The 96,102-nt window shown below is 44.2% G+C and carries 83 protein-coding genes, 3 tRNA genes, 1 other RNA gene and 1 riboswitch; of the genes, 60 read left to right on the top strand and 27 right to left on the bottom strand.

Annotation, left to right across the window (positions count from 1 at the left end):
* Window positions 1-356: 356 nt before the first annotated feature.
* From V6C21_RS01935 to V6C21_RS01925, 3 genes are all read left to right on the top strand, one after another.
* Complete coding sequence (locus tag V6C21_RS01935; protein ID WP_479268206.1) at window positions 357-1,265, top strand: ABC transporter ATP-binding protein; 909 nt, start codon at window positions 357-359, stop codon at window positions 1,263-1,265.
* Between the two features lie 9 nt (window positions 1,266-1,274).
* Window positions 1,275-2,363 (top strand): ABC transporter permease, encoded by a 1,089-nt coding sequence (locus V6C21_RS01930; protein WP_045085820.1) that lies wholly within the window; start codon window positions 1,275-1,277, stop codon window positions 2,361-2,363.
* 314 nt (window positions 2,364-2,677) lie between these two features.
* A complete protein-coding gene (locus V6C21_RS01925; protein WP_479268205.1) occupies window positions 2,678-3,451 on the top strand; it encodes a hypothetical protein in 774 nt (257 codons plus the stop codon).
* On the opposite strand, the gene V6C21_RS01920 is transcribed toward V6C21_RS01925, so the two are convergent.
* Complete coding sequence (locus V6C21_RS01920; protein ID WP_479268204.1) at window positions 3,420-3,725, bottom strand: hypothetical protein; 306 nt, start codon at window positions 3,723-3,725, stop codon at window positions 3,420-3,422. The genes V6C21_RS01925 and V6C21_RS01920 overlap by 32 nt on opposite strands.
* A gap of 201 nt (window positions 3,726-3,926) precedes the next feature.
* Here V6C21_RS01920 and V6C21_RS01915 point away from each other — a divergent pair, with 201 nt between their 5' ends.
* Window positions 3,927-4,256 (top strand): hypothetical protein, encoded by a 330-nt coding sequence (locus V6C21_RS01915; RefSeq protein WP_479268203.1) that lies wholly within the window; start codon window positions 3,927-3,929, stop codon window positions 4,254-4,256.
* Here the strand turns inward: V6C21_RS01915 and V6C21_RS01910 are convergent, their stop codons facing one another.
* Window positions 4,257-5,012 (bottom strand): exodeoxyribonuclease III, encoded by a 756-nt coding sequence (locus tag V6C21_RS01910; RefSeq protein WP_479268202.1) that lies wholly within the window; start codon window positions 5,010-5,012, stop codon window positions 4,257-4,259.
* Between the two features lie 310 nt (window positions 5,013-5,322).
* Here V6C21_RS01910 and xylB point away from each other — a divergent pair, with 310 nt between their 5' ends.
* Window positions 5,323-6,855 (top strand): xylulokinase, encoded by a 1,533-nt coding sequence (gene xylB, locus V6C21_RS01905; RefSeq protein WP_479268201.1) that lies wholly within the window; start codon window positions 5,323-5,325, stop codon window positions 6,853-6,855.
* 231 nt (window positions 6,856-7,086) lie between these two features.
* Here the strand turns inward: xylB and nadC are convergent, their stop codons facing one another.
* Window positions 7,087-7,923 carry a carboxylating nicotinate-nucleotide diphosphorylase gene (nadC, locus tag V6C21_RS01900; RefSeq protein WP_479268200.1) on the bottom strand — a complete coding sequence of 279 codons (837 nt, stop codon included), beginning with the start codon at window positions 7,921-7,923 and terminating at the stop codon, window positions 7,087-7,089.
* Window positions 7,904-9,391, bottom strand: coding sequence for an L-aspartate oxidase (locus tag V6C21_RS01895; protein WP_479268199.1), 1,488 nt, complete (start codon window positions 9,389-9,391; stop codon window positions 7,904-7,906). The genes nadC and V6C21_RS01895 overlap by 20 nt, the downstream gene beginning before the upstream one ends.
* A gap of 138 nt (window positions 9,392-9,529) precedes the next feature.
* On the opposite strand from V6C21_RS01895, the gene V6C21_RS01890 reads away from it, so the two are divergent.
* The gene (locus tag V6C21_RS01890) at window positions 9,530-9,784 is read left to right on the top strand and encodes a hypothetical protein (protein ID WP_479268198.1); all 255 of its coding nucleotides are present in this window, start codon (window positions 9,530-9,532) and stop codon (window positions 9,782-9,784) included.
* Between the two features lie 82 nt (window positions 9,785-9,866).
* Complete coding sequence (gene rpe, locus V6C21_RS01885) at window positions 9,867-10,535, top strand: ribulose-phosphate 3-epimerase (RefSeq protein ID WP_479268197.1); 669 nt, start codon at window positions 9,867-9,869, stop codon at window positions 10,533-10,535.
* A gap of 34 nt (window positions 10,536-10,569) precedes the next feature.
* On the opposite strand, the gene V6C21_RS01880 is transcribed toward rpe, so the two are convergent.
* Window positions 10,570-11,166 carry an adaptor protein MecA gene (locus tag V6C21_RS01880; RefSeq protein WP_034841730.1) on the bottom strand — a complete coding sequence of 199 codons (597 nt, stop codon included), beginning with the start codon at window positions 11,164-11,166 and terminating at the stop codon, window positions 10,570-10,572.
* A gap of 373 nt (window positions 11,167-11,539) precedes the next feature.
* Here V6C21_RS01880 and V6C21_RS01875 point away from each other — a divergent pair, with 373 nt between their 5' ends.
* The 8 genes from V6C21_RS01875 to V6C21_RS01840 all read left to right on the top strand — a co-directional run bounded on the left by V6C21_RS01875 (window position 11,540) and on the right by V6C21_RS01840 (window position 19,702).
* Window positions 11,540-12,835, top strand: a complete 1,296-nt coding sequence (locus V6C21_RS01875; protein ID WP_479268196.1) for an RnfABCDGE type electron transport complex subunit C — start codon at window positions 11,540-11,542, stop codon at window positions 12,833-12,835.
* Window positions 12,836-12,877: 42 nt separating this feature from the next.
* A complete protein-coding gene (locus V6C21_RS01870) occupies window positions 12,878-13,858 on the top strand; it encodes an RnfABCDGE type electron transport complex subunit D (RefSeq protein ID WP_045085810.1) in 981 nt (326 codons plus the stop codon).
* Window positions 13,845-14,948: an Rnf-Nqr domain containing protein gene (locus V6C21_RS01865; protein ID WP_479268195.1), complete on the top strand. Its 1,104-nt coding sequence runs from the start codon at window positions 13,845-13,847 to the stop codon at window positions 14,946-14,948. The genes V6C21_RS01870 and V6C21_RS01865 overlap by 14 nt, the downstream gene beginning before the upstream one ends.
* Window positions 14,945-15,535 carry an electron transport complex protein RnfA gene (locus V6C21_RS01860; protein WP_479268194.1) on the top strand — a complete coding sequence of 197 codons (591 nt, stop codon included), beginning with the start codon at window positions 14,945-14,947 and terminating at the stop codon, window positions 15,533-15,535. Before V6C21_RS01865 ends, V6C21_RS01860 begins: the two co-directional genes overlap by 4 nt.
* Window positions 15,536-15,611: 76 nt before the next feature.
* On the top strand, window positions 15,612-16,868 hold the full coding sequence (locus V6C21_RS01855; RefSeq protein ID WP_479268193.1) for a putative glycoside hydrolase: 1,257 nt from the start codon (window positions 15,612-15,614) through the stop codon (window positions 16,866-16,868).
* Window positions 16,869-17,261: 393 nt separating this feature from the next.
* Window positions 17,262-17,335: transfer RNA gene (locus V6C21_RS01850), tRNA-Gly, on the top strand.
* A gap of 252 nt (window positions 17,336-17,587) precedes the next feature.
* Window positions 17,588-17,965 carry a hypothetical protein gene (locus tag V6C21_RS01845; protein WP_045085807.1) on the top strand — a complete coding sequence of 126 codons (378 nt, stop codon included), beginning with the start codon at window positions 17,588-17,590 and terminating at the stop codon, window positions 17,963-17,965.
* Between the two features lie 246 nt (window positions 17,966-18,211).
* The gene (locus V6C21_RS01840) at window positions 18,212-19,702 is read left to right on the top strand and encodes an NCS2 family permease (RefSeq protein WP_045085806.1); all 1,491 of its coding nucleotides are present in this window, start codon (window positions 18,212-18,214) and stop codon (window positions 19,700-19,702) included.
* Between the two features lie 753 nt (window positions 19,703-20,455).
* Here V6C21_RS01840 and pyk read toward each other — a convergent pair.
* On the bottom strand, window positions 20,456-22,219 hold the full coding sequence (gene pyk / locus V6C21_RS01835) for a pyruvate kinase (protein WP_479268192.1): 1,764 nt from the start codon (window positions 22,217-22,219) through the stop codon (window positions 20,456-20,458).
* A gap of 590 nt (window positions 22,220-22,809) precedes the next feature.
* Entirely contained in the window at window positions 22,810-23,211 is a 402-nt protein-coding gene (locus V6C21_RS01830) for a hypothetical protein (protein ID WP_479268191.1), read from the bottom strand.
* On the opposite strand from V6C21_RS01830, the gene V6C21_RS01825 reads away from it, so the two are divergent.
* The 6 genes from V6C21_RS01825 to V6C21_RS01800 all read left to right on the top strand — a co-directional run bounded on the left by V6C21_RS01825 (window position 23,201) and on the right by V6C21_RS01800 (window position 29,813).
* On the top strand, window positions 23,201-23,779 hold the full coding sequence (locus V6C21_RS01825) for a M15 family metallopeptidase (RefSeq protein WP_479268190.1): 579 nt from the start codon (window positions 23,201-23,203) through the stop codon (window positions 23,777-23,779). The two genes, V6C21_RS01830 and V6C21_RS01825, sit on opposite strands and share 11 nt — an antisense overlap.
* Before the next feature lie 446 nt (window positions 23,780-24,225).
* Window positions 24,226-24,849 carry a DUF47 domain-containing protein gene (locus V6C21_RS01820; RefSeq protein WP_034841706.1) on the top strand — a complete coding sequence of 208 codons (624 nt, stop codon included), beginning with the start codon at window positions 24,226-24,228 and terminating at the stop codon, window positions 24,847-24,849.
* Window positions 24,842-25,834, top strand: coding sequence for an inorganic phosphate transporter (locus tag V6C21_RS01815; protein ID WP_479268189.1), 993 nt, complete (start codon window positions 24,842-24,844; stop codon window positions 25,832-25,834). The genes V6C21_RS01820 and V6C21_RS01815 overlap by 8 nt, the downstream gene beginning before the upstream one ends.
* Before the next feature lie 244 nt (window positions 25,835-26,078).
* Window positions 26,079-27,725 (top strand): hypothetical protein, encoded by a 1,647-nt coding sequence (locus tag V6C21_RS01810; RefSeq protein ID WP_045085803.1) that lies wholly within the window; start codon window positions 26,079-26,081, stop codon window positions 27,723-27,725.
* Between the two features lie 124 nt (window positions 27,726-27,849).
* Window positions 27,850-27,923, top strand: a tRNA-Gln gene (locus V6C21_RS01805).
* Window positions 27,924-28,247: 324 nt separating this feature from the next.
* Window positions 28,248-29,813: a ClC family H(+)/Cl(-) exchange transporter gene (locus tag V6C21_RS01800; RefSeq protein WP_479268188.1), complete on the top strand. Its 1,566-nt coding sequence runs from the start codon at window positions 28,248-28,250 to the stop codon at window positions 29,811-29,813.
* Window positions 29,814-29,926: 113 nt separating this feature from the next.
* Here the strand turns inward: V6C21_RS01800 and V6C21_RS01795 are convergent, their stop codons facing one another.
* The gene (locus tag V6C21_RS01795) at window positions 29,927-31,036 is read right to left on the bottom strand and encodes an ROK family transcriptional regulator (RefSeq protein WP_051492529.1); all 1,110 of its coding nucleotides are present in this window, start codon (window positions 31,034-31,036) and stop codon (window positions 29,927-29,929) included.
* A gap of 270 nt (window positions 31,037-31,306) precedes the next feature.
* Between V6C21_RS01795 and V6C21_RS01790 the strand changes: the two genes are divergently transcribed.
* The 3 genes from V6C21_RS01790 to V6C21_RS01780 all read left to right on the top strand — a co-directional run bounded on the left by V6C21_RS01790 (window position 31,307) and on the right by V6C21_RS01780 (window position 34,722).
* A complete protein-coding gene (locus V6C21_RS01790) occupies window positions 31,307-31,936 on the top strand; it encodes a DUF4867 family protein (RefSeq protein WP_034841831.1) in 630 nt (209 codons plus the stop codon).
* A gap of 95 nt (window positions 31,937-32,031) precedes the next feature.
* Window positions 32,032-33,525, top strand: a complete 1,494-nt coding sequence (locus V6C21_RS01785; protein WP_034841696.1) for an L-fucose/L-arabinose isomerase family protein — start codon at window positions 32,032-32,034, stop codon at window positions 33,523-33,525.
* A 252-nt stretch (window positions 33,526-33,777) separates the two neighbouring features.
* Window positions 33,778-34,722 carry a glycosyltransferase family 2 protein gene (locus tag V6C21_RS01780; RefSeq protein ID WP_034841693.1) on the top strand — a complete coding sequence of 315 codons (945 nt, stop codon included), beginning with the start codon at window positions 33,778-33,780 and terminating at the stop codon, window positions 34,720-34,722.
* A 38-nt stretch (window positions 34,723-34,760) separates the two neighbouring features.
* On the opposite strand, the gene V6C21_RS01775 is transcribed toward V6C21_RS01780, so the two are convergent.
* From V6C21_RS01775 to V6C21_RS01765, 3 genes are all read right to left on the bottom strand, one after another.
* Window positions 34,761-35,420: a glycerol-3-phosphate acyltransferase gene (locus V6C21_RS01775; RefSeq protein WP_034841691.1), complete on the bottom strand. Its 660-nt coding sequence runs from the start codon at window positions 35,418-35,420 to the stop codon at window positions 34,761-34,763.
* 2 nt (window positions 35,421-35,422) lie between these two features.
* On the bottom strand, window positions 35,423-36,544 hold the full coding sequence (locus tag V6C21_RS01770; RefSeq protein WP_479268187.1) for an MGDG synthase family glycosyltransferase: 1,122 nt from the start codon (window positions 36,542-36,544) through the stop codon (window positions 35,423-35,425).
* A 248-nt stretch (window positions 36,545-36,792) separates the two neighbouring features.
* The gene (locus V6C21_RS01765; protein WP_479268186.1) at window positions 36,793-37,347 is read right to left on the bottom strand and encodes a biotin transporter BioY; all 555 of its coding nucleotides are present in this window, start codon (window positions 37,345-37,347) and stop codon (window positions 36,793-36,795) included.
* A gap of 140 nt (window positions 37,348-37,487) precedes the next feature.
* Here V6C21_RS01765 and V6C21_RS01760 point away from each other — a divergent pair, with 140 nt between their 5' ends.
* The gene (locus tag V6C21_RS01760; protein WP_479268185.1) at window positions 37,488-38,288 is read left to right on the top strand and encodes a biotin--[acetyl-CoA-carboxylase] ligase; all 801 of its coding nucleotides are present in this window, start codon (window positions 37,488-37,490) and stop codon (window positions 38,286-38,288) included.
* A gap of 131 nt (window positions 38,289-38,419) precedes the next feature.
* Window positions 38,420-38,511 (top strand) — tRNA-Ser (locus V6C21_RS01755).
* A 1,336-nt stretch (window positions 38,512-39,847) separates the two neighbouring features.
* Here the strand turns inward: V6C21_RS01755 and V6C21_RS01750 are convergent.
* Window positions 39,848-40,666, bottom strand: a complete 819-nt coding sequence (locus V6C21_RS01750; RefSeq protein WP_479268184.1) for a sugar phosphate isomerase/epimerase family protein — start codon at window positions 40,664-40,666, stop codon at window positions 39,848-39,850.
* Window positions 40,667-41,093: 427 nt separating this feature from the next.
* Here V6C21_RS01750 and V6C21_RS01745 point away from each other — a divergent pair, with 427 nt between their 5' ends.
* From V6C21_RS01745 to V6C21_RS01660, 18 genes are all read left to right on the top strand, one after another.
* Complete coding sequence (locus tag V6C21_RS01745) at window positions 41,094-41,843, top strand: FadR/GntR family transcriptional regulator (RefSeq protein WP_051492526.1); 750 nt, start codon at window positions 41,094-41,096, stop codon at window positions 41,841-41,843.
* On the top strand, window positions 41,843-43,129 hold the full coding sequence (locus V6C21_RS01740; protein ID WP_479268183.1) for an ABC transporter substrate-binding protein: 1,287 nt from the start codon (window positions 41,843-41,845) through the stop codon (window positions 43,127-43,129). The genes V6C21_RS01745 and V6C21_RS01740 overlap by 1 nt, the downstream gene beginning before the upstream one ends.
* A 92-nt stretch (window positions 43,130-43,221) precedes the next feature.
* Window positions 43,222-44,097, top strand: coding sequence for a carbohydrate ABC transporter permease (locus tag V6C21_RS01735; RefSeq protein WP_034841685.1), 876 nt, complete (start codon window positions 43,222-43,224; stop codon window positions 44,095-44,097).
* 269 nt (window positions 44,098-44,366) lie between these two features.
* Window positions 44,367-44,948 carry a carbohydrate ABC transporter permease gene (locus V6C21_RS01730; RefSeq protein WP_479268182.1) on the top strand — a complete coding sequence of 194 codons (582 nt, stop codon included), beginning with the start codon at window positions 44,367-44,369 and terminating at the stop codon, window positions 44,946-44,948.
* Window positions 44,949-45,002: 54 nt separating this feature from the next.
* A complete protein-coding gene (locus tag V6C21_RS01725; RefSeq protein WP_479268181.1) occupies window positions 45,003-45,821 on the top strand; it encodes a transketolase in 819 nt (272 codons plus the stop codon).
* A complete protein-coding gene (locus V6C21_RS01720; protein ID WP_479268180.1) occupies window positions 45,814-46,743 on the top strand; it encodes a transketolase family protein in 930 nt (309 codons plus the stop codon). The genes V6C21_RS01725 and V6C21_RS01720 overlap by 8 nt, the downstream gene beginning before the upstream one ends.
* A gap of 36 nt (window positions 46,744-46,779) precedes the next feature.
* Window positions 46,780-47,187, top strand: coding sequence for a cupin domain-containing protein (locus tag V6C21_RS01715; protein ID WP_034841675.1), 408 nt, complete (start codon window positions 46,780-46,782; stop codon window positions 47,185-47,187).
* A gap of 339 nt (window positions 47,188-47,526) precedes the next feature.
* Window positions 47,527-47,724 (top strand): hypothetical protein, encoded by a 198-nt coding sequence (locus V6C21_RS01710; RefSeq protein ID WP_034841672.1) that lies wholly within the window; start codon window positions 47,527-47,529, stop codon window positions 47,722-47,724.
* Entirely contained in the window at window positions 47,721-47,864 is a 144-nt protein-coding gene (locus V6C21_RS01705; RefSeq protein WP_479268179.1) for a hypothetical protein, read from the top strand. The genes V6C21_RS01710 and V6C21_RS01705 overlap by 4 nt, the downstream gene beginning before the upstream one ends.
* Before the next feature lie 244 nt (window positions 47,865-48,108).
* Window positions 48,109-48,570: a hypothetical protein gene (locus tag V6C21_RS01700; RefSeq protein ID WP_479268178.1), complete on the top strand. Its 462-nt coding sequence runs from the start codon at window positions 48,109-48,111 to the stop codon at window positions 48,568-48,570.
* A gap of 179 nt (window positions 48,571-48,749) precedes the next feature.
* Window positions 48,750-49,475, top strand: a complete 726-nt coding sequence (locus V6C21_RS01695; protein WP_051492525.1) for a GH25 family lysozyme — start codon at window positions 48,750-48,752, stop codon at window positions 49,473-49,475.
* A gap of 261 nt (window positions 49,476-49,736) precedes the next feature.
* Entirely contained in the window at window positions 49,737-50,603 is an 867-nt protein-coding gene (locus V6C21_RS01690; RefSeq protein WP_479268177.1) for a polysaccharide deacetylase family protein, read from the top strand.
* 432 nt (window positions 50,604-51,035) lie between these two features.
* Complete coding sequence (locus V6C21_RS01685; protein WP_084228832.1) at window positions 51,036-52,037, top strand: ABC transporter permease; 1,002 nt, start codon at window positions 51,036-51,038, stop codon at window positions 52,035-52,037.
* Between the two features lie 15 nt (window positions 52,038-52,052).
* Window positions 52,053-52,973 carry a carbohydrate ABC transporter permease gene (locus tag V6C21_RS01680; RefSeq protein WP_034841667.1) on the top strand — a complete coding sequence of 307 codons (921 nt, stop codon included), beginning with the start codon at window positions 52,053-52,055 and terminating at the stop codon, window positions 52,971-52,973.
* Between the two features lie 82 nt (window positions 52,974-53,055).
* A complete protein-coding gene (locus V6C21_RS01675; RefSeq protein WP_479268176.1) occupies window positions 53,056-54,567 on the top strand; it encodes an ABC transporter substrate-binding protein in 1,512 nt (503 codons plus the stop codon).
* A gap of 147 nt (window positions 54,568-54,714) precedes the next feature.
* Window positions 54,715-55,944: an endo-1,4-beta-xylanase gene (locus V6C21_RS01670; protein WP_479268175.1), complete on the top strand. Its 1,230-nt coding sequence runs from the start codon at window positions 54,715-54,717 to the stop codon at window positions 55,942-55,944.
* Window positions 55,945-56,113: 169 nt separating this feature from the next.
* Window positions 56,114-56,959, top strand: a complete 846-nt coding sequence (locus V6C21_RS01665) for an AraC family transcriptional regulator (RefSeq protein ID WP_034841662.1) — start codon at window positions 56,114-56,116, stop codon at window positions 56,957-56,959.
* 122 nt (window positions 56,960-57,081) lie between these two features.
* Complete coding sequence (locus V6C21_RS01660) at window positions 57,082-57,933, top strand: AraC family transcriptional regulator (RefSeq protein ID WP_479268174.1); 852 nt, start codon at window positions 57,082-57,084, stop codon at window positions 57,931-57,933.
* Window positions 57,934-58,049: 116 nt separating this feature from the next.
* On the opposite strand, the gene V6C21_RS01655 is transcribed toward V6C21_RS01660, so the two are convergent.
* The gene (locus V6C21_RS01655; protein ID WP_034841660.1) at window positions 58,050-59,459 is read right to left on the bottom strand and encodes an amino acid permease; all 1,410 of its coding nucleotides are present in this window, start codon (window positions 59,457-59,459) and stop codon (window positions 58,050-58,052) included.
* A gap of 541 nt (window positions 59,460-60,000) precedes the next feature.
* A riboswitch (TPP riboswitch) is annotated at window positions 60,001-60,099 on the top strand.
* Between the two features lie 58 nt (window positions 60,100-60,157).
* Here V6C21_RS01655 and thiD point away from each other — a divergent pair.
* From thiD to V6C21_RS01625, 6 genes are all read left to right on the top strand, one after another.
* Window positions 60,158-60,979, top strand: coding sequence for a bifunctional hydroxymethylpyrimidine kinase/phosphomethylpyrimidine kinase (thiD, locus tag V6C21_RS01650; RefSeq protein ID WP_034844373.1), 822 nt, complete (start codon window positions 60,158-60,160; stop codon window positions 60,977-60,979).
* Window positions 60,969-62,312: a phosphomethylpyrimidine synthase ThiC gene (gene thiC / locus V6C21_RS01645; protein ID WP_034844371.1), complete on the top strand. Its 1,344-nt coding sequence runs from the start codon at window positions 60,969-60,971 to the stop codon at window positions 62,310-62,312. The genes thiD and thiC overlap by 11 nt, the downstream gene beginning before the upstream one ends.
* Complete coding sequence (gene thiM / locus V6C21_RS01640) at window positions 62,312-63,148, top strand: hydroxyethylthiazole kinase (RefSeq protein WP_034844369.1); 837 nt, start codon at window positions 62,312-62,314, stop codon at window positions 63,146-63,148. Before thiC ends, thiM begins: the two co-directional genes overlap by 1 nt.
* Window positions 63,132-63,767, top strand: a complete 636-nt coding sequence (gene thiE, locus V6C21_RS01635; protein ID WP_034844367.1) for a thiamine phosphate synthase — start codon at window positions 63,132-63,134, stop codon at window positions 63,765-63,767. Before thiM ends, thiE begins: the two co-directional genes overlap by 17 nt.
* Window positions 63,768-64,007: 240 nt before the next feature.
* Window positions 64,008-66,527: a glucosaminidase domain-containing protein gene (locus tag V6C21_RS01630; protein ID WP_479268173.1), complete on the top strand. Its 2,520-nt coding sequence runs from the start codon at window positions 64,008-64,010 to the stop codon at window positions 66,525-66,527.
* Between the two features lie 125 nt (window positions 66,528-66,652).
* Window positions 66,653-66,832 carry an H-type small acid-soluble spore protein gene (locus V6C21_RS01625; RefSeq protein ID WP_479268172.1) on the top strand — a complete coding sequence of 60 codons (180 nt, stop codon included), beginning with the start codon at window positions 66,653-66,655 and terminating at the stop codon, window positions 66,830-66,832.
* A gap of 42 nt (window positions 66,833-66,874) precedes the next feature.
* Here the strand turns inward: V6C21_RS01625 and V6C21_RS01620 are convergent, their stop codons facing one another.
* The 9 genes from V6C21_RS01620 to V6C21_RS01580 form a co-directional block, all read right to left on the bottom strand.
* Window positions 66,875-68,296, bottom strand: a complete 1,422-nt coding sequence (locus V6C21_RS01620; protein WP_479268171.1) for an MATE family efflux transporter — start codon at window positions 68,294-68,296, stop codon at window positions 66,875-66,877.
* Window positions 68,289-69,638 carry an O-antigen polymerase gene (locus V6C21_RS01615; protein WP_479268170.1) on the bottom strand — a complete coding sequence of 450 codons (1,350 nt, stop codon included), beginning with the start codon at window positions 69,636-69,638 and terminating at the stop codon, window positions 68,289-68,291. The genes V6C21_RS01620 and V6C21_RS01615 overlap by 8 nt, the downstream gene beginning before the upstream one ends.
* A 234-nt stretch (window positions 69,639-69,872) precedes the next feature.
* Window positions 69,873-70,931, bottom strand: coding sequence for a glycosyltransferase family 2 protein (locus tag V6C21_RS01610; RefSeq protein WP_479268169.1), 1,059 nt, complete (start codon window positions 70,929-70,931; stop codon window positions 69,873-69,875).
* A 23-nt stretch (window positions 70,932-70,954) separates the two neighbouring features.
* The gene (locus V6C21_RS01605; RefSeq protein WP_479268168.1) at window positions 70,955-72,019 is read right to left on the bottom strand and encodes an NAD-dependent epimerase/dehydratase family protein; all 1,065 of its coding nucleotides are present in this window, start codon (window positions 72,017-72,019) and stop codon (window positions 70,955-70,957) included.
* Between the two features lie 17 nt (window positions 72,020-72,036).
* Window positions 72,037-72,756, bottom strand: a complete 720-nt coding sequence (ispD, locus tag V6C21_RS01600; protein WP_034842553.1) for a 2-C-methyl-D-erythritol 4-phosphate cytidylyltransferase — start codon at window positions 72,754-72,756, stop codon at window positions 72,037-72,039.
* A gap of 3 nt (window positions 72,757-72,759) precedes the next feature.
* Window positions 72,760-73,614, bottom strand: coding sequence for a LicD family protein (locus V6C21_RS01595; RefSeq protein WP_479268167.1), 855 nt, complete (start codon window positions 73,612-73,614; stop codon window positions 72,760-72,762).
* An 89-nt stretch (window positions 73,615-73,703) separates the two neighbouring features.
* Entirely contained in the window at window positions 73,704-74,495 is a 792-nt protein-coding gene (locus tag V6C21_RS01590; protein WP_479268166.1) for a DUF4422 domain-containing protein, read from the bottom strand.
* A gap of 20 nt (window positions 74,496-74,515) precedes the next feature.
* Complete coding sequence (locus tag V6C21_RS01585; protein WP_051492565.1) at window positions 74,516-75,550, bottom strand: LCP family glycopolymer transferase; 1,035 nt, start codon at window positions 75,548-75,550, stop codon at window positions 74,516-74,518.
* 196 nt (window positions 75,551-75,746) lie between these two features.
* Window positions 75,747-77,060 carry an alanine/glycine:cation symporter family protein gene (locus tag V6C21_RS01580; protein WP_479268165.1) on the bottom strand — a complete coding sequence of 438 codons (1,314 nt, stop codon included), beginning with the start codon at window positions 77,058-77,060 and terminating at the stop codon, window positions 75,747-75,749.
* A 536-nt stretch (window positions 77,061-77,596) separates the two neighbouring features.
* Between V6C21_RS01580 and aroF the strand changes: the two genes are divergently transcribed.
* The 6 genes from aroF to V6C21_RS01550 are packed head-to-tail and all read left to right on the top strand — an operon-like array spanning window position 77,597 to window position 84,067.
* On the top strand, window positions 77,597-78,610 hold the full coding sequence (aroF, locus tag V6C21_RS01575; RefSeq protein ID WP_034842562.1) for a 3-deoxy-7-phosphoheptulonate synthase: 1,014 nt from the start codon (window positions 77,597-77,599) through the stop codon (window positions 78,608-78,610).
* A gap of 21 nt (window positions 78,611-78,631) precedes the next feature.
* Window positions 78,632-79,495: a prephenate dehydrogenase gene (locus V6C21_RS01570; protein WP_479268164.1), complete on the top strand. Its 864-nt coding sequence runs from the start codon at window positions 78,632-78,634 to the stop codon at window positions 79,493-79,495.
* A 56-nt stretch (window positions 79,496-79,551) separates the two neighbouring features.
* Window positions 79,552-80,607, top strand: coding sequence for a 3-dehydroquinate synthase (aroB, locus tag V6C21_RS01565; protein ID WP_034842564.1), 1,056 nt, complete (start codon window positions 79,552-79,554; stop codon window positions 80,605-80,607).
* Entirely contained in the window at window positions 80,607-81,866 is a 1,260-nt protein-coding gene (aroA, locus tag V6C21_RS01560; RefSeq protein WP_479268163.1) for a 3-phosphoshikimate 1-carboxyvinyltransferase, read from the top strand. The genes aroB and aroA overlap by 1 nt, the downstream gene beginning before the upstream one ends.
* Window positions 81,847-82,941, top strand: coding sequence for a chorismate synthase (gene aroC / locus V6C21_RS01555; protein ID WP_034842570.1), 1,095 nt, complete (start codon window positions 81,847-81,849; stop codon window positions 82,939-82,941). Before aroA ends, aroC begins: the two co-directional genes overlap by 20 nt.
* On the top strand, window positions 82,931-84,067 hold the full coding sequence (locus tag V6C21_RS01550; RefSeq protein ID WP_034842573.1) for a bifunctional chorismate mutase/prephenate dehydratase: 1,137 nt from the start codon (window positions 82,931-82,933) through the stop codon (window positions 84,065-84,067). The genes aroC and V6C21_RS01550 overlap by 11 nt, the downstream gene beginning before the upstream one ends.
* Before the next feature lie 114 nt (window positions 84,068-84,181).
* On the opposite strand, the gene nifJ is transcribed toward V6C21_RS01550, so the two are convergent.
* From nifJ to V6C21_RS01525, 5 genes are all read right to left on the bottom strand, one after another.
* Window positions 84,182-87,724: a pyruvate:ferredoxin (flavodoxin) oxidoreductase gene (gene nifJ / locus V6C21_RS01545; protein WP_034842576.1), complete on the bottom strand. Its 3,543-nt coding sequence runs from the start codon at window positions 87,722-87,724 to the stop codon at window positions 84,182-84,184.
* A 399-nt stretch (window positions 87,725-88,123) separates the two neighbouring features.
* Entirely contained in the window at window positions 88,124-90,076 is a 1,953-nt protein-coding gene (locus V6C21_RS01540) for an APC family permease (RefSeq protein ID WP_479268162.1), read from the bottom strand.
* A 249-nt stretch (window positions 90,077-90,325) separates the two neighbouring features.
* The gene (locus V6C21_RS01535; RefSeq protein ID WP_034842578.1) at window positions 90,326-90,520 is read right to left on the bottom strand and encodes a ferredoxin; all 195 of its coding nucleotides are present in this window, start codon (window positions 90,518-90,520) and stop codon (window positions 90,326-90,328) included.
* A 68-nt stretch (window positions 90,521-90,588) separates the two neighbouring features.
* On the bottom strand, window positions 90,589-91,848 hold the full coding sequence (locus V6C21_RS01530; RefSeq protein ID WP_034842579.1) for an ABC transporter permease: 1,260 nt from the start codon (window positions 91,846-91,848) through the stop codon (window positions 90,589-90,591).
* Window positions 91,845-92,741 carry an ABC transporter ATP-binding protein gene (locus V6C21_RS01525; RefSeq protein ID WP_479268161.1) on the bottom strand — a complete coding sequence of 299 codons (897 nt, stop codon included), beginning with the start codon at window positions 92,739-92,741 and terminating at the stop codon, window positions 91,845-91,847. The genes V6C21_RS01530 and V6C21_RS01525 overlap by 4 nt, the downstream gene beginning before the upstream one ends.
* A gap of 410 nt (window positions 92,742-93,151) precedes the next feature.
* Here V6C21_RS01525 and ffs point away from each other — a divergent pair.
* From ffs to recR, 4 genes are all read left to right on the top strand, one after another.
* Window positions 93,152-93,250: signal recognition particle sRNA small type (gene ffs, locus V6C21_RS01520), an RNA gene on the top strand.
* Window positions 93,240-94,964: a DNA polymerase III subunit gamma/tau gene (gene dnaX / locus V6C21_RS01515; RefSeq protein ID WP_479268160.1), complete on the top strand. Its 1,725-nt coding sequence runs from the start codon at window positions 93,240-93,242 to the stop codon at window positions 94,962-94,964. Before ffs ends, dnaX begins: the two co-directional genes overlap by 11 nt.
* Before the next feature lie 39 nt (window positions 94,965-95,003).
* Window positions 95,004-95,351 carry a YbaB/EbfC family nucleoid-associated protein gene (locus tag V6C21_RS01510; protein WP_034842583.1) on the top strand — a complete coding sequence of 116 codons (348 nt, stop codon included), beginning with the start codon at window positions 95,004-95,006 and terminating at the stop codon, window positions 95,349-95,351.
* Between the two features lie 9 nt (window positions 95,352-95,360).
* Window positions 95,361-95,960, top strand: a complete 600-nt coding sequence (gene recR, locus V6C21_RS01505) for a recombination mediator RecR (protein ID WP_034842584.1) — start codon at window positions 95,361-95,363, stop codon at window positions 95,958-95,960.
* Window positions 95,961-96,102: the final 142 nt, after the last annotated feature.

Genomic DNA, 96,102 nt, shown 5'->3' with positions numbered 1-96,102 from the left:
CAACTGGCTGTTCATAACCGTAAATATAATGCTTTTCCTATGCGTCCGCTTAAATGGCAGTCACCTAAAAAGGTACTGCATGATTTTTTGTCCCTCGGTGTAACATATCTTTGACAAACCTACATTTAGCCGCTTTTAATAAAATTCGCACGTGTTGCGATATCACCAAATACCCCACTGCCCGGTACTGAATTATATGAGAATGCGAACAAATACAATATAATTATTCATTCTGATAATTGGGAAGATTATTCTTTAATGAAAGTTATCTTATCAACCCACTATCTCAAAAGAGAAGATATCAGAAATATTTATGTTGAATTTAGCGAAAAAATTAATTCTTTGGAGGCTGGGACATGATAGAAGTTCGTAATATCAGCAAAAAATATGGAACGTCCTATGCCCTAAACAATGTATCTTTCTCCATAAATGATAATAACATTACAGGAATTATTGGCCATAATGGAGCGGGGAAAACTACATTAATTATGATAGCAAATGGGCTTTCCAAACCTACAAGCGGTGATATCTTCATTGATAATTTTAGTTTATCGAAAAACAGGGATTACATACGGCTTTGTACGGGATTATTTACTGATAGGTTGCATCTTTATCAACTGCTTACTGTAAAGGAATGTATTGACTTCTTCAAAGGCATGTATAAAGTGTCAAAAACAAGAATTGATTATTTGATGGAAAGTCTCAGCCTAAAAGAATTCGCTAATAAAAAAATCTCAGAATTGTCTACAGGCATGTTGAAAAGGGTGCTTCTTGCGATTAGCATAATCAATAATCCAAAAGTTCTTTTTTTAGATGAGCCTTTTTCTGGTCTGGATCCGGAGTCAAGAAATGATTTTATACATTTAATTAAGGAAATAAGTAATGACAATATTCAATTGCTTATATCATCACATGAATTACTTGAATTGGAAACAATCATCAAAAGGCTCGTTGTTTTAAAAAAAGGCAAAATAGTAATCGATGATTATCTTGATAAACTTATGTATCAGTATTTTCCTAATAGAATATTGGAAATCGATATCTATTGTTCCCAATTTCAGATACTAAAAAATCATCTTCAAAAGTTAAATGCGTCACAGTCTATAAAATTTCTTGAAAAAGGCGATAACATATGTTCTCTTAATATTGATGTAAAGGACAGCCATTTAATTTTCAGCAGTTTGCCCGATTATGCCAGAATTATCTCTGTGAGAGATTACAAGCCGTCTCTTGATGATCTGTACTTCAAAATCAATGAAAATTAAGGTGATTATATGTGGCACCTGATAAAGAAGGAAAACTTAGTAATATTTAAAAACTGGCAATCTTATTTTTTAACTCTTATCATTCCAGTCCTTGCGGTACTTGTAAATTTGATTATGTCTCAAACATCTGTTACCAAATTATCTGTTACTGTTATAGACGATTCAGGTAATATGCAAACATTACTGCCTGCGAACATAAATAATGAAAAAGGGGTTAGTTTTAGTTTTAATTCAAGTAGAGACCTTGAAAAAGCAATTAAAGACGTACAGGTTGGAAAATGCAGTGCAATTGTTGAAGTACAAAATCAGAAATATGTAAAATTGTATTATGATGAAGCGAGACAAGATTCGCAAATTGCGGTGAAATATATCACATATTCATTGCAGAGACTAATTTCCGATGATTTAATAAAAAAATATCCTTCGTTAGTAAATGAACTAAATTCAAAACAAGTATACTCCATATCTCAAGCGCAAAATGTTGGACGAGCCTCTGCGGAGTCAAATAATCTCAACACAATGTTGCTGATAGGGGTAATATGGATATTTGTTTTTACCCCTTTAAATCAAGCTATGTCTCAAATTCAACAAGAGAAGACGTCAAGCACTTTATTTTATCTGTATAAGATTCCACGAACTAAATTAGAAATTCTTTTTGCTAAGCAAATTGCTGTTGTAATACAATGCTTATTAGCATCAGTCATTTTATTTGGAATCACTCGAATAGTAGGAATCACAAATTATACGCTCCATCTATATTATTTGCCAATTTCGATTTTATTGATTTTATGTATCAGTTCAATTGGTTATTTCTTCGGCTTCTTGCTTACGGATACCGGCTCATCTATTATTGTAGTGCTGTTGCTGACTCTGCCAACGATGCTTATTTCGTCACTAAATACATCTACAGCGTTGGATCCTGTCATGAAGATTATACCGTCTTACTACGTAAGTCAGATATTGAAACAAATGTTAACAGGCTCTGCTATAAATCAAATCTATATAGTTATAACAATTTGTATTACAATAATCTTTTATACTCTTAGTTGTATATTATTCGAAAGAAGGGATCCGATGCGGTTATGCAAAAATTTATAAAATTGGGTTATGTAGCTTCTGTACTCGGTATTCTATTAATTGTTTACGGCTATTATGTTTCAGTGTCTAAGTACATACGTATTGCGCAAACAACAAAATCTTTTAGTTTTATTTTATATCTCGTAATTATTACACTATTTTTCTACATTTTTATTATTCTGCAGTCTATGATCCATGAAGCTGGGCATCTTTTATTTGGGCTTGTTTGCGGATATGAACTTATATCGGTAAGGATCGGGAATCTGAGAATAATAAACGACGGTAATACTAAAGTTATATCGGGCGGAAAATTTGAGCAAAATGGTCAGTGCATAATGAAGACAAAAGATGAGGGTAACCGTGCTCATTGTTTACTATATAACTTGGGAGGATGTATATTAAATTTGGCCGTATCCTCCTTTTTACTTGTATTAGTACATAAAAAAGTCATTACTGCGCATCTGGTTCCTTTGTATATATTTATTATTGCAGGATATTATGTTTTTTTAGTTAATGCAATTCCATGTATTAGAAACTCAACTATTAGTGATACTTTGAATTGTTGTTTGTTACTATCAAATAAAGATTTATTGGAAACAATGAATATTCAACTTGATATTTATTGTCAACTTTTAAACGGGCGACGACCTGGTGAGATTGATTTTAAGAAGTTTGATTTATCAGTTTTAAATATTTATAGTTTTAGCCCCGCTATTACATATTATTATTGCTGTTTGGATAAAAACGATATAAGTAAGGCTAAAGCTGTCCTTAATGCTCTTAGAAAAAGTGATGCAGTATTTGGAAAATCTCAGAAAAATCGGTTATACTATGAGGACCTTTATCTTAAACTGATTGCTAATGATGCTCTTGATACATATGATATTAAAAAAATAGAACAATTGAAAAAAAGTCATACAATAGAGGATATAAGAGTCTTACATGCTTACTATTACTTTTATGAAAAGAATTTTGACTTAGCAAAGCTCTATGAGCATAGTATTCAGAAAGTTAATCCTCAATTTATGGCTGGCTTATTTGAATTTCATCGCGATCTAATTTTGAATCCGTTACGTTTTAAAATGACAGATTATCAGCATTGCCACTGATAAGCAGTTCCTCGATATCTTTTTGCACCTTTTTAAGTTTCTCGCCCTCGACTTTTCCGGATACGTCATTTAAAATCTCAAGTGCTGTTTTATAGAGTTCGTGAGCGGTGCTGTTCTTTCCCTCTGTCTTATAGATATGTGCGTCAGCCGACAGGAGTTTGGCGAGGAGAATACAGCGGTCTTCATTTTCACCGCCAGGGCGTGTTACAAAGCGCATAAGCTCGCCGGGCGGCAGTGTCCGCACGAGCAGGGGTGAAATACCGAGTTTCTTCATCGCCTTGTCTATCTCCTCATGAGCTCCTCAAATTTATTTTCCAATTCAAGTTTTAAAACCTCTCTTAAGAATTCACCCATCTGCTCAATCATACGGATAATATAATCTTCCGTAAACATAAAAAATCCTCCTGACAAAGATAATTTGGAACTGCGGCCTGCCGATATAAAATTAAAGAAGGAAAATGTGGGAGGTGCTGATGTGAATAGTATCATACCGATTTCCGATTATCCGGCGCCGTCTGACGCAAATTCTCAGATTCAGGTACTCAATGAAAAGAAAGGCGAAATAAACGGTGCGATTGATATAATAAATAACAGCAAGCTCGGCAGAAAAACAAAAGAAATTGCAACAGACAGGCTGCGTGCCCGCCGGGACAGCATTGAGACTGAGATACGCCACAAGCGCACTGAAAAACAAGTCAAAGACAAAATAGAAAAGAGGCAGCGGGAAGAGAAAGAAGTCATAAAAGCGCAGCTTGAGAAACAGGACAAAGACACGTCAAAAGCGAGGCTTGATATAAGGGCGTAATTATAGGTCCGTCTCAAGGCCTATGGGGCAATGGTCGCTTCCCATTACATCTTTGTAAATAACGCTGTCTTTTATGTGTTTCATAAGGCGTTCCGACGCCAGAAAATAGTCAATGCGCCAGCCCGCGTCGCGTTCCCGCGCGCGGAATCTATATGACCACCAGGTATAAGCGCCCTTCTTGTCCGGATAAAAATACCGGAAGGTATCGACAAATCCGGAATCAAGAAGAACGCTTAATTTTTCGCGCTCTTCTTTAGTAAAACCCGCATTTCTCTCGTTGGCCTTAGGATTTTTTAGGTCTATCTCAGTGTGGGCTACGTTCATGTCGCCGCAGATTATGACCGGCTTTTCCTTATCAAGATCCATTACATAATCGCGGAACGCATCTTCCCATTTCATGCGATAGTCGAGCCTTTTTAGCTCGTTTTGTGAATTCGGGGCATAGACGTTTACAAGATAAAATGTATCGAAATCGAGGGTTATGGCGCGCCCCTCGCCGGTGTGCTCATCATTGCCTATGTCGTAGGATACGGAAACAGGTTCTATTTTGGTGAAAACGGCTGTTCCGGAATAACCTTTTTTCTCTGCGCTGTTCCAATAGCATATAAAATCTTTGAAACAAAAATCTGCCTGTTCAGGTTTCATTTTTGTTTCCTGAACGCAAAAAACATCAGCGCCAGAGTCAGCTAAAAAATCCGCGAATCCTTTATTCATACAGGCGCGGAGGCCATTTACATTCCAAGATATTATTTTCATTTATGTATCTCCCTTCTAAACAGAAGTTTATCATAAACACAACCAAAAACCAACACAATGTTTCATTGCAATGAATTAAATGCTTTCTGAAACAAATAATAGGAACAACTAAAATTTTGACCGATACATCATATTTTTACCTACTTTGGCACTTTTGTTGACATCAATTTTTAATTATGGTATTATGAAACTAATTAAAAATAGTTTTATTAAAGTGTTATTCATAAGTAACTTTGTGGACAGCGCAATTCTGTATTGTCATACATTTAAAATTATCAATATATAAATTACGAAAAAGGGGTAAGCAGCTATGAAATACGTCCTGGGCATTGACATAGGCACTTCTGGAACAAAAACCGTATTATTTGACCTTGCCGGCAATGTAATGGCTTCAGCAACCGGCGAGTATCCGATGTATCAGCCCCATAACGGCTGGGCGGAGCAGGATCCAGAGGATTGGTGGAAGGCCGTATGTTCCACTATCAAGGAAGTTTTGAAAAAGAGTGGCGCTGATCCAAAAGAAATTGGCGGCGTAGGCCTTTCAGGCCAAATGCACGGGCTTGTAATGCTTGACAAAGACAACAAGGTCATCCGCAATGCTATCCTTTGGTGCGACCAGAGGACTGCTGCACAGTGCGAAGAAATTTCGGAGATTATAGGACGTAAAAAGCTTATAGATATAACAGCGAACCCGGCGCTTACCGGTTTTACCGCTTCAAAAATACTTTGGGTGCGTGAAAACGAACCTGAAAACTATGAAAAATGCCGCAAGATTCTTCTGCCGAAAGACTATATCCGCTTTATGCTGACCGGCGAATATGCGACAGAGGTTTCCGATGCTTCTGGCATGCAGCTTCTCGATATTCCGAACCGCTGCTGGTCTGATGAAGTGCTCACAAAACTTCAGATAGATAAATCAATGCTCGGTAAGATGTATGAGTCTCCGGAGGTTACCGGTAAGGTTCATCGGCAAGCGGCCGAGGCAACAGGCCTCGCGGAGGGCACAATTGTTGTCGGCGGCGCCGGCGATAATGCGGCTGCGGCTGTCGGTACTGGTGTTGTAAAAGACAAACTCGCCTTTGCCACAATCGGTACATCAGGCGTTGTTTATGCCCATTCATCAAAGGTTCGCATTGACCCGAAGGGCAGAGTCCACTCGTTCTGCAGCGCTGTTCCCGGCGAATGGCTGACGATGGGCGTTACTCTCGGCGCAGGACTTTCGCTTAAATGGTTCAGAGATAACTTCTGCCACGCCGAAATTGAGCAGGCAAAGCGGGAAGGCAAGAATGTATACTATCTGACCGATATGGAGGCCGCTAAGATTAAACCCGGCTGCGACCGCCTTTTGTATCTCCCGTATATCATGGGCGAGCGCACACCTCACCTTGATCCGGATTGCCGCGGTGTATTCTTCGGCCTGTCCGCTATGCACACAAGGGCACATCTTATCCGTGCGGTTCTCGAAGGCGTCAGCCACTCACTGCTCGACTGCGTAATGATTCTGCGCGAAATGGGCATTGAAATCAATCAGATGATGGCCTGCGGCGGCGGCGGAAGCAGTCCGCTGTGGCGTGAAATGCTCAGCGATATGTTCGGCTGCGAGGTTATGACAGTTGCCCAGAAAGAAGGCCCGGCACTCGGTGTCGCCCTGCTGGCAGGTGTCGGCGCAGGTGCATATTCTTCAGTACAGGAGGCATGCGAGGCAGTTATCAAGACTGACAAAGTCCAGAAGCCTGACGCAAAACGCACAGAACTGTACCTCAAGTACCATGTGCTTTATAACCAGCTTTACAAGTCCCTCCAGAACGACTTCAAGACGCTGGCGAATATAGAAGAAGCGTAATTATTTAGTTATAGTTAATAACGCAGGCGGGTATTAGAAATTCCTCCTCAATACCCGCCTGTTGTTTTTTATTGCAATAATCTGACTTTTACAAAGGGCGCAAGCACCTTTGCGGCTCGCGCGGAAAACTGGTTAACGCAGGGAATAAAATAATAAAAAGAAAAACAGGCAAGTCTAAATGTGCAGCGCCACTTAAGACTTGCCTGTTTTTAATATGTGCGAAAAAGCAACTTAGATTATCTTCATAGATATGTCGAACGCCTTGACGGAGTGGGTCAGCGCCCCGACGGAGATAATGTCAACTCCGGTTTCGGCGACGCTCTTAAGATTGCCAGCCGTAATTCCACCGGAGGCTTCGACAAGGGCCTTGCCGCCTATTATTTCGACGGCTTTTTTCATTGTGTCGTTGTCCATGTTGTCAAGCATAATGATGTCCGCGCCGGAAGCTAAGGCTTCCTTTACTTCATCGAGATTGCGCGTCTCTACCTCGATTTTTATGGTGTGGCCAATCTTCGAACGCAGGGTCTCCACAGCCTTTGTGATTGAGCCGGTCGCGTCGATGTGGTTGTCCTTAATCATCGCGGCGTCTGACAGGTTAAAGCGGTGATTGCGTCCTCCGCCGACTGCGACGGCATACTTTTCGAGCATGCGCAGCCCCGGCAGGGTCTTGCGGGTGTCGGCGATAGAGGCTTTTGTGCCTGCAATCTCTCTGACGGCGGCGTTTGTCGCCGTCGCAATGCCGGACATATGCTGCAAAATGTTGAGGGCGGTGCGCTCGCCTTTTAAGAGGGCGCGGGTCTTGCCATGGATGCGGGCTATTACATCGGATTTTTCCAGAATATCGCCGTCGTGTTTGAGTATCTCGAATGACATATCACCATCGAGCAGCTTAAATGTGCGCAAAGCGACATCAATTCCGCAGAGTATACCGTTTGCCTTGGAAATAAAAGCGGCGGTCGATTCCTGCTCCTCGGGGATAAGGTAGTCGGTTGTGACGTCGACGTAGTTTATATCCTCTTTAAGTGCCCTTATGATTATTTCGTCGATACTAAAGTTGGAAAGACTCATCTGTTACCTCCGTTAATATAAGCTTTGCAATCTTTACAAGGCTTTTTGCTTCCAATAAGTCAAGACTATATTCAAATTCGGTGTGCTCAAGCATATCGTCAAGCTCGCAGACGCGGGCAAGCCCTTTTTTAGCTGCGTCGAAATTAGGGTTGACAAAAAAGCTCGATTGAACGATGGAGCGAACCTCACTGCGTATGCCTCTCGGAAGGGGTTTGCCCTTTTTCATTTCAAACAGCGCCCGGGGCCTTAAGGTATTCTCCTCGTTGCGGGCCCTTTCTGAAATGTCCAGTGCTGCGCGGCGAGAGAAAACAAGCGCCTCAAGCAGTGAATTGCTGGCTAAGCGGTTGTTGCCGTGAACGCCGGTGCGTGAACATTCCCCAACAGCATAAAGCCTGCCGACAGAGGTGCGGGAATAGGTATCGACGTCAATGCCGCCCATCAGGTAGTGCTGGCAGGGGAATACAGGTATCCTGTCCTTTGTTATGTCAATGCCCTCGGCAAGACATTTTGAATAGATACTGGGGAAGCGCTTCTTCACGAATTCCGGGTCCTGCGCGGTAATATCGAGGTAAAAGTCCTCGCTGCCTGTTCTCTTTGATTCTTCCATAATGCAGCGGGAGACAACGTCCCTCGGGGCAAGCTCCCCTCGCTCATCGTATGACGGCATAAACCGCTCCCCGCGGCAATTGAGCAGATAAGCTCCTTCTCCGCGGACTGACTCCGAGATAAGGAACCGTTCGCGTTCTTCCCGCGCCGCAAAGGCGGTGGGGTGGAACTGGATAAGGCTGAGGCCGCTTACCTTAGCGCCAAGCCTATGAGCCAAAACAATACCATCGCCTGTCGCAATTTTTGAATTCGTAGTGTATTTGTAAACACGCCCGATGCCGCCGGTTGCAAGAATAGCATACCGGGAACAGACATTTAATAAGCCGCCGCCTTTCAGAATACCAAAACAGAAGCCGCCGTCTATCTTGTCCATTTTCATTATGGCCGCGTTTTCCATGACGGTGATGTTATTTTTATTCTTTACATGGGCGGCGAGCTTTTGAACCACTTCAAGTCCGGTTGTGTCCTTGTGGTGGACGATGCGGTTTATCGAATGCCCACCCTCCAGCGTCATGTGAAGGCGGCCGAGGGAATCGCGGTCGAAATCAACGCCCAGTTCAATTAACCTGCGGACATCCCGCGGCCCTTCATCGACAAGGACCTCAACAGCCTCAAGTTTGTTTTTATAGCCTCCGGCAATCAATGTGTCGCGGATATGCTTTTCGCGGCTGTCCTTATCCCGGTCGAGAACGGCAGCTATCCCGCCTTGGGCGAGGGCGCTGTTGCTCAGTTCGAGTTCACGTTTTGAAACAATAAGAATGGAAAGCGACGGGTCAACATTCAAAGCGGCGTAAAGACCCGACACTCCTGTGCCTGCTATAACGACATCATAAGTCGGCACTGTTGTATTGTTATTTAGCATTGTTATTGCACCTTCAAATTAGTAATGCCATTCGAGAATATTTATCATTATTATTCTATCACAAAATATTGCATACTTTATAGTTTATAGGCAAAGATATTGTCAAAACGCTGTAATAACGGTAAAATATATATTATAATGTCGCAGAGTCTAAAAATTTTTGAGCATTTTTATGGCTTATTAGAGAAAAAGAGCTGTCCTGCAGCGGCTTGCGCCATTGTAAGACAGCTCATCTATTATAAGCGGGTGGGCTTCCACGGCGAGAAATGCGCCGGTAATTCTGAGGGCAGGCCGCTGGACCTACCGCCGGCGCGCCACACCTGCGGATTTTTCCACCCTGATATATTTTATGCTGTTGACAGGCTTGTGGCACAGAATTTGGCAGGCCGCTAAAATCATAATAAAATTTATTGACCTTTTTTACCTATTGGTTTAAAATTGAAGAGGCAGAATCTAATAAAAAAGTAGGATTTTTATGAAAATTAAAATTTCTCCGTCTATTCTATCTGCTAATTTTGCCTGCCTTGGAGACGAGTGCAGGCGTGTTTGCAGCGGCGGAGCCGACCTTGTCCATGTTGATGTTATGGACGGATGCTTTGTCCCGAACATAACCATCGGCGCGCCGGTTGTCCGTTCTATAAAGCCTTATTCAAACATCCCGCTCGACGTTCATCTTATGATTGACAGGCCAGAACGATATATTGATGATTTTATCGACAGTGGTGCTGATATAATAACAGTTCATTTTGAAGCAACTGACAAGCTTGACTGGATTATAGATAGGATTCATGCTAAGGGCGTTAAGGCTTCGGTCTCAGTAAAGCCGAACACGAATGTTGACGTCCTTTACCCATACCTTGAAAAGCTCGATATGGTGCTCATAATGACAGTCGAACCTGGTTTTGGCGGTCAAAAGTTGATTGAGCACACAATTCCTAAGATATCGGAACTGAGGAATAAATGCGTGTCCCTTGGCCTTGAAACCGACATAGAGGTGGACGGCGGTATAACCCCGCATAATATCTCGCGCATTTCTAAAGCCGGAGCAAATGTTTTTGTCGCGGGCAGCGCCGTTTTTAAGGTTGAGAGCATAGCCGATGCAATCTCGCAGCTCAGGGCGGGCGCCGAGAGCGGCAGGATATAAAAAAATGCCCCTCTTCTGGGGGCATAAAAAGTAATTAATAATGAAAATAGCGAATAAAGTTTTCTATTGCGCGGGTTTTGATGATTACTGTACCATGTTCTTCTAACATAGCCTCATAAACAGATGAGCAGTTTTCAGCGCTTCCGTATTCCGAAAGGGCGGCCAGAAGTGCGGCAAGCCTGTCGCGGTCAAGCCCTAATATAACCGGCGAGAAAATAAGGTAGTACTTATTATTGAAGCAATAAAGGGCGCTGCTCTGTATCGGCAAATCAGGAAAATCTGCGAAATGGCCGATTGCACTGATTGCGTCCTCAAGGCTTTCGCAGCTAAAGACGTAACTGCCTTTTCTCCGGAAGCTGTTTGAATTTATGTGCTGCTCCATCGCTTCACAATGTGACTTTGTGATATAGATAACACACCCGCTGTTTTTGCCTGGAAGTACTTCCAGCAGGAGCTTGCAGCGCTGTGTGCTGAAGCCGTTTTTTTGCGCTTCGGAAAGGATCTCTTTCAAAAGGCGCCTTGTTCCAGGGCTTTCTTTGCTTATCGAGTAATAGTCAAGGTCATATTTGTCAAGGTCCTTGGGGTCTAGCTGGATGCGCAGCCTGTCTGGGCCTACTTTTTGAATGTTCATTCCGTGCCTCCTTATGAAAGCTTTGTGGAGTAAAATCTGTTTGTCCGTCCATACTTTTGATTCAGCTGTCTAAGACTGTGCCGCTTATGCTGACAGTACGGCCATTAAACATAACTTTAAAAACCGTGCTGTAATATATCCATTAGGTTTATCATAAGACCGGCAAAAATATATCCGCTATTACATTATAATGAATCCAGCGGCAAAAGTCACTGTGCTACTTTTGGAAGTAAAGTCGATAAATCCATATTATTGTCGTCTGGAAGGCTGTCCTTTGCAGCCAAAATTTAAGGTATCTGGGATGTACGAAGTGACCGGGCGGGAACTTTCGTTGGTCTGTCCGGTCACTGCGAAATAAATGGGGGTTTTTATAATGCTGAAAAGGCCGAGAGGCGGTCTGTGGTTCGAACTAAATAAAACTACGGCAGCAGAGCGCCCGATTGCGGAGCTTAAAGCTCCTGCAAGGGTATATCTTCCTCTTAAACAGTGCAAAGGTGAGACACCTTCGCTACTGGTTGGGAGGGGCAGCCGTGTTTTAAAGGGCCAGCCGATAGCAGATGGGTCGTACGGCCTTTCATGCAGTTTACATTCGCCGGTCTCAGGCACTGTCGAATCAATTGTAGAATATAATCATCCTGTCGGCGGGAAATCCATGATGGCGGTTATTAGCAACGACGGGCGTGATATGCCCTATAAGGCGGTGCAAAGCCGTACAGACAGCGCCGAGGGGATAATAGCAAGGGTAAAATCTGCCGGCATTGTATCGTCGAATGATTTCAGCAAGCCATATTGGGAAAAGCTCCGCCGTTTTAGGGAGCGTAAGGTCAATACGGTCATTATAAACGCGGTCGAAGTCGAGCCTTATATCTGCAGTTCGCAGAAAATTATGGACGAGCTGCCGGACGTAACAGTGGCTGGGCTTGAGCTGATTATGAAGTGCGTTGGCGCAAAAAAAGCTGTGCTCGCAGTAAGCGATGATATCCCTGAAGAGGTCTCGCGGGGCATGGCGGAAGCCGCACATCTTATCGACATTGAACTGACAATCGCGCACATTCCCCCAAAATATCCTAACGGCGATGAGCAGTTCCTGATGAGGGCGCTTTTTGCCCATGAGATTGAAGCCCAGATGAAAAAAGGCGGCAAACGGCCGGAGGTGTGCTTTGTTTATCCGCAGGACTGCGTAAATGTTCAAAGGGCAGTAAATGACGGCGTGCCGCAGATTACACGCATTATTACGGTTGCTGGGGACGCGGTAACCAATCCCCAGAACATTGAGGTGCCAATCGGCACGAAAATTTCCGATATTTTGAACTACTGCGGGCTGAGTTTTGACCCTGACAGGGTGGTGCTGGGAAGCCCAATGCGCGGGGTAGCGATACAAAGCCTTGATGTGCCGATTACAAAATCGGTGGGGGCGGTCCTTGCGCTTAAAGCCGCGCAGAGAAGAAATACAAAATCCATATGTATCAACTGCGGCAAATGCGTCAGCGTCTGTCCGCAGGGACTTCTGCCCAATTATATTGCGATGCGGGCCGTAAAAGCTGATTTCGAGGCATTAAGGGGGCTTAATATAAACGAGTGCATTGAATGCGGCTCATGCGCATACATCTGCCCCGGCAGGATGCCGATTGTCGAACTTATAAAAAATATTAAAAAAGCCGCGATTTGAGGCTTCGGCCGCATCCGGCGTAAGATACGGAGGAACTGGCTTTTGAGACTGTTTGCAGCATCGTCGCCGCACATCCGGCATGGTGACGATATCAAAGTTACAATGGGTGACACGATACTGCCGCTTCTGTTTTTGCTTATTGTTGCGATATATTATACCGGGCTGCGTGCGCTGACTCTCACCGCCGTTTCGGTATTGAGCTGTATTATTTTTGAGTATCTTTACAGGCGCATACTTGGCAAGAAGCGCAGTATAGGTGATATGTCGGCAGTTGTTACAGGCATGATAATCGCTTTCTGCATGCCTGTGACCGCTCCCATCTGGTTTCCCATAATCGGCGCGTTTTTTGCCATAGTTGTTGTGAAACAGCTTTTCGGCGGACTTGGCAACAACATTTTTAATCCTGCAGCGGCGGCAATCTGCCTTCTCACCGTAACATGGCCAGGAACCATGTCCACATTCCCGCAGGCGACTGCAAAGTTTTCGCCTTTTGCCACCCCTGTCGAGTTTGAAACGGGTGTTCCGGTGCTTACAGCGCTTAAAAACGGCACACTGCCTGATAACAGGCCCTTTGAAATGCTCGTCGGATACACCCCCGGCAACTTCGGTACGTCCGCCATACTTGTAATAATTATCGCCGGGCTGGTTTTGCTCTACAGGCGCATTATCAGTTGGAAAATACCGCTTGCGTATCTTGGGACAGTGGCAGTTTTGGCGCTCCTGTTTCCGAGATGCCCGTCCGGCAGGCTGGATTCCGTTGTTTTTGAACTGACATCCGGCTCCCTTGCGTTTGTGGCGGTTTTCATGGCAACCGACCCGGTTACAAGCCCTGTAACGACACTGGGGCGTTTGCTCTACGGATTTTTCTTAGGGCTGATTACCGTATTCATACGCTATTTCGGCATATATCCAGAGGGCGCGTTTTTCGCGCTGCTGATTATGAATCCGTTTGTGCTGGCCCTTGACCGGCTTGGCTGGAAGCTGAAATCAAAAGGAGGCAGGATTGCATATGAGCAAGAATAAAAAGAAGGCAGCCTCAAATAAAAAGGCTGCGCCTGCCGCACGTAAAAAAGAAAAAAATGCCAAAATGACTGCCGCTCCGGCGATGAAAGAGACAAATAAGGCCGCGGCCGTTCCTGCCAAAGGAAAGGCGGCTCAAGTGGCTGCCGCTCCAACGAACGGCCAAAAGGCAGCTAAAACGGCGGTTGGGCCGGCGGAAGAAAAAGCAGTCAAAGCGGTTGCTCCAACTGAGGATGTCAAGGCTCAGGAAGCGTCTGCGCCGGCAAATCCAAATTCAGCCCAAACGGAAAAAGAGAATACTGAACGTGCTGGATTTGGGAATAAATTTTTCGCGTTAATAAAAAACTTAAATTTCAAGAGGCATAAAGCACCGAAACCTGAAAAGGCGGAGAAGGCTGAAAAGCAGGAGACGGGTGCACCTGCCGAGCTTAATAAAGCAGAAAAGGCTGAAAATGCGCCAGCCGAAGAACTGGAAAAAGAAAACCAGCTTTTGAATCTGAAAAAGCGGCTGCTTGATTTAAACCCGGTATTTATAAAGATTGTTGCGGCCGTGCCGCTGCTTGGCGCGGCGGTATCGTTAAAAAACGGTATTTTACTGTCATGCGTTATGATATTGACTGTGGTATTATTGAATCTTTTGCTGATCCCTATTTACAGGTTCATACCAAACCGGTACCGTCCGGCCGTTTCATTTTTGGCGGCGGGCGTCGTGATAACCCCGCTGTATGCAATCGCACACTACTTTTCACCGTCGATTGCCTCAAACTGCAGCATATACCTGCCGCTTATTGCCGTTTCCGCCCTTGCATTATGTGAAAAACAGCATTTCGGCAAAAAGTATGTCGTTCCCAAAACGGCGCTTGACGCTTTCTTCAACGGACTTGGTTTTGCCTTTGCCGCGATAATCTTCTCGGTACTGCGTGAGATTATCGCAAATGGAACCCTTTATGACAGGCCCCTGCCTTATATTTCGGAGGCAAAATTCAAATTAGCGGCGTATCCTGCCGGTGCTTTCATACTTCTTGCAGTGTTTGCCGCGCTTTTTAGAAAGATATTTAATTACAATGAGGGCAAGGGGGACGATATGTTATGAATCCGACACAGTTCGCTGCTATAGCCGTTTCAGCAATTTTTGTCCAGAACCTGGTCATTGTATATATGTTGTGCGAAGGCAGCTTCTTCAAAGCGCTCAAAACTCCCGCTTCAATGACCCTTTTCGGAAGCTGCATTACCGTCGCGACGACATTATCGTCGGTATTCGCCTGGCTCATCAACAGTTTTCTGTTAAGGCCGAATTCGCTTGCATGGCTGTCGCCGATTGTGTTTATAATTATTATAGCGGCGCTTGAAGCCTTGGCGGAACTTATCGTCTCAAAGTTTTTGCCTGAAAAATCGAATTCATTGCACAAGCTTTTTACCGCTTCAGCGTTCAACTGCGCGGTTTTAGGCCTTGTTTTTCTGAATATTGAAGTCAATATGAGGGGATTTTTTGGTGCAGCATTCTATGGATTTTGTGCGGGATTAGGATACCTGCTCGCGATGTTTATTATCAAAAATGCCCTCGAACGCATAAGCTTCAGCTCGCCCCCGACTGTCTTTAAGGGGCTGCCGATTGCTCTGGTTACAACCGGCATAATATCCCTCGGGTTTATGGGATTTGCAGGTATTTCAATATCATAGCAGCTGCAAATGCAGCATAGTATTAAATAAAAGACTGGCATATAGTTAGATGACAAAATTTCGGAGGAAAGTTTAAATGCGAAGAACGAGGAGAAGAAGTCATTATAGTAGAATTTTCAGGTCGCGCAGGCGGCGTGGGCCGGGAGCATTAAAAGTAATTGTAACCATAATACTTCTTGCAGCCTTAATTTTTGTAGGTTATAGTATTTCAGACCCGCTCATACAACTTTTCTCCGGTAATTTTAAGCCCGCGCCTGCATCGTCGTCTGAACCCACAAGCTCAGCGGCAAAGCCAACAACAACATCATCATCTTCATCAGAGACAAGCTCTTCTGCAGGAGTAAATACGACGGCAATCCGCGGAGCGTATTTGCCTAAGAGTTATCTTTCAAACACAGCCGAGCTTAATGAATTTATCGCGCAGGCAAAAAGTGCGGGTATTAATCTTGCCGTTGTTGACCTTAAGGCTGAGGACGGCATAGTAAATTACGCTTCAAAGGTAAGCGAAGCTAAAAATACTGTTGCAAGCGGGGCGCCGGACGCTTCTGCCGCGGCAAAGGCCCTGTCTGATGCCGGAATTACCCCTGCGGCGCGTATTTGTGCATTTGAAGACCCGGTCGCGCCTAAAGTTTTGCGCGGAACTGGTGTTATGTACTATAAAAACCACAGCATGAACTGGATCGATCCTTCAGGCAACCGCTGGTTGAACCCGAATTCACCTCAGGCACAGCAATATATTACATCCCTCGCGACTGAAGCTGTGTCTTTGGGCTACAAGCAGATATTTATTGATGCGGTTACATTCCCAACAAAGGGCAATCCGGACAAGACTGGTTATTTCGGTGAAATGACTTCAAAGGAGCAGGTCATTTCAAACTATCTTGCAACGCTCAAACAGCAGGTCAATGCCGCCGGCGGCAAGCTGACAGTAATAACAACAGGCGCTGCGGCTGTCGGTCAGGCAAAGCAGAACATAGGATGGTCACAGAACATATTCGCACTTTCTGGCGATTATATAAGCCCGAATTTCTGCCCGTCACTGCTGGATCCCGGTATTCAGGTAGGCACGGCGGCAATTAAGAATCCTGATTTGACGCCGGGCGATACTGTTAATACGCTGGCACAGTACATTAAAGAAAATAACAATTCAAGGCTTTCCACAACAGTGCCTATAATCCAGGCCTATACTAACACAAAAACTAAAAACGGGACTTATAAACAATATACCGCCGACGATATCAGGGCGGAAATAACCGCTTTGAACAATGCGGGCATACAAAGCTATATCCTGTATAATCCGAAGGGCGTTTATGACTTTAGTTCATTGAAATGATAACCGAAAATTATGTATAGTGGCCGGCTTTAGCCGGCCACTATTTGCTGTTTTTAAGGTATCTCTGTTGGAAAATATACAAAATAGGCTGCTTAATTACACGTGAATATATGAAAACATATAAAAAGGGAAAAAATTGAAATAGCTTAGTGACATTGTACTTTTAATTATGTTATAATAAAAATAGTTAATTTAAGTGGATTATATGTTGACATCTAAAGCGGTTAACTTTATCCACACCTTGTTGCTATGCCGCGGCACGGCCGTACACACTCTTGACCCCTAACAGGGGTGTGTATGCCGCGGCGTAGAGACATGGTATACCATATTATTTACTGCTTGATTTTTTATATATCGTATGGTATAATACCGGAGTGTTCCGAGATATAATTTGCGGGTGTAATTCAGTGGTAGAATACCAGCTTCCCAAGCTGGCTATGTGGGTTCGATTCCCATCACCCGCTCCAGGGGATACGTCTATGGCTTTTTATGCTGTAGACGTTTTATTTTTTCAGTTTGCAAATTTGAAACTTGATTCTTGATTAATTAACCATTATAACTTATACTAAAAACGGGGTATTAAATTTTAACAGCTTTGATTACCTCTAATAGGATAAAAATATATTCAGAAGCCGTATAAGCTCCTAATAGCCATAAGCAAAAATTTTGCCTTTTTATTTACATGTGAAAAGCGCAGCATATTTTTGGAGGTAGTAGAATTGTCCGCTGAAAAAGAAACTTTGATTGAATGCTGGGCTATAATAATAATGCTTGGCATTGCCGCATATATGTTTATTCGCAGCCATAAGAAGGTTTGGGCGGGCAGTGTACTGCCGCTTTTGATTGTTCCGGCTGTAAATATAATCTATTCGCCGATAAGCAGAAAGGTAATGGAAGTAAGCAAAGAAGCGGCGATTTCCGCAAGAATCATCATTTACCTTATTTCGTTTGCTGTCGTATGTGTATGGGTTGTGCTTTGGGGCGGAAAGTTACCAACCGGAAAAACCAAATATATCTATATCTGCGTAAGTATCTTATTTACATTCATACTCCTGCTGATTTTCCTACGGAATCTTGTACTAAGGCCGTTGTTTTAGAATATATAAAACCGGATTGATATCCGGTTTTATTTTTTGTTCATAAATCCAAAAATGCAATATTTCGACGTCATTATTGCAAAAAGTATTATTATCAGCTTGATTTTTAAAATCTGTTCACATATAATAAAAATACGTTTTTCAATTTTTTAGCCAATTACTTGTAATTAGTTTTGGCTAAAAGACCCACGCATACGTCGGGAACGGAAATGTATTCAGGAGAAAGAAAAAAATGGAGGAGAACAAATGGAAAAGCTGTTTAAGCTAAAACAGTACGGCACAAATGTCCGCACAGAAGTATTAGCGGGAATTACGACATTCTTTACTATGGCATACATCATTTTTGTCAACCCGAGTATACTGCAAAATGCGGGAACTCAAGACAACCCGTTTAATCCGCAGGGTATTTTCGTTGCGACAATCATAGCATCAGTTGTGGGTACGCTTGTTATGGCGTTTTTTGCAAACGTACCATATGCTCTGGCCCCAGGTATGGGACTTAATGCGTTCTTTACCTATACTGTATGTGGTGTTATGGGATTCACCTGGCAGGAAGGCCTTGCAATGGTGCTCATCTGCGGTATCGTAAATATTATAATTACAGTAACTGGTCTTCGCAAACTCATAATCCGAGCCATGCCGCCTATCTTACAAAGTGCTGTCGGTGGTGGTATCGGATTATTTGTTGCCTATATAGGTATTAAAGACGCCGGACTTCTGAAATTTACTTCCGATCCCGGCAAATATGCACTGCTTCCTTCAAAAACGGTTATTGCTGACGCTTCAGCAGTACCGGCTCTTGTAAACTTCTCAAATCCCTCCGTTCAGCTTGCACTTATTGGAGTTGCAATTATTCTCATACTGATGGCTCTCAAAGTTAAAGGTTCAATACTCATCGGTATCATTTCGACTACGATTCTCTGCATGATCGAGATTGCCTGCGGCGTTGATCCGCATATATTCTTCCCGTCGCTTGGAGAGAATATTAAAACAGCGTCTGACTTCTTTGGAACTATCTCGATTTCTCCTGCAGCAATCGGCAAATCAATTGCCTCTGTTCAAGACACAGCATTCAAGATGGATTTTGTTGGGCTTTTTGAAAACCACAACAAAGTCTTGCTTGCTCTTACAGCTATTATAGGATTTGTTCTTACGGATATATTTGACGCTCTGGGAACATTCATCGGAACTGGCCGCCGTACGGGCATTTTCGATGCAGAAGATGAAAAACTTCTTATGACAAGCAAAGGCGTAAAATCCCGCCTTGACCGTGCCCTTTTTGCTGACCTGAGCGCAACAATTACAGGTGCTTTTGTTGGTACTTCCAACACAACAACATTCGTTGAAAGCTCAGCCGGTATCGCTGAAGGCGGACGTACAGGACTTACATCAGTCGTTACCGCGATTCTCTTCGCTATCTGCCTCGTATTTTCACCGGTAATCAGCATCGTTCCGAGTGCGGCTACTGCTCCGGCACTGATTGTTGTTGGTATCCTCATGATTTCTGCTATATCTGATATCGACTGGAACAACTTCGAGGATGCTGCCGTTGCATTTATCACAGTTGCTTTCATGCCGTTCGCTTACAGCATTACAACCGGTATTTCCCTCGGCTTTATTACTTATATCCTGATTAAAATTGTTAAGGGTAAGGCTAAAGAGGTTCACCCGATTATGTATGGCGCCGGGGTCCTGTTCATAATCAACTTTATTTCACTTGCTATCAACAAACTGTAACATCAGGTTTCAAAGCTGTTCCCCAAACGGGGAACAGCTTTTTTTGTTGCATAAACCACACCTAAGGCATATGAGCAGGCAAACACTATGAGAGGATCCATTAATAGATGGCGGCAGAACCAATCGTTAAAATTGTAATTTCATATATGAGAATAAATATTTCATTGATATATGAACGACAGAAGATAAAAAGTAATAGAATCTAAGGAAGCTTTGAACCGATAGGTAAGAGAGGGGTAAGCCCGACTGCTGCATAACACAAGGGCCGAAATTAAAGTGTATATATACGTCGGATGGATATTAACAGAGTGAAGCCATCTTTTGCGGACAGCGGGTATCGAACTATTCGCCGCAGTTGCGCAATATTATAATACAAAACAGCCGCCGGTTTTCTGGCGGCTGTTTTGATATTGGGTGAGGTAGTTCTTTGTATAGTGAATAGCTTAATTGTTGTATAGAAGTGAAATATAAAGGCCTGATTTTCGGACAACGTAATACATATTTTTCAGCCGTTAAATTATATTATTTTTGTAGTTTTTACTCTACAAAATTACATTTATTTGGAGTCCAAATTTGACTAATGATAGGAAATATGTAGAAATAAGGGCATAAAGGAGATTTTAATGGTTATGGCGGTGTATTATGTCTAACTATTTAAAACTGTTTAATATAATTGATTTTATGCGGTATAAAAAAATCGGCCCGCGGAATTTCCGCGGGCCGACACTATAATTTTTAATATTAAGTTTAAAATTATGTGACAGGTTTCTTTTTCTTTTCGCAGTTAAATACGATTCCTCTTGTGCCATCGAGGATAACGGTGGTGCCGCTCTTAAGAATCTTGGTTGCGTTCTTGGCGCCGACAATGACTGGGAGGTCAAGTGTCAAACCAACAACGGCAGCGTGTGATGCTGAGCCGTCAGCTTCCGCTATGATGCCCGAGCACTTTTTGATGATAGGCATAATATTGTTTGAAGTCTGCGGAATAACGAGGATGTCGCCATCGTTAAAATTTTTCAGGGCTTCCTCTTCAGTTTTGCAGACGCAGAGGTTGCCGCAGACTGTTGAATGAACAATACCATGGCCGGAGACAAGAGCATCGCCGACAATCTGGACCTTAAGAAGGTTGGTTGTGCCGGAGACGCCGAGCGGAATACCGGCTGTTATAACAATCAAATCCCCATCATGGAGAAGGCCCTTGGCGACGGCACTGTTGACAGCATGCTCAAACAGAGCGTCAGTATTTTGCATCTCTTTTGTCATTACAGGAACAACGCCCCATGACATATTGAGCTGACGATAAACCTGTTCGTCAGGGGTACAGCCGATAATCGGGCAGGCGGGGCGAAACTTTGAGATAAAGCGGGCGGTCTGTCCAGACTTTGTTACAGTCAGGATTGCAGCTGCGCCGAGGTCATGGGCAGTTGTGCAGGTTGCGTGTGAAATAGCGTTGGTGACGCTCGGATTTTCCTCGGGCTGGCGCTGTGCCAATCTCTTTACATAATCTATGTTGGCTTCAGTACGCTCCGCGATACGGGACATCGTCTTTACTGCCTCGACAGGATGTTTGCCGGCAGCGGTTTCGCCTGAAAGCATGATTGCACTTGTACCGTCGTAAATAGCGTTGGCCACGTCTGTAACCTCGGCTCTGGTTGGGCGCGGATTTACAGTCATTGAGTCAAGCATCTGAGTAGCTGTGATAGCAAGCTTGCCGGCATTGTATGCCTTTTTTATAAGCATTTTCTGCAGACGCGGGATCTCTTCAAAGGGAATCTCAACGCCCATATCGCCGCGGGCGACCATAATGCCGTCGGCAACTTTTAGTATTGAGTCTATGTTATCTACGCCTTCGGAATTTTCTATTTTAGCAATAATGCGGATACTGCTTCCGCCGTTTTCTTCGAGAATCTTTCTGATTTCAATGATATCGGAAGCCGTCCTTGTAAATGACGCCGCGATAAAATCAAAGCCATTCTCTATTCCGAACAAAAGGTCGTTTTTGTCCTTCTCACTGAGGAACGGGAGCGAAAGGTGGGCGCCGGGAATGTTTACGCCTTTGTTGTTGGAAACTTTTCCGCCGTTGAGCACTTTGCAGATGATATCTGTATTTTTAACATTCTCGACTACCATATCAATGAGCCCGTCGTCAATCAGAATGTGATTGCCGGGTTTGACATCCCCAGGAAGGCCTTTGAAGGATACGCTGACTATGCTGTCTGTACCTTCGATTTCCTTAGTGGTAAGAGTGAAAGTCTGACCTTCCTTCAAGACGACGCTCTTGTTCTGGAAAGTTCCAAGCCTGATTTCAGGGCCTTTCGTGTCAAGCAGGAAGGCAATCGGCAAATCCAGTTCCTTTCTCAGCTTTTTTAGCATATCCACGCGTCTTTTATGGTCTGCATATGTCTGATGTGAAAAATTAAAGCGAGCAATGTTCATGCCGCTGAGCATCATTTCGCGAACTACATTTTCATCATCCGTAGAAGGACCGAGAGTACAAACAATTTTGGTTTTTCGCATATTAACAACTCCCTAAACTATGTGTGAAGACGCCAAGTCAAATCATGCATAGGGCCGGAAGGCGTTTTCAGCTATTTAAATATGGATTTTATAGGACGACCTATTAGTTTCAAAATTAACAATCTACATAATTCGAAATTCCGACCAATACCATATTACTATCATTTTGGCAAATAATCAACTAATTTAATCATTTTGATATGATTATACAAAATTATTTGAAATTACTAAAATAATACGTTTAATACACTCAAAATGTCGATTTGTCAATGTTATATATTGTATAATTTATTATAGATAAATATAAAAATAGTTTGTGCGTTGCCGAAAATCTGATAAATGGTTATTATTAAGTATAAACGGGCATTAGAAATTGGTTTTCAGCGGATTCTGGAATTTGCATAAAGCGGTTGCAGCAACATAATTATTATGTTACAATTTTTTAGGTGTCATTTGTAGGATACAGTTTAGTGAGAGTGCAGATTACTGACTTTCAAAAAGGCGCAAGGACGTTGTGTATCATACTGGCACTATAAGGATATATAAACAATTTATTATATTTTCTTCCATAATAAATGGGTAAGAAAGAATTAAAGTAATTTGAAAGGTAAAATTGCGATGCGTAGGCACAGAAGAATCAGAAAAAATGTTTTCATAATAGGTGCGGCTGTTATTGTTGTAGCTGGAGTTGCCGCTTTTGCCATACAGAACCATGCGGGCAAAGCGTCTTCTTCACAGCGGGATGTTCTTGCACAAGCGGTCTCATCAGGCTCATCGTCCTCCCAAATATCATCGCAGGTACCCTCATCAGACTCGTCTTCTTCGATATCATCGCAGGCACCCTCATCAGACTCGTCTTCTCCGGTATCATCGCAGCAACCCTCATCAGGCTCATCTTCATCGCAGGGAAATTCGCAGAAGCCCTCTGACGAAGGAAAAGATGAAACTAACTTTGGAAAGGCAACTATCGGCAGCCTTCTTATGCTTGTCAACAAGGACAATAAACTGCCGGCAAATTATGTCCCGAATTTGACAACCATCCCGGCGAAATATTATTCCTCTGCCGACAAGGACAGGCGGTTCGATTCCCGCGCAGCGTCTTATCTTGAGAATTTCATCAACGACGCGAGAAAAGCAGGTTATGATGTAAATATTATTTCCGGATACAGGACATACCAATATCAGAAAGCTAATTTTGACAGGCATGTCAAGGCCTTTTTGGCTAAAGGCGAAACGCAGGCGGAGGCGGAAGCCCATACTGCGCTATCTGTTGCGCCTCCGGGAACGAGTGAACATCAGACCGGCCTTGCCGCGGATATCATAACCAGCGACTGGTACAGCAAACACAGCGAGCTTACCGAAGATTTTGATAAAACCGCGGCCTTTAAATGGCTGTATAAAAATTGCGCAAATTACGGTTTCATCCTCAGATATCCGAAGGATAAGGAGAATATCACAAAATATGAGTATGAACCGTGGCACTATCGTTTTGTCGGCGTGAGCGACGCGAAGAAGATTATGAGCAGCGGTAAATGTCTTGAAGAATATGTTAATAAATGAAATGTTAGGTGCACTGTCAGTGAATAATAAGTCTGTATTATTCACTTTATGGTGCACTTATTTTTTTTAGGTATCAAAAAGATTTTTTCTGAATAAAACAATAAATCTTAATAAAATAATTTACATTGTTGTTTATGGAATAAAATACCGTATATTATTGCTTATTTCAATAAAAAATTTTGTTGGAGGTTATCGCGTATTATCAGAATAACAAAATGAAAAATAGATAGCAGATAAACCATTGACACTACGCGACAAAAAACATATACTTAATTATTGGATTGGCAGTTATAAAAAAACGTGTAAAAATCAGCATTAAGTTTAGATTTTTAAGGATTTTGAGGACGTTTTTACTGCCTGCTTGTTAAACTGCGAGTCCTCGCAGCTGATGGATTAATTTTATCCGGAAGGGCAGCTCATGCGTCTGAATCGCAATGGAGGTAGCAATGTTTAAGACGACCAAAAAGGACCTAATTTTCTTTGACCTATTTTCAGTTGTAATGGACGATACCTGCAAGGCTGCTGAAATATTGCAGAATCTTTTTACAAACTACAATGATATCGATGAAAAGATAGGTGCAATTGAAAAGCTGGAACACAGCTGCGACAGGACAATTCACGATATTATTGAGCATCTAAACCGTTCGTTTATAACACCGATTGACCGTGAGGACATTTTCCTGATAGCTAAGACTCTGGATGACATAATTGACAATATTGAAGCCACGGCACAGGCATTGAAACTATTTATGATAACCCGTATCAGGCCGCAGACTGTCGAAATGGCAAGGCTTGTTACGCAGTGCACAAGGGTTCTTGCAGAAGTTGTTGGCGAGCTCAAGGTAATGAAGACAAGCAAAACCCTGCAGCCCAAAATCATAGAGGTAAATAACATCGAGAATCAGGGCGACGAGACTTACAACAGAATAATTCAGGAATTATTCGCGAAGGAACAGAACCCTGTTGAGATCATCAAATGGAAAGAAATCATTGAAAGCATGGAATCTACTTTGGATACCTGTGAATCGATAGCCAACATGATTGAAGGGATTGTTTCAAAGAATGTCTAGTTTCATGCTTGTGCTGGTTATAGTCCTTGCTCTTGCATTTGATTTTATAAATGGTTTTCACGATACCGCTAATTCAATAGCAACGTCGGTGTCAACCAGGGTGTTGACACCGAGAGCAGCGATACTTATGTCGGCAACACTTAATTTTGTTGGCGCGCTTGTCAGTGTTAAGGTTGCCGAAACGATTTCGTCAGGCATAGTGAACGAATCTCTTGACCAGCATGTAATAGCGGCTGCCTTGTTCGGAGCTATTGTATGGAACCTTATAACATGGTATCTCGCCTTGCCAAGCAGTTCTTCACATGCGCTTATCGGAAGCCTTATTGGTGCTGCCATAGTTTCTTCCGGAAGTATCAAAGTGGTTTGCTGGGTGAATATCTGGGATAAGGTTATTGTCCCGCTGTTTACTTCACCGCTTATCGGCCTTGTCATAGGTTTTATATTCATGCGCTTTCTCTACATTATCCTGAGACCATTCTCACAGCGCACCGTAAATAAATATTTTTCTAAACTGCAGATTCTCTCGGCTGCTTTGATGGCATATTCCCACGGCAGCAATGACGCACAGAAGACGATGGGCGTGATTACCATGGCGCTTGTCAGCAATGGTATAATCAGCGTTTCCGACGGCGTTCCGTTTGAAGTCAAGCTTATCTGCGCTTTATCTATGGCGCTCGGTACGTCGCTTGGCGGTTGGAGAATAATAAAGACCGTCGGCATGAATATGATAAGGCTCCATCCAATAGGCGGTTTTGCAGCAGAAACATCAGCCGCCGCTGTTATACAGGTTATGACGGCATTAGGTGCTCCTGTCAGCACCACGCATGTAATTTCAACAGCTATAATGGGCGTAGGCGCTTCAAAACGCATTACAGCCGTTAACTGGTCGGTTGCATTCAACATAATCGCTACATGGTTTATAACCATTCCTGCAACGATTTTGCTTGGGGCCGGTGTTACATGGCTCTTTAATTTGTTCATATAAAATATAGTCCGTTTTTATTTACAGCCGCTCTTAGTGTAACCAATCTAAGCGGTTTTTTTTTATGCAATTTACGAACCTGACCTTTTGCAATATACTGCCGCAGGCAAATTGAACTAATTATTTACTGCTAAGTTCAGCGATGTTATAATATACACGTTTAAAGCCAACAGGCATTTCGTAATGCAAAATTCGGATATCTTCTTTACAGCTTTATCTCAAATGCTGTTTTAAACGGGAGGTTAGTATGAAGAAATCGAAAATTATAACCATTGTTGCATTTGTGCTTTTTTATGCTGCCATTATTTTTTTCGCAGCGCCTAACCTAAACCCGCTTTACAGCGATGGCCTTGTTTTCTGGGGCATTGTCATTGCATCAATAGTGATTGCAATTTTTGCCTACGGAGGGGCTTCTAAACTTTCAGGCTCATATATAAAAGGGACGTTTTTTTCATTTAAAAAATCCAATCTGATATTGATTATAGTGGCGGTGGCGCCTTGGATAATATTAGTGGCCGTCAATATCTTCTCGATACCTTTTTTCCATCCTTCCCGTTATCGCGACCAGATGCCGCAGCCGGAATCAAGAAAATTCACGTCAGATTTACAGCCGCTGGACGTATCCCAGCTTCCGATAGTTGATGCTGATTTGGCATATAAACTCGCGGACAAAAAGCTGGGTGAGAAACCTGCACTCGGCAGTCAGGTGACGCTGGGTACGCCTACAATCCAGAGAGTAAACGGCAAACTTGTCTGGGTGGTTCCGCTTGAACACTCCGGCTTCTTTAAATGGTTATCCAGTATGTCAGGCACACCGGGGTATATAGTGGTTTCCGCAACGGACCCCCGGGACGTTTCATATAAGGAAAACTATAAAATCAAATATCAGCCGCGGGCCTATCTGTTTGACAAATTAGAACGGCACGCAAGGCTCGACGGCGGGCTTTTTACCGGCCTTACCGATTATTCCTTTGAACTTGACGACACCGGCAGGCCTTACTGGGTAGTGACAACATATAAAAACCTTCTCGGATTTTCCATGCCGGAGGCAACTGGCGCACTTATAATTGACGCCCAAACGGGCAAGACCAGGAGATACTCAATATCAAATATGCCTGACTGGGTTGACCGTGTGCAGCCGCAGAGCTTTATTATGAGACAGCTCAATAACCGCGGTGAGTATATCCACGGCGTTTGGAACTTTTCAAACAAGGATAAGTTTGAGACTTCCGACGGCAGTATTATCGTATATAACAACGGGCGATGCTATCTGTTTACCGGTATTACAAGCGTTGGGGAGGACGAAAGCGCGGTCGGCTTTGTTATGGTGGATATGGTGACCAAAAAGCCCTACCTTTATGAGATTGGCGGCGCTACCGAATATGCGGCACAGAAGTCTGCCGAGGGAAAGGTGCAGCATTTGAAATATACTGCATCCTATCCGATTATCACCAATGTAAACGGCGAGCCGACGTATTGTATGACGCTTAAAGACAATGCGGGGCTCATTAAACAATATGCTTTTGTATCTGTTAAAGATTATACGACAGTCGGGACAGGCGAAACAATAACCGCAGCGCTTGATGATTTCAACCACAAAATAAGGGAGAATTCAAGCGGAAATTTGGAGGAAACCAAATCGTTAAAGCAGACTGTCAAGGGTACAATTTCACGTTTTGCTGCCGAATCCCAGAATGGCTCGACCGTATATAAATTCACACTCACCGAAAAATCCGGGCTGCTGTTTACCGCGGCATATGACGTAAGCAATCAGCTTGCACTGACAAAAGAGGGTGACAAGGTAAGTTTCACCTGCGAAAAAGAAAGCGAAAACATTTATAAAGTATCGAGTTTTACAAATGAAACACTGAGCAGTGGAACGCCATCGAAATAGCAAGAATGCCAGCCCGGAAATGCGTTCCGGGCTGGCATTTTATGGTGTGAATTTTTCTGCGAAAAATATCAGTCTGAGTATTGACATTAGATTATTATGTGGTATAATAAGTACTGCTGTCTGATGCGGGATTGTGTAAGGGTAGCACGACAGACTCTGACTCTGTTTGTGAGGGTTCGAATCCTTCTCCCGCAACCATAAATGTAGTGCCGCATTCCGTCAAGGATTGCGGCACTTTTTGATTGAAAATAAATTCCTTTCTATAACACTTTATCAACAATTCTTGTCGTAGTGTTTACTGTCTCTTAGATAACATGAATATTAGCGGTTGTAGAAAATTTAGCTAAATCCGGGAACTCCTGATATAGTAAAGATAGGATCGTCATCCTTTATTGTATATATTGCAGTGGCGCAGCTAAGAGCAGAAGAGCATAAGTTTTGCTGTGAAGATATTTTGCGCATTTTTGGACTTACTGCTTTAAGAGGTATAGTTGCACATAACGTCAGGTTGGGGGTTCTGCTTTGGAAACGGCCAAAACTAAGATATATAAATTGCTTTCCGGATTTAATCAGCTAAAATGGAGCCTTGCATTAAAGGGGATTCTCTGCGGTTTGGTAGCAGGCTTGCTGGCTGTATTTTATCGTATGGGCATTGAGTATGGCACCGTAACCGCCACCAACATCTACAAGTTCTTAAGATTTCATCCCGTTTGGATTTTTGTCTGGGTTATATGTATCGCCGCGGCAGGCGTTTTTCTGAGCTGGTTAGTAAAACTGGAGCCGATGGCGTCCGGCAGCGGAATTCCGCAGACTGAGGGCGTCGTGCTTTTCGGACTGAAAATGAAGTGGTACACAATTCTTGCTGTCCGGTTTGTCGGCGGAATACTTTGCGGGTTTTTTGGACTTTCACTTGGACGCGAGGGCCCGTCAATACAGATTGGAGCTTCCGGCGGGCAAATTGTCTCAAAAGTGACGAGCAAGAAGAACCGGCTTGAAGAAAACTACCTGATTACCGGCGGCGCCGCGGCGGGCTTGGCTGCTGCATTTAATGCGCCGCTATCAGGCATGGTTTTTGCGCTGGAAGAGGTTCACCGCAGTTTTTCACCGCTTATACTTGTTTCTGCCACCGCGGCATCTTTATCGGCTGACATCGTGTCAAAGCATTTTTTTGGCTTAAAACCAGTTTTGAGTTTTACTACGCTTCCACAACTGCCAATTACGCTTTACTTTTGGCTGATTCCGCTTGGCATTGTCTCCGGACTTGTAGGTTCATTGATAACAAAGTCTTTGCTGGGCTTTCAAACCCTGTATAATAAACTGCCTGCTTTTGTGAGACCTTGTATCGCGCTGCTGATTGCACTGCCGTGCGGTATGTTTTTGCCGCTGACCATCGGGGGCGGGCAGGGGCTTATTAAATTTGCCGAGAGCGCGAAAAGCGGTATCGCACTGATTGCTATTTTACTTGTCGTCAAACTGCTGTTTACCAGCACCAGCTTCGGGAGCGGCGTTCCGGGCGGCATTTTTATGCCGATTTTGTCTGTCGGGGCGCTTTCGGGGAGCCTGCTTGGTTTGATTGCGGTGCGTTTTGGCCTGCCTGTGCAATACGTTCCTGATTTTGCGGTCTGCGCCATGGCCGGGGCGCTTTCGTCATCTGTAAAAGCGCCGATCACGAGTATCCTCCTTACCGCGGAAATGGCCGGTTCGCTTGTACATATGCTTCCGGTTGCGGCTTGCTCGTTTATTGCCTTGCTGCTGTCCGACTTGCTGAAAATCGATCCTATTTATGAATCATTGTTGGAGCGGTATGTCGAAAAGAACAGGGATTCCTTGCCCATTCAGCAAAAAGGCGGGCTTATGGAAATTCCGGTTGAGTACGGATGTGATATAGCGGGGAAGATGGTTTGTGATATTAATTGGCCCCAGGGTACCCTGATTGTTGGATTGAGGCGCGGCACAAGAGAGCTGGTGCCCCAGGGAAGCACGAAAATTTTACCCGGCGATTATCTGGTTGTCCTTTTCACAAAAGAAAGTGAAAGCGGAATACAAGAAAGAATCACGCGGCTCTGTCATCCCCGTACTGGCCCATGAAAAACTAAAGAGCAATAATAAAGGGGCTGTACCTGACGCCGATTATCTCAGCGTTTTGGTACAGCCCCTATTTTTGCGCCCTTTTAAAAGTGGGGCGGCTCAACAATATTTTCTTATTCGCTCAGGAATTCATCCACCAGAAGAAGCGCCGCGCCCACAGAACTGGCATGGTCGCCGAACTGGCTGAAATGGAGGTAATCGGCGTTGGTTTCAAATGTGCTGCGCGAAATAATCATCTGCTGCAGCGTCTCGCAGTATTTTTTCAGATATGTACTGACTTCTCCGCCGATGATAATATTTGAATTGAATTGTGTGTAAATATTATTGATGCCAGTTGCAAGGTAATCAAGGTATGTATGCCATTTTTTCTGGCAATTTTCATTATTCGCCTCTAAATCAGCAAAAAACTCGTCGATGTCATCATAATCAGGCTCAATCAGAACCTTTGATGAACAATATGCCTCCAGACAGCCCCTTTTGCCGCATGAACAAACCTGCCCGTCTTTGACAATGGTCATATGCCCAAATTCGCCCGAGCGGCCGTCTTTGCCGTAGTAAAGCTTATTGCCGATAAAGATCGCGCCGCCGACACCTTTGTTTATTGAAAGAAAAACGGCGTCCTCAATATTGTCCATCTTCCATACTTCAGAAAAGCCTGCTAAGTTCGCCTCGTTCCCCGACATCACTGTGTAGGGGATGAATTTTGCCAAGGTTTCAAGCGGGAGATTTGTCACATTTAATGTTGGGCTATATTCCAGAATATTATTTCTTATGTTGACAATTCCGGGGACGGCAATGCCAACCCCAAGAAGCTTGTTGGTGTCAATGCCGCTTTCATCAATGAATTTTTCAATTTCTGCGGCGAACATGCGGTAATAGTCATTGTCATTATGAAAAGGAAACCGGATTTTTTTGCTGTATAAGATATTTTCGCCCAAGTCTATCGCAGAAAAGAGAAGGTGTCTGCTTTTGATTTCAACTCCAACTGACAGCTTTGCGTCATAAACCAATGAAATTGCGGCAGGCTTTCTACCGCCGGAGGACTGAAGCGTCCCGACCTTTTTAACAAGGCCGCGGTCAGAAAGCTCTTTTAGGATATGGGAGACTGTGGGCATACTTAACCCTAAGGTGCTGATTATATCCTGCTTTGCTGCCGCATTGTTTTTATACAAATAATTAATAACCCGCTTTTTGTTTGTGTCTCTCACCTGAAGATTGTTCAAAAGTATACACCCTTCGTCATTTTTCGCTATGGTAAATGAAGTTATTAATTTTAGTATAGCACGTCATACTTTTTTAATAAATACTTTTCTATTGGTATTTATTATTATTGACAGGAAAAGCACATGATGATATCATTAAATTGCAACAACTTTTATAAATGTCCCTTATTAAAGTTCTCACTAATATACAAATGATGGTAGAATTGCCTATTGTGCTCAATATTTACCGGGGGCTTAGCCCCATTTTATACAGAAAGGAACGTGCTTATGATGAAAATCCAAAGCATTAATGACAAGCCTTTCAGAAAGTATGGAAGGGTAATTGACGGATTTGACTGCACGGAGCTGTTTGAGGCGCTTAAGAAAACGCCTATGCCGAGCGACAGCACAGTTTATGTGGCCTCTGACCCTGAACTGGAGAAGCTCCCCATTTTTGAACAGCTTCAAAAGACTGTGTTTGGCGGCATGCCGATTGAACTGGGCTATTGCAACGGCGTAAACCACAAGCTAAACGCGCTTGAATATCACCGTTCTTCAGAAATCAATATTGCTGCTGACGACTTGGTTCTTTTGCTGGGTTCTCTTCAGGATGTGGACCCCGAAACATTCTCTTATGATACTTCGCTGGTTGAAGCTTTCCATGTTCCGGCCGGCACAATGTTTGAAATGTATGCAACTACTTTGCACTTTGCGCCATGCAGCTATAAGGGCAAAGGTTTCAGAAATGCCGTTGTCTTGCCGCGCGGCACTAATTTAGATCTTGAAGACGCGCCGAAAAAGGAAGGCGAGGCGAAACTCTTATTTGCGAAAAATAAGTGGCTTATCGCCCATAAGGATTCCGGACTGCAGAATGACGGTGCTTTTGTCGGCCTTACGGGTGAGAATATCACATTAGAATAATGACATACGTTGTTTTAATCTTAAGAAGGCATTGCTTTTAAAATATTATTATTATATTATTATAGAAAATTAACTTTACCGAAGGGAGAATTACCATGTTTCAGAATATTCCAGAAGTAAAACTCGGAATTGTGGCCGTTAGCCGCGACTGCTTTGTCATTTCCCTGTCTGAGAAACGCAGAAAAGCCATTGTGGAAAGCTGCAAATCAAAGGGAATCGACATTTACGAGGCAAAGACCACTGTAGAAAATGAAAAAGACGCAATGAAGGCGCTGGAAGAGGTTAAGGCGGCAGGCTGCAACGCTCTGGTCGTATTCCTCGGCAACTTCGGTCCGGAAACGCCGGAAACACTTATTGCAAAATACTTTGACGGCCCTGTAATGTATGCGGCTGCTGCCGAAGAGTCAGGCAATGACCTCTTTAATGGCAGAGGCGACGCATACTGCGGCATGCTCAACTGCTCATATAACCTGCATCTCCGCCATATCCCGGCAATCATTCCGGAATATCCGGTTGGCACTTCCGATGATATCGTCGAGATGATTAAAGATTTCATTCCTGTCGCCCGTGCTGTTATCGGCATTAAGAATCTCAAGATCATTACTTTTGGCCCGCGCCCGCAGGATTTCTTCGCCTGCAACGCACCTATCCAGCCGCTGTATGATCTCGGCATAGAGGTACAGGAGAACTCTGAGCTTGACCTGATGGTCGCCTATAGGGCACACAAGGATGACCCGCGTATCCCGGGCGTCGTTGAAGACATGGCCAAAGAGCTTGGCACAAAGGGCAATAAATATCCCGATTTGCTCCCGCGCATGGCTCAGTTTGAACTCACACTGCTTGACTGGGCTGAGCAGAACAAAGGCTCCCGCAAATATGTTGTCTTTGCTAACAAGTGCTGGCCGGCGTTCCCGAAAGAGTTCGGATTTGAACCCTGCTATGTAAACTCAAGACTTGCCAGCCGCGGTATGCCGGTTGCGTGCGAAGTTGATATTTACGGTGCATTAAGTGAATACATAGGCGCGTGCCTGACTTGTGACGCGGTAACACTGCTCGATATCAACAATTCAGTTCCGCAGGATCTCTATAATGAGAATATCAAGGGCAAGTACGACTACAAGCTCAACGATACATTCATGGGCTTCCATTGCGGCAACACACCGTTCTGCAAGCTGAAAAACGGCGAAATCAAGTATCAGCTTATTCAGAACAGGCTGCTTGAAAACGGCCAGACCCCAGACTTTACACGCGGAACACTCGAAGGCGATATTATTCCCGGCGGTATTACATTCTTCCGCCTGCAGAGCACCTCTGACGGAGAGCTGAAAGCCTATGTTGCTGAGGGTGAGGTTCTGCCTGTAGCAACACGTTCGTTCGGCGGCATTGGTATTTTCGCTATCCCAGAAATGGGCAGATTCTATCGCCATGTTCTGGTCGAGAAGAACTATCCGCACCACGGCGCTGTTGCCTTCAGCCACGTTGGAAAGGCACTGTTCACCCTGTTCCGTTATCTCGGAATTAAGGATATTGCATTCAATCAGCCGAAAGGCATGCTCTATCCTTCTGAGAATCCGTTCAGCTCAAAATAAGATAACCAATATATTAAAAAGGGCTCGGTTTTTGCCGGGCCCTTTTTTGTTGGCCTAATCTCAACTGCCAGTGCAGGAAAAGCCCCATGTATTGTTTATTTAGGCTTTCGCTGCAATAATACTGGTTTAGATTAGCACATCAATTAGCGCAAATTGTTTACGAACTGTATAAACATGGCATAATATTATCAGGGAAATAATAGCCGCAATATATATGCTTGAATAATGGAGGTTAGCAGCAGGAGATAACTGATGGACAAATTGATTTCTATTGTGGTGCCTTGCTATAACGAAGAGCAGGCTATTCCTATCTTTTATGCCGAGGTTGTAAAAAGTTTGCGTTCAATCCCGAACACAGATTATGAGATAATATTTGTAAGTGACGGAAGCCGGGACAATTCAGCAAAGGAAATAAAAAAGATAGCGTCCGAAGACAAGCATGTAAAATATGTCATCTTCTCAAGAAATTTCGGCAAGGAGGCGGCCATTTTCGCCGGACTTAAAGAGAGTAGGGGAGATTATACTGCCGTAATGGATGTTGATTTGCAGGACCCGCCCTACTTGCTCAAGCAAATGTATGACATATTGGAAGAAGGCTATTATGACTGTGTTGCGGCACGGCGCGTTACGAGAAAAGGAGAGCCGCCGATTCGCAGCTTTTTTGCCCGCTGTTATTATAAGCTTATCAGCAAGATATCGGAAACGGAAATTGTGGACGGCTGCAGGGATTTCAGATTAATGAAACGGCAGATGGTGGATTCTATACTGTCCGTCACGGAGTTTAACAGGTTTGCCAAAGGTATTTTCAGTTGGGTTGGGTTCGAAACAAAGTGGCTGGAATACGAGAATGTCGAACGCGTTGCAGGCACGAGTAAATGGTCATTCTGGAAACTGTTTCTTTACTCAATCAACAGCATTATAGCCTTTTCAACGGCGCCTCTGGCTATTGCATCGGTTGTAGGCGTTGTGCTATTTGCTTTGTCGATTATAATGATAATTTTTATCTTTGTCAGGACACTTGTTTTCGGCGACCCTACAAGCGGGTGGCCTTCGCTGGTTTGTATTATACTGCTGCTGAGCGGAATACAGCTTTTGTGTATGGGTATAATGGGCGGCTACTTGGCGCGAGCGTATATGGAGACAAAAAAAAGGCCTCTTTATATAGTTAAAGAGACCAACATAGAGCTTAAAAAATGAAAAGGGGGGCAACATATAACTAAACCGAATCCAAAATTTTATGTTTCATATTTTACAAAGACAAGGCGTTTGTCTTCTATTTTTACGATATGGTGTAAGGTTCCGATTGAAAAGGTTCCTTTATCCGGATGTTTCAGCAGTTTATAAATCATAACGGCGGAAATGGTAATTACTATGGCCTTAAGCCAGAGTTCTGGAACAAAAATCAGGGCGAAAGCCGACACACCCGCCATACTGACTGCAACACCGTAAGAATCCGGCCTTATTACAACCACAAATCTGAAAAATGCCATAAATAATGCAGGGACGATAACAAAAATTGTGAGCGGCAGCAGACCAAGCAAAACTCCGTAAGCAGTTGAAACTGCTTTGCCGCCCTTGAACTTGAGCATTGGTGAAAAGGCGTGGCCGAGAACTGGCGCCGCAGCGACAGGAACCAGATAGAATCCGCTCAGTCCTATAAATTTAACGGCGATAAAAACAGGTAAGAAGGCCTTAAGTACATCGAGTACCATGCAGACAATACCTGTCACAAGGCCGACAGACCGGATTACATTTGAACATCCCGGGTTTTTGTCGGCAGATATTTTTACGATATTAACACGAAACAGAACCAGAGGAATCAAATACGAGTACATAACGGCACCGCTTATAAAAGCCGCCAGTGTCATTATGATACACTGTGTTAACCGGCACAAAGTTATTCCTCCCCAAATGTCCCTGCCTGACCTGCCGTTTCAACAACAAGTTCGGCTATTTGTTTGCTCGTATCTGTTGAAATATATTTTTGCTGAGCAGAAATCAGCATATTTGACAGATTTTCGTCCTCTGTGATTTTTTTGGCCGCCGCGGCAGCATCCTTGATATTTTTTGCTGATATTGCCATGCCGCATTTTTCAAAAAACGCTGCGTTCATTGTTTCGGCTCCGGGAATAGGCGCAGTAAGAATAAGTGGAATACGCTTCGACGCTGCTTCGGAAATGGTTAATCCTCCCGGCTTGGTTAGCACCACGTCGGCAGCGTCCATAAGGATATCGACATCATCAGAAAAGTTATAGGCTTTGACCGACGGGTATTCACATAATTTTCTGTAAAGTTTTTCGTTATGCCCGCAAACCGCCGTAATGATACAATCTGGTTTTACCTTCTTAAGTTCAACGCACAGTTTTTTAATGTTCCCAAAGCCAGTGCTGCCGCCCATACAAAAAAATACTGTTTTGTCAAGCGGCAGATTCAGTTTTTTTCTGGCCACAGCTTTTTCTGTCTTATGTATATACTTTGTTCTGACCGGAATACCTATAGGTACGATTTTTTCTTTTGGTATACCTTTTTCTGCGAACTCGTCTATCAATAGGGGCGATGGTATTACAAATTTATCTGCCTTTGTTTCCTCCCAAAACGGGGAACAGGTGTAATCAGTCATTATTGCGACAGACGGAATTCGGATTCTATTCTTATTATAAAGATATGTAAAAGCCTGCGCGCCGAATATATGCGTACAGACAATCACATCTGGCATTGATTCGTTAAGTTTTCTTTCAAGACTGCTGCTGTAAAGTGAATTTAAATAGTAAATAGGCGAATGCCTTTTGCTGGAGCTGACAACGGCTCCCATATTGTAAAGGACGCTGAAAAGCAGCGGAGTATGATTGACGATATTGCTGTAAAGTGAAGAAATATGAGGTGAGATATTTCTTTTGCCAACGCTTAGAACATCTAAAATTTCTGTTTCACAGCCAAGTGCGTTGAGACCTTCACTGATAGCACTTGCAGCCGCATTATGACCTTGCCCTGTCGACGTCGTAAGTATTAATACTTTCATTGCAGGCTCCTTTGTTTTATTAACGCATTTTCAATAATGCAACTTAAAAATAAGACTTAGCTGTATCTTAATTTTAACTCTATAGCTGAAATAGTCAAGAACGACATCAATAATTCTATAAATTTACCTATTTATATTTTATGGACATATGTCTGCAAGTGATACCTTAATATAATAATATTCGACTCAAACTTAATAGTTAAGCCCAGAAATCTGCAATGTTCGAAAAGCCGATTAGGGATATGATATCAGTTGTCGTGCTGAACCTTTTTGAGCAAGGGAATTATCTTGTTGCCGATTACCGCTGCGATGAGAGATTTTGCTGTATCCCCCGGAATAAACAGAAGGCATCCCGTTTCAATCGCATTCGGAATAGTTATATCCATACCCATTGAGTATTTCAAAACCAAATACATATACGGGACGCCAATACAGTATACTGACAATGAACTCAACAGGCAGACGACAAAGAGTTTGATAAATGAATTGCGTTTGCCCTTGTCCGAAAGCTTGCCCGAAATAAAGGCCGACAGAATAAATCCCAGCAAAAATCCGAAACTGGGGTTAAATATGTATGACGGCCCGCCACCGGACGTAAAAACAGGGATACCCGCAAGGCCGAGTCCTATATAAATAATCTGCGAAAGAGCGCCCACATAGGGGCCCAGCACAATGCCCGACAGCATGCTGAACAGCGTCTGAAGCGATATGGGAACAGGCCCGACAGGAATTTTAATAAAAGCACCGGCGGCCATAAGTGCCGTAAACAATGCGGCTAAAACCATATTTCTCGTTCTGTTCATATTATTTGTCCCCTTAATTGTAAACTAAAAAATTAAAATAGGTTTACAATTAATTTATAATATTTGCCTCGCGATGTCAAGGCTGGCAGTAATAATTTGTGATATAATTTTGTTGAATATAAGTACGGAGGGTACCGTTTTTGAAAGAGAAAATTCTTGAGATTCTCAAAGAAAATAGGGATAGCTTCGTTTCGGGGCAGGAAATCAGTAATAAACTGGGCATTACCAGGGCCGCAGTCTGGAAACATATAAAGCGGCTCGAAAATGACGGCTATAAGATTGAATCTATGTCAAAAAACGGTTACAAGCTGGTTTATTGCCCTGATGTTTTAACATATGAGGAGATAAAAGATACATTGAAGTCAAAAATTATAGGGCAGCGTATTGTTCATTTTGATACGCTCGGCTCAACAAGTGAAAAGGCGCGGGAACTTGCCGAGTGCGGGGAAAAGGAGGGCACGATAATTATAGCAGAAGAGCAGTCGGACGGAAGAGGGCGGATAGGACGGAAATGGTTCTCGCAAAACAGGCTTGGGATCTGGATGTCGGTTATTTTAAGACCTGGTATTCGGATGAACGAAGTGCCTTTAGTGACCGGGCTTGCCTGTGAGGCAGTTGCTGCGTCTATTAGGAAGTTTGCAGAGAATGTTGAAATTAAATGGCCTAACGACATTTTTCTTAATGGGAAAAAACTGTGCGGAATACTGACGCAGGCAAGCGGTGAAACGGATATGGTCGATTATGTAATTGTTGGTATAGGCATTAACGTGAATGAAACTATAGATGATTTCCCGGATGAGATTAAAGATAAGGCAACCTCCATTATGCTTGAGACGGGCAAGGTTGTATCGCGGAAACAGCTTTTATGTAGCGTTATATCCGAGTTTGATGGCTTATACTGCAAATTTAAAAACACCCTGCCATTGAATAGGGAACAGTAACTGGCGAATATAATTTAGGTACATAACAGCGTCAGGATATATTTATTTTAACGGCAATATCGAATTTTCTATTGCAATTCAAAGACTTTTTTGATATAATACTTTTTGTGTTCCGACGCAAAGTTAATTTTGGAGAGATGTCCGAGCTGGTCGAAGGGGCACGACTGGAAATCGTGTAGGGGCCTAAAACCCCTCGAGGGTTCGAATCCCTCTCTCTCCGCCAAATCAAATCCCTTGATGATGGCTATTGAGCCATTTATCAGGGGTTTTATTTTATCTGTTTTTAGCGCCAGTTTCTACAATAAAAAATAATATTCTGCTAAATAATCCTCTTGGTTTCTATTTCTTGTATTGAATCAGATACTGTCAAGGAGTATAATGGTAATAAATATAAGAATCAAGAAGGAGGGTATCGTGTTTCGGCCTCAATTATTCTTCTTGCAATAAAATAAGTGAAGGTGACAAATATGATATGCAGCAAATGCGGCAAAAATGAAAGTAAGTACGAAACAAGATTGGGTTTTTTATGTCTTGAATGTTATAATAATTCTCTTAAGAAGGTAGACGAACCATCAATTAAATGTTCTGTTTGCGGAAGAACCATATTTTCAGGAGATTTTTACGCTTCAGGAGAAGATAATGAAACTTTTTGCTTACATTGTCTTAATGACCGATCAGATAAGGCAACAAATACAAATGAGGACAAAATTAATAGGCCAGTACACTTGAAAAAAGGTAATAGGCCAGCGCACATTTTGCCAAAAATTATGTATGTATTTTCCGTGGTGCCAGTTATATTATATACAATTCTCGGTATAGTTAACTTCAACACCAGTTATGGGCATAGCGTTTTAACTATTTTTTACTATAGTATCAGTGTGCTTAATATCGGGTGTTAAGATATTTGCATTAGGTAAGTTAGTTGAAGCAGCAGGACTTTACATATTTAAAATAAAAGAAAATTTGTTAAAGGATAGGCTATAGTTTATGCTGTAGGCGTTTATTATTTGAAATTAAAGTCTTGCATATTCAGCCGCAGGTTCAGGTGACGTCTGGCCCTGCGGATGTTGTTTTATGTGTTAAATGGGGACGTAAGACGATTTAACAAATAAAAAATAGCAGCAGATTTAAAATTTTGAGTGCTGCCGTAAAGTTTCAATGTGTGAGCGGATTTTCCAAAATATTACTCCCGTTTACCCCCTTTTTTGTCCCGTTTAGTCGATTTTTGTGCCATTTTTAAAAAATTATTGTAAAATATTAATCAACAGGAAACCCAAATATGTGAATAGCAAAGATAGAGCGAAAAATGGATTGTATGGGTAGCAGCTCACAGTCTCGGATTAGGAAAATAATAAAAATGTCGCAGTATATAATTGGGGCATATTTCAAAATTAAGCGCAATGATGCACCAAAGGTTTGAGGCAAAAATGACATTCAAGAATGGAAAACTTACATTTTAGACCAAATCGGAGATACAAAACCCGGCAAGCTAATAAAACGGCAAGCCGGGTTTATTTTGCGTATTAACAATCAGGAGAACGGCAGGGACGGATTTCATCTCAGCCTTTATATTTTAGGACATACTCCGCGTCGCGCTTTACTGCGTCATCCGGATTTTGCTGTGCTCTCGGTGATTCATTCTCGACGACAATCCATCCGCGGTAATCTGTAGCTTTCAAATAGCTGACAATTTGGTCAAAGTCTATATTGCCTTCACCCATGACGGCCCATTTGCATTGTGCGGTGCGGTCTTTAAAGTGGACGTGCCGTATCTTCTGGCGGCTCTTTTTCAAAATGGTGAGAGGGTCCATGCCGCCGTTGACAATATGGCCGATATCCGGCGCGTAACCGATATCTGTGCCTTCCAGCATATCAAAGAGCACTTCGTAATCCTCTGCGGTTCTGAATAACGAGTTCTTAGACGAGTTGGGATGGTAACAGGTTACAATACCCTCCTCGGCGGCGATATTGCAGACGGAATTCATACAGGAAATCAGGTTTCGGCGCCTTTGCAGAAGTTCCTTGCCGGTGCCTCTTTCCACGTCGCCGGCGTGATGTGAAACGACAAGCTTGGCAAAAGGGAAGTGCTTCAGAAAATCAATCGCCAGCAGGGAAAATCTATGTTCCTCTTCGGTTTCCTGCTCATGCTCCCACGGTTGGTGCAGTACCAATGAGCACAATGTGATATTGTTCTCAAAGAGAAGCTCTTTCAATTGGGCAGGCTTATAAAAATACTCACCGAGCATGTCTATTTCAGCTTCAAGCCCCTGATAACCGGCATTGGCGATCGCCTTTATTATGTGGGGCATCTGGCCACGAAATCTGTTGGCACTCATTTTCCACGGATATGTTTGGCAGCCGAATTTAATAGCATTCATTTTCAGTATGCTCCTTTTCTTATTACGCGGAAGGCATATATATACATGGAGTATATATGCCTTAATGAGATAAGTCAATGAGAAATTTCAATGCTTAACTTTTTATTGAGTTTATCCCGTTGGTATGGAAAAACATTTATGCCAAACAGCAAAATTGCACGAAGATATTTTCAAATGGGCAGAAGAATTCTTATGTCGATAAGTTTTGCATTGATTTGATGATAAATTTGCACAAAAAATTTAAAAAAGTGTATTGACTTTATGAATCATTTGATGATATAATTATATCACCATATCAGACGTCTGACGTCTGATATGTAAAACTAACTAAAATTAATAATATATTAATTTATACATCAGACGTCGGATATGTGATTTTGCAATTAAAAAATACATATAGAAAACCGTTTGCCGGAAAGGAATTTTTATGGGGTTAGAAGACATTGAAAAGATATCTGAAACTCTAACAGGTAGTATACGGGCTAACAGATCTGATTACCCTCAAGAAATTGCAGCGAGGATAAAGACCTTAATTGCAGAACGGTATTACAATCCAGGCGATGTGCTTCCAAGTGAATCTAAACTGAGCAAGATTTTTGGATGTGGCCGTTCTTCCGTACGTGAGGCTATAAAGATATTAATCGCTGAGAATGTAATTGAAATAAAAAAGGGAATTGGCACTTTTGTAGTTGAAAAACCTGGACTACAGAAAGACCCGCTTGGCCTGAGATTAATAGACTCAAACCGCGTATTGGAAAACCTGATGGAGACACGCCTGTTGATTGAACCCAATATAGCCTTTTTAGCTGCTGAGCGCGCTACTGAGGATAATCTCATAAAACTTCAAAATAATATAAATGAAGCACATAAAGTACTTGAACTCAATCAGAATCATACAGAAGTTGATATGGCCTTCCACAACGCCATCGCAGAAGCGACAAAGAACGAGGTTATCTTCCGCATCATACCGATTATCAATGATTCGATTAAAGCAGGTTATGAGAAAACAGTTAATTCGCGGGATAGTTTTGCGAAAGCAATAAAGTTTCATGAAGAAGTATTTAATGCAATAAAAAACAGGGATGCTGAAGGCGCAAGGGAAGCTTTAAAATGTCATCTTATGCAGAGCATCGATGACATTTTAATGAATAAAAAATCTAAAAAGGAGAATGAGTAATGGTAAAGTTCGTAAGAGCATTATCTGCCGCTCTGGCAGCAGTGATTGTTGCCGGTTCTTTCGTTGGCTGTGGCAGCAAGACCTCATCGAATAATGCTGCCTCATCTAACGATAATACACCGGTTACTATCACACACTGGCTATGGGTTGACTCTGCAGATTACATGCAAACCATGAACAAAATCGCAGATGATTTCCATTCCAAGTATCCAAACATTACAGTAAAAATGCAAACCTACGCTTATTCTGATTTCAGCAACACGCTGACAACTGCGTTGGCCGGAGGAGGCGGACCTGATACAGCATCGTTCAAGCTGACATGGACTCCTGCCTACACTCAAAACAATTACCTTCTCGCGTTAGACGATGCAGTAGATAAATGGGAAGGAAAATCTGAAATCTTGCCTATGCTCTGGGACAAGATGAAAGAAGCCGGCGGCGGAAAGATTTACACAATGCCGTGGACATGGCAGGTGCTTTATGTCTACTACAGGCCTTCCTATTTCAAAGCGGTCGGAATCGATTCAGTACCGAAAACTTTTGATGAGTTCATTGAAGATATTAAGAAATGCACCACCACTATAAACGGCAAGAAAGTTTATGGTTTCGGCCTGCGCGGCGCTTCCGGCGGTCAGGAACCGTGGGGCAGCTTCATCCAAGCTTACGGCGGAAGATTTGCCGACGAAAATAACAAAGTCATACTCAATAGTCCCGAAACAGTTAAAGGTACTCAGGTATTCATTGACCTCTATAAGAACGGTTATGCGCCTAAGACTGCTGTAAACGATGGCCTTGCTGAGCTCAAGACAATGTTTAACAATGGCCAGATCGCTATGTTTATCCATCACATTGGTTCCTCTGTCGACATGGTCAAAGCAAACGGCGATGATATAGACGCGTTCCCAGTACCGAAGGGTCCCGGCGGACAGTGGACTTCAATGGGTGACACAGAGAACGTTGTAATTGCATCAACCAAGCATCAGGATGCAGCCATCAAATGGGTTGAATACCTTGCTTCAGCCGATGCGGTTAAGAAATGGGACCTTGCAACAGGCAATCTGCCGGTTGTCAGCTCTGTGGCCGAGTCTGCAGAATTTAAAGATAACAAGTTCATGAAAGTCTCAATGGAAAGCCAGTCTTATGCAGGTATCTTCCCGATCCTGCCGACAACAGCGAACTGGGTCAACAATGTCTGGGCACCAGTTATGCAGCAGGCTCTAATGGGCAAGATTTCAGCAGAAGAAGCTGTAAAACAACTTGATGCGCAGCTAAAGGGTCAGGCTTGATTGCTAACAGAATTCAATAAGAAAAAACCTAAATTCAGGGGTGCCTGCAAAGGCTTGCGGGCACCCTTGAAAAAAAGATTGCGTGGTTAGTTATGAAGAAGAAAATCCATTGGGCCCCATATTTATTAATCATGCCGGCGGTATTGTTTGTACTGCTCGTTGTAGCTTATCCTGTGTTAAATTCAATAGGGATGAGCTTCCAAAACTATAATCTGATGATTCCCGGAGTGCGGGGATTTGTCGGATTTAAAAATTACATCACCGTTTTGACCGATTCACTGTTTTATCAGTCATTGTTAAATACGGTAATCTGGGTTGTATTTGGTGTTGGTTTTCAGTTTATTTTCGGATTTATACTTGCGCTTATTCTTAACACCAGCTTCCACGCAAGAGGCGCTATAAGAGCTACAGTGCTTGTTCCGTGGGTCACACCGGGCGTCCTGATTGGTTTGATGTGGAGCTGGATGTATGATGGCAATTACGGTGTCATTAATGACGTTTTGCATAAACTCGGAATAATAAATAAATTCATTCCCTTCCTGGCAAATCCAAGTACGGCTCTGCCTTCAGTAATTGTCACGATAGTCTGGCAGGGTATACCTTTCTTTGCAATTATGCTCTTGGCTGGTTTACAGGCAATTCCAAATGAATTGTACGAAGCTGCGGATGTTGACGGTTGCTCCCGCATTCGCAAGCTGTTTAACATAACGATTCCGTCTATGAAAAACACAATCTTCGTAACAACAATGCTTCGCATTATATGGGTAGCAAATTCTATTGATGTTATCTTCTCGATGACTGGTGGCGGCCCCGGCTATTCAACCCATACGTTAAGTGTTTATGCTTTCAAGAAAGCGTACGGTACACTCGATTTTGGCATAGCTTCGACTCTTTCCATTATGCTAACCCTGTTATTGATGATTGTCGAATTTTTCTACCTGAAAAACTTTTTTAAAGACGCTGAGTAGCGTCAGACTGGATGGGTGCTGCAATGAAAAAAGAAAGTGTACTCTCAAAAATATTTTTGTTCTTTATACCCCTCACTTTAATTCTTATATTTACGCTTTTCCCGTTTTATTGGACGCTAATAACGTCCATCAAAACCCCGAAAGAAATCTTTCAGCTCACATATTGGCCTCATAGTGTATCATTTAGCAACTATATTAAATTGTTTACTCAGTCAGACTACTTAATCTGTCTGCGTAACAGCTTTTTGGTAGCCGCTTGCACTACACTGGTGACATTATGCACAACGCTGCTTGCAGCTTATGCTTTTTCCCGCTACAGGTTCAAGGGAAAGAAAGCGTTTTTGACCATCTTCCTGATGATCAATATGTTCCCCAGCGTTCTGCTTTTGGTTCCGCTGTTTGCAATCATGCGCAATCTGCATATCCTGTATACTCCAGGTGCGCTGATTCTCGCTTATTCAACATTTACAATTCCGTTCTCGGTCTGGATGCTGACCGGCTTCCTCAACGACCTGCCGTCTGCCTTGGAAGAGGCGGCGATGGTTGACGGCTGCAACCGGCCAAAGGCTTTTGTACGGATTATCTTACCGATTGCCGTTCCGGGCATTGTCGCGACTGGCGTTTACATCTTCATTAATGCATGGAACGAATACACCTATGCGGTTATGTTTACCAACAACACCTCACGAACAATTCCGGTTTTCCTTAAGCTCCTTGTCGGTGAATTCAATATTGACTGGGGTCTCTTAACGGCAGGTGGTATTATTACTATTTTACCGATTTGCATTATGTTTATGTTTGTCCAAAAGAGCCTGATTCAGGGATTGACCGCAGGCGCTGTCAAAGGATAAAACACAGACATTTATTCTAATAATGCAACTATTAAAATTGGAGGAAAACTTAAAATGGAAAAATCCTGCCTGAAGGAAAAAGCCAAAACATTTCGTCAAGACATTATTAAAATGCTTTACGCGTCAAAATCAGGACATCCAGGCGGGTCCCTGTCTTGCGTGGAGCTGCTCACAGCTCTTTATTTCAACAAGATGAGAATTGACCCCAAGAATCCGAAATGGGACGACCGTGACCGTTTCATCATGAGCAAAGGCCATGCAGCCCCGACACTTTATGCAATTCTTGCGGATTTAGGATATTTCCCGAAATCCGATCTGAATGACCTGCGTAAGATTCATTCCCATCTTCAGGGCCATCCTGATATGAAGAAAACTCCTGGTGTAGATATGTGCACAGGATCCCTCGGACAGGGCGTATCTGTCGCTGTCGGAATGGCTCTTGCAGGCAAATACCGCAAAAAAGATTACAACGTTTATGCGCTTCTGGGCGACGGCGAACTCCAGGAAGGCCTTGTCTGGGAAGCTTCCATGGCGGCCGCTCATTACAAGCTCGATAACCTTACCATTATCATCGACCACAACGGCCTGCAGATAGATGGCTCTAACGATGACGTAATGAGTCTGGGCGATCTTAAAGCTAAGTTTGAAGCATTCGGTTTCAAAACCATTGAAATAGACGGACACGATTTCGACGCCATAACGGCCGCGCTGAATGAGCCGGTGAAAGGTCAGCCAAAATGTATCATCGCGCAGACTGTCAAGGGCAAAGGCGTTTCGTTTATGGAAAACAATTTTGGATGGCATGGCAAAGCAATAGGCCCGGATGATTATAAGGCTGCGCTTGCAGAGTTGGAGGTACGTGAAAATGGCTGAAATTAAAGCACAAAGAAACGCTTATGGTGAGGCTCTTGTAGAGCTGGGCCGTGAAAATGGTAATGTTGTCGTACTTGACGCGGACCTTGCGCATGCGACAATGACAAACATTTTTGCTTCTGAGTTTCCTGAAAGATTCTTTAATGTTGGAATCGCGGAGCAGAACCTGATGGGCATTGCCTGCGGTATGGCGCAGAGCGGGCTTACCGTTTTTGCCAGCACTTTTGCAATGTTTGGCGCGGGCAGGGCATATGAGATTGTGCGTAACTCAATTTGCTATTCCAAAGCAAATGTAAAGATCGCGCTTTCACATTCTGGCCTTTGCGTGGGCGAGGACGGAGGAAGCCACCAGTGCTTGGAAGACATTGCACTCATGCGCATTCTCCCCGGCATGACGGTTATCGTGCCTTGCGACTGGATTGAGGTTAAAAAGGCTGTAAAAGCAGCGGCAGCAATCGACGGCCCGGTATATCTGCGTATTGCACGCCCTCCGATACCCGCTATTACCACAGAGGACACGCCTTTTGAAATTGGAAAAGCCAGCGTACTGCGTGACGGCAAAGATGTCTGCATTGTTACAATGGGCTTAGTTGCACATGAAGCGCTGAAAGCGGCTGATATGTTCAAAGAGCAAGGAATTGACGCAGCAGTGCTTAATATGCATACAGTTAAACCACTTGATAAAGATACACTGTTTGCTTACGCTGAAAAGTGCGGAAGGATTGTTACCGCTGAGGAACACCTGCTCGCAGGCGGCCTTGGCAGCGCAGTTGCTGAAGCAATGATGGGTAAAGTCAACCCGAAATTTGCAATGGTCGGCGTAAACGACACATTTGGACGTTCGGGTACCCCGAGTGAGCTTTTCGCGAAGTTTGGCATCGACGCCAACGCTATCGTTGAGAAGTGCAAATCACTCTTTTAAGTATTGATTTTTACCCACTGAAAGGATAGATGAATAATGGCCATCGAATCATATGAATTCACAGGCGAAGGCATGTCAAGAGTCTATGAAAATGAAAAATGGACTGTTGGGATAAAAAATTATAAACCTGCAAACGATATCGCAAACGTCGATTGCGTAGAACGCCACAACGAAACAGACGAGCTGTTTGTTTTGCTGGCTGGCAGTTGCACATTGGTTTACGCAGAGGGCGCTGATGACAGCCTCACATTCAAGGCTGTAAAAATGGAGCCCAACAAGGTTTATAATATTCCTAAGTCTCTGTGGCACAACACTATTACTAAGCCAGATACAAAAATGATTCTGATTGAAGACAGCTCAACTGGTATGAGCAACAGCGATGTGCTAAACCTGTCGAGTGAACAAATAGAAAAACTGAAATCTGCAGTTAACGCATTGAATTGAAAACATCCAGTCTGCGGTTGCCTCCTTCTAGATATTAACCGTCGGCTGAATTGATTGGCGGCTGCCTTTAAAGGCAGCCGCCTCAATTTTTTATATGGCTCCAACATTGATATCTGCCGGCCATTATTGCGTTTAAGTCTGGACTGAACCGAAGAAAAATTTCGATTGAAGTAGAAGTGGAAGAGTATGGCGATTATCATGGCAAAAACATTGAAAATATGTAACTAAATATGGTATAATTATCATATTAATCTACACAAGTTGCCTGCTGGTCAATATTATCGTAGTTTCTATGGATATTTTCTTCTTTGTCACGGCGACAAAGATGTAAAATCATGCTTGGAAAGATACAAGAATTATGATTTTACAGAAGAAGATTTTAAAAAATGTAATGAAATTCATGAACGGCAAAAGGGTTTAGGAATAGACCCTGAGGCAGACCTTACGGCGGATGAGAAATTCAGGAAAGACATTGACGGTTATATTACTGTTTGTGAAATTGCAGAAAAAAGTACCTTGATGATGACGGCAACGTGAAACCTGAATATAAATATGAATACGAGAGGACATGCAGGCAGACGCGTTATCTCAAAAAAGTAAAAAAAGATTATGAGGCAGGAAAAATTACTGTAGAGGAGGCGCTGAAAGCATTCGATGAAGTGAATAACATAAAATAGGTGGCCGATTAAGCATGTGCAGCGAATCCTCAATAAATTCAGGAGAGAACCATGAGAAAGGCACTAACTTCAGATAATATATGGGGTGATTTAAATAAAAAAGGTTTTATGTTTATTTGTTGCGGTATTTCTACTTATTACATTAGGAGGCTGCCGGCCTCAAAATTATCGTAGTACAGGTGTAATAAAACTCGATAAGCAAATAACTGATATTAAAGATGGAATTCCTTACGCAACCAAAGAAGTGGAGAAACACGAGAAAGGTATGTATTTATCATCAATAAGAGTGGCATTAACCGGAACAGAGGAAATCTACGACCATAAAGGCGATATTAGTTATTATTTTTACAAAAAGAATGTTGCCAGAAATATAGACGCGCAGGCCCAAGTTGATATTGATATGCGGACAAACAGTATTAACTTTGTTTCGGTTTCATATGGAACTCCAAAAGAGCTTGGAGGCGGCGAAGCTATTAATGTTCAAAATTGGAACCAAGGAGTAGATCAATTAGTAAATATCGCTTTAAGCAATATGGGAGAAAAAGAGGTCAAAAGTATTAGTAAACCACAAATATTAATGTTTTTTGGCGATGAGACTGATGTATGTCTAATGGATAAATCGGAAAGCGCAGATAATTTACATTATATTTGGGAAATTCGCATTGATTCGGACACGGGAAAAGTAGTCAGCAAGCATATTTATTAAAGACGAGACCTCATGTAATTTTAGTTTTGCGAAATTAACCCACACACAGTGGAAACTGTGTGTGGGTTAGTACTATAATATAACTATATTTAACTAATGTAGGCAAGTATATCTTATTTCGTTCATGTAGTCACATTACCTAGTCCATGCAACCGGCGAAAACAGGGGAAGTAATTATATTGAAGCTGAAGAAGAGCAGATTGGCTATTATATTTGCCATTATATTCATATTAGTTGTGGCAATCTATGTGATATTCAATAACGGGCTGTTGCTGCTGAACGGCTTTAATGTGAAGGGTTATCCCGTTCGGGGCATAGATGTTTCCGAATATCAGGGAAAAATTGATTGGGACACTATCTCAAATCAGGGCTTGAAATTTGCCTATATTAAAGCGACCGAAGGCAGCAAATATACAGACAAGCAATTCAAATCAAACTGGGAGAATGCAAATAAAACAAATATGAAAATCGGGGCATACCACTTTTTGAGCTTTGATTCAGATGGAGCAACACAGGCGGACAATTTTATTAAAAACGTGCCTGAAATCTCAGGGCTGCCGCCGGCTGTTGATATCGAACTGTATGGCAAATATAAAAAGGACAGCCCTTCAAAGCAGAAAGTACATAAAGTTCTCAACAGTTATTTAAATAAAGTTGAAAACTATTATAAAGTCAAGCCGGTTCTCTATTTTACGGAGAAATCTTTTATACTATACTATGATGACGAGTACAGCGATTATATGGTTTGGGTCAGGAATGTCTATACTAAGCCGGACTTTAAGAATTGGACATTCTGGCAGTATGCCGATAAGGGAAGGCTCAAAGGATACAGCGGGCAAGAAAAGTTTATTGATTTAGATGTCTTTAACGGCAATGACAAAGACTTTGAAAGAACTTTTGAATGAGAATACAATATGTTTACCGTGTTTGAGAATAACGCGACAGCGCGTAAAACACGTCAAAGCGGCTTCTGGTCAGTGGTACTAATTTAAAGTGAACTGCCTATATAAACCTTTTGAATATTTGTCGCAATCACGATGAATTTGAAGGGCTGCAAATCTTATGCTTTGATTATTTTTATAAATTTATGAAATCTTGCGTTATATTCTGCAACAATTGCGAACTTTACGGCTTGCGGTTGTAATAAAAGCACAACAGATACTATAATGAAAAAAGTAATTGAGCAATTACTAATCAAAATGCGAAAACCGCAATACGGAGGCCTTGAATTGGTTCAAATTAGTTTTAATGTGTTTCCAAACGGCAGAAAAAAGGCTCTGACCATGAGCTATGACGACGGGGAGATTTACGATCATAGGCTTGTTGAAATATTTAATCGCAACGGTATCAAAGGGACTTTTCACCTAAATTCAGGTAATTTAGATACAGAGGGATATATAAAATCTAAAGAAGTTGCAGCATTGTATAAAGGGCACGAGGTTGCCTCGCACGGTAAACATCATTTGGATCTGAGAACCCTTCCACGGAACATAGTCATTCAGGAAATTCAGGAAGATCGAAGGGCGTTGGAATCACTTGTCGGCTATCCGATTCGGGGCTTTTCATATCCGTTCGGCAATTATAACGACGAACTTGTAAATGTATTATCAGCGCTTGGAATTGAATATTCACGGACGGTAAATACGACAAGAGGTTTTTTTGTAAATCCGGACTTTTTGCGCTGGCAGGCCACCTGTCACCACGATGAACATTTGCTTGAGATTGCTAAACGTTTTATTGATGACAAACATTATTGGTCTTATGGACTTATGTATGTTTGGGGACACAGTTTTGAATTTGAAAAAAACAAAAACTGGGGCTTAATTGAGGAATTTTGCAAAATGGTTGGCGGAAGAGATGATGTTTGGTATGCAACAAATATCGAAATTGCCGACTATATTAATGCGGTCAAGGGCCTTCGGTTTAGTGTAGACCGGACGGTAGTGTTCAATCCATCTGCAAAGGATGTATGGATTGGTGTGAAAGATGAAACTGTTAAAATACCGTCTGGCAAATGTGTCCGCCTGGCTTGATAGCGCAGCATGGCCACACTTTGATTTCATAGTTTGGGCCAGTATAAAAAATTGCTATAAAACGCACCTCAGGGTTATCCTGAGGTGCGTTTTTTTGTGTTTTTCTATATAGCAATTATGCATTTGAAATAATACAAATAATGCTCTTAATTTGGGATTATATAGTATAGTCTTGCGCAAAATTAAGCAATTCTTGCTATAAACGGCAAATCTTATTGAATAACAGGATAAATCAATTATAATAAAATTGTTGTCAAAATACCACAATTTTACTTAATAATATTGCTCTATTTTATACGAACTTTATGTAATATGTTTGAAAACTAACTTATATTTACTTTAAATTAATAAAATATCCAGGTAAATTTCTGCAGTATTTTTATCAATTTTTGCACTACTCACTTATCAAAGTAATAAAAGGAGTTGTACCGTATGGGATCCACAGATGTGGCAGTCAAAAATGAAATAAAGGTTTACGACTTGAACACGGGATATAAACCCGGCCCAAAACGAAAGAATAAGAATACCTTTCTAAAGGAATTTAAAACAAATAAAGCACTTTTCTTTATGCTTCTTCTTCCTCTCGTGTATGTTATAATCCAGTTTTACTTACCTATGGCAGGCCTCATAGTAGCCTTTAAAAACTACAATTACACCGATGGACTGTTTAAAAGCCCTTGGATTGGTTTAGAGAATTTTAAGTTTTTATTTATGTCGTCGGATGCGTGGATTATTACGCGCAACACGATTCTATATAATCTGGCTTTTATATTCCTTGGACTTATTGTTTCAATTGCCTTTGCTGTTATGCTCAATGAGTTAAGAAACCGCTTTGCCGCGAAGTTTTATCAGTCGACTATGCTTTTGCCCTATATTTTATCCTGGGTTGTGGTCGCGTATTTTGTTTATGCGCTGCTTGAGCCAAAGAATGGGCTTATCAATAGAAATTTACTCAATCTTGGCATTACCCCGCCGGACTGGTATCAGGAAGAAAAATATTGGCCCTTTATCCTGACCTTCGTAAACTTATGGAAAACAGCAGGCTACGGAAGCATAATTTATCTCGCTGCAATAACGGGCATTGACGAGACCTACTATGAGGCTGCTTTGCTCGATGGGTGCAGCAAGTGGAAACAGTTCTGCTACATAACACTTCCGTTTTTGAAACCAACAATTGTTATCTTAACTATTATGAATCTCGGAAACATATTCCGCTCGGACTTTGGGCTGTTTTATCAGGTCACAATGAATTCGGGCTCCCTCTTTAACACGACAAACACTATTGATACATATGTATACCGCGGACTGCTGGGTACAGGTACAATCGGTCAGTCCTCCGCAGCAGGCTTATATCAATCCTGTGTTGGCTTCGTAGTCGTACTAATCGCCAACTGGATAATTGGCAAACTCAGTCCTGAAGACAAGATATTCTAAGGAGGATAAGAACCGATGGAAGCGGCTAGAACTTATAAAAAATCAAAACCAATCAATGCAATTTCAATGCCGATTAATATTGTTTTTAATGTAGTTCTGATCATTGTTACGCTGTTGTGTATTTTGCCGATTGTTTTGATTTTTATGATTTCAATATCCGATGAGAGGATATTGATCGAGCAGGGGTATACATTTTTCCCAAAGAAGATATCCTTTGCAACCTATGAGTATCTTTTCAAAGATACAGCCAGTCTGCTTGACGCTTATAAAGTTACGATATTTACTACGGTTGTCGGCACAGCAATAAGCACGGCAATGACTATGATGTATGCTTACCCGATTTCGCGCAAGAGCTTTAAATATCGAAATGTTTTTTCATTTATCATATTCTTTACAATGCTGTTTCAGGGAGGCCTTGTGCCCTGGTATATTCTCTACACGCGCTACCTTCACATAAATGATACGCTGCTTGCCCTGATTATGCCGGGCTTTGTATCCGCTTTTAACTGCTTGATTATCCGGACCTTTTTCAGGCAGGGGCTTCCAGATGAAATACTTGATGCGGCCAAGGTAGACGGTGCCGGAGAGTTCTATACGTTCGTCCGTATCGTCATTCCCCTTTCGACGCCGGCGATTGCAACTATTGCTTTGTTTCAGGCACTTTTCTATTGGAATGACTGGTATATCTGCATGCTCTTTATTCAAGATTCAAAGCTTTTTAATCTTCAGTATTCACTGTATCAGGCTTTAAATTCACTTGAGGCACTTTCTTCTAACAGTGTTAATGCCGCTGGTGTCGGTTCCGCGGTGAACGTTCCGACCGAAACTATGCGTATGGCAATGGCCATTCTCAGCATCGGGCCGATTGTTCTGGCGTATCCGTTTTTCCAGAGGTATTTTGTAAAAGGTCTTACAATCGGTGCGGTAAAAGGCTGAGTTCAATTGATTTGTATATAAACGCAATGGTCTGTCATTGTGTTTGTATAAATAAAAGCATAATAATGAAAGGAGTAACGAAATGACAACTTTTAAGCGTTTGCTCGGCGTGAGCCTGGCAGCATTCATGGCGGCGAGTGTTGTCACCGGTTGCTCGTCGTCGAACGGCAATAAATCCTCAAACGCAAATGGTACGACCGAAATCACTGCATGGTTCCTTGCACCGGCTAAATTGACCGGTAAACAGGCGGTTCAGGATGAGGTCAACAAGATTCTGGAAAAAAGATATAATATCAAAGTCAAGCTTGTCTACTATGATTGGGACAGCTATCAGAACAAGGCAAAGCTCGCCCTTTCTGGTGGTGAGCCGGTTGATGTAATGTTTACAGCCGGTTGGAACAACTATTCGACATTCGTAGGACAGGGCGCATTTCAGCCGCTGGATGACCTTCTTGAAAAATACGGCCAGTATATCAAGAAGTACATTAACCCTGAATATTTGAAAGGCCCGGTAATTTCCGGAAAGCTCTATGCAATTCCGACAAACAAGGATATGGCGTCCCAGTGGGGCGTTGTAATCAACAAGAAGTTGGCAGATAAGTATCACATGGATTTCTCCAACGTGAAAAAGGCAGAGGATCTGGAACCGTTCTTACAGACTATCAAAGACAACGAACCCGGTATTGTTCCGTTCCTCGCAGATACTTCAAACAACGTTGTAGAATTCGAGTATAACAAATATTCAAGTGAATTTGCCCAGGTTTCAACCGTAGGTATTCCTCGCTTCGATTCAACCAAGATCGTAAATATTCTCGACGACGAATGGGTAAGACACTTAATAGCTGTCAGCCGCGAATTCTATAAAAAAGGTTATTATAATTCCGACGTTGGCACAGCGCAATCGGGTCAGAAAGATGACTACAAGCGTCAGCAAAAGGCCTTTATGTGGATGGAACAGCTAAAGCCCGGCAAGGCTGAAGAAGAAGCCAATACCTATGGGTATGAATTCTATCAGTGTGTTGTCTATCCGGATATTCCGCAATCTGTCACAACCGCAGAGCTTACGAATTCCATGCTTTCCATTCCGCACTCATCAAAACATCCGGAAGCTGCCATGAAGTTCATCAACGAGCTATTTAACCCGGATGCAAAGGTACAGAACCTTCTTGCCTTTGGTATCGAAAACAAGAACTATGTAAAAGTTTCTGATAATCAAATTAAGCTCCCGGACGGCGTTACTGCCCAAACAAATACCTACGGCGGTATTTACACATGGGCTATGGGCGGCAACCAGCTTAACGATTACCTGTGGAGCAACGAGAGCCCCGACAAATGGGAAAAGATGGATAAGTGGAACAAGGAGGCCAAGGTTTCAAAACTGATTGGCTTCAACTACGACACTTCAAAGGTACAGAACGAGATTGCCGCTGTTCAAAACGTAAATTCTCAATATTGGGCAGGAATTGCATCTGGAGCCAAGGAACTGTCGAGTGTTGAAAAGATATATAGGGAAAAACTAAAGACTGCCGGACTCCAGAAGATTATTGACGATGTGCAATCACAGGTTGATGCATTTCTTGCTTCAAACAAATAAAGTGATAATTCTTTTTGCTGAATATTCTCCCTAAAAACTTACCCAATGAGTAGAAGTCCCGGCCGAAAGTTGTACCGGGACTTTTGCTCTATGGACTTATGGTTTAAAATATAGTAAACCACTAATTAATGCTAAGGGGAAATCCGAATGATAAAAAAAGAATATGAGCACAGAATTGCCACAAAAAAGCTTAGGCTGAAGAAAAAAGACGGATCGCCTTTGCGCGGTGCAGAGGTAAAAATATCACAGATAAAACATCAATTTTTGTTTGGCTGTGCCGGATTTGATTCGGTTCTGTTGGCAAATGGGAAATTAAGCAAAGAAGAACACGAAAAAGCTGAAGCAAGATATGAAAAATTCTTCGAGCTTTTCAATTACGTTACGTTGCCATTTTATTGGGGTAGGTTTGAGCCGGTAAAAGGAAAGCCGGCAACTGAAGAGTTAAAAAAAGCAGCCCGGTGGCTGATATCTAACGGATGCACAGTCAAAGGGCATCCGCTCTGCTGGCATACTGAAACCGCGCCTTGGCTTTTGGACATGAGCAACGACGATATACTGGCGGCGCAGTTGAATCGAATAACCAGAGAGGTAAGGGATTTCGCGGGATTGATTGACAAGTGGGATGTGATTAACGAAGTCGTCATTATGCCTATCTTCGATAAGTATGACAATGGCATTACCCGGCTCTGCAAAGATTTGGGGCGCATCCGCACTGTCAAAGAAATGTTTGCCGCTGCGTTCGGAGCCAATCCGTCAGCAACATTGATAATCAATGACTTTAACACGACGACCGCCTATGAGATTTTAATAGATGGCTGTCTGGAAGCCGGAATTCCTATATCCGCAATCGGAATCCAGTCTCATATGCATCAGGGATACTGGGGCGTCGAAAAAACGCTCAAAGTTCTGGAACGTTTTTCGCATTTTAAGCTGCCATTACACTTTACAGAAAATAGTATAGTGTCAGGCCATCTTATGCCGCCCGAAATTGAGGATCTTAATGATTACCAGCCGGATGATTGGCCAACTACACCGGAAGGTGAAGAGCGTCAGGCAAGGGAAGTAGTGCAGCATTATAAGACATTGTTTGCGCATCCTATGGTTGAGTCAATCACTTGGTGGGATTTTAAGGACGGCCAATGGCTTGGCGCGCCGTCCGGTCTGCTCCGCAGTGACGGTTCCATCAAGCCCGCTTATGAGGAACTTAAAAAGCTTATAAAGGATGAATGGTGGACACCGCCTTTAAATACCGCGGCAGACGAATCGGGCATTATCCCGTTTACTGGGTTCTTGGGTGAATATGAGATCTCATGTATGGGACAAAAGAAACAATTTGTTTTGGATAAAAAGTCCGATACGGTTGACATTATATTCTGATAGGTACAGGTCGGATTTTTCCGACCCATTCAAACGACGCGATGACTGATGGTTTGGACTAATACTATCTGTATAAAGTGTGGAAGGACAAACCGAGTCATCGAAGTTTACAAACTTTTAGTAATATGTTATATTAAAAGGAAATTATATTTGTATATAGAGGAACATTATGATAATAGAGGGACTTCATGAGAAGAAATTATTTGAGCCGAGATTTCCGTTTCGGCTCTTAATCAATCATGAACAAAATTTTACTTACCCTGCCCATTGGCACAACGCCTGTGAGCTTATCTATGTGGTAAAAAATAGTTTTTCCGTGATAGTCAATTCCCAAACGTATAACTTAAACGAAGGGGACATTTTGTTTATACCGGGCGGGCAAATTCACGAATTTTGTGATGAACCGCCGACAGGAAAACGCGTTTTTATTAATTTTGAACTTATACAATTCAATTCACTGGGAATGAATAGTTTAGACCAGAGTCTTTTGAGTGATATTCAGAAAATTACTCCTGAGTCAAGTGCTGTTTATGATAATGTTAAAGAAGAGATTTTGAAAATAGTTTCAGAGCATAATTCAGAGACGGAAATGAGTAAACTGTATTATACCGCCAGACTTATGGATATTATTTTCATGCTCTGCAAAAATTCGAATTTAAACAAGACTAAGGCGAGCGGAAAAGATAAAATCTTGGCTTTTGAAAAAATCAGAAAGTCTATTGAATTTATACATAACCATTATAATGAAAATATTCGGCTGAAGGATGCAGCAAACGCCGCAGGATACAGCGAATGTTATTTTTCCCGGTTTTTCAAGGAAGTTACCGAGGTCAGTTTTCATCAATATCTCAACGAATACCGGGTAAAAAAGGCCGAGTATTTATTGACCTCCTGTGGGTATTCAATTTCCGAAACCGCATACGCTGCGGGCTTTGGAAGCGTCGCATCCTTTGAGCGAATTTTCCGCTGCGTTAAGGGATGTTCACCAACCGAATTCCGCAAGCTTCAGAATTGAATCTGCCGTTGATTATTGTGAGAAAATCATAATAATCTTAATTGGCATCATTAAATAACTTCTTTCAACATTTTTAGGTCTAAATGCTGGCTTAAACATGCAGTTGAAGAGAAGGTGGCTATATGAAAATAGAGGGGCTTCATGAGAAAGAAATTTTTGAAGAAAAGTTTCCATTTAGACTGCTGAATCAAGATATTGACTTTAACTATCCGGCACATTGGCACACAGCGATAGAGATCATATATGTGCTAAAGCACAGTTTTACTGTTTTGGCAGATTCAGCGGCCTACTTTTTACGAGAGAGAAATATTCTTTTCCTGCCGGGTGGCTGTATTCACGAATTCAAAAATGAAATAGGCCAAGGCAGAGGGGTCTTTATCAATTTCGAACTTTCAAGCCTCAGCCCGTTTGATACGATTGACTGCGTACGCTCTAAATTGTGCGATGTAAAGCTGATTACTTCTGAGAATAACCCTCTACATTCTAAAATTGAAAAAGAGATATTAAATATGGTAAAGGAAAGCCAAAACCATACGTTTATGAGCCCGCTCTATTATGCCGCCCGTTCAATCGACATACTATTGTCTTTCTGTAAGGATTTTGACTCAAAAACAAAAGTTCGGGAGAAAGATGAAAATATCGTTTCGGGACTTGAAAAAATCAATAAGTCATTTGAGTATATTGAGAAAAATTATTGTCATGACATTCATCTCAAGGATATCGCAAAAGCGGTTGGATTCAGTGAATACTATTTCTCGCGCCTTTTTAAAACGATTACCAAGAAGAGATTCCACCAATATCTGAACGAATTTCGTATTAAAAAAGCCGAACAGCTACTTAGCCAGAATTATTCGATAAGCGAGGTTGCAAATAAGACCGGTTTCAGCAGTACAGAAACGTTTAAACGTACGTTTAAGAAAATCAAGGGCTATTCTCCAAAGGTATCTGCGCGTAATGTTTGGTGCCCGAAATAAGATTTTATGTTTACATAAATTTGGCCCATCCTTTTGGATGGGCCAAATTACTATACATTCTCGGGGCAAGATACTTACCCCATTTTATCAATTTAGGCAGAAAGAAATACTACCGATTACTGGCTTTCATTTTCAGCTATTTCTTTTGCCAATAGGCTGTGTTTGCGTCCATATAAGAAGTATATCAATAGTCCTAAGGCGAGCCAAATTACGAAACGCAGTTTTGTTATATTGTTAAGCAGAAGTGCAAGGCCAATACATAAGACTGCGGAGATTATGGGCAACACAGGAACAAAGGGGCACTTAAAGGAGCGCTTGAGGTCTGGCCTTTTCTTTCTCAGTACGATGATACCGATTGCGACAATAACAAAAGCTGCAAGCGTACCTATATTTGTAAGCTCAGACACTACATCGAGCGGGAAGAAACCGGCGATAGAAGCGGTAATAACACAGACGATAATTGTGCTCAGGATAGGTGTTTTTGTTTTACGGTTGACCCTGCCCAGAGGTTCCGGCAGCAGGCCGTCTCTTGACATGGCGAAAATAATTCTTGTTCCACCGTATGACATGACCAGCAGGACGGATGTGATACCGCATATTGCGCCGACGGAAACAAGGGATGATCCCCAATTGATGCCGATTTGCTCAAGCGCAAAGGCGACAGGTGCCGAAGAATCTTTAAACTTATAGTATGGGACAACACCAGTTAAAACTACTGAAACCCCAATGTAAAGCAGAGTGCATATTAAAAGTGAGCCAATAATGCCTTTAGGAAGGTCTTTTTGCGGTCTTTTTACTTCCTCGGCTGTAGTTGAAACCGCGTCAAATCCAAGGAAGGCGTAAAATACATAAGCGGCACCGTGCAAAACCCCACTTGTACCGTAAGGCATAAATGGATGCCAATTGGCGGCTTTGACATGGGGTGCAGCCAGCAATATAAACAGCAGGATTACACCTACTTTTATAATGACAATAATATTGTTGACCATTGCGCTTTGATTTGCTCCGGCCATAAGCAAAAGCGAAATCAGCACAATGATAATTATTGCCGGCAGGTTTACTATGCCGCCTGCCGCTGGTGGATTTACAAGAGCTGCAGGCAGGTTTATTCCGATATTTGAGAGAAGCTGCGTGATATATCCCGACCAACCTATAGCTACAGAGCCGATTGCGACGGTATACTCAAGTATCAGGTCCCAGCCGATTATCCAGGCCCATATTTCGCCAAGCGAAACATAAGCATAAGTGTATGCGCTTCCGGAAACTGGCACGGAAGAAGCAAACTCTGCGTATGTCAATGCTGCCAGTCCGCAGACGATAGCGGCTAAAATGAAAGAGATAAAAAGAGCCGGCCCGGAATAATTAGCCGCCGCCAGACCAGTAATTACAAATATGCCAGTGCCGACAATTGCCCCTATTCCGAACATTATCAGTTCAAATGGGCTCAGTACCTTTTTGAGGGATTTCTCACTTTTTGTCTCATTTAAAAGATCGGAAATTGGTTTAACAGAAAAGATTCCTTTCATTGGCTCCACCTTGATTTTTTAATTAGTATAGCAAAAATCTGTTGTATAAACAATAAATGCTAAGTAAAATGTTGAATAAATATACAGTGTGTTTATTCATAAAATTAGTGATATTGTCTGATGACACCGAAATTTTGTTGAAATATAACATATTTCTCTTGATGTATATGCGTGATAAGCCAAAACAATTGACTTCCTTGCTTTGAAATGTTATACTCAAATAAACTGCGGGGGGACTCGAAAGAGTTGAGAAGGTAGAACCTGACCCATTGAACCTGTCAGTTAACACTGGTGTAGGGAAGCAGGCATTATTAAGATGATGTCAGAGTGCTTTCCGCGGAGGAGAGCGCTTTTTTATTACCCAAATAAAATTGAATAAAGGCAAACTGCGGGGGGACTCGGAAGAGTTGAGAAGGTAGAACCTGACCCATTGAACCTGTCAGTTAACACTGGTGTAGGGAAGCAGGCATTATTAAGATGATGTCAGAGTGCTTTCCGCAGAGGAAAGCACTTTTTTATTACCCAAATAAAATTGAATAAAGGCAAACTGCGGGGGGACTCGGAAGAGTTGAGAAGGTAGAACCTGACCCATTGAACCTGTCAGTTAACACTGGCGTAGGGAAGCAGGCATTATTGAGTGATGTTAGAGTGCTTTCCGCAGAGGAAAGCACTTTTTTATTAAAGGAAAGGTGATAGAAATGAAAAAAGTTTTGACGATTGCAGGTTCTGATTGCAGCGGCGGTGCAGGCGTTCAAGCCGACCTTAAAACCTTTGCTGCACATGGCGTTTATGGCATGAGTGTAATAGTATCTGTGGTCGCGGAAAACACTTTCCGCGTCATCAGAGCTTATGACCTTTCGCCGGAGGCAATTGAAAACCAGATTGATGCTGTTTTTGAGGATATCGGTGTCGATGCCGTCAAGGTGGGCATGCTGTCTCAATCCGCTTGCATGGAAGCGGTAGCGCGCAAACTCAGGGAGTATAAGCCCCGAAATGTAGTGATTGACCCAGTTATGGCTGCGAAAAACGGCTGCCCCCTTATGCAGCCGGATTCAGTTGATACCCTCATCAGAGAGATATTGCCTTTGGCGGACCTGCTGACTCCAAATATTCCGGAAGCTGAAATGATTACTGGAATGAAGATTCAAAGCGACAGGGATATGGAACATGCCGCCGAAAAGATAGCGGCGATGGGTGCAAAGGCTGTGTTGGTAAAGGGAGGCCATGCAAAGGGCGATGCTTTGGACATTCTTTTTGACGGCAATAAGTTTACCCATTTCAGTGCGAAGCGCATTGACACTAAAAACACCCACGGCACAGGCTGCACATATTCCTCCGCTATTGCTTCTAATCTTGCCCTGGGCTTTAATCTGGAAGAGGCGGTCAAAAGAGCGAAAGAATATGTCACCACCGCTATTCGGCATGCTCTTCCAATCGGCAAAGGCTGCGGCCCCACTCATCATTTTTATGATCTATATAGAAACGGATTACAAAGGGAGGAACTGTCAAATGAAATATAAAACACAGATGGAGGCGGCCCGAAACGGTTATGTCACCAAAGAGCTTGCCCAGGTGGCAGCAGATGAAGGCATTGAAGAAAAGGAATTGATGCAGCTCGTAGCGTCCGGCAAAGTGGCAATTCCGGCAAATATCCGGCACACAGCCCTGCATCCCCATGGCATAGGCAGCGGCCTGCGGACAAAAATCAACGTGAACCTCGGTATTTCCGGCGACTGTGCCGACTATGAAAGGGAAATGGAAAAGGTAAGGCTCGCAGAGAAGTTCGGCGCAGAAGCGATTATGGACCTCAGCAACTATGGCAAAACGCAGGAATTTCGCCAAAAGCTGATTGAGACATCCCCGGCGATGATCGGCACTGTTCCCGTTTATGACGCCATCGGATATTTTGAAAAAGAATTAAAGGATATCACCGCGCAGGATTTTCTGAACATTGTGCGCATTCACGCAGAGTCGGGAGTGGACTTTATGACAATCCATGCCGGCCTTAACCGCCGGTCTGTAGAGGTATTCCTGCGGGAGGGACGACAAATGAATATCGTGTCACGCGGCGGATCTCTACTGTTCGCGTGGATGAAGCTGACAGGCAATGAAAATCCTTTTTATGAGCATTACGATGAACTTCTCGATATACTTCGGGAATACGACGTGACCATCAGTTTAGGTGACGCACTCCGCCCCGGCAGCATAGCGGATTCAACAGACGCTTCACAGATCGCCGAGCTCACCGAAATAGGGAATCTGACGCTCCGGGCATGGGAACGCGGCGTGCAGGTCTTGGTGGAAGGGCCGGGACACATGGCATTGGATGAGATAGCCGCCAACATGAAACTCGAGAAGCGTCTTTGCCACGGTGCCCCATACTATGTCCTCGGGCCGCTTGTCACGGATATCGCGCCCGGTTATGACCATATTACGGCGGCTATCGGCGGTGCGATTGCGGCGGCAAACGGCGCAGACTTTTTGTGTTATGTGACGCCTGCCGAGCATCTGCGCCTGCCTGATCTCGATGACGTCAAAGAAGGGATTATCGCTTCCCGCATTGCGGCGCACGCCGCTGACATTGCTAAGGGAGTAAGGGGCGCTCGCGAAGCCGACTTTAAAATCAGCGAAGCCCGCAGAAAGCTTGATTGGGAGGAGATATTCCGGCTTTCTATCGACGGTGAGAAGGCGCGGGCATATTTCGAAAGCGTTCCGCCGAAGGACAGGCATAGTTGCTCCATGTGCGGCAAAATGTGCGCTGTAAATACTATGAACAAGGTATTGGGTGGATGTAGAAATATTGAATTGCGCGGGCAAAGGCAAGAAAGGAAAGAAGGGCAGGAGGTACTGTAATGGAAAGAGAATGGGTTGAAAAAATCGGAGATGCGCTGAAAGCGGTGCGCTCACAAAAGCCGCTGGTCAATCATATCACAAATTATGTCACGGTCAACGACTGTGCCAATATAACGCTGGCAATTGGTGCATCTCCGATCATGGCCGATGATATCAGAGAGTCAGCGGAGATTACATCAATTTCTTCAGCCCTTGTGCTAAATACCGGTACGTTGGCAGAGCAAACAATTCAGTCCATGCTTGCCGCAGGGAAAAAGGCCAATGAACTTAAAATTCCTGTTGTGCTTGATCCGGTAGGAGTAGGGGCTTCGAAATTGCGGAACCAGACGGTGGAACGCATTTTGCATGAGGTAAAAATTAGTGTCCTGCGGGGTAATATATCGGAGATACGGTATATCGCAGGGTTTGAAGCTTCAACAAAAGGTGTTGACGCTTCAGACGCAGATATGAGCAGCGGGCTTGAAGCTGCCTGCACCATTGTAAAGACAGCAGCGCGAAAATATGGCTGTACAGTGGCAGCCACAGGTGAAACGGATATCATATCAGACGGGCACCGAACTATTATGATTAAAAACGGCACAAGGCTGCTTGCCAGCGTGACAGGAACGGGATGTATGTGTACTTCACTTGTGGGGGCTTTCAGCGGAGTTACGAAAGACCCGATGGTTGCGGCGGCCGGCGGTGCGCTATGTATGGGCATAGCAGGCGAAATTGCAGAAGAAAAGGCCGGCAAAGTAGGGACCGGCAGTTTTCACATAGCAATTATTGATGCTGTAAGCCTCATGGACGCCGAAACATTAATGGAAAGGGCGAAGATTTATGAAACCAGAGATTGACTACAGACTCTATTTGGTTACTGATAGGACGCTTATGAGCACGCCGACACTGGAAGAAGCAGTCGAGCAGGCGATTGAAGGCGGCGCAACGCTTATACAACTACGGGAGAAAACGGCTTCATCTTTGGATTTTTACAATATAGCAAAAAGAATAAAGCGCATTACCGACGCCCGCAATATCCCGTTAATTATCAATGACCGTCTCGATATCGCTTTGGCGGTTGACGCTGCAGGTGTCCATGTCGGTCAAGAGGATATTCCCGCGCGGATAGTCCGCTCTATAATCGGTGACGAAAAGATATTAGGCGTTTCGGTTTCAAATTTGCAAGAGGCGGTAAAGGCGCAGGAGGATGGAGCCGATTACATAGGAGTAGGGGCGATATTTGCTACGGGGACAAAAAAGGATGCAGATATTGTTTCAATGGAGGAATTAAAAAGGATAAGGGCCGGCGTCCGGCTGCCTATTGTGGCCATCGGTGGCATCAATGCAAAAAACGTGACGTCATTTGATGGGATAGGTATTAACGGAATCGCTGTTGTTTCTGCACTGATTTCGGCAAAAGACATTGCCGGAGAGGCGAAAAAACTCAAAAAATTGTCGTTGCAAGTATGTCAGTAAGTCTTTGTTGCATGGAAGGATTCCTTTTTATTCAACATGATTCGACGGATTGTATAAAAATTTTCCCGCTATATGAAAAAAAGGGATGAATACTTGGAAACCTGTCGATTCCATTGTATAATTAAAAGCAGAGTTTTTGGGAAATTATGATTTGTGTTTTTAAATGCAAATCAGACATTCCCAAAAACCAAATTCATTGAAAAGGAGGGAAAAAGAATAGACAACAATAGGAGGTTAATTATGAGGAAGAAATTTGGCAAATATGTGCTGTTTTTAGCATTAGCTACAGCATTTTCAGGGGCATATATTATTTTTGGCACCCAAGACCATCCGTTAACAAGTGGAATAACCAATAAGTCAAACAACGTCGTTTTGGCTGCAAGTTCAATTCCTTCAAATAGGATTTGGCTTGAGTATCCGGATGGTACATATAACGGGGATATACCTGTTGTCGGTTGGGCTATAAGTTTCTATGGCGTCAAAAGTATTGATATCTATTTGGACGGCAAAAAGATTGATTCAATACCGAACAGCGCCATGACAAAGCGTGATGATATAGTCAATAAGTTTGGCAAAGACGGTTATATCGATCTTGATCACAGCGGTTTTTCATATACTGTCAGTAAAAGCCAACTGTCAAGAGGCAACCACAATATACAAGTGGAGCTGATTGACAACGAAGGAGGAGTGCTGCGCTCAAATACCAGAACATTTGCAGTGGATCTTCCGCCAGATAAAGTTTGGCTTGAGACCCCAGACAGTATAAACATCGGAAAAACTGAAGCGACTGTATCCGGCTGGGCTATGAGCCCATACGGCGTCGAAAGCGTTGAAATCTACGTAGACGATAAAAGGGTTGGCTCTGTATCGAACAGCGAAATGACTAAGCGTTCTGACTTAATAAATAAGTTCGCCAAGGATGGTTACGACGATCTTGATCACAGTGGCTTTACATACACTCTCAGCACTAATGGGCTGTCGATTGGGACTCATAAGATTAAAGTCAAGGTAACTGATAAATTCGGCGATACTATATGGTCAAACGAGAGAAGCATTAAGATCCCCGAAAATAGGATGTGGGTCGAAACCTCGAGCATTGCAAACGGGAAGACTGAAGCAACTGTATCCGGCTGGGCCATGAGCCATTTTGGCGTCAAAAGCGTCGAAATCTATGTGGATGATAAAATTGTTGGCTCTGTGCCGAGCAGCAGCATGACGAAGCGTGATGACTTAATCAATAAGTTTACTAAGGACGGATACACTGGTCTTGACCACAGCGGCTTTTCCTACACTTTCAGCACTAAGGAGCTGTCGATAGGGACGCATAAGATCAAAGTCAAAGAGATCGACAACAGTGGCAATTCCATTTGGTCAAACGAGACCAGCATTAAGATCCCTGAAAATAGGATGTGGGTTGAGACTGCGAGCCTTGCAAACAACGGGACGACTGTAGCGACTGTGTCCGGCTGGGCCATGAGCCATTTTGGCGTCAAAAGCGTCGAAATCTATGTGGATGATAAAATTGTTGGCTCTGTGCCGAGCAGCAGCATGACGAAGCGTGATGACTTAATAGTTAAGTTCACAAAAGACGGATACACTGGTCTTGACCACAGCGGATTTTCCTATACTTTCAGTACAGCTAATCTGTCAATAGGGACGCATAAGGTCAAAGTCAAGGAAATCGACAACAGTGGCAATTCCATTTGGTCAAACGAGACCACCATTAAAATCCCTGAGAACAGGATTTGGCTTGAGTATCCAAATGGTACATATTATGGGGATGTAACTGTTGGCGGCTGGGCCATGAGCCATTATGGTGTCGAAAAAGTTGATATCTACATGGATGGCGATAAGTTGGCCTCTGTATCTAACAGCAGCATGACGAAGCGCTATGACTTAATTGTTAAGTTCACAGGCGACGGTTATGCCGACCTTGAGCACAGCGGATTTTCTTACACTATAAGCGCAGATAAAATAACGGCAGGAACGCATACAATCAAAGCAGTTCTTGTTGACAAACAGGGAAATGATAAGTGTATTATCAACAGAACATTTAAAATGTTTGGCACTGTCAAATATGTTAACATCGACGCCACTGTCCAGGAAATAATTAATGTAAGTACCGGTGCCACAACGGACAACATTGACCCGAATAAGGTTCTAGCAAATGGCGGTTTATATGAGTTCCTGTCGTTGAAATGCTGGGAGGGCTATACAGCAAGTGAACTTGAACCGATGCTCAAAGGCTGCGGTGTGCTGGAAGGCCACGCACAGGATTTCATAGACGCTGCTAAAGAATATAAGATCAATCCTGTCTATCTTATAGCCCATGCAAGGCTTGAAACAGGCAACGGAACATCAAAGATGTCAAGTTTCGAGAGAAACGGAAAAACGTATCATAATTTATTTGGAATCTGTGCCTTTGACGGTCACACTGAAAGCGCATATGATTGTGCCGTTGATTATGAATGGGATACTGTCAGAAAAGCCATCTTTGGCGGTGCAAAATTTATATCTGAAAATTATGTCAATTGCGGCTTGACACCATATCCGTACGAACAGGATACCCTTTATGAAATGAAGTGGAATCCTGAAAGGTATAACTTTAAAAGAAATACTGAACACCAATATGCTACGGATGGCTACACTGAAAACGATCCTTTGGATTGGGCTATGAAGATAAGCAATATTATCAAACAGTATGAATATATATTTGTCGGCAAACAAATAGAGTTTATCATTCCTAAATACAAGGGGTAACTATTGAGCTTATACGCAGCAAAACCCGCACGGCTTAAAAGCCGTGCGGGCTTTTTATGTGGCAATATCAAAAACGTAAGATAAAAGTGCTGTTGCGAGTAAATACTAATTTGGGAGGTGTTAGCATGGATAAAAAGAGGGCAAAGGAGATAGTGAATTCTCCGGTAATGGCTCATGTGACTTATGGCGGGGCAGCAGTCTATATGGAGAGTGTAAATGAGGCAAAACACACCTGCACAATTCATTACCTTAATGACGAGTCGAGAAAGATAGAAGTTCCGGTTAAAGCCTTGGTTGAGCATTAAAAAACAGGCTGTTTCAGTATTATGAAACAGCCTGTCGGTTTTTCAGTGCTTTAAAATGCCTTTAAACGAGAGGAATGTGCTTTTAGCGCTTTTACGCCAAATGAAGATATATACGGCATATGCCGCCAGATAAATCAAAAATGCCTCAATCTTGCCGGTACACAGCGACAACACGATAAAGAGTGACGCAATCAGTATTTCTCCGATAAGGTTTTTAGCGGCGTTTATGTTCATCAATCGTGAGAGATACAGCTCAGCAATTACGCTTCTGAAAGCAACCGCAGTTGACATGAATATGACAATGGCGGATATATTTTGGATAACTAAAGCTCCTATAGCGGATAAGATAATGCTCAGTACAACGGAGAGGAAATTAATAAAAAGTATTACCCTTTCTTTTCTGAGCACTTTAAGGTATGTATTACACAACATTTGCATTTTGCCGTCAAAGATACAGAGCGGCAGCAGCAGCGCAAGATACTCAAGGCTGACTTTATATTTTGGCAGCCAAAGCCCTAAAATGAAGCTAATAGGCAGATAGAATAGAGGTATTACCGGAAGCAGCACGCCCAACCCGTTTCGCATAATGCGGTAATACTTTTTAATGCTTTCGCTGTCAGTTTGTCTCAATGCCGGGAACAAAACCATGCTTACCTGGCTGATAAACAGCAAGAAGAAATTGGTGAGCGAAACGGCCAAAGAAATTTTTCCGAATGCCTCGATATCCCATCTCTGTTTTATGGCTATGCGCGCACTGCCCAAGATAAGCATACTTGCAAAGTTTGAGAGCATGAGATTGATGCCGACGGATATATTGATACCCATTTCCCGTAGGGTTTCGAAAGGCTCCAATAATTTGGCGAACACGAACTGCCGGCCAGTGTAAATGCAGAATACAAGCGAAGCAAATTGTGCAACAAGATACAGAACAGTAAACGCCTGAAAGTGCTTCTGCTTGAAGATGATAAGGGCGGCGATAAACACTAAGAAAAAGATCTTGCTTATCATTACGGAGATAGAGAATTTTCTCGTATGGTTTGTCGCTTGAAAGATATAGCCAACATAGGTGACGGCGTTTGTAATGATAAGGTTTATCGCAGTGGTATACAGGACAAAACGGCTTTCAGAGTTATGGGGCGTCAGTGCGCCGTATGCGATTATGCCGAGCGCTATCAGAACTTGTCCTACAATGGTATACCAGAATTGAGAACCTATCAGCGGAAAATCAAGCTCATGATAGTGCTTGCCGCCGGTTCGTAAGTAAATACCGTCGATGAGTCCGAAGTGAAATATGCCGACATATGTGGAATAGAAAATAAACAGCTGAAAGTATGAAAATTCCCTTACGCCTAAGAACTTCGGCATGATAAGTATCTGTATTGCGCTTAAAATCAACGCAATACCTTGAGCGCTGAAGGCATAGGCGAGGTTTTTGAAAAACCTTGTTAATTTTCGTTCAGGCATCTGTTGTTCTCCTGTTGCGGAAGATTTTTATTTTACCGCCCAGTCGTTTAAGCAGTTCCGGTGTTTCCTGTTTTCTGCCAATGAAGAACCAGTAAATGCATATAAGATAGAAAATCTGGGTGATAGTAGCTGTTGACAAAACAGATATAAAGAACAGGTCGTCGTCAAAAGACAAAATAACCGGATAGAAAATGAATCCGTAAATTAAAAGACCAAGGAGCCCTTTTTCTTTGCGCGAAACGAAAAGGTAAAAGCGTGTATAAAAGAAGCCCATAAAAGCCTGAAGCAGCGCAAGACCAGGATAACCAAAATCGTGGAAATAGCGCCGCAGAGCGGTATAAGTATTATAGCTCATGCCGTATACCGACATCCATTCAAGAGCGGAGTTATGGTATTTGTCAGCGAGATGCAGCTTGTAGAGAATTCGCTGCAAATTGATAAACGTTTCCGCTCCGAACTCGGTGTTGGTACTATGGAAATTGTGCAGGTAATCGTCAAACGCCGGCAGAGAGCCGCCGAGATACAGGCATATGTTGTCATAAAAATTAAACTTAGACGATTTTCCAGTCAGCGCACCGGCAAGCCGGAAGATTACAAAAAAGATGGCTCCGCCCAGTATCGCGTATTTCAGAAAGTTCTTTATGACCTTTTTATTCCAGCCAAAGCGCTTACGGTACATAATGGCTGAGATAATAAGAAGGAATATGATGACCCTCAAAAAGATGATTCTTCCGGTTGTCAGAACCATCTGAACTGTTTCACATAGGGGAGGAAGAAGATAGATTAATTTAATCTTTTTTCTTAAGTAAAAGACGTCATATGCCAAAACAAGAATATAAAAGAAAGCAAAGGCAAGGCTTATATAATTTAACTGCTTAAGCAAAAGAGGCGTCTCGAGATTCGCGGTGGAATAAAGCGTTGCAGAACGGACATAGGGCAGCATGTGCAGAGGCCCGCGTCCATTGCCCGCGAGAATCGAAATCCTATATGAGTCAAGTATTGCCCAGATATCTGTTATTACAATAATTTCACTTATGATCAAAGTGGTTCTTGTTCCGATATTGATTTCTTTTACTTTATAATTAACAGACTCTTCCGGGTATTTTTCGATTTTTAGCCGTCCGCTGTCACTTCTTTTAATTGTAAAATAGCCGATAAACGAACCAACGCCAAACATGGCAATGCCGAAAAGCAGTATAAACATCGTATCGGCACCAAAAGGCATATTCCAGTTGTAAAAATTGATAGCAAAAACGAGCGCACTGAGCGCGAATATTGAAAAATAGATAAATACTGGAGACAATATATCCTTTTTAGTCTTAAAGAAGACGAATTCACTCATTAGCAGCAAAATTGAAAAAAACAGAAACGCCAATGCCATACCCCACTTGCTAAAGTAATTATATGGATCCTTTGCCTGTAAACAAGATTCTGTTGTATAGCAGAGACCAAAAGAATTATTGACAGAATTGATTCAAAGATGATGGTTTGAGCCACAGGCAACAATTCTACAGCCGCAATGCTAAAGCCTGCGCGGCTTAGAATTGCGGATTGATTATAACAGCGCTTTCTTAAGCTATATTTCTTTTTTGAGGTTTGCCTTAATCTTAAAGAAAAGCAGAAAAAGGGAATACATATGAAGATAAAGCACAAGCGACAACGCAGCTTTATTCTTTGAAAGCGGCAGCAGCTTAAATGCCTTTTTAAGAATATGAGCGTCGCTGCTAAGCAATTCTTCTCTGATTTGCTTAAAGATGCTGATCTTCTGCTTTCTTGAAAGGCTGCATTTCGGATGTACCATTATTTTACCACATTCACAGCAGTTAATTGTGAACAAAAATAAATTTACAGCCTCAAAATAGGATTTCAGCTGTAAATTTTTAATTATCTCACTTTCAGCTTTTACGACCTTTAGGACAGCTTCTATTCTATTGAAATCATATTTTGTCGAAGTGCTGTGTGTAACACGCCGGTTATAGATATATAAATCACGTCCCAGAAATGCTACACTTTCAACGTGTGTAAAATACTCTATGTTGAACAGCCAGTCCTCACCGCCGAATCTTACGCTTGTATCAAAACGAATGTTATATTTTTCAATAATATCGCGGCGGAACAGTGCGTTCCAAATGCCATAAAGCGCCCCAGACTGTTTTAGTTTGCAATAACTTTCAAAAAGTTTTTCGGAGCGCAGAACGACACATTCACCCGCTGCAGCTATGCCGACCACGCCGTTTGAATCGGCCTTTACCGAGCCATCCTCATAGACAGTGCGCCTTTTTCTTGAAAAGCGAACCCAGTCGACCTTCTCCTTTTCCACTATGCTTACCGTTTCTAAAAGCATATTCGGGTCATATTCGTCGTCGTTGTCGATAAAGCCGATATAATCGCCGGAAGCGGCGTCAAGGCCTGCATTTCTGGCGGAGCATATGCCGCCGTTTTCCTTGTGGATTACCCTGATGCGGCTGTCCTGTTCGGCGAATTTGTCGCACAGGGTACCGCTGTCGTCGGTAGAACCGTCGTCAACCAAGATAAGCTCAAAATCAGTGAAAGTTTGAGCGGTCACACTTTTTACCGCTTGTTCAAGATATTTTTTTGAGTTATAAACCGGCATAATTATGCTAACGGCTGGCATAAAGTTTGTTCACGCTCTTTCATTTAGTCTTGATTCTTCATGCTTTCAATCATGCGGATAAAAGCATCTTTGAGGCTGACATTTGCCTTCCAGCCCAGCGCTTCAATCTTTTCAGTAGAAAGATTCATAATAAGCGTCGGGGCATACCCATACTTGCTGATATCCTCGATTTCTATTCTTACCTTTACCTTGCCCGTTTTATCAAGGCTGGCAACAAGGCACGCCATATCATAGATAGAGATAAAAGAATCGGGATTCGCAATGTTGTAGGCCTCACCGTCAGCGCCGTTAAGCAGTAACAGCAGTATACCGGTGACAGCGTCACTTGTATAAAGGTACTTGCGCTTTGTCTCGCCCTTTGTGTGCAGGATAATATCTTCACCGTTAATGACGCTCCTTGCAAACTGGGCAAAGACGCGGTTGTCGGATTTGCTCACACCGGGGCCAAATGTCTGCACAAGACGCGCTATCCTTGCCGGAACGCCCATTTCAGACTGATAAGCTTTGCAGAGGGATTCGCACATACGCTTGCTTTCAGGATAGCTGCTGCGCACATCAAGCGGGTTGATGTAACCCATATCCGTCTCTTTTTTAGGGGCCTCATCGCTGCCGAAGACGCCGTAAGCCTCCATGGACGAGAGATAGACAAAGCCCTTGACCTTTTTCGCAGCGGCGAGCTCCAGCATGTTTTTTGTCCCGTTGACCGCAGTCATTATCGTCTCAACAGGGGATGTCACGAACATCTTTGAAGATGTCTGGGACGCGCCGTGGACAATATAATCTATCTTGCCGTCATAGGACACCGGCTCTGATATATCCTGGACAATAAACTCAATATTCGCGTCTTTTATTTCTTCAAAGACCTTAAGGGCCTTCTCGCGGTTTCTCACAAGGCAAAGAATCTTTACGTCTGTAAGGCCAATACTGTTACAATACGCAAGAGCCTTGACAAGTGTACTACCAATCAAGCCCGTTGCGCCTGTAACGAGCAATGATACGCCGCGCAGCTTATCCCACGGCAGAGGGCTTTTTGCTATATTTTTAAAATCTTCGAGCATTATTTTATCGCTGAAATTTAATTCTTGCATTAGGTCAAACACCTCAATCAAAGTCCGAAAATCTGTGAATTTTCCCTCGCGTCTAACATCGCCCTGAACGTATAGAAATCTGACGGTGTGGTTATCTTGATGTTTTCTGGGGATGATTGGACGGTGTAAAGCTCATGCCCGTAATGGCGCATAAGCGTCGCCGAGTCGATTGCCTCAGTGTAATTATCCGCCTGAGCCTTCAAATGGGCGGCGTAGATATCCTTTAAGAAGAAGCTCTGGGGTGCTTTGGCAAGCTCGCATTTACTTCTCTCGATAATCTCGCCGACTTTGCCGTTCTCGGACTTGAGAGTAATAGTCTCAATTGCCGGTGAGACAGAAATAGCACTGCCATGTTTCAAAACGCATTCGATATTATCTGTTATAAGCTGCTGGTCGATCAGCGGACGAACACCGTCGTGGATAAGTACAACAGAATCTTCTGGATAATTGTCATGAATGACTTTGAGACCATTGAAAATGGAGTTCTGACCGGTTTCCCCGCCTTCAACTATGTGGGTCACCTTTGTTATAGCAAATTTGGCCAGAAGTTTTTTCAGATAATCTATCCAGCCTTTTAGGCATACAACCACAATGGCGTCGATGTCAGGGTGTTGGTCAAAATTCTCTAAAGTGTAAATAATGATCGGTTTGCCGTGGAGTTCGAGGAACTGCTTAGGCCTTGTTTTTGAATTCATACGCTGCCCAGTTCCGCCCGCGAATATCAAGGCGATATTCATATACTATTTGTCCACGTCCTCTCTATATATAATTTTGGCAAAATGCTGCTCTCTTTTATCTTCTGGGGGCAGCTTCATATAGTCGCCGTAAATATGCTTAAGGTACTTGTCATACTCGTTTGGGACAAAAACAGTCATGCCCTCAAATTCCAGCGTTTTGAAAGGCTCAAAATATGATTTCGGGACAAGCTCGTGCATTTTATATACTCCGCAAAGATTTCCGACTACATCAGCTGTTTCATAGGGATACTTTTTATAGGCGTTGTCGAGCTTTGTATACCATTTTTTATAGTCCATAAATCTGTCCGGGTTAATTTTGTTGCCCAGCGCGATAAGCGCTTTTTCATACCACGGCCGGTTCTTTTTATTCTGGCCGACTACCTCATTAAAGACTGAATATTTGCTCATAAGGCGCAAAAATAGCAGCCTTTTCTGGTGCAGGAAGCTTAAGAATTTGTTGTTCGGCATGGCGTCGATCGGGAAAATATCAACCCAAAGGTTCTCAATCTTTTTTGTGTTTGTTGAATTGGTTTCAATCTGTATTTCGCTTGTGTCAACCCGGGCAAAACTATATTTATAATTCGGTGTAAATTTGAAGCATTTTACCGCGAGAGGCTCTTTAAGTTCCTTTTGCGCTTGTTGCAGGAATTTTTCATAGTCCGGGCGGGGCATACCAATATCTATGTCGTCATCCCAAGGAATAAATCCCTTGTGCCTGACGGCGCCAAGAAGTGTACCGCCAATAAGGCAGTATCTCAGGTTATGCCTGTTGCAAATATCTATAATAACTTTGAGAATTTTAAGTTCCTCTAATTGCAGCGTCCTCAGCGTATTCTCATGCACGCATATATCACCCAAATCCATTATTACCAAATAAACATCACAATAACGTAGTTAAACATTATTGTGATGTGGTTTTATTAGCGCAGTATAGCGCTATGCTGTATCTAATTTTTGCTGGTATCGGCGTATAAACCTCCGGTAAACTTCCTTTTTAAGAATTTACCGATCTTAATAAACCAGTTTTGCTTTTCCATAAACATAGCCGGCAGTTCTTTATATTTGAGATTTTTTGCCTCGATAAAGACATCGAGCAGACGCTCGCTTATAAATCCGAATACTCTTGCCTCATATGTGTTGTAATCTGATATGTCTATCCTCGACTCAAGTTCACCCAGCACATCAAAGATAAACGCACAGTATTCATCAAAAAGAGGCTTTCTCATTATGAACATATTGAACATGTGCGCATATGTGCGGTTCATTACTTTATCGAAATATGGGCCGTATTCCGGATATTTTTCCTTAATAATTTTGCCTGTTTCAGCAAGGTCTCTCGGATGATGGCAATGGTCATAGTGGGATTTGTTTGTTTCAATAAAGTATCTGCGTTTTTTAGGTACAACAATGTCATAATCCTTCAGGATTTCCGACGCTTCTGCGCCGCTTAAAACACAATTTTTCTTGCCCTTAAAGAGTCTTATGATGAACGGTTTGGTGGTAAAATGCCGCCTGTAATGGACAAGACCGATATAATCAGCTTTCAGATTCTTATAGGCCCAATAAATACCTGTCAATTCACAGTAGTTTGGATTTTTCTCTGAAATATTTTCCCCTGTGTCATCCCCAGCATAACCCAAGGAGGGCTTGCCTTTTTTGCCAACATGGAGAGGGAGGTAGATCTCGTCTTCAGGCATCCAAAACTTTTTGTGTGTTGCAATTATTATTTTAATATCCATAGTTGGAAGATACTCCTAGTTCACATGCTTTGTTTATTCGGCGATAAGCTTGTACCAAAAATAACTGTTTTTAAGGATTCGATATTCTTGTCGAAGTCAACAACAAGAACATCCATGCCGTTAATTTTTTTACCTGTGTATGAGCCGTCAATCGGGATGCGGTTTTGTACTATGTCATAGTTCTTATAGGTCAGTGAATTTAAGACAAGACCTCTTAATTCATCTTGTGTCAAATCGGTCGTAATCTCCGGGAGTATTGTATTGAGAAGGGAAGTAAGCTGGAGCACGTTTTGCTGTTTAAGTTTGTTAAAGATAGTATTGAGCACAATCCGCTGGCGGTGCGTACGCTCAAAATCGGCGTTACCGACATAACGGATACGCGAATAGGCAAGGGCCTGCTTTCCGTTGAGCAGCAGCTTGCCGCCGTGGGATATGGCTCCGTCCTTCAGGGGCTTTTTCTGTATCCTGTTGATTTCAGCGACGTAATTGTTCAATACAGGTACCTCTTTGTCGCTGACTTCAATCTCGACCCCGCCAAGCTGGTCGACAATGTTGATGAATTTAGCAAAGTCAACTGTAACGTATCTGTTGATTTTTATATCGAAATTCTTTTGAATAGTGCTTATCAGCAGGTTCATACCGCCGAAGGAATATGCAGAGTTGAGCCTGTTGCTGCCATGGCCGGCGATAGGCACATATGTATCCCTCATAATTGAAGTCATAATTATCCTTTTTGTCTTCTGGTTCAATGAAAGGATAATCATGCTGTCGGATCTTCCGCCCTCAGTTGTATCCTCGCGGTTGTCCAGTCCAACCAGCAGGACATTGAGCACATCTCGGTCGGCCATCAGCGGATTCCCAAAATTGTCGGTTGTATCTTTGTTCGGCGCCGCTGAATTATTCGAGCTGAGATTTTGGAAGTTTACTTTATTGATCATGCTGTTCAAATAGAGATAGCCACAAAGTCCCGCAATCAAGACAAGACATAATATTGAAGAGATGGCTATAAGTACCTTTTGCTTTATGCTCAGTTTTTTACGACCTTTATATTTCATAACAACACTCTCTCATCGCATAGTTTACGCCAAAGAACTGTTTTCAAATACGTATACCAATTAAACTATATTTTATCCCTTTGACTATTTATTTGTCAAGAATATATGATATTCGCGGCGTATTTAATAAAAATATTTAAACCCAGAACTATTTTTTATAGCAGATGCGGAAAATAACCCGTGGTAATTACCTCTATTATTGTTTTATGAGCCCTGCTTTTCTTGTTTCTTCCACGACTACGCCACTCAGCGTAATTACGGCGAAAAGGTTGGGTATTGCCATCAGCGCGTTGCTGATATCCGAAAAGTTCCAAACAGCACCCAGTGAAAAAACTGCACCTATGAAAATCAATATCACATACAAGGCTTTATACGCCTTTACTGACCTTTTGCCGAAAAGGTATTCCGCTGCTTTTTCGGCGTAATATGACCACCCTATGCAGGTTGCGAATGCGAAAGTAAAAAGGCATAGGGCGAGAATTATATTTCCGCAGGGCAGTATGTTGAACACCATTGAGGTAAGCTCCCCTCCGCTCGCACCGGTAAGCCACATGCCGGAGTTGACTATCATAATCCCGGTAAGGGCGGCAAGCACCACAGTATCCCAGAATGTCCCGGTCATGGAGATAAGTGCTTGGCGGGCTGGGCTCTTTGTCTGAGCGGCCGCTGCGACTATCGGTTCGGAACCGAGCCCCGCCTCGTTTGAAAAAAGCCCCCGGGAAATCCCAAACCTCATGGCTGAGGCGACGGCGGCGCCGGCAAACCCTCCGAATGCGGCTTGGCCATGAAATGCTGATTTTAATATCAACATCAGCGTATACGGAATAGTCGACCTGCCTATAAACAAAATAATCAGATTACTCAGGATAAATGTTATCCCGGCCGCGGGAATGATAAGGTTGCAGACGCGGGCTATGCTTTTAATGCCGCCGATGATAACGCATCCCACGAGGATTGCTGCCACAGCGCCGGATACAGCGCAGGGCACGCCAAAAACTGTTTTGAACACCGTGGATATCGAATTGGCCTGCACCATTGAGCCTATCCCGAGTGCCGCAATGCAGGTAAATAGGGCAAACAGTTTTCCCGCCCACTTCATTTTTAGGCCCCGTTCAAGGACATACATCGGCCCGCCCGACATGTTCCCGTCTTTGTCCTTGACGCGGTATTTCACCGCCAAAAGGCTCTCCGCGTACTTTGTTGCCATGCCGAAGATACCGGATATCCACATCCAGAATACGGCTCCCGGCCCGCCCGCCGCGATGGCAGTCGCCACACCGACAATATTGCCTGTGCCGATTGTAGACGCAAGTGCTGTCATCAATGCTGAAAAAGGCGAGACATCGCCGGAGGCGCCTTCCTCCTTGGAAACTGACAGGCGGATGGCGTAAAATACATGCCTTTGTAAACCCCGAAGGCGGATGGTCATAAAGATATGTGTTCCGAAAAGCAGAACAATCAACGGTATACCCCATACTGCCGAGGCGGCTCGTGACAAAATCTCTTCCACGGTGTCGTCTCCTTTGTTAAATAATTAGAACGGATAGGTGTCCGCAAACAAGCTTATATAATATCTATGCGGTTTTTGTGATTATAGCCCATATAAAAGCAGGGCGCTTCACTATTCAACAAAATTCAGTATGAGGAATAAAATAGTGATTGAACACGAATATTAAGGCATTATGGATAATTTTAGAAAGTAATCAAAAGGAAAAAATATTTACAGAAATTCTTGACACCCAGATTCAATTATATTATTATGTAAATAACATCTTAGGAAAGCAGTGTGCTTTATGGCAATTTCAGCAGCAAACAAATTTTATGGTTGGTTTTACCTGGGCTATTACTTTAGCGCGGGTTATTTTTGCTGCAAGAAATTAGGTCCATGAGTATGCTGGATATTGTTGGATAAACTTTATTGCGGAGGCTCATGGAAACGAGTCTCCGCTTTTTATTTACCTTTATTCAGTAATCTTTGCGTACGCATTAATTATATTGGGTGACCGGTCAACCTAAGCGAGAACAGCAGGATATGGAGGCATATTTATGATAGTTGTAATTAAAAATGATGCACCTCAGGAAAAAGTGGATGAACTTAAGCAGATGCTGGAGGGTTACGGCGTTACGCTGAACGTATCTGTCGGTACGCATTCGACAGTTATAGGGCTTTTGGGCGATACTTCGGCCATTGACGCCGACCTTATCGCCGCGCAGGATATTGTCGAGGCGGTAAAGCGTGTTCAGGAACCATATAAAAAGGCAAACCGAAAATTCCATCCTGAGAATACGGTTATAAATATCAAGCCTGGCGTAGACATTGGAGGCAAATCTCTTGCAGTCATTGCAGGGCCGTGTTCAGTGGAAAGCGAGGAGCAAATAATCGAGGTGGCCAAGCGCGTCAAGGCCGCCGGGGCCAACTTCCTACGGGGCGGGGCCTTCAAACCGCGTACTTCGCCTTATTCGTTCCAGGGGCTAAAGGCAGAGGGCCTGGAGCTTTTAAAAATTGCCCGCCGCGAGACAGGTCTGCCGATTGTCACTGAGATTATGAGCGTAGAGCACCTGCCCCTGTTCGAGGACGTCGACATAATCCAGGTCGGCGCACGCAACATGCAGAACTTTGAAATGCTCAAGGAGCTGGGCAAAATTGATAAGCCGATTCTTTTAAAACGCGGGCTAGCCAATACAATTGAGGAACTTTTAATGAGCGCGGAGTATATTATGAGCGGCGGCAACGAGAATGTTATTCTTTGTGAACGCGGTATCCGTACGTTTGAAACCTATACCCGCAACACCCTCGACATCAGTGCCGTCCCTGTGCTCAAACGCTTGTCACACTTGCCGGTAATAGTTGACCCGAGCCATGCCGGGGGGCTTCCATGGCTGGTCGAGCCTCTCACAAAAGCGGCCATTGCGGTCGGCGCCGACGGCGTGATGATAGAGGTGCACAACAACCCCAAAAAGGCGCTGTCAGACGGGGCGCAGTCCCTTACTCCGGACCAGTTTGACAATGTGATGAAGATGGTAAAAAAATATGCCGCTATTGGAGACCGCACAATCTGAACTTTAGGAAGTGAGCATAGAATGATGGATATAGAAGATGACTTTACCGACTTTAAAATCGGCGTGGCGGGGCTTGGACTTATCGGGGGTTCGCTTGCCAAGGCCTTTAAAAGAGCAGGGTTCTGCGTCGCTGGTTTTGATATAGACAAACAGACGATTGACTGCGCTCGGCAAGAAGGAGCTGTTGACTGCGCTGACACACAGCCTGATGTGCTTTTTGACTGCGATTATATTTTCGTCGCCCTTTATCCGGACGCCATAATTGATTTTGTAAAGAAAAACGCCCCTAATTTCAAAAAAGGAGCAGTCGTAGTGGACTGCTGCGGGATAAAAGGGCATATTTGCGAAAGCTTGTATAATTCCGATTTGGAAGGCAGCTTTACGTTTATCGGTGGGCACCCGATGGCGGGAACGGAATACAGAGGCTATTCCGCCTCCTTTGCCGAGCTGTTTAAAGGGGCAAGCTTTATTCTGACGCCGCGCCCCGCCGAGTCGGAAGAGGTAATAGAAAAGCTGTCCGCGCTGATTAAAACAGCAGGTTTCGAGAGAGTAGTCGTAACCACGCCGAAGCACCATGACCGCATGATCGCCTTTACCTCTCAGCTCCCGCACATCCTCGCCTGTGCCTATGTAATGAGCCCGTCCTGTCCTGAACACTCTGGTTTTTCCGCGGGCAGCTACCGCGATGTTTCGCGCGTCGCCCATATAACCCCCGAACTTTGGTCGCAGCTTTTTATCGATAACAAAGAGGAACTGTGCTGTGAAATCGACATAATGATTAATAATATGAAGAAATTGCGGGACGCAGCATATGCTGGCGACAAAAATACCCTTTTTGAATTGCTCTCAGAAGCACGGAGAATAAAGGATAGTGTCGATAAATAATACATCTTGTTGAACCATAAAAATATTTTACATAATGTAATTTAATGGAGGTTTATATGAAGCGCGAGATAATTCATGTCAGCACCGGACGCCCATACGACATAATCGTCGAAAACGGGCTTTTACGGGAAACAGGGGCTCTGGCGGCAAAGGTCACAAAAGCGAGAAATGCCGCTGTGATTACGGACACCAATGTCGCGCCCCTGTTCCTTGAAGCGGTTAAGAATTCACTTGAAGAGGCGGGGTTTAGCGTCAAGACATATATCTTTCCCGCCGGAGAAACCTCTAAAAACCACAAAACCCTCATCGGAATCTATGAATTCCTCGCTCAGAATGGTTTTAACCGCTCCGATGTAATTATCGCTCTGGGCGGCGGGGTAGTCGGCGATGTCGCCGGGTTTGCCGCGGCGACATTCATGCGCGGAATGGACTTTATTCAGGTGCCGACCACGCTTCTCGCGCAAATTGATTCCTCCATCGGCGGTAAGACGGCTGTCGACCTTTGTGAAGGCAAGAACCTTGTCGGCGCTTTCTGGCAGCCGCGGCTGGTGATATGCGACCCTGATACGCTGAAGACGCTTGATAAGCGCATATTCGCCGACGGCATGGCGGAAGCGATAAAACATACGCTGATAAAAGACCGGACGCTGTTTGAAAGATTGTGTGACGGAATGCAGGTGGACGCGGAGTTTATCTGCCGGAACATAGACATAAAAAGGCGCGTAGTCGAGCGTGACGAGCGGGAAAGCGGCGAGCGCATGCTTTTGAATTTCGGCCATACGCTGGGACACGCGATAGAAAAGGTTTATAATTACGAAAAATATACCCACGGGGAAGCTGTAGCAATCGGCATGGTGACGATAACGCAGTTTGCCGAAAGGCGGGGCCTGACAAAGCCCGGCACCGCCTCAAAGATAGCCCGGGTCATCGAAAAGAACGGATTGCCCGTTTCTTGCGATGCGCCTTTAAGCGAGATATTAAAGGCCGCGAAGAACGATAAAAAGCGCTCCGCCGGCGGGATAACGCTGGTGTTGCTCCATGACATCGGCGAAGGCTACCTATACCGCGTGAGCGACAGCGAGTTTAACCGTTTTTTCTCGGAGGTTGAATAATGAGCCGTGCAGTTATTACTCCCCGTATACTAAAAGGCAGTATTACGCCGCCGCCGTCCAAAAGTGCGGCGCACCGCGCTATAATCTGCGCTGCCCTCGCGGTCGGCAGAACCGAGATAGCCCCCTTTGTCATGTCAGACGATATGAAGGCGACGATCGGGGCGGTTGAGGCGTTAGGCGCGCGGGTGACGGTTTCCGAAAACCGTATTACAGTGGACGGAAGCAATACTTTTCGTACAATTAAGCCAAAAATAGACTGTTTGGAATCAGGTTCGACACTTCGATTTATGATTCCCGTTGCGGCGGTGAGCGGCAGTGAAATAACTTTCACCGGCAAAGGAAGGCTGCCTGAGCGCCCGATAGGGCCTTATCTCGAATGTCTGCCCAAGGCGGGGGTAAGCTGCGAGACAGAAGGCGGCCTGCCGCTTAAAATCTCCGGCAAGCTCCAAAGCGGCGAGTTCTCGCTGCCCGGGAACATAAGCTCGCAGTTTATTACGGGGCTTTTGCTTGCGCTGCCACTCCTTCCGGGCGACAGCGTGATAAAACTGACGACGCCGCTCGAATCGTCGGGGTATGTTGACCTGACGATAGACGTGATGGAACGGTTTGGCGTCGAAATAGAATGCAGAAACGGGTCATATTTTGTAAAAGGAAATCAAAAATATACTGCTTGTAATTTTCAAACGGAGGCTGACTGGTCTCAGGCAGCTTTTTGGATAGCGGCTGGCGCGCTCGGCGCTGACATCTCCTGCAATGGGCTCAATCCCGATTCCAAGCAGGGCGACAAGGCAATGCTCGACGTTATGGCTAAATTCGGGGCAAAGGTCACGCCAAAAGGCGCCCGAAGCGGCATCCTTTCGGGGTGCGAGATAGACGCCTCGCAGATTCCGGACCTTGTGCCGCCTATCGCTGCTGTTGCCGCGCTGTCAAAAGGGACTACAGTTATCCGCGGCGCGCAAAGGTTAAGGATAAAGGAAAGCGACAGGCTCGAGTGTATCGCAAAGGGGCTTAGCGCGCTCGGTGCCAATGTTGAAGTGACCGCGGACGGGCTTATTATAAAAGGAGTAGATGAGCTGCGCGGGGGCACTGCCGACGGCTGCAATGACCATAGAATCGTGATGGCGCTGGCGATAGCCGCTATGCGCAGCCGCGGGCAGGTCATAATAAACGGCTGCGAATGCATAAATAAATCATACCCGGATTTCTTTAAGGACTACAACAGCTTGGGAGGCAGCGCTTATGTCGTCAATGATAGGTGAGAATATTAAACTCTCTATATTTGGAGAATCCCACGGGGTAGGTATAGGCGCCGTAATTGACGGGCTGCCCGCCGGCGAACCCATAGATTTTGACGAGATAGCGGCTCAAATGGCGAGGAGAGCTCCGGGCAGGGACAAAACGACGACTGCGCGGCGGGAGAGCGACATACCGGAAATTTTGTCCGGCGTGGTTGACGGACACACGACGGGAACCCCGCTTTGCGCCGTCATAAGGAACAGCGACACCCATTCCTCGGATTACGATGATATAAAAAGGTTTCCCCGCCCCGGACACGCGGACTTTTCCGCTGTCGCCAGATACGGCGGATTCAGCGATTTTCGCGGCGGCGGCCACTTCAGCGGGCGGCTTACAGCGCCTATGGTCTTCGCCGGAGCAATCTGCAGGACGATATTAAAAAGGCGCGGGGTAACGGTTGGTGCCCATATTCTCGACATTGCAGGCACCTGTGATACACCTTTTGACCCCGTTGACCCAGGGATCGAGACATTAGAGCGGCTTTCACATTCCGCCTTCCCTGTAATCAACCCTGAGGCGGAAGCGAAAATGCGGGCGGCAATTGAAGAAGCCCGAATGTCCTGCGATTCCGTCGGAGGCATTGTCGAATGTGCGGCGATGGGACTGCCCAGCGGCCTCGGAGACCCCATTTTCGGCGGCGTTGAAAACAGGCTTTCCGCCGCGATTTTCGGTATCCCTGCGGTAAAAGGAGTCGAGTTTGGCAATGGATTTGCCGCCGCCCATTTAAGGGGCAGCGAGAACAACGACGCTTTCCGCTTTGAGGGCGGAAAGGTAAAGACCGAAACCAACAATCACGGCGGTATCCTCGGCGGCATAACGACAGGCATGCCTATTATTTTCCGCGCTGCGTTCAAGCCAACGCCGTCCATTTTTAAAGAACAAAAAACCGTTGACCTTGAGAAAAAATGCAACGCCGAGTTAAAGATTAAAGGCAGACATGACCCGTGTGTCGCCGTGCGGGCTGTTCCAGTAGTGGAAGCGCTTACATCATTTTGCATGCTCGATTTAATGCTTGGAGGTTCCCGATATGACGCTTGATGAAGCCAGAAAAGAGATTGACAAAATCGATTCCCTGCTTTTTGAACTGTTTTTAAAACGGATGAGAGTCTCGGATGATATTGCCAGAATCAAGATGCGCGAAGGAATCCCCATACTGAACACTGCGCGTGAAAAAGAAGTGCTTGCAAAGGCGGAAAAAACTGCGCCGGAAGAATATGCGCAGTATACTGTCGCCCTCACGAATTTCATTATGGAACTCAGCCGCAGCAGGCAGCGCGACATACTTTCCATCGAAAGCAACAAGGATAACGCTTTTTTTAATGAAATAAAATCGCCGCGGAAACCGGTGGAGTCGCCCCGCTTGGCGGTGCAGGGCGTCCCCGGCTCATTTGCGGGCAAAGCGGCAGCGACGATGTATCCCGACGGCAAGCTTCAGTTTGTCGAAAAATGGGACGAGGTTTTATGCGCGCTGCAGGACGGCTCTGCCGATTACGGTGTGCTGCCGGTGGAAAACTCTACGGCGGGTTCTGTTATAGATGTTTACGACCTGCTGCTCAAATATAAGTGCTATATAGCAAAAGGGCTCCAGTTGCCGGTGACGCACTGTCTGGTCGGCGTGCGCGGAGCGTCCATTTCTGATATAAAAAATGTCTATTCACATCCCCATGCCTTTCCGCAGTGCCGCTCGTTTTTAGAACAGCACCCGAGAATAAACAAGATTCCGTACATCAACACGGCTTTGGCGGCAAAGATGGTGGCCGAGTGCGGCGATAAAAGCAAGGCGGCGATTGCCTCTGCCGACTGCGCCCATCTGTACGGCCTTGATATAATTGCTCCATCAATTCAGGACTCAGACCTCAACTGCACAAGGTTTATTGCAGTCTCAAAAGAATTTGAACTGCCGGACAACGCAAATAAGATAAGCCTCGTCTTTTCGCTGCCTCATATTACAGGCTCCCTCTACCGCACCTTAGGTCGGTTTGCGCTCAACGGGCTTAATCTTACAAAAATCGAGTCCCGGCCCGACCCGAAAACACCGTTTGAGTACTACTTTTATGTTGATGTAATAGGCAATCTGAAAGCGCAAAAAACGGCGAAGCTTCTGGGCGCTTTCAGTGAAGAGCTGCCGTTCTTCAGTTTTCTTGGAAATTATTGTGAAGAATAGGCCTCGCAATGTTGGGAAACAACGCCATGCTTATAGACATGAAAATCCCCCGAAGAGAAGTCTTTCGGGGGATTTTCGCGTATATAAATGACAAAATCAGAGACACGCTTTTTATTATCCTTGCGCTTTCTTGAGGAGTCTCTCGTATCTTTCTTTTGCTTCCCTTTCCGCTTGGGCAAAGAGAACTTCCGCTCTTTCTGGGAAAGTACGGGTCAGGGAGTTGTAGCGCACCTCTCCCATGATAAAGTCGCGGTAAGAGGCGGACGGTGCCTTGCTGTCGAGTGTAAACGGGTTTTTGCCCTCGGCGGCAAGTCTCGGGTCATAGCGGAACAGGTTCCAATAGCCGGATTCAACCGCCCGTTTTTCCTCTGTCATTGAGATACCCATGCCGCCTTTGATACCGTGGTTGATGCAGGGCGAATAGGCGATGACAATGGACGGCCCGTTGTAGCTTTCGGCCTCAACAAGCGCCTTGATGCACTGGTTGTAGTCGGCGCCCATTGAAACCTGGGCGACATAGACATAGCCGTAACTCATGAACATGCCGGCGAGGTCCTTTTTCTTTGTAGACTTGCCGGCCGCGGCAAACTGCGCAACCGAACCGGCCGGGGTCGCCTTAGATGACTGTCCGCCTGTATTTGAATAAACCTCGGTGTCGAATACGAGAACATTGACATCTCTGCCGGACGCGAGAACATGGTCAAGGCCGCCGAAGCCGATATCATATGCCCAGCCGTCGCCGCCGAAAATCCAAATTGATTTCTTGGCGATGAATTCCTTAACCTCGAGAATCTGTGCGGCGAGCGGGTTATCTTTTATCTTTTCAAGGGCCTGGATGAGCCTGTCCGCAGCTTCGCGGTTTGCGCTTCCGTTCTCTTTGGTTTCTGTCCAGGTCTTTGCTGCCTCGCTTACTTCACTGCTTACGCCCGAATCCACAAGCTGTTTGAGTTTGGCTTCAATGCGGTCTCGGATTTGCTGCTGGGCGAGGAACATGCCATAGCCGAACTCTGCGTTGTCCTCAAACAGCGAGTTTGCCCATGCCGGGCCGAAACCGCGCTTGTTGACAGTATAAGGCGTTGAGGGCGCCGAACCGCCCCAGATAGAGGAACAGCCGGTCGCGTTGGCTATATACATCCTGTCGCCGAAAAGCTGGGTGACGAGTTTTGCATAGGGTGTTTCGCCGCAGCCCGCGCAGGCGCCTGAATACTCGAGCAACGGTTCCCTGAACTGGCTGCCTTTTACGCTGTCAACCTTGAATTTAGCCGCCACTTCTGGCTTTTCCGGCAGGGCGTGGCCGTAGTTAAAGTTGGCCTGCTCCTTTATCTGGCTGTCGAGGGGCTGCATAACAAGGGCCTTGTTGCCCTTCATGCCCGGGCATACATTTACGCAAGAACCGCAGCCAGTGCAGTCGAGCACTGAAACGGTGATGGCGAACTTATAGCCCGGCATGCCGGTCATCGCTTTCATCTTCATGCCTGCCGGCGCGTTGGAGGCCTCATTTTCGTTGAGGACAGCAGGGCGGATAACGGCGTGTGGGCATACATAGGAGCAGAAGTTGCACTGGATACAGTTTTCGGGTATCCATTGCGGCACGTCAACAGCAATACCGCGTTTTTCATAAGCCGCCGAGCCCTGCGGGAATGTGCCGTCTGCCGCGTCCTTGAAGGCGGAGACAGGCAGCTTGTCGCCTTTCTGGGCATTGACGGGGATAAGAATGTTCCTGACAAAATCGACGAGTTCGGGGCGGTCACCCGGAACCTCAACCTTTTCCTCAGGCTCGTCTTGGGCGTTTGCCCATTCCGGCGGCACATTTACTTGTTTTGTTTCGTTAAAGCCGCGGTCGATTGCGGCATGGTTCATCGCGACTACCTTTTCGCCCTTATTGCCGTAGGACTTTGTCGCGGCGTCCTTCATAAACTTGATGGCGTCGTCGGCCGGAATTATATTCGACAATTTGAAGAACGCAGCCTGCAGTATCGTGTTGATACGGCCGCCGAGGCCTATTTCCTTTGCAATGCCGATACCGTCAATGGTGTAGAACTGAATATTGTTTTTTGCAATAAACCTTTTTACCCTTGCGGGCAGGTGTTTCTCCAGCTCCGCTTGATCCCACTGGCAGTTTAAAAGGAATATGCCGCCCGGTTTCAAGTCCTCGACCATTTCATATTTGTCGATATAGGAAGGATTGTGGCAGGCGACAAAGTCTGCCTTGCTCACAAGGTAAGTTGACTTGATAGGCTTTTTGCCGAAACGCAGGTGTGAGATCGTAACGCCCCCGGACTTCTTGGAGTCGTATGCGAAGTAACCTTGTGCATACAGGTCAGTATGGTCACCGATAATCTTAATGGAGTTTTTGTTCGCGCCGACCGTACCGTCGGAACCGAGGCCCCAGAATTTGCAGGAATGGGTACCTTCTGGGGTGGTGTCGGGGTTTTCAGTGACCTCAAGGGACAGGTTGGTTACGTCGTCCTCAATACCGATTGTGAAATGCTTCTTTGGAGCAGCGGCTTCTGCGTTGCGGTAAACAGCGATGATCTGGCCGGGTGTCACGTCCTTTGAGCCGAGGCCGTAGCGCCCCTGATAAATCGGGATATCGCTGAATTCGCTGTCGTCAAGTGCGGCGGTGACGTCAAGATAAAGGGGCTCGCCTAAGGCACCCGGCTCCTTGGTGCGGTCGAGGACGGAAATTTTCTTGACCGTCTTTGGAATAGCGGCAATCAGGTGCTTTGCCGAGAAGGGCCTGTAGAGGTGCACCTTGACAAGGCCGTATTTCCCGCCTTTTGCGTTCAGGTAATCTATTGTTTCCTCAATGGTATCGCATGCGGAACCCATGGCGATGATGATATTTTCCGCGTCGGGGGCACCGTAATAGTTGAACAGCTTATAGTCCTTCCCGGTTTTGGCGTTTACCTTGTTCATGTATTCCTCGACGACAGCCGGAAGGGCATTGTAATAGCTGTTTGAAGCCTCTCTCGCCTGGAAGAAAATATCGGGGTTCTGGGCCGTTCCGCGCAGCACCGGGTGTTCCGGGTTAAGGGCGCGCTTTCTGAAGGCTTCGACGGCGTCCATATCTACCATGCTCTTGAGGTCCTCATAATCCCAGACCTCTATTTTCTGTACCTCATGGGAAGTTCTGAAACCGTCAAAGAAATGCAGGAAAGGCACCCTGCCTTTTATCGCTGAAAGGTGGGCGACGGCGGCAAGATCCATAACCTCCTGCACGTTGCCGGAACAGAGCATGGCGAATCCGGTCTGACGGCAGGCATAAACGTCGCTGTGGTCACCAAAGATGGAAAGCGCGTGGGACGCCACCGCGCGGGCAGAACAGTGGATAACCCCGGGCAGAAGCTCACCCGCGATCTTATACATATTAGGAATCATCAGAAGAAGCCCTTGTGACGCGGTAAATGTGGTTGTCAGGGCGCCCGCTGTAAGCGACCCGTGAACAGTTCCCGACGCGCCTGCCTCGGACTGCATTTCCACGACGCTGACCTTTTGTCCAAATATGTTTTCCCGGTTTTCGGCAGACCATTTGTCCACGAGTTCAGCCATAACGGATGATGGCGTTATAGGATATATACCTGCAACTTCGGTAAAGGCATAGGCAACATGTGCGGCAGCCGTATTTCCGTCCATGGTTTTCATCATTCTTGCCATGGAACATTCCCCCTTACTTTAAATATCTTTATGGCATTTATTTCCACTCACCTTATATCTTATCACTTTGCCGTGAGCGTGTAAATAAAAGTTAAGTAAAAATTTAACAATTAAAGCGAATGTGATTTAACGGATAATGATTCTTGCGGACAAAATCAATTTGTCCCAATTATTATCCAGTAATCTTTGCCGATTTATTCTTGCAAAGTTAAAATTTATGGATTTGAGATTTAAAAGGGGGCAGACAGCGAATGTTTTCGACAATTTATCTGCCTATGGTTAAAAATCTGCGGCGCCAATCGGAGTGTGGTTTAACCTTTAAGAGAATAATAAAAAAGCAGGGCATATTCAGGTTTTGAATATGCCCTGCTGAAGATTTAAGCAGTTTAAACTCTTATATTATTTTTTCTCATCGTCTTTTTCATCGTCCGACCCGCCCAGCCGCTTTTCGATGTATTCGATGTCGTCCGGCGTGTGCTGAACATCAGGCCTGTAATGGAAGGGCAGGATGATTGACGAGACGTTCTTGTGGCGGCTGAGAATACGCTCGATAAAGTATGTTGTCTGGTTGTGCAGTATCGCGTCGTACCAGTGTTCTGAGATAAACTTTACAATAATGACCGAGAGGTTTTCGCCGTGGTCCAGCTTGCTTTCGCGTTCCCAGATATACTCGTCCAGCGGCTTTATGATATCGTGATAGGGCGTCAGGATTACCTCAAGTTTAATAGGCAGATGGAGGCTGTCCCACTGTTTGCGCAGTTCCTCAGCATGGTCGGGGTGGCGGCAGATATGGAGCGCTACAATATCGTCCGAAATCGAGTTGGCGTAGTTGAGGGATTTAAGCAGCGATTTGTTTATGGTCTGAACGAGTACAATGCACTGGCTCTTATGCGACTTTTTGCTGTCATAGTATGGGTAAAACTCTTTAAGTTCAAGCTGTTTGCCGACATAAGTGTAATGCTTCTTTATCCTTATCATCAAGAAAATAAGAATCGGCAGGACGATAAGGAGTATATATGAGCCTTCTGTCCACTTGGCAATAATTTCGACGAACAGGCAGATTAACGTAATTAACGCGCCGAAAAAGTTTATCCAAGACTTATACTGCCAGCCTTTTGCCTTTGAATTAATCCATTTTTTATACATGCCGTACTGGGACAGGGTAAAGGATATGAAAACGCCTATGGAATAGACTGGAATAAGGTTGTGGACATTGCTCTTTGCCACGACAATCAGTATTGCCGCCGCAAAACAGATGACCAGTATGCCGTTTGAAAAACTGAGTTTTGTGCCGCGGTGTGAGAACTGTCTCGGCACATAGCCGTCATGGGCCAGAATATATAAAAGAAAAGGAAGACCATTATAAGAGGTATTTGCGGCAAGGATGAGGATAAGTGCTGTAAATATCTGAATGACGTAATACATGAATGTATGGCCGAATACCGCGTTTGCAATCTGGGATATTACCGTAACGCCGGATTGTGGGATAACCAGCAGGTTGTATTCAAGGATTGTGGTTCCGCCGAAAATAAGCATAATGATACCGGCGAGCATATACAGCACGTGTTTGGCGTTTCGCTGAGACGGTTCCTTAAAGTTCGGAACAGCGTTGCTGACAGCTTCAACACCGGTGAGGGCGGAGCATCCGGAAGCAAAGGCTCTCAGCAGTATAAAGGCGCCGATGCCCTCAGCGGTATCCTTCAAATTGCTGATGTGCTGTGCCGAATCATAGACAATAGGATGAAGTGTACCGGTGAAAACTCTGAACAGTCCTGTCCCGACCATAATAAGCATTGAGAAGATGAATATGTAGGTTGGCAGACCAAACATTTTTGAGGATTCTCGTACACCGCGCAGGTTACCGAGGGTTATAATGGCGACAAAAATCAGAGACATCTCAATCTTGTAGCTGTTGAGAAACGGAAAGGCCGATGCAATAGCCGCCGAGGCCGAGGATATGCTAACGGCGACTGTCAGGATATAGTCGATGATAAGCGCAGCTGCGGCGAGAAGCGACGGGTATTTGCCGAGGTTTTCTTTTGAAACAACATATGCTCCACCGCCGTTTGGATAATGGTCTATTATCTGCGAATATGAAAATGCGAGGATAAGAAGGAGCAGAATAATAGGCAGAGTTACGCCGAGAACATAGCGATATGCTGTCTGCTGGGGGGCATGAAGCGCTACAACAGCCGGAACCAGCACAAGCAATATTTCTTCGCAAGCGTAAGCAACGGAGGAAACGGCATCTGAAGCCATTATGGGAAGACCCCAAACGCGGGATAACTTTTCCTTTGACATTTCACTGTATTTTACTGGTTTCCCGATCAAAATATCTTTTAAATTAATCATTTACTACCACCAATTCTTTTGATTAATTTAATTGCATAATTCTATCACACTGGAAATATAAATACAACAAGTAAAACATATATTTGTTCATGTTTGGATATTTCAAAAATTATGTAATTTAAATAAAAACCAGACCAAAATCAGTAAAATCCGCATATATATTGATATCAAAATAAACTTTGGAATAAAGTATAAGCCTTCCGCTAAATAGGAAGGCTTATACAGTATAGCGGTATAATTTTGCCTAAATCACTCTTCTTTAACGGTAATAACACTGGTCGGGCAGTTTTCCTGAGCTTCAACTGCCTTATCCTCTTGGCCTGCCGGCACGTCGTCGACATAAACCTCCGCGAAACCGTCGTCAGCGAATCTGAATACATCAGGACAGGTTTCGACGCAAAGCCCGCAGGCAATGCAGCCGTCCCGATCAATAAATGCTTTCATGTCCCCAACTCCCTAATAGACGTTAATAAAATTATATCCAGTACGCTTAAGACTTATTCATTTGCAGTTTATTTAGACTTTGACATGCGGACAAGTTCTGATATCTTAAGCCTCTTGCCGTAGTGAAGAACCGCAGAGGAGTAGAGTTTTATTGAAATCCAGCACATTAAAACAGCAGATGCGGCAAGAAGGAGCAGGGAAAGTATAATCTGCCACGCCGGAACATTGGCGGAAACCATTCTCGATGGCATTGAAAACGGCGCACTGAACGGAATGAGAGAGGCTGCTATTGCGGCGGGGCTTTCCGGCGACATTGACGTCATATAGGCAAAATAGAACGACGCGATGGAGATTATGGAGATAGGCATAACCGCCTGCTGTATGTCCTCGGCTTTGCTGACAGTAGCTCCGCATACAGCGTTAAACATCGCGTAAAGGGCAAATCCGAAGATGAAGTAAACGATCATCATAATTACAGCCATAGGTGAAAAGCCGAGGTTTATGGACATGCCGCCGAGCGCAAAATCCTTTGGGTAGACAAAGAAGTATCCGATGGCGGCGACAATAATAAGGCCCAGCATATCGCACAGCCCGAGCAGTCCCATGCCGAGGCTCTTTCCGATGACGATATGGGACGGCTTTGTTGAGGTAATGAGGACTTCCATGACGCGGGAAGTCTTTTCCGACGCTATCGACATGGCAACCCAGTATCCAAACATATATATGGCGAAGAACAGCAAAATTGTTACGGCAAAGCTGCCGAACATGCCGCCTATAGTGCCTTTCCCGACGGGAATACTTGAATAGCTTATATCTGCGGCAACCTTATCAGTAACCTGGGACGCCACTCCTGCTTCCTTTAACACCTTAGTATTATACGCTCTGCGGACAACCGAGGCCAATTCGTCGCCGCTTGATGCGTTGCTCATTACACTTTTCACATAAAGGTTAAACGATGGGACGCCGTTGTTTAAAGTAAGCTCAATGAGGCTCAAATCGCCGTTATCTTTTATCTTGTTTATGAGAGCGGATTTTTCCGATGGCTCTTTGAATATGAAATTGAGCTTGTCCGAGGCGGATGACAAGATGTCGGTGCTGCCAGAAAATAAGCCTCCGACGTCGATAACATAAACGTCCCTTTTTTCAATGCCCTTTTTTCCGCCTGATGTGCTGCCGCTATCTGATGAATTAGAAAATGCGTTTACGATGTTCGGAATGCACATGACGAGAATAATTAGAAGATAAGTAATAACGGTGCTGATTATAAAGGACTTTTTGCGTGCCTGTTCCCGAAATGTAAAGCCCAGAACGGTTAAAATGCGCTTCATTTGCGTTCACCCGCCTTTTCCACAAATATTTCATGCAGCGTAGGTTCGCGGATTTCAAATTTATCAATGGCGACGCCTTGGTCAAGCAGATACTTGAGCAGCGAATAAGCGCTTTCTTCTGATTTGATATGCAGTTCAAAACCAGAGGCGGTGCGGTTGACAAGTGTCATGCCCAATTCTGTAGCCTTTGGAATAATATCGTAATCACAGCCGATAAAAAGGTTGTTGCGCCCATAGCTGTGCTTGATTTCACGCAGATTGCCGGACAGCACGGTTTTGCCGTCGACGAGCAGCAGAATGTCGCGGCAATATTCCTCGACTGATGTCATCTGGTGGCTTGACATTACGATATACTTTCCTTTTTCCACAAGCTCAAGTATTACCGATTTAAACAGGTCGGCGTTGACAGGGTCAAGGCCGCTTAAAGGCTCGTCGAGCACCACAAGGTCCGGGTCATGCAGTATGGAAAGTATAAGCTGAATCTTTTGCTGATTGCCCTTTGAAAGCTGCTCGGCGCGCATATCATAGTATTTGGTGACATTGAGCCTTTTCATCCAATAGTCAATGTTTTTAAGGGCTTTCTCGCGGCTCAGCCCACGCAGTTTAGCAAAATAAAGCAACTGGTCGCGCACTTTAATCTGAGGGTAAAGCCCGCGCTCTTCCGGCAGATATCCAAAGCGCACATCCTCGCGTTTTACAGGCTTGCCGTTCCAAGTAATGTTTCCGCTGTCTTTTTCAAGAATGCCCAGAATCATGCGGATTGTAGTGGTTTTTCCGGCGCCGTTTGTTCCCAACAGCCCAAAAACGCCGGGCTTGTCGAGTTCAAAGGAAAGGTTGTCCACTACGGTTTTTCCGCCTAACCGTTTTGAAGCATTTTCAACTTTGAGCCCCATCTGTTTACTCTCCTTTTTTATTTATCGCGCTTTCTTTTTTTGTTCAAATAGTGTATTTCTTTCGCAGGCGGGAAGGTATCTGGAAGTTTTGTGATGTTCCCTGCATGCGGCGCAGTCACCGCGGCGCGGACATTTCTTTTTGCTGCAAGGGCAGCAATCTATGCCCAAATTAATTCCTCCGTTGTAGATTTATATCAAAGCATATGATACCAATATATTCCAAATAAGCGGCTATAATGAAAGGATATATTAAAATCGGAATTTTTGCAAGCATTTTTTTAAATTTTAGTTAAAAAGGCTTTGACTTCTATGTAAATTTGCGTGTCAGGATAAAAATTTCGGTTGCCTTATCCGTTGTGATGTATTATAATGTATTGGGTCGGCGTGATAGTGCGCCGGAACATGCAGGTGAGGGCAGCCCGTGCGGCGGCGTGCCGTGAACCATGTCAGGCGGGGAACCGAGCAGCATTAAGCGGATTTCGCCGGGCGCCGCGGGATTTGTCTTTGCCTGCATGTTCGGGAGCATTATCACTATTTTACTATTTGGGGGTCTGTCTTACGTATCAGGCGCTTTACCGCAAATGGCGGCCTCGCGTGTTTGAGGACGTTGCGGGGCAGCCAAATATTACAGCGACGCTCAAATATGAAATTGCGGCGGGCAGGATTGCCCACGCCTACATTTTTACCGGCTCGAGGGGGACCGGTAAGACTACCTGCGCAAAAATATTCGCGAAGGCTGTAAATTGCCTTAACCCTCACGACGGCGACCCCTGCAATGAATGTGAAAACTGCCGCGGCATTGATGCTGGCAGCCTTTTGGACGTTGTAGAAATTGACGCTGCGAGCAACAACGGCGTCGACAATATCCGTGAGCTAAGGGAGGAGACGGTTTACACACCTGCCAGCTCAAAATACCGTGTTTATATCATAGACGAGGCGCATATGCTTTCAACAGGCGCGTTCAACGCCCTGCTGAAAACGCTTGAGGAGCCGCCCGCCTATGTTATTTTTATTCTTGCGACAACTGAGGTTAATAAGATTCCGGCAACAATAATGTCGAGATGTCAGCGCTTTGATTTCCGGAGGATTCCGATACCGGATATCGTCGCAAGGCTTCAATATGTGGCGCAGCAGGAGAAAATCGACCTCACTCCCGCCGCCGCTGAGATGATAGCGAAGATTTCTGACGGCGCCCTTAGAAATGCGCTGTCTTTGCTCGACCAGTGCGCCGGTATCGGCGGTACGGTTGACGAGGAAAGAGTTGCGCAGACAGCAGGGCTGACTTCCCGGGAATACCTTTTTGAGCTGTCCGACGCTGTGAAAAACCGAGACAGCGCCGCGGCTCTTAGTGTTATTGACAGGCTTTATGCCTATGCTAAGGATATGGAAAGGCTCTGTGAAGAGCTGATTGCGCATTTTAGAGACATTATGATTGTCAAATCAGTCAAGGACCCGTTTGAAGTGATAAACTGCCGTACCGATGAGCGCGAAAGACTGCAGAAGACAGCAGACGGATTTTCACTTGAAGCCATTCTGCATGCCCTTGACACGCTGCAATCGACGCTTGAACTGCTCAAACGCAGCTCATCCGGCAGGGTATATATTGAAACATGCTTGCTCCGGCTTTGCAATCCGGAGCTTGACACCTCAAAGGCCGCGCTTCTGCGCAGGATTGAGGCGCTTGAAGAAAAGCTCAAATCCGGTAATTTCACTGCGGCGCCCGCTGCACCATCAGCTGCACAATCTGCCGCGCCGCCAGTTCAGGACGCGCCGAAAGAGATTCCGGCGGAAACGCCGCAGCCGAAGATTGAGAAGGCTGAAAGCGGCCGACCAAAACAAGAACCTTTGGGCGGCCTCCCGCCAAGGGAAGGGCTGCCGTCGACGGATTCAAGCGCAGACGTTCCTCTTGACTGCTGGGCAGAGATTTTGGAGGAGCTGAAAAAGAGCGACCCGCCGTTGTTTGGCGTTTTGAGGGAGTCCTCGGCGATTATAAGGGGCGGATTTGTGCTCATCGACCCGAACAACACGCTTTTCGCGGGACTTATCAGAAGTCAGGAGCACCAGCGGCCCCTCGTCGATACAATAAGGCGTATTACCGGCAAACCATATAAAGTGGGTATCTTTAAAAAGGGACTTGAGACTGCAAAGAGGCAGAAACCGGACGGGCTTGACGAGATTATTGAAAACGCAAGCAAGGCCGGCATTGAGGTTAAGGAAAAATAAATCAGTAATAATATCAGCTTAGGTTTTGGAGGTTTTTGTATGAAAGCAAGATTACCGCAGGGATATGGCGGCGGCGTTTCAAACATGAACAGCATGATAAAACGGGCGCAGAAAATGCAGGAAGAAATGGCTCGAATTCAGCAAGAGCTTGAGCAAAAGACTTTTGATGTAACTTCCGGCGGCGGCATGGTCAAGGTCACCATTACCGGCAAGCGGGAAATCAAAGCTATCGAATTAAAACCTGAAATTGTAGATCCTGATGACATCGAAATGCTGCAGGATACGATTGCCGCTGCGGTCAACGAGGCTATCCGCAAGGTTGATGAAGAATCTGAAAAAGAAATGTCAAAGGTAACACAGGGGCTAAACTTGCCCGGGCTGTTTTAAGGAGCGAGTATGGCATACTACGCGGCACCATTACTAAAGCTTATTGAGCAGTTTGAGCGCCTCCCCGGAATCGGGCATAAAACAGCGCAGCGACTGGCATTTTTCATTCTCAATGGCACGCAGGAGCAGGCGGACCAATTTGCCCGCGCTATTGTAGAAGCGAAAAAGAGTATGCACTGCTGCAAAATATGCCAGAATCTGACCGACGCAGAGGTCTGCGGTATTTGCTCAAACCCCTCTCGGGACAGTTCAATAATCTGTGTTGTAGAGGACCCGCGCGATGTCGTGGCGTTCGAACGCACACGTGATTACAACGGGTTATATCATGTTTTGCACGGCGTTATCTCGCCAATGGACGGAATCGGTCCGGAACAGCTTAAAATCAAGGAATTGCTCGCCCGTATCAAAAACGGCGGGGTAAAAGAGATTATTATGGCCACAAATCCGGACGTTGAAGGCGAAGCTACCGCCATGTATGTATCACGTCTTGTAAAACCGCTTGGGGTAAAGGTAACCCGTATAGCATATGGGCTGCCCGCGGGCGGTGAACTTGAATATGCAGATGAGGTGACCCTATTAAAGGCACTTGAAGGCAGAAGTGAAATTTAAGCGGCTTTTTAAGGTTGTCTACATCAAATAAACTCCTTTCATTTTTCAAATGTTTGAGAGGGAGTAAATAAAGTACTTTTAGGAAACATGGTTTATTAGGGATAAGGAAATACCCTGTAGGCCATGTTTTTTGTTTAGAAGT

Source organism: [Clostridium] cellulosi (genome assembly GCF_036762875.1).
Taxonomy (GTDB): domain Bacteria; phylum Bacillota; class Clostridia; order Oscillospirales; family Ethanoligenentaceae; genus Ruminiclostridium_D; species Ruminiclostridium_D cellulosi.
Note: the sequence above shows the minus strand (reverse complement) of the source record. Positions and strands in the feature narration are given on the sequence as shown.

Excerpts from the sequence above, each read along its gene's own strand:
- V6C21_RS01540 (WP_479268162.1), bottom strand. The coding sequence starts at position 90,076 with ATGATTAATTTAAAAGATATTTTGATCGGGAAACCAGTAAAATACAGT.
- V6C21_RS01720 (WP_479268180.1), top strand. The coding sequence starts at position 45,814 with ATGGCTGAAATTAAAGCACAAAGAAACGCTTATGGTGAGGCTCTTGTA.
- V6C21_RS01785 (WP_034841696.1), top strand. The coding sequence starts at position 32,032 with ATGTTTCAGAATATTCCAGAAGTAAAACTCGGAATTGTGGCCGTTAGC.
- thiM (WP_034844369.1), top strand. The coding sequence starts at position 62,312 with ATGGAAAGAGAATGGGTTGAAAAAATCGGAGATGCGCTGAAAGCGGTG.
- V6C21_RS01825 (WP_479268190.1), top strand. The coding sequence starts at position 23,201 with ATGCTTGTCAACAAGGACAATAAACTGCCGGCAAATTATGTCCCGAAT.
- V6C21_RS01685 (WP_084228832.1), top strand. The coding sequence starts at position 51,036 with ATGGGATCCACAGATGTGGCAGTCAAAAATGAAATAAAGGTTTACGAC.
- V6C21_RS01745 (WP_051492526.1), top strand. The coding sequence starts at position 41,094 with ATGGGGTTAGAAGACATTGAAAAGATATCTGAAACTCTAACAGGTAGT.
- V6C21_RS01855 (WP_479268193.1), top strand. The coding sequence starts at position 15,612 with ATGCGAAGAACGAGGAGAAGAAGTCATTATAGTAGAATTTTCAGGTCG.
- V6C21_RS01735 (WP_034841685.1), top strand. The coding sequence starts at position 43,222 with ATGAAGAAGAAAATCCATTGGGCCCCATATTTATTAATCATGCCGGCG.
- V6C21_RS01625 (WP_479268172.1), top strand. The coding sequence starts at position 66,653 with ATGGATAAAAAGAGGGCAAAGGAGATAGTGAATTCTCCGGTAATGGCT.
- recR (WP_034842584.1), top strand. The coding sequence starts at position 95,361 with ATGGCATACTACGCGGCACCATTACTAAAGCTTATTGAGCAGTTTGAG.
- aroB (WP_034842564.1), top strand. The coding sequence starts at position 79,552 with ATGAAGCGCGAGATAATTCATGTCAGCACCGGACGCCCATACGACATA.
- V6C21_RS01615 (WP_479268170.1), bottom strand. The coding sequence starts at position 69,638 with ATGAGTGAATTCGTCTTCTTTAAGACTAAAAAGGATATATTGTCTCCA.
- nadC (WP_479268200.1), bottom strand. The coding sequence starts at position 7,923 with ATGAGTCTTTCCAACTTTAGTATCGACGAAATAATCATAAGGGCACTT.
- V6C21_RS01510 (WP_034842583.1), top strand. The coding sequence starts at position 95,004 with ATGAAAGCAAGATTACCGCAGGGATATGGCGGCGGCGTTTCAAACATG.
- V6C21_RS01665 (WP_034841662.1), top strand. The coding sequence starts at position 56,114 with ATGATAATAGAGGGACTTCATGAGAAGAAATTATTTGAGCCGAGATTT.
- V6C21_RS01690 (WP_479268177.1), top strand. The coding sequence starts at position 49,737 with ATGAAAAAAGTAATTGAGCAATTACTAATCAAAATGCGAAAACCGCAA.
- thiE (WP_034844367.1), top strand. The coding sequence starts at position 63,132 with ATGAAACCAGAGATTGACTACAGACTCTATTTGGTTACTGATAGGACG.
- V6C21_RS01935 (WP_479268206.1), top strand. The coding sequence starts at position 357 with ATGATAGAAGTTCGTAATATCAGCAAAAAATATGGAACGTCCTATGCC.
- V6C21_RS01765 (WP_479268186.1), bottom strand. The coding sequence starts at position 37,347 with ATGAACAGAACGAGAAATATGGTTTTAGCCGCATTGTTTACGGCACTT.
- V6C21_RS01840 (WP_045085806.1), top strand. The coding sequence starts at position 18,212 with ATGGAAAAGCTGTTTAAGCTAAAACAGTACGGCACAAATGTCCGCACA.
- nifJ (WP_034842576.1), bottom strand. The coding sequence starts at position 87,724 with ATGGCAAGAATGATGAAAACCATGGACGGAAATACGGCTGCCGCACAT.
- V6C21_RS01790 (WP_034841831.1), top strand. The coding sequence starts at position 31,307 with ATGAAAATCCAAAGCATTAATGACAAGCCTTTCAGAAAGTATGGAAGG.
- V6C21_RS01920 (WP_479268204.1), bottom strand. The coding sequence starts at position 3,725 with ATGAAGAAACTCGGTATTTCACCCCTGCTCGTGCGGACACTGCCGCCC.
- aroA (WP_479268163.1), top strand. The coding sequence starts at position 80,607 with ATGAGCCGTGCAGTTATTACTCCCCGTATACTAAAAGGCAGTATTACG.
- V6C21_RS01655 (WP_034841660.1), bottom strand. The coding sequence starts at position 59,459 with ATGAAAGGAATCTTTTCTGTTAAACCAATTTCCGATCTTTTAAATGAG.
- V6C21_RS01820 (WP_034841706.1), top strand. The coding sequence starts at position 24,226 with ATGTTTAAGACGACCAAAAAGGACCTAATTTTCTTTGACCTATTTTCA.
- V6C21_RS01930 (WP_045085820.1), top strand. The coding sequence starts at position 1,275 with ATGTGGCACCTGATAAAGAAGGAAAACTTAGTAATATTTAAAAACTGG.
- V6C21_RS01810 (WP_045085803.1), top strand. The coding sequence starts at position 26,079 with ATGAAGAAATCGAAAATTATAACCATTGTTGCATTTGTGCTTTTTTAT.
- rpe (WP_479268197.1), top strand. The coding sequence starts at position 9,867 with ATGAAAATTAAAATTTCTCCGTCTATTCTATCTGCTAATTTTGCCTGC.
- V6C21_RS01550 (WP_034842573.1), top strand. The coding sequence starts at position 82,931 with ATGACGCTTGATGAAGCCAGAAAAGAGATTGACAAAATCGATTCCCTG.
- V6C21_RS01890 (WP_479268198.1), top strand. The coding sequence starts at position 9,530 with ATGTCGCAGAGTCTAAAAATTTTTGAGCATTTTTATGGCTTATTAGAG.
- V6C21_RS01535 (WP_034842578.1), bottom strand. The coding sequence starts at position 90,520 with ATGAAAGCATTTATTGATCGGGACGGCTGCATTGCCTGCGGGCTTTGC.
- xylB (WP_479268201.1), top strand. The coding sequence starts at position 5,323 with ATGAAATACGTCCTGGGCATTGACATAGGCACTTCTGGAACAAAAACC.
- V6C21_RS01585 (WP_051492565.1), bottom strand. The coding sequence starts at position 75,550 with ATGAAATATAAAGGTCGTAAAAAACTGAGCATAAAGCAAAAGGTACTT.
- V6C21_RS01620 (WP_479268171.1), bottom strand. The coding sequence starts at position 68,296 with ATGCCTGAACGAAAATTAACAAGGTTTTTCAAAAACCTCGCCTATGCC.
- V6C21_RS01715 (WP_034841675.1), top strand. The coding sequence starts at position 46,780 with ATGGCCATCGAATCATATGAATTCACAGGCGAAGGCATGTCAAGAGTC.
- V6C21_RS01630 (WP_479268173.1), top strand. The coding sequence starts at position 64,008 with ATGAGGAAGAAATTTGGCAAATATGTGCTGTTTTTAGCATTAGCTACA.
- V6C21_RS01660 (WP_479268174.1), top strand. The coding sequence starts at position 57,082 with ATGAAAATAGAGGGGCTTCATGAGAAAGAAATTTTTGAAGAAAAGTTT.
- thiD (WP_034844373.1), top strand. The coding sequence starts at position 60,158 with ATGAAAAAAGTTTTGACGATTGCAGGTTCTGATTGCAGCGGCGGTGCA.
- V6C21_RS01910 (WP_479268202.1), bottom strand. The coding sequence starts at position 5,012 with ATGAAAATAATATCTTGGAATGTAAATGGCCTCCGCGCCTGTATGAAT.
- V6C21_RS01780 (WP_034841693.1), top strand. The coding sequence starts at position 33,778 with ATGGACAAATTGATTTCTATTGTGGTGCCTTGCTATAACGAAGAGCAG.
- V6C21_RS01875 (WP_479268196.1), top strand. The coding sequence starts at position 11,540 with ATGCTGAAAAGGCCGAGAGGCGGTCTGTGGTTCGAACTAAATAAAACT.
- V6C21_RS01770 (WP_479268187.1), bottom strand. The coding sequence starts at position 36,544 with ATGAAAGTATTAATACTTACGACGTCGACAGGGCAAGGTCATAATGCG.
- V6C21_RS01860 (WP_479268194.1), top strand. The coding sequence starts at position 14,945 with ATGAATCCGACACAGTTCGCTGCTATAGCCGTTTCAGCAATTTTTGTC.
- V6C21_RS01590 (WP_479268166.1), bottom strand. The coding sequence starts at position 74,495 with ATGGATATTAAAATAATAATTGCAACACACAAAAAGTTTTGGATGCCT.
- ispD (WP_034842553.1), bottom strand. The coding sequence starts at position 72,756 with ATGAATATCGCCTTGATATTCGCGGGCGGAACTGGGCAGCGTATGAAT.
- V6C21_RS01680 (WP_034841667.1), top strand. The coding sequence starts at position 52,053 with ATGGAAGCGGCTAGAACTTATAAAAAATCAAAACCAATCAATGCAATT.
- V6C21_RS01570 (WP_479268164.1), top strand. The coding sequence starts at position 78,632 with ATGATGGATATAGAAGATGACTTTACCGACTTTAAAATCGGCGTGGCG.
- V6C21_RS01880 (WP_034841730.1), bottom strand. The coding sequence starts at position 11,166 with ATGAACATTCAAAAAGTAGGCCCAGACAGGCTGCGCATCCAGCTAGAC.
- V6C21_RS01670 (WP_479268175.1), top strand. The coding sequence starts at position 54,715 with ATGATAAAAAAAGAATATGAGCACAGAATTGCCACAAAAAAGCTTAGG.
- V6C21_RS01815 (WP_479268189.1), top strand. The coding sequence starts at position 24,842 with ATGTCTAGTTTCATGCTTGTGCTGGTTATAGTCCTTGCTCTTGCATTT.
- V6C21_RS01610 (WP_479268169.1), bottom strand. The coding sequence starts at position 70,931 with ATGCCAGCCGTTAGCATAATTATGCCGGTTTATAACTCAAAAAAATAT.
- aroF (WP_034842562.1), top strand. The coding sequence starts at position 77,597 with ATGATAGTTGTAATTAAAAATGATGCACCTCAGGAAAAAGTGGATGAA.
- aroC (WP_034842570.1), top strand. The coding sequence starts at position 81,847 with ATGTCGTCAATGATAGGTGAGAATATTAAACTCTCTATATTTGGAGAA.
- V6C21_RS01925 (WP_479268205.1), top strand. The coding sequence starts at position 2,678 with ATGAAGACAAAAGATGAGGGTAACCGTGCTCATTGTTTACTATATAAC.
- thiC (WP_034844371.1), top strand. The coding sequence starts at position 60,969 with ATGAAATATAAAACACAGATGGAGGCGGCCCGAAACGGTTATGTCACC.
- pyk (WP_479268192.1), bottom strand. The coding sequence starts at position 22,219 with ATGCGAAAAACCAAAATTGTTTGTACTCTCGGTCCTTCTACGGATGAT.
- V6C21_RS01530 (WP_034842579.1), bottom strand. The coding sequence starts at position 91,848 with ATGAAGCGCATTTTAACCGTTCTGGGCTTTACATTTCGGGAACAGGCA.
- V6C21_RS01725 (WP_479268181.1), top strand. The coding sequence starts at position 45,003 with ATGGAAAAATCCTGCCTGAAGGAAAAAGCCAAAACATTTCGTCAAGAC.
- V6C21_RS01740 (WP_479268183.1), top strand. The coding sequence starts at position 41,843 with ATGGTAAAGTTCGTAAGAGCATTATCTGCCGCTCTGGCAGCAGTGATT.
- V6C21_RS01675 (WP_479268176.1), top strand. The coding sequence starts at position 53,056 with ATGACAACTTTTAAGCGTTTGCTCGGCGTGAGCCTGGCAGCATTCATG.
- V6C21_RS01750 (WP_479268184.1), bottom strand. The coding sequence starts at position 40,666 with ATGAATGCTATTAAATTCGGCTGCCAAACATATCCGTGGAAAATGAGT.
- V6C21_RS01895 (WP_479268199.1), bottom strand. The coding sequence starts at position 9,391 with ATGCTAAATAACAATACAACAGTGCCGACTTATGATGTCGTTATAGCA.
- V6C21_RS01865 (WP_479268195.1), top strand. The coding sequence starts at position 13,845 with ATGAGCAAGAATAAAAAGAAGGCAGCCTCAAATAAAAAGGCTGCGCCT.
- V6C21_RS01605 (WP_479268168.1), bottom strand. The coding sequence starts at position 72,019 with ATGCAAGAATTAAATTTCAGCGATAAAATAATGCTCGAAGATTTTAAA.
- V6C21_RS01525 (WP_479268161.1), bottom strand. The coding sequence starts at position 92,741 with ATGGGGCTCAAAGTTGAAAATGCTTCAAAACGGTTAGGCGGAAAAACC.